The sequence below is a fragment of the Nocardia sp. JW2 genome (assembly GCF_051843015.1).
Lineage (GTDB): Bacteria > Actinomycetota > Actinomycetes > Mycobacteriales > Mycobacteriaceae > Nocardia > Nocardia coubleae.
The window spans coordinates 221,085-327,453 of sequence record NZ_JBPXLK010000005.1 but is presented as its reverse complement, the minus strand read 5'-3'; the positions used below and the strand labels follow the sequence as shown (position 1 = coordinate 327,453).

108 protein-coding genes and 1 riboswitch are annotated in these 106,369 nt (G+C 68.6%); of the genes, 62 read left to right on the top strand and 46 right to left on the bottom strand.

What is annotated here, in order from left to right; genetic code table 11:
• Positions 1 to 245 precede the first annotated feature (245 nt).
• Positions 246 to 1,634: an FAD-dependent oxidoreductase gene (locus tag ACSVDM_RS10955; protein ID WP_067484405.1), complete on the bottom strand. Its 1,389-nt coding sequence runs from the start codon at positions 1,632 to 1,634 to the stop codon at positions 246 to 248.
• A gap of 191 nt (positions 1,635 to 1,825) precedes the next feature.
• On the opposite strand from ACSVDM_RS10955, the gene ACSVDM_RS10950 reads away from it, so the two are divergent.
• From ACSVDM_RS10950 to ACSVDM_RS10940, 3 genes are all read left to right on the top strand, one after another.
• Positions 1,826 to 2,284: an Rv0361 family membrane protein gene (locus ACSVDM_RS10950; protein WP_067484407.1), complete on the top strand. Its 459-nt coding sequence runs from the start codon at positions 1,826 to 1,828 to the stop codon at positions 2,282 to 2,284.
• Positions 2,285 to 2,329: 45 nt separating this feature from the next.
• A riboswitch (SAM riboswitch) is annotated at positions 2,330 to 2,446 on the top strand.
• A 17-nt stretch (positions 2,447 to 2,463) separates the two neighbouring features.
• Positions 2,464 to 2,880: a rhodanese-like domain-containing protein gene (locus ACSVDM_RS10945; RefSeq protein ID WP_067642064.1), complete on the top strand. Its 417-nt coding sequence runs from the start codon at positions 2,464 to 2,466 to the stop codon at positions 2,878 to 2,880.
• A 10-nt stretch (positions 2,881 to 2,890) separates the two neighbouring features.
• On the top strand, positions 2,891 to 4,099 hold the full coding sequence (locus tag ACSVDM_RS10940; RefSeq protein ID WP_067642063.1) for an O-succinylhomoserine sulfhydrylase: 1,209 nt from the start codon (positions 2,891 to 2,893) through the stop codon (positions 4,097 to 4,099).
• 43 nt (positions 4,100 to 4,142) lie between these two features.
• On the opposite strand, the gene ACSVDM_RS10935 is transcribed toward ACSVDM_RS10940, so the two are convergent.
• Together ACSVDM_RS10935 and ACSVDM_RS10930 are read right to left on the bottom strand one after the other, a co-directional pair.
• Complete coding sequence (locus ACSVDM_RS10935) at positions 4,143 to 5,240, bottom strand: SPFH domain-containing protein (RefSeq protein ID WP_439264394.1); 1,098 nt, start codon at positions 5,238 to 5,240, stop codon at positions 4,143 to 4,145.
• Positions 5,241 to 5,257: 17 nt separating this feature from the next.
• Entirely contained in the window at positions 5,258 to 5,491 is a 234-nt protein-coding gene (locus ACSVDM_RS10930) for a hypothetical protein (RefSeq protein ID WP_067642061.1), read from the bottom strand.
• A gap of 115 nt (positions 5,492 to 5,606) precedes the next feature.
• Here ACSVDM_RS10930 and ACSVDM_RS10925 point away from each other — a divergent pair, with 115 nt between their 5' ends.
• Positions 5,607 to 6,242, top strand: a complete 636-nt coding sequence (locus tag ACSVDM_RS10925) for a DJ-1/PfpI family protein (RefSeq protein ID WP_439264392.1) — start codon at positions 5,607 to 5,609, stop codon at positions 6,240 to 6,242.
• Complete coding sequence (locus ACSVDM_RS10920; RefSeq protein ID WP_439264390.1) at positions 6,239 to 6,700, top strand: MarR family winged helix-turn-helix transcriptional regulator; 462 nt, start codon at positions 6,239 to 6,241, stop codon at positions 6,698 to 6,700. Before ACSVDM_RS10925 ends, ACSVDM_RS10920 begins: the two co-directional genes overlap by 4 nt.
• A gap of 37 nt (positions 6,701 to 6,737) precedes the next feature.
• Here the strand turns inward: ACSVDM_RS10920 and ACSVDM_RS10915 are convergent, their stop codons facing one another.
• On the bottom strand, positions 6,738 to 7,541 hold the full coding sequence (locus ACSVDM_RS10915; RefSeq protein WP_067484430.1) for an HAD-IIA family hydrolase: 804 nt from the start codon (positions 7,539 to 7,541) through the stop codon (positions 6,738 to 6,740).
• 118 nt (positions 7,542 to 7,659) lie between these two features.
• On the opposite strand from ACSVDM_RS10915, the gene fgd reads away from it, so the two are divergent.
• Positions 7,660 to 8,670: a glucose-6-phosphate dehydrogenase (coenzyme-F420) gene (fgd, locus tag ACSVDM_RS10910; RefSeq protein ID WP_439264388.1), complete on the top strand. Its 1,011-nt coding sequence runs from the start codon at positions 7,660 to 7,662 to the stop codon at positions 8,668 to 8,670.
• Between the two features lie 89 nt (positions 8,671 to 8,759).
• Here the strand turns inward: fgd and ACSVDM_RS10905 are convergent, their stop codons facing one another.
• Positions 8,760 to 9,266: a nitroreductase family deazaflavin-dependent oxidoreductase gene (locus tag ACSVDM_RS10905; RefSeq protein WP_439264386.1), complete on the bottom strand. Its 507-nt coding sequence runs from the start codon at positions 9,264 to 9,266 to the stop codon at positions 8,760 to 8,762.
• Between the two features lie 73 nt (positions 9,267 to 9,339).
• Between ACSVDM_RS10905 and pta the strand changes: the two genes are divergently transcribed.
• Together pta and ACSVDM_RS10895 are read left to right on the top strand one after the other, a co-directional pair.
• Positions 9,340 to 11,418: a phosphate acetyltransferase gene (gene pta / locus ACSVDM_RS10900; protein WP_439264384.1), complete on the top strand. Its 2,079-nt coding sequence runs from the start codon at positions 9,340 to 9,342 to the stop codon at positions 11,416 to 11,418.
• Positions 11,415 to 12,608: an acetate kinase gene (locus ACSVDM_RS10895; RefSeq protein ID WP_439264382.1), complete on the top strand. Its 1,194-nt coding sequence runs from the start codon at positions 11,415 to 11,417 to the stop codon at positions 12,606 to 12,608. Before pta ends, ACSVDM_RS10895 begins: the two co-directional genes overlap by 4 nt.
• Positions 12,609 to 12,770: 162 nt before the next feature.
• Here the strand turns inward: ACSVDM_RS10895 and ACSVDM_RS10890 are convergent, their stop codons facing one another.
• The 3 genes from ACSVDM_RS10890 to ACSVDM_RS10880 form a co-directional block, all read right to left on the bottom strand.
• Positions 12,771 to 15,206: a tetratricopeptide repeat protein gene (locus ACSVDM_RS10890; RefSeq protein WP_439264417.1), complete on the bottom strand. Its 2,436-nt coding sequence runs from the start codon at positions 15,204 to 15,206 to the stop codon at positions 12,771 to 12,773.
• A gap of 707 nt (positions 15,207 to 15,913) precedes the next feature.
• Positions 15,914 to 16,870 (bottom strand): glutamate ABC transporter substrate-binding protein, encoded by a 957-nt coding sequence (locus tag ACSVDM_RS10885; protein ID WP_067484447.1) that lies wholly within the window; start codon positions 16,868 to 16,870, stop codon positions 15,914 to 15,916.
• Positions 16,867 to 18,327, bottom strand: a complete 1,461-nt coding sequence (locus ACSVDM_RS10880) for a hypothetical protein (protein WP_439264379.1) — start codon at positions 18,325 to 18,327, stop codon at positions 16,867 to 16,869. Before ACSVDM_RS10880 ends, ACSVDM_RS10885 begins: the two co-directional genes overlap by 4 nt.
• Positions 18,328 to 18,453: 126 nt before the next feature.
• Here ACSVDM_RS10880 and ACSVDM_RS10875 point away from each other — a divergent pair, with 126 nt between their 5' ends.
• Positions 18,454 to 19,086 (top strand): NUDIX domain-containing protein, encoded by a 633-nt coding sequence (locus ACSVDM_RS10875; RefSeq protein ID WP_225278331.1) that lies wholly within the window; start codon positions 18,454 to 18,456, stop codon positions 19,084 to 19,086.
• Between the two features lie 213 nt (positions 19,087 to 19,299).
• On the opposite strand, the gene thiE is transcribed toward ACSVDM_RS10875, so the two are convergent.
• Positions 19,300 to 19,998 (bottom strand): thiamine phosphate synthase, encoded by a 699-nt coding sequence (gene thiE / locus ACSVDM_RS10870; RefSeq protein ID WP_067484460.1) that lies wholly within the window; start codon positions 19,996 to 19,998, stop codon positions 19,300 to 19,302.
• A 297-nt stretch (positions 19,999 to 20,295) separates the two neighbouring features.
• Here thiE and thiO point away from each other — a divergent pair, with 297 nt between their 5' ends.
• From thiO to ACSVDM_RS10840, 6 genes are all read left to right on the top strand, one after another.
• The gene (gene thiO / locus ACSVDM_RS10865) at positions 20,296 to 21,378 is read left to right on the top strand and encodes a glycine oxidase ThiO (protein ID WP_439264377.1); all 1,083 of its coding nucleotides are present in this window, start codon (positions 20,296 to 20,298) and stop codon (positions 21,376 to 21,378) included.
• Positions 21,375 to 21,584, top strand: coding sequence for a sulfur carrier protein ThiS (thiS, locus tag ACSVDM_RS10860; protein ID WP_067484462.1), 210 nt, complete (start codon positions 21,375 to 21,377; stop codon positions 21,582 to 21,584). Before thiO ends, thiS begins: the two co-directional genes overlap by 4 nt.
• A 49-nt stretch (positions 21,585 to 21,633) precedes the next feature.
• Positions 21,634 to 22,338 (top strand): thiazole synthase, encoded by a 705-nt coding sequence (locus ACSVDM_RS10855; RefSeq protein ID WP_371851930.1) that lies wholly within the window; start codon positions 21,634 to 21,636, stop codon positions 22,336 to 22,338.
• Between the two features lie 83 nt (positions 22,339 to 22,421).
• Entirely contained in the window at positions 22,422 to 23,354 is a 933-nt protein-coding gene (locus ACSVDM_RS10850) for an ABC transporter ATP-binding protein (protein ID WP_067484471.1), read from the top strand.
• On the top strand, positions 23,354 to 24,121 hold the full coding sequence (locus ACSVDM_RS10845; protein WP_439264374.1) for an ABC transporter permease: 768 nt from the start codon (positions 23,354 to 23,356) through the stop codon (positions 24,119 to 24,121). The genes ACSVDM_RS10850 and ACSVDM_RS10845 overlap by 1 nt, the downstream gene beginning before the upstream one ends.
• Positions 24,122 to 24,439: 318 nt before the next feature.
• A complete protein-coding gene (locus tag ACSVDM_RS10840) occupies positions 24,440 to 25,294 on the top strand; it encodes an adenylate/guanylate cyclase domain-containing protein (protein ID WP_439264415.1) in 855 nt (284 codons plus the stop codon).
• A gap of 5 nt (positions 25,295 to 25,299) precedes the next feature.
• Here ACSVDM_RS10840 and ACSVDM_RS10835 read toward each other — a convergent pair whose 3' ends face one another.
• The gene (locus tag ACSVDM_RS10835; protein ID WP_167352399.1) at positions 25,300 to 25,440 is read right to left on the bottom strand and encodes a hypothetical protein; all 141 of its coding nucleotides are present in this window, start codon (positions 25,438 to 25,440) and stop codon (positions 25,300 to 25,302) included.
• An 85-nt stretch (positions 25,441 to 25,525) separates the two neighbouring features.
• Between ACSVDM_RS10835 and ACSVDM_RS10830 the strand changes: the two genes are divergently transcribed.
• The 7 genes from ACSVDM_RS10830 to ACSVDM_RS10800 are packed head-to-tail and all read left to right on the top strand — an operon-like array spanning position 25,526 to position 34,615.
• Positions 25,526 to 27,241 (top strand): acyclic terpene utilization AtuA family protein, encoded by a 1,716-nt coding sequence (locus ACSVDM_RS10830; protein ID WP_439264372.1) that lies wholly within the window; start codon positions 25,526 to 25,528, stop codon positions 27,239 to 27,241.
• On the top strand, positions 27,238 to 28,389 hold the full coding sequence (locus tag ACSVDM_RS10825; protein WP_439264370.1) for an acyl-CoA dehydrogenase family protein: 1,152 nt from the start codon (positions 27,238 to 27,240) through the stop codon (positions 28,387 to 28,389). The genes ACSVDM_RS10830 and ACSVDM_RS10825 overlap by 4 nt, the downstream gene beginning before the upstream one ends.
• A complete protein-coding gene (locus ACSVDM_RS10820; RefSeq protein WP_225278339.1) occupies positions 28,386 to 29,984 on the top strand; it encodes an acyl-CoA carboxylase subunit beta in 1,599 nt (532 codons plus the stop codon). The genes ACSVDM_RS10825 and ACSVDM_RS10820 overlap by 4 nt, the downstream gene beginning before the upstream one ends.
• A gap of 11 nt (positions 29,985 to 29,995) precedes the next feature.
• Positions 29,996 to 31,996, top strand: coding sequence for an acetyl/propionyl/methylcrotonyl-CoA carboxylase subunit alpha (locus tag ACSVDM_RS10815; RefSeq protein ID WP_439264368.1), 2,001 nt, complete (start codon positions 29,996 to 29,998; stop codon positions 31,994 to 31,996).
• Positions 31,993 to 33,153, top strand: a complete 1,161-nt coding sequence (locus ACSVDM_RS10810; RefSeq protein ID WP_067642048.1) for an acyl-CoA dehydrogenase family protein — start codon at positions 31,993 to 31,995, stop codon at positions 33,151 to 33,153. The genes ACSVDM_RS10815 and ACSVDM_RS10810 overlap by 4 nt, the downstream gene beginning before the upstream one ends.
• 60 nt (positions 33,154 to 33,213) lie before the next feature.
• Positions 33,214 to 33,996, top strand: a complete 783-nt coding sequence (locus ACSVDM_RS10805) for an enoyl-CoA hydratase family protein (RefSeq protein WP_439264365.1) — start codon at positions 33,214 to 33,216, stop codon at positions 33,994 to 33,996.
• Between the two features lie 4 nt (positions 33,997 to 34,000).
• Complete coding sequence (locus tag ACSVDM_RS10800; RefSeq protein ID WP_439264363.1) at positions 34,001 to 34,615, top strand: TetR/AcrR family transcriptional regulator; 615 nt, start codon at positions 34,001 to 34,003, stop codon at positions 34,613 to 34,615.
• A gap of 109 nt (positions 34,616 to 34,724) precedes the next feature.
• Here ACSVDM_RS10800 and ACSVDM_RS10795 read toward each other — a convergent pair whose 3' ends face one another.
• Positions 34,725 to 35,360 (bottom strand): class I SAM-dependent methyltransferase, encoded by a 636-nt coding sequence (locus ACSVDM_RS10795; protein WP_439264361.1) that lies wholly within the window; start codon positions 35,358 to 35,360, stop codon positions 34,725 to 34,727.
• A 141-nt stretch (positions 35,361 to 35,501) separates the two neighbouring features.
• Between ACSVDM_RS10795 and ACSVDM_RS10790 the strand changes: the two genes are divergently transcribed.
• Positions 35,502 to 36,227, top strand: coding sequence for a TetR/AcrR family transcriptional regulator (locus ACSVDM_RS10790; RefSeq protein ID WP_084457387.1), 726 nt, complete (start codon positions 35,502 to 35,504; stop codon positions 36,225 to 36,227).
• Between the two features lie 110 nt (positions 36,228 to 36,337).
• Here the strand turns inward: ACSVDM_RS10790 and thiD are convergent, their stop codons facing one another.
• Positions 36,338 to 37,186: a bifunctional hydroxymethylpyrimidine kinase/phosphomethylpyrimidine kinase gene (gene thiD / locus ACSVDM_RS10785; RefSeq protein WP_439264359.1), complete on the bottom strand. Its 849-nt coding sequence runs from the start codon at positions 37,184 to 37,186 to the stop codon at positions 36,338 to 36,340.
• A 77-nt stretch (positions 37,187 to 37,263) separates the two neighbouring features.
• On the opposite strand from thiD, the gene ACSVDM_RS10780 reads away from it, so the two are divergent.
• On the top strand, positions 37,264 to 38,412 hold the full coding sequence (locus ACSVDM_RS10780; protein ID WP_439264357.1) for a GTP-binding protein: 1,149 nt from the start codon (positions 37,264 to 37,266) through the stop codon (positions 38,410 to 38,412).
• A 100-nt stretch (positions 38,413 to 38,512) separates the two neighbouring features.
• Here ACSVDM_RS10780 and ACSVDM_RS10775 read toward each other — a convergent pair whose 3' ends face one another.
• Entirely contained in the window at positions 38,513 to 39,646 is a 1,134-nt protein-coding gene (locus ACSVDM_RS10775; RefSeq protein ID WP_439264355.1) for an epoxide hydrolase family protein, read from the bottom strand.
• Between the two features lie 89 nt (positions 39,647 to 39,735).
• Here ACSVDM_RS10775 and ACSVDM_RS10770 point away from each other — a divergent pair, with 89 nt between their 5' ends.
• The 10 genes from ACSVDM_RS10770 to ACSVDM_RS10725 all read left to right on the top strand — a co-directional run bounded on the left by ACSVDM_RS10770 (position 39,736) and on the right by ACSVDM_RS10725 (position 47,248).
• A complete protein-coding gene (locus ACSVDM_RS10770) occupies positions 39,736 to 40,383 on the top strand; it encodes a TetR/AcrR family transcriptional regulator (RefSeq protein ID WP_439264353.1) in 648 nt (215 codons plus the stop codon).
• A 57-nt stretch (positions 40,384 to 40,440) separates the two neighbouring features.
• Positions 40,441 to 40,851, top strand: coding sequence for a VOC family protein (locus ACSVDM_RS10765; RefSeq protein WP_439264351.1), 411 nt, complete (start codon positions 40,441 to 40,443; stop codon positions 40,849 to 40,851).
• A 57-nt stretch (positions 40,852 to 40,908) separates the two neighbouring features.
• Positions 40,909 to 41,706 carry an ABC transporter permease gene (locus ACSVDM_RS10760; RefSeq protein WP_439264349.1) on the top strand — a complete coding sequence of 266 codons (798 nt, stop codon included), beginning with the start codon at positions 40,909 to 40,911 and terminating at the stop codon, positions 41,704 to 41,706.
• A gap of 109 nt (positions 41,707 to 41,815) precedes the next feature.
• On the top strand, positions 41,816 to 42,553 hold the full coding sequence (locus ACSVDM_RS10755; protein WP_439264347.1) for an ABC transporter ATP-binding protein: 738 nt from the start codon (positions 41,816 to 41,818) through the stop codon (positions 42,551 to 42,553).
• Between the two features lie 31 nt (positions 42,554 to 42,584).
• Positions 42,585 to 43,580 carry an ABC transporter substrate-binding protein gene (locus ACSVDM_RS10750; protein ID WP_439264345.1) on the top strand — a complete coding sequence of 332 codons (996 nt, stop codon included), beginning with the start codon at positions 42,585 to 42,587 and terminating at the stop codon, positions 43,578 to 43,580.
• 156 nt (positions 43,581 to 43,736) lie between these two features.
• Positions 43,737 to 45,254, top strand: coding sequence for an MFS transporter (locus ACSVDM_RS10745; protein WP_439264344.1), 1,518 nt, complete (start codon positions 43,737 to 43,739; stop codon positions 45,252 to 45,254).
• 71 nt (positions 45,255 to 45,325) lie between these two features.
• Positions 45,326 to 45,757 (top strand): SRPBCC domain-containing protein, encoded by a 432-nt coding sequence (locus tag ACSVDM_RS10740; RefSeq protein ID WP_439264342.1) that lies wholly within the window; start codon positions 45,326 to 45,328, stop codon positions 45,755 to 45,757.
• Complete coding sequence (locus tag ACSVDM_RS10735) at positions 45,747 to 46,076, top strand: ArsR/SmtB family transcription factor (protein ID WP_067484519.1); 330 nt, start codon at positions 45,747 to 45,749, stop codon at positions 46,074 to 46,076. Before ACSVDM_RS10740 ends, ACSVDM_RS10735 begins: the two co-directional genes overlap by 11 nt.
• Positions 46,077 to 46,095: 19 nt before the next feature.
• On the top strand, positions 46,096 to 46,602 hold the full coding sequence (locus ACSVDM_RS10730; protein WP_439264339.1) for an SRPBCC family protein: 507 nt from the start codon (positions 46,096 to 46,098) through the stop codon (positions 46,600 to 46,602).
• A gap of 28 nt (positions 46,603 to 46,630) precedes the next feature.
• On the top strand, positions 46,631 to 47,248 hold the full coding sequence (locus ACSVDM_RS10725) for a maleylpyruvate isomerase family mycothiol-dependent enzyme (protein WP_439264337.1): 618 nt from the start codon (positions 46,631 to 46,633) through the stop codon (positions 47,246 to 47,248).
• A gap of 117 nt (positions 47,249 to 47,365) precedes the next feature.
• Here the strand turns inward: ACSVDM_RS10725 and ACSVDM_RS10720 are convergent, their stop codons facing one another.
• The 3 genes from ACSVDM_RS10720 to ACSVDM_RS10710 all read right to left on the bottom strand — a co-directional run bounded on the left by ACSVDM_RS10720 (position 47,366) and on the right by ACSVDM_RS10710 (position 49,442).
• Positions 47,366 to 48,160 (bottom strand): thioesterase family protein, encoded by a 795-nt coding sequence (locus ACSVDM_RS10720; RefSeq protein ID WP_225278357.1) that lies wholly within the window; start codon positions 48,158 to 48,160, stop codon positions 47,366 to 47,368.
• A gap of 42 nt (positions 48,161 to 48,202) precedes the next feature.
• Entirely contained in the window at positions 48,203 to 48,415 is a 213-nt protein-coding gene (locus ACSVDM_RS10715) for a hypothetical protein (RefSeq protein WP_357150333.1), read from the bottom strand.
• A 169-nt stretch (positions 48,416 to 48,584) separates the two neighbouring features.
• Complete coding sequence (locus tag ACSVDM_RS10710; protein WP_067484531.1) at positions 48,585 to 49,442, bottom strand: MmyB family transcriptional regulator; 858 nt, start codon at positions 49,440 to 49,442, stop codon at positions 48,585 to 48,587.
• An 87-nt stretch (positions 49,443 to 49,529) separates the two neighbouring features.
• Between ACSVDM_RS10710 and ACSVDM_RS10705 the strand changes: the two genes are divergently transcribed.
• The 3 genes from ACSVDM_RS10705 to ACSVDM_RS10695 are packed head-to-tail and all read left to right on the top strand — an operon-like array spanning position 49,530 to position 50,781.
• On the top strand, positions 49,530 to 50,288 hold the full coding sequence (locus ACSVDM_RS10705; protein ID WP_439264334.1) for an SDR family oxidoreductase: 759 nt from the start codon (positions 49,530 to 49,532) through the stop codon (positions 50,286 to 50,288).
• A 50-nt stretch (positions 50,289 to 50,338) separates the two neighbouring features.
• Positions 50,339 to 50,548, top strand: coding sequence for a tautomerase family protein (locus tag ACSVDM_RS10700; RefSeq protein WP_439264332.1), 210 nt, complete (start codon positions 50,339 to 50,341; stop codon positions 50,546 to 50,548).
• Positions 50,549 to 50,586: 38 nt separating this feature from the next.
• The gene (locus ACSVDM_RS10695; protein WP_439264330.1) at positions 50,587 to 50,781 is read left to right on the top strand and encodes a hypothetical protein; all 195 of its coding nucleotides are present in this window, start codon (positions 50,587 to 50,589) and stop codon (positions 50,779 to 50,781) included.
• Between the two features lie 105 nt (positions 50,782 to 50,886).
• On the opposite strand, the gene thiC is transcribed toward ACSVDM_RS10695, so the two are convergent.
• The 8 genes from thiC to ACSVDM_RS10655 all read right to left on the bottom strand — a co-directional run bounded on the left by thiC (position 50,887) and on the right by ACSVDM_RS10655 (position 60,295).
• Complete coding sequence (thiC, locus tag ACSVDM_RS10690) at positions 50,887 to 52,539, bottom strand: phosphomethylpyrimidine synthase ThiC (protein ID WP_439264328.1); 1,653 nt, start codon at positions 52,537 to 52,539, stop codon at positions 50,887 to 50,889.
• Positions 52,540 to 52,716: 177 nt separating this feature from the next.
• A complete protein-coding gene (locus ACSVDM_RS10685) occupies positions 52,717 to 54,972 on the bottom strand; it encodes an MMPL family transporter (RefSeq protein WP_439264326.1) in 2,256 nt (751 codons plus the stop codon).
• Positions 54,973 to 55,096: 124 nt separating this feature from the next.
• Entirely contained in the window at positions 55,097 to 55,285 is a 189-nt protein-coding gene (locus tag ACSVDM_RS10680; RefSeq protein WP_439264324.1) for a hypothetical protein, read from the bottom strand.
• 63 nt (positions 55,286 to 55,348) lie between these two features.
• Positions 55,349 to 56,524, bottom strand: a complete 1,176-nt coding sequence (gene fahA, locus ACSVDM_RS10675) for a fumarylacetoacetase (RefSeq protein WP_439264413.1) — start codon at positions 56,522 to 56,524, stop codon at positions 55,349 to 55,351.
• A gap of 8 nt (positions 56,525 to 56,532) precedes the next feature.
• A complete protein-coding gene (locus ACSVDM_RS10670) occupies positions 56,533 to 57,726 on the bottom strand; it encodes a homogentisate 1,2-dioxygenase (protein ID WP_439264322.1) in 1,194 nt (397 codons plus the stop codon).
• 57 nt (positions 57,727 to 57,783) lie between these two features.
• The gene (locus ACSVDM_RS10665) at positions 57,784 to 58,599 is read right to left on the bottom strand and encodes an exodeoxyribonuclease III (protein ID WP_439264320.1); all 816 of its coding nucleotides are present in this window, start codon (positions 58,597 to 58,599) and stop codon (positions 57,784 to 57,786) included.
• Between the two features lie 43 nt (positions 58,600 to 58,642).
• Entirely contained in the window at positions 58,643 to 59,596 is a 954-nt protein-coding gene (locus ACSVDM_RS10660; RefSeq protein ID WP_439264318.1) for an N-acetylglutamate synthase, CG3035 family, read from the bottom strand.
• A gap of 111 nt (positions 59,597 to 59,707) precedes the next feature.
• Positions 59,708 to 60,295 carry a peptide deformylase gene (locus ACSVDM_RS10655; RefSeq protein WP_067485806.1) on the bottom strand — a complete coding sequence of 196 codons (588 nt, stop codon included), beginning with the start codon at positions 60,293 to 60,295 and terminating at the stop codon, positions 59,708 to 59,710.
• A 181-nt stretch (positions 60,296 to 60,476) separates the two neighbouring features.
• On the opposite strand from ACSVDM_RS10655, the gene ACSVDM_RS10650 reads away from it, so the two are divergent.
• From ACSVDM_RS10650 to ACSVDM_RS10630, 5 genes are all read left to right on the top strand, one after another.
• Entirely contained in the window at positions 60,477 to 60,779 is a 303-nt protein-coding gene (locus ACSVDM_RS10650; RefSeq protein WP_067484553.1) for a DUF3263 domain-containing protein, read from the top strand.
• Between the two features lie 42 nt (positions 60,780 to 60,821).
• Positions 60,822 to 61,388: a LytR C-terminal domain-containing protein gene (locus tag ACSVDM_RS10645; RefSeq protein ID WP_439264316.1), complete on the top strand. Its 567-nt coding sequence runs from the start codon at positions 60,822 to 60,824 to the stop codon at positions 61,386 to 61,388.
• A gap of 88 nt (positions 61,389 to 61,476) precedes the next feature.
• Positions 61,477 to 62,175 (top strand): superoxide dismutase[Cu-Zn], encoded by a 699-nt coding sequence (sodC, locus tag ACSVDM_RS10640; RefSeq protein WP_067642028.1) that lies wholly within the window; start codon positions 61,477 to 61,479, stop codon positions 62,173 to 62,175.
• A gap of 12 nt (positions 62,176 to 62,187) precedes the next feature.
• Positions 62,188 to 63,330: a glutamate--cysteine ligase gene (locus tag ACSVDM_RS10635; protein WP_439264313.1), complete on the top strand. Its 1,143-nt coding sequence runs from the start codon at positions 62,188 to 62,190 to the stop codon at positions 63,328 to 63,330.
• A gap of 50 nt (positions 63,331 to 63,380) precedes the next feature.
• Positions 63,381 to 64,724 carry a DUF5933 domain-containing protein gene (locus ACSVDM_RS10630; protein WP_439264311.1) on the top strand — a complete coding sequence of 448 codons (1,344 nt, stop codon included), beginning with the start codon at positions 63,381 to 63,383 and terminating at the stop codon, positions 64,722 to 64,724.
• Here ACSVDM_RS10630 and mnhG read toward each other — a convergent pair whose 3' ends face one another.
• From mnhG to ACSVDM_RS10590, 8 genes are all read right to left on the bottom strand, one after another.
• On the bottom strand, positions 64,725 to 65,057 hold the full coding sequence (gene mnhG / locus ACSVDM_RS10625; RefSeq protein WP_067484566.1) for a monovalent cation/H(+) antiporter subunit G: 333 nt from the start codon (positions 65,055 to 65,057) through the stop codon (positions 64,725 to 64,727).
• On the bottom strand, positions 65,054 to 65,314 hold the full coding sequence (locus tag ACSVDM_RS10620) for a monovalent cation/H+ antiporter complex subunit F (protein WP_225278374.1): 261 nt from the start codon (positions 65,312 to 65,314) through the stop codon (positions 65,054 to 65,056). Before ACSVDM_RS10620 ends, mnhG begins: the two co-directional genes overlap by 4 nt.
• Positions 65,311 to 65,844 (bottom strand): Na+/H+ antiporter subunit E, encoded by a 534-nt coding sequence (locus tag ACSVDM_RS10615; RefSeq protein WP_372462146.1) that lies wholly within the window; start codon positions 65,842 to 65,844, stop codon positions 65,311 to 65,313. The genes ACSVDM_RS10620 and ACSVDM_RS10615 overlap by 4 nt, the downstream gene beginning before the upstream one ends.
• Positions 65,845 to 65,861: 17 nt before the next feature.
• Complete coding sequence (locus ACSVDM_RS10610) at positions 65,862 to 67,460, bottom strand: Na+/H+ antiporter subunit D (RefSeq protein ID WP_439264309.1); 1,599 nt, start codon at positions 67,458 to 67,460, stop codon at positions 65,862 to 65,864.
• A complete protein-coding gene (locus ACSVDM_RS10605) occupies positions 67,457 to 67,843 on the bottom strand; it encodes a Na(+)/H(+) antiporter subunit C (RefSeq protein WP_439264308.1) in 387 nt (128 codons plus the stop codon). Before ACSVDM_RS10605 ends, ACSVDM_RS10610 begins: the two co-directional genes overlap by 4 nt.
• Positions 67,840 to 70,623, bottom strand: a complete 2,784-nt coding sequence (locus tag ACSVDM_RS10600; protein ID WP_439264306.1) for a Na+/H+ antiporter subunit A — start codon at positions 70,621 to 70,623, stop codon at positions 67,840 to 67,842. Before ACSVDM_RS10600 ends, ACSVDM_RS10605 begins: the two co-directional genes overlap by 4 nt.
• 108 nt (positions 70,624 to 70,731) lie before the next feature.
• On the bottom strand, positions 70,732 to 72,006 hold the full coding sequence (locus ACSVDM_RS10595) for a hypothetical protein (protein WP_157105034.1): 1,275 nt from the start codon (positions 72,004 to 72,006) through the stop codon (positions 70,732 to 70,734).
• Positions 72,007 to 72,063: 57 nt separating this feature from the next.
• The gene (locus ACSVDM_RS10590; RefSeq protein WP_439264305.1) at positions 72,064 to 74,262 is read right to left on the bottom strand and encodes an AAA family ATPase; all 2,199 of its coding nucleotides are present in this window, start codon (positions 74,260 to 74,262) and stop codon (positions 72,064 to 72,066) included.
• A gap of 138 nt (positions 74,263 to 74,400) precedes the next feature.
• Between ACSVDM_RS10590 and ACSVDM_RS10585 the strand changes: the two genes are divergently transcribed.
• On the top strand, positions 74,401 to 74,763 hold the full coding sequence (locus tag ACSVDM_RS10585; protein ID WP_067484587.1) for a hypothetical protein: 363 nt from the start codon (positions 74,401 to 74,403) through the stop codon (positions 74,761 to 74,763).
• A gap of 2 nt (positions 74,764 to 74,765) precedes the next feature.
• Here ACSVDM_RS10585 and ACSVDM_RS10580 read toward each other — a convergent pair whose 3' ends face one another.
• From ACSVDM_RS10580 to ACSVDM_RS10560, 5 genes are all read right to left on the bottom strand, one after another.
• Positions 74,766 to 75,110 (bottom strand): UBP-type zinc finger domain-containing protein, encoded by a 345-nt coding sequence (locus ACSVDM_RS10580; protein WP_439264303.1) that lies wholly within the window; start codon positions 75,108 to 75,110, stop codon positions 74,766 to 74,768.
• A 59-nt stretch (positions 75,111 to 75,169) separates the two neighbouring features.
• Positions 75,170 to 76,609: an ATP-binding protein gene (locus ACSVDM_RS10575; protein ID WP_439264301.1), complete on the bottom strand. Its 1,440-nt coding sequence runs from the start codon at positions 76,607 to 76,609 to the stop codon at positions 75,170 to 75,172.
• A gap of 8 nt (positions 76,610 to 76,617) precedes the next feature.
• Entirely contained in the window at positions 76,618 to 78,285 is a 1,668-nt protein-coding gene (locus ACSVDM_RS10570) for an FAD-dependent oxidoreductase (protein ID WP_067484608.1), read from the bottom strand.
• A gap of 26 nt (positions 78,286 to 78,311) precedes the next feature.
• Complete coding sequence (locus ACSVDM_RS10565; protein WP_067642018.1) at positions 78,312 to 78,491, bottom strand: hypothetical protein; 180 nt, start codon at positions 78,489 to 78,491, stop codon at positions 78,312 to 78,314.
• Between the two features lie 189 nt (positions 78,492 to 78,680).
• The gene (locus ACSVDM_RS10560; RefSeq protein ID WP_439264299.1) at positions 78,681 to 79,712 is read right to left on the bottom strand and encodes a beta-ketoacyl-ACP synthase III; all 1,032 of its coding nucleotides are present in this window, start codon (positions 79,710 to 79,712) and stop codon (positions 78,681 to 78,683) included.
• A gap of 240 nt (positions 79,713 to 79,952) precedes the next feature.
• Here ACSVDM_RS10560 and ACSVDM_RS10555 point away from each other — a divergent pair, with 240 nt between their 5' ends.
• The 5 genes from ACSVDM_RS10555 to ACSVDM_RS10535 all read left to right on the top strand — a co-directional run bounded on the left by ACSVDM_RS10555 (position 79,953) and on the right by ACSVDM_RS10535 (position 84,134).
• Positions 79,953 to 80,225, top strand: a complete 273-nt coding sequence (locus ACSVDM_RS10555) for a GlsB/YeaQ/YmgE family stress response membrane protein (RefSeq protein ID WP_067642016.1) — start codon at positions 79,953 to 79,955, stop codon at positions 80,223 to 80,225.
• 69 nt (positions 80,226 to 80,294) lie between these two features.
• The gene (locus ACSVDM_RS10550) at positions 80,295 to 81,008 is read left to right on the top strand and encodes a phosphatidylserine decarboxylase (protein WP_067484619.1); all 714 of its coding nucleotides are present in this window, start codon (positions 80,295 to 80,297) and stop codon (positions 81,006 to 81,008) included.
• Positions 81,005 to 81,883 carry a CDP-alcohol phosphatidyltransferase family protein gene (locus tag ACSVDM_RS10545; protein WP_067484621.1) on the top strand — a complete coding sequence of 293 codons (879 nt, stop codon included), beginning with the start codon at positions 81,005 to 81,007 and terminating at the stop codon, positions 81,881 to 81,883. Before ACSVDM_RS10550 ends, ACSVDM_RS10545 begins: the two co-directional genes overlap by 4 nt.
• An 85-nt stretch (positions 81,884 to 81,968) precedes the next feature.
• Positions 81,969 to 82,841: an RNA polymerase sigma-70 factor gene (locus ACSVDM_RS10540; RefSeq protein WP_439264296.1), complete on the top strand. Its 873-nt coding sequence runs from the start codon at positions 81,969 to 81,971 to the stop codon at positions 82,839 to 82,841.
• 81 nt (positions 82,842 to 82,922) lie between these two features.
• Positions 82,923 to 84,134 carry an NAD(P)/FAD-dependent oxidoreductase gene (locus ACSVDM_RS10535; RefSeq protein ID WP_439264294.1) on the top strand — a complete coding sequence of 404 codons (1,212 nt, stop codon included), beginning with the start codon at positions 82,923 to 82,925 and terminating at the stop codon, positions 84,132 to 84,134.
• Positions 84,135 to 84,154: 20 nt separating this feature from the next.
• On the opposite strand, the gene ACSVDM_RS10530 is transcribed toward ACSVDM_RS10535, so the two are convergent.
• Both ACSVDM_RS10530 and ACSVDM_RS10525 read right to left on the bottom strand, forming a co-directional pair.
• Positions 84,155 to 84,727: a hypothetical protein gene (locus ACSVDM_RS10530; protein ID WP_439264292.1), complete on the bottom strand. Its 573-nt coding sequence runs from the start codon at positions 84,725 to 84,727 to the stop codon at positions 84,155 to 84,157.
• Positions 84,728 to 84,787: 60 nt separating this feature from the next.
• On the bottom strand, positions 84,788 to 85,420 hold the full coding sequence (locus ACSVDM_RS10525; RefSeq protein WP_439264291.1) for a hypothetical protein: 633 nt from the start codon (positions 85,418 to 85,420) through the stop codon (positions 84,788 to 84,790).
• A gap of 73 nt (positions 85,421 to 85,493) precedes the next feature.
• Between ACSVDM_RS10525 and ACSVDM_RS10520 the strand changes: the two genes are divergently transcribed.
• Together ACSVDM_RS10520 and groL are read left to right on the top strand one after the other, a co-directional pair.
• Positions 85,494 to 86,222 carry a Clp protease N-terminal domain-containing protein gene (locus tag ACSVDM_RS10520; protein ID WP_439264289.1) on the top strand — a complete coding sequence of 243 codons (729 nt, stop codon included), beginning with the start codon at positions 85,494 to 85,496 and terminating at the stop codon, positions 86,220 to 86,222.
• A 244-nt stretch (positions 86,223 to 86,466) separates the two neighbouring features.
• Positions 86,467 to 88,089, top strand: coding sequence for a chaperonin GroEL (gene groL / locus ACSVDM_RS10515; RefSeq protein ID WP_067485808.1), 1,623 nt, complete (start codon positions 86,467 to 86,469; stop codon positions 88,087 to 88,089).
• A 208-nt stretch (positions 88,090 to 88,297) separates the two neighbouring features.
• Here groL and ACSVDM_RS10510 read toward each other — a convergent pair whose 3' ends face one another.
• Positions 88,298 to 89,095 carry a DUF6585 family protein gene (locus ACSVDM_RS10510; protein WP_243749767.1) on the bottom strand — a complete coding sequence of 266 codons (798 nt, stop codon included), beginning with the start codon at positions 89,093 to 89,095 and terminating at the stop codon, positions 88,298 to 88,300.
• A gap of 159 nt (positions 89,096 to 89,254) precedes the next feature.
• Between ACSVDM_RS10510 and ACSVDM_RS10505 the strand changes: the two genes are divergently transcribed.
• Positions 89,255 to 89,746 carry a hypothetical protein gene (locus ACSVDM_RS10505; RefSeq protein ID WP_439264286.1) on the top strand — a complete coding sequence of 164 codons (492 nt, stop codon included), beginning with the start codon at positions 89,255 to 89,257 and terminating at the stop codon, positions 89,744 to 89,746.
• Here ACSVDM_RS10505 and ACSVDM_RS10500 read toward each other — a convergent pair whose 3' ends face one another.
• A complete protein-coding gene (locus tag ACSVDM_RS10500; protein ID WP_439264284.1) occupies positions 89,747 to 90,301 on the bottom strand; it encodes a TetR/AcrR family transcriptional regulator in 555 nt (184 codons plus the stop codon).
• Between the two features lie 38 nt (positions 90,302 to 90,339).
• Between ACSVDM_RS10500 and ACSVDM_RS10495 the strand changes: the two genes are divergently transcribed.
• A complete protein-coding gene (locus ACSVDM_RS10495; RefSeq protein WP_439264283.1) occupies positions 90,340 to 91,113 on the top strand; it encodes an alpha/beta fold hydrolase in 774 nt (257 codons plus the stop codon).
• On the opposite strand, the gene ACSVDM_RS10490 is transcribed toward ACSVDM_RS10495, so the two are convergent.
• Complete coding sequence (locus ACSVDM_RS10490) at positions 91,093 to 92,052, bottom strand: SMP-30/gluconolactonase/LRE family protein (RefSeq protein ID WP_439264281.1); 960 nt, start codon at positions 92,050 to 92,052, stop codon at positions 91,093 to 91,095. The genes ACSVDM_RS10495 and ACSVDM_RS10490 overlap by 21 nt on opposite strands.
• 114 nt (positions 92,053 to 92,166) lie before the next feature.
• On the opposite strand from ACSVDM_RS10490, the gene ACSVDM_RS10485 reads away from it, so the two are divergent.
• Positions 92,167 to 92,616 carry a MarR family winged helix-turn-helix transcriptional regulator gene (locus ACSVDM_RS10485; protein WP_439264280.1) on the top strand — a complete coding sequence of 150 codons (450 nt, stop codon included), beginning with the start codon at positions 92,167 to 92,169 and terminating at the stop codon, positions 92,614 to 92,616.
• A gap of 53 nt (positions 92,617 to 92,669) precedes the next feature.
• Here the strand turns inward: ACSVDM_RS10485 and ACSVDM_RS10480 are convergent, their stop codons facing one another.
• Complete coding sequence (locus tag ACSVDM_RS10480; RefSeq protein WP_067484645.1) at positions 92,670 to 93,119, bottom strand: SRPBCC family protein; 450 nt, start codon at positions 93,117 to 93,119, stop codon at positions 92,670 to 92,672.
• Positions 93,120 to 93,358: 239 nt separating this feature from the next.
• On the opposite strand from ACSVDM_RS10480, the gene ACSVDM_RS10475 reads away from it, so the two are divergent.
• From ACSVDM_RS10475 to ACSVDM_RS10460, 4 genes are all read left to right on the top strand, one after another.
• Complete coding sequence (locus tag ACSVDM_RS10475; RefSeq protein ID WP_255283991.1) at positions 93,359 to 93,481, top strand: hypothetical protein; 123 nt, start codon at positions 93,359 to 93,361, stop codon at positions 93,479 to 93,481.
• A gap of 105 nt (positions 93,482 to 93,586) precedes the next feature.
• Positions 93,587 to 94,219, top strand: a complete 633-nt coding sequence (locus tag ACSVDM_RS10470) for a TetR/AcrR family transcriptional regulator (protein WP_225278400.1) — start codon at positions 93,587 to 93,589, stop codon at positions 94,217 to 94,219.
• Entirely contained in the window at positions 94,219 to 95,088 is an 870-nt protein-coding gene (locus ACSVDM_RS10465; RefSeq protein ID WP_439264278.1) for an alpha/beta hydrolase family protein, read from the top strand. Before ACSVDM_RS10470 ends, ACSVDM_RS10465 begins: the two co-directional genes overlap by 1 nt.
• Before the next feature lie 97 nt (positions 95,089 to 95,185).
• A complete protein-coding gene (locus ACSVDM_RS10460) occupies positions 95,186 to 96,535 on the top strand; it encodes an aminotransferase class I/II-fold pyridoxal phosphate-dependent enzyme (protein ID WP_439264276.1) in 1,350 nt (449 codons plus the stop codon).
• A 78-nt stretch (positions 96,536 to 96,613) separates the two neighbouring features.
• Here the strand turns inward: ACSVDM_RS10460 and ACSVDM_RS10455 are convergent, their stop codons facing one another.
• From ACSVDM_RS10455 to ACSVDM_RS10445, 3 genes are read right to left on the bottom strand one after another with little or no spacing between them, the layout of a single operon-like run.
• Entirely contained in the window at positions 96,614 to 97,564 is a 951-nt protein-coding gene (locus ACSVDM_RS10455; protein WP_439264274.1) for an LLM class flavin-dependent oxidoreductase, read from the bottom strand.
• Complete coding sequence (locus tag ACSVDM_RS10450; protein WP_439264272.1) at positions 97,561 to 98,856, bottom strand: NtaA/DmoA family FMN-dependent monooxygenase; 1,296 nt, start codon at positions 98,854 to 98,856, stop codon at positions 97,561 to 97,563. Before ACSVDM_RS10450 ends, ACSVDM_RS10455 begins: the two co-directional genes overlap by 4 nt.
• Positions 98,857 to 98,864: 8 nt before the next feature.
• Positions 98,865 to 99,776: a sulfurtransferase gene (locus tag ACSVDM_RS10445; protein WP_439264270.1), complete on the bottom strand. Its 912-nt coding sequence runs from the start codon at positions 99,774 to 99,776 to the stop codon at positions 98,865 to 98,867.
• Between the two features lie 167 nt (positions 99,777 to 99,943).
• Between ACSVDM_RS10445 and ACSVDM_RS10440 the strand changes: the two genes are divergently transcribed.
• The 5 genes from ACSVDM_RS10440 to ACSVDM_RS10420 all read left to right on the top strand — a co-directional run bounded on the left by ACSVDM_RS10440 (position 99,944) and on the right by ACSVDM_RS10420 (position 106,364).
• Entirely contained in the window at positions 99,944 to 100,882 is a 939-nt protein-coding gene (locus ACSVDM_RS10440; RefSeq protein ID WP_439264268.1) for a sulfurtransferase, read from the top strand.
• A 275-nt stretch (positions 100,883 to 101,157) separates the two neighbouring features.
• Positions 101,158 to 102,084, top strand: a complete 927-nt coding sequence (locus tag ACSVDM_RS10435) for an ABC transporter permease (protein WP_439264266.1) — start codon at positions 101,158 to 101,160, stop codon at positions 102,082 to 102,084.
• A complete protein-coding gene (locus ACSVDM_RS10430; RefSeq protein WP_439264264.1) occupies positions 102,081 to 103,130 on the top strand; it encodes an ABC transporter permease in 1,050 nt (349 codons plus the stop codon). The genes ACSVDM_RS10435 and ACSVDM_RS10430 overlap by 4 nt, the downstream gene beginning before the upstream one ends.
• A complete protein-coding gene (locus ACSVDM_RS10425) occupies positions 103,127 to 104,668 on the top strand; it encodes an ATP-binding cassette domain-containing protein (RefSeq protein WP_439264262.1) in 1,542 nt (513 codons plus the stop codon). The genes ACSVDM_RS10430 and ACSVDM_RS10425 overlap by 4 nt, the downstream gene beginning before the upstream one ends.
• Positions 104,661 to 106,364, top strand: a complete 1,704-nt coding sequence (locus tag ACSVDM_RS10420) for an ABC transporter substrate-binding protein (RefSeq protein WP_439264260.1) — start codon at positions 104,661 to 104,663, stop codon at positions 106,362 to 106,364. The genes ACSVDM_RS10425 and ACSVDM_RS10420 overlap by 8 nt, the downstream gene beginning before the upstream one ends.
• Positions 106,365 to 106,369 lie beyond the last annotated feature (5 nt).

Below are 106,369 nucleotides of genomic sequence, written 5' to 3'. Positions count from 1 at the left end.
AGCGCTGTTCGCGCGGCCGGGCCGCTACGCCGCTTCGCGGCGGACCCTCCTCGAGGTCGGGTCGTGCGGGGCTGGGAGTGCGGTCATGGCGGACTCGAGTAGTGTCGAGCGGCTGGGAGTGCGGTAGGTGGCGGACTCGAGTGGTGCCGTGTGGCTGGGTGTGCAGTAGGTGGCGGACTCGAGTGGTGCCTGTGGCCGGGGGGCGTAGGCGGGCGGGCTCGTGGGTGAGCCCGCCCGGTGTGGCTTTACGCCTTGTGGGGCTCGCTCGCGCGGAGCATGTCTTCGCGCTCGACGACCTTGACGCGTTCGCGGCCTTCGGGCTCGCCGAGGGCGCGCTCGTGGGCGTCGAGGCGGTACCAGCCGGCCCAGGTGGTGAACGGGATGCCCTTGCCCTCGAGGAACTCGGTGACGGCGTCCAGCTCGGGCTTCGGCGCGGGGGTGAAGTTCTTCGCGTCGTCGAGCAGGCAGGCGATGGTCTCGTTGGCGTCGCCCTTGGTGTGGCCGATGAGGCCGACGGGGCCGCGCTTGATCCAGCCGGTGACGTAGGTGGCGGGCATGAAGCGGGCGTTGCCTTCGGCGCTCTCGTCGGCGATCACGCGACCGGCCTCGTTCGGCACGGTGCCTGCCTGATCGTCGAACGGCAGCTGGTTGATGTTCTGCGACAGGTAGCCGACGGCGCGGTAGACGGCCTGCACGTCCCACTGCTTGAACTCGCCGGTGCCCTTGACGTTGCCGGTGCCGTCGAGCTGGGTGCGCTCGGTCTTGAGACCGACGACGCGGCCGTTCTCGTCGCCGACGATCTCGGCGGGCGACTCGAAGAAGTGCAGGAACAGCTTGTGCGGGCGGTTGCCCTGGTCGCGGATGGCCCACTGCTCGAGGGTGTTGGCGACCATGTCGACCTGCTTGGAGTTGCGGCGCGCGGCCTCGGAACCCTCGTCGTAGTCGATGTCCTCGGGGTCGACGATCACCTCGATGGTCGGCGAGTGGTCGAGTTCACGCAGCTCGAGGGGGGTGAACTTGGCCTGCGCGGGACCGCGACGCCCGAAGACGTGCACCTCGACGGCCTTGTTCTCCTTGAGCCCCTTGTAGACGTTCGGCGGGATCTCGGTGGGCAGCAGCTCGTCGCCGGTCTTGGCGAGTACGCGCGCCACGTCCAGGGCCACGTTGCCGACACCGAGCACGGCGACCTTCTCGGCGTCCAGCGGCCACGAACGCGGCACGTCGGGGTGCCCGTCGTACCAGGAGACGAAGTCGGCGGCACCGTAGGAACCGTCGAGGTCGATGCCGGGGATCGGCAGCGCGCGGTCGGCGTTGGCACCGGTGGAGAAGATCACCGCGTCGTAGAACTGACGCAGATCGTCGAGGGTGATGTCGGTGCCGTAGTCGATGTTGCCGAGCAGGCGCACCTGATCCTTGTCGAGCACCTTGTGCAGGGCGGTGATGATGCCCTTGATGCGCGGGTGATCGGGCGCGACGCCGTAGCGGATGAGGCCGAAGGGCGCGGGCATGCGCTCGTAGAGGTCGATACTGACCTCGGCGTCGGACTTCATCAAGGCGTCGGCGGCGTAGATACCGGCCGGTCCCGCACCCACGATCGCGATGCGAAGCGGGCGAGTCGCTGTCTGTTCGGTCATTGTCTACGCGCACCCTTTGGTCGAGAAACGATGTGACGGCGTCAACTTAGCTTAGGCTAAGTCGGAAACCGGCTACCGGCCGCTGCCGTCCTCGTCGGCGGCAGGCCGTAATCAACGCGATTCTAGCTGCGGTGTTGCGGCAACCCGGCGCGCGGTGTAGCTGCCCGGCCCGGGTCTGTCAGGATTACCACATGAGCGAGGAGCAAACAGGCTCGGACGATCAGCCCATCGAGGTCGATCAGACCGACAAGCGGTCCATCGTCCCGTTCGTCGCGGCCGCGGTGATCGCGGTCGTGGTGCTCATCAGCATCGTCGTCGGCGGGCTCCTCGCGCCCGCTGAGAAAAATGTCACAGAGGCCGATCGGCTCGCGGCCGCCGTCACCAACTATATCGACGCGCGCTCGCGCACCGATCAGCGTCCGCCGCCCGGGGTGGCGTGCCCCGGGTTCGACGAGGCGAAATCGGGTCTCACCGAACGGTTGGGCGGCCCGGAATCAGCGGCGACGATCGACAAGAAGGGCTTTTCCAACGCCACCGTCAACGGCAACCGGGCCAAGATCGACGCCACCGTTTCGGTGGGTGGGCAGTCGACGTCGAGCACCTGGAATCTCACCCGGGTCGACGGCGCCTGGCTGGTGTGCACGCCCTGAGGGGTTTGACACGGTGACCAGTGCCGGGGCAATCTCAGATCGCAAGGTCATGAGTACCAGCGTCAAGCCCCGGCTCGCTGGTCGGCAACCCTCCTCCGCGGTGGGGTGCTCCGGGTGACGACCTGGCCGTGTGCGGACTCCCCGCCTCGGCAAGAGCGGATTCACGCAGGAGGATCGACATGAGTTACGCCGGCGACATCACCCCTGAGAAGGCGTGGGAAATCCTGACCGAGCACCCCGACGCGGTACTGGTCGACGTGCGCACCGAAGGCGAGTGGGCCCACATCGGCATTCCCGACACCAGCTCCATCGAGCGCCCCGCGCACTTCATCGAATGGGTCGACGGCACCGGCGCGCGCAACCCGCGCTTCGGTGAGCAGCTCGAACAGGTCCTCGCCGACCGCCCGGCCGACGCGCCCGTGGTGTTCCTGTGTCGCTCGGGTCAGCGCTCTGCGCACGCGGCGACGGTGGCGACCGCGGCGGGGATCACCCCGTCCTACAACGTGCTCGACGGTTTCGAGGGTGGCCTCGACGCGTTCGGGCAGCGCGGCAGCACCGGCTGGCGCGCCGTCGGCCTGCCGTGGCGCCAGGCATAAGGAGACTCGCATGATCACCGGTGGTTCCTTCGACAAGCCGCTGCCGGAAGGCGTCGGTCCCGCCACCCTCGGCGTGCGCGGTGGCCTGCGACGTTCCGGATTCGACGAGACGTCCGAGGCGCTGTACCTGACTTCCGGCTTCGTCTACGAGAACGCCGAGGCCGCCGAGGCCGCGTTCACCGGCGATGTCGAACACTTCGTCTACTCCCGCTTCGGCAACCCGACGGTGGCCATGTTCGAGGAGCGCATCCGCCTGCTCGACGGCGCCGAGGCCGCGTTCGCGACCGCCTCGGGCATGTCGGCGGTCTTCACCGCGCTCGGCGCGCTGCTGAAGGCGGGCGACCGGCTCGTCGCCGCGCGCAGCCTGTTCGGTTCCTGCTTCGTGGTGTGCAACGAGATCCTGCCGCGCTGGGGAATCGAGACCGTCTTCGTCGACGGCGACGACCTCGACCAGTGGGAGCAGGCCCTGTCGGTGCCCACCCAGGCCGTGTTCTTCGAGACCCCGGCCAACCCGATGCAGACCCTCGTCGACGTCCGCAAGGTCACCGAACTGGCCCACGCCGCGGGCGCGAAAGTGGTGCTGGACAACGTCTTCGCCACCCCGCTGTTGCAGCGCGGGTTCGAACTCGGCGCCGACGTGGTCGTCTACTCCGGCACCAAGCACATCGACGGCCAGGGCCGCGTCCTCGGCGGCGCCATCCTCGGCGCCAAGGACTACATCGATGGCCCGGTGAAAACCCTGATGCGCCATACCGGTCCGGCCCTGAGCCCGTTCAACGCCTGGACCCTGCTCAAGGGTCTGGAGACGATGCCGCTGCGCGTGCGTCAGTCCACCGAATCGGCGCTGAAGGTCGCCGAATTCCTGGAGGCGAACAAGTCGGTCGAATGGGTGAAATACCCGTTCCTGCAGTCACATCCGCAGCACGCGCTGGCCCAGGAGCAGATGTCGGGCGGCGGCACCGTCGTCACCTTCGCCCTGCACGGCGACGACGGCAAGAAGCGCGCCTTCGAGGTCCTCAACCGCCTGCGCATCATCGACATCTCCAACAACCTCGGCGACGCCAAAACGATGATCACCCACCCCGCCACCACCACCCACCGAGCCATGGGCCCGGAAGGCCGCGCCTCGATCGGCCTCTCCGACGGCGTGGTCCGCATCTCGGTAGGCCTGGAAGACATCGAAGACCTCCTGGGCGACCTCGACCACGCCCTCAGCTGATCCGCCGAACGGCCCGCCGGAATCTCCGGCGGGCCGTTTCGGTTCAGACCTTGTCGACCTCGCCGTTGGACAGGGCCTTCTGCAGGGAGTTGAAGACCGTCAGGCCCTGGCCGACCATGCCGTTGACCAGTTCGCTCACGCCGTCGGGTCCGTTGAGGACGGTGAGGTTGGCGTTGGCGAGGCCGTTGGAGGCCTGGTGGACGATCTCGGGGAGTTGCTCGATGAGCAACTGGTCCAAGGCGATTCGGTTGTTGGAGGCGGCGGCCTCGGCCTGGATGCGGGTGCGGTCGGCTTCGGCCTCGGCGAGGATGCGGACCCGTTCCGCTTCGGCGAGAGCGGGTTTCACGACTTCGGCCTGCAATTCCTGCTCGCGCAGTTCGGCGTTCTTGCGGGCCTGTTCGGCCTGTGCGGTGAGGACTTCCTGCCGGGCGACGGCATCGGCGAGCGGACCCGCCTGTGCCGCTTCGGCATTGGCCTTGTCGATGTCGCGCTGGTACTGCGCCTTGAGCAGCGAGGTCTCGCGCTCGTACTCGGCGCGGCGGCGCAGCGATTCCTGTTCGGCCTCGGCGGCGCGCTGGGCGGCCTGGGCCTGGGCGATCTGGGCGTCGCGCTGCACGGCCGCGTTGTGCGGGGCGGCGAGGGCCTCGATATAGCCGAGGTTGCCGTCGTCGATCGACTGGATCTGGAACGAGTCGACCCACAGGCCGATATTGCTCATCTCCACCTTGGAGGCGATCAGCACCTCGTCGGCCAGCTTCTGGCGTTCGCGGATGATCTCCTCCACGGTCATCGAGCCGACGATCGAGCGCAGGTGACCGGAGAAGATGCGGCCGGTGAGCACCGACATCTCCTTCTCCTGCTCGGACAGGAAGCGTTGTGCCGCATTGACGATCGACTGGGTGTCGTTGGCCACCTTGAACGCGATCACCGCGCGCACGTCGAGCTGGATGGCCTGCTTGGTGACGCAGCGCTCGCGGATCTCGGATTCGAACATGGCCAGCGACAGGTAGCTGACCTTGCGGAACAGCGGGATCACCCAGGTGCCGCGACCGATGATCACCTTGAACGGCGCGTTGTCCTTGACCTTGGCGCCACTGACCAGCATGGCCTCGTCGGGATCAGGAACGTGATAGCCCAGCATCTGAGCCTCCCTTGCTTTCAGTTGTCTTGCGGCAGTTGCGGTGTGAGCGGTATCCAGGGCACGACGTCGACGAGCCTGCCCGGATTGACCGCGACGATGAGCACGGTCGCGCCCGCCTCGATCGGTTCGTCGGCGCGCGCGAGATACAGCTCGGTGCCGCCGCGAATGGCGACGAGTACTTCGCCGAGTGCGCCCGCGGCGCGGATCGGTGAGGTGATGGTGCCGGTCAGCCCCTGCACCGGGTCGGTCATCGTGGCGAACTCCCTTGTCTCGCACCGGTTGTGCGTCAGCCTACGGAGGGGCGCCTGTAAGCGGGTAACAAAATTCTTATTGACAGCATCCTGTCAAGAATGACAGGATGCTGTCATGACCAAGAAGACAGTTCACGTGGCTGTGTACGACACTCTTTCGGACTGGGAAGTCGGCGCGGCGACGGTCAATATCGCCGACGACTCCTGGCATCGCGAGCCGGGCCGCTTCGAAGTGGCGACGGTCGGGCTCACGACCGCGCCCGTCACCACCGCCGGCCGCATGCGGGTGACCCCCGACCTGGCCCTGGCCGACATCGACCCCGCCGACAGCGCGATGCTGATCCTGCCCGGCGCCGACCTGTGGGACGCGGGCGACGACCTGGCTCCCTTCGCCCGCAAGGCGCGGGAATTCCTCGCGGCGGGTGTCCCGGTCGCGGCGATCTGCGGCGCCACCCTCGGACTCGCCAAGGAAGGCTTGCTCGACGACCGCCCGCACACCAGCAATGCCGCCGAATACCTCGCCTCCAGCGGCTATTCCGGCGCCGCGCACTATGTCGACGAATCGGCGGTGACCGACGGCGACCTCATCACCGCCGACGCCATGTCCCCGTTCGAGTTCGCGCGCGAGATCTTCGTCCGCCTCGATCTCTTCGAGCCGCAGGTACTCGACGCCTGGTATCAGCTGTTCGGGCAGAAAGACCCCACCGGCTACTTCGCACTCGCGGAAAACGCAGGCGGACAAGCAGATTGAACGAACAACAACAACTCCTCGACGCGGCCGCGCTCACCGTTTACCGGCTCAACGGTCAATTCCTCGCCCTCGGTGACGAATTGGCCGCACCTGCCGGAATCTCGGTGGCGTGGTGGCAGGTGATGGCGGCGGTGGAACATCAACCACTGCCGGTCGCCGGGATCGCCCGCGCCATCGGCATCACCCGGCAGAGCGTGCAGCGGGTGGCCGACATCCTGGTCGGCAAGGGGCTGTGCGAATACCGGCCGAACCCGGCGCACAAACGGGCCAAGCTGGTCGCGATCACCGAGGCGGGCGAGGCGGCCATCCGGCGCATCGACCCGCAGCACGAAGTGCTGGCCCGCCGCCTCGCCGACGCACTCGGCCCGGCCGAATTCGCCGCGACTGTCGAAACTCTCACCCGGTTGTCGGCGGCGATCGACATCATCGTCGCGGGAGACCAGAACAGCGTCGGTTGAGACCGCCCACGTGGCGGCGGCCAGGGCGTCGGGCCCGTCAGAGCTCCACGAACGGGGTGCGGGTGCGATTGAGCAGGTCGGCGATCGAATCCACGACAAGCGTCGGCCGGAAAGGGTACTTCTCGACCGAAGACTTGGTGGAGATACCCGAGGTGACCAGGACCGTGCGCATGCCCGCCTCGAGACCCGCGATCACATCGGTGTCCATCCGGTCGCCGATCATCACCGTCGACTGGGAGTGCGCGCCGATGCGCCGCAGTGCCGAACGCATCATCAGCGGGTTCGGTTTGCCGACGTAGTAGGGGTCCTTGCCGGTGGCCCGGGTGATCAGGGCGGCGACCGAACCCGTGGCGGGCAGCACGCCGTCGCGGGAGGGGCCGGTGGCGTCGGGGTTGGTGGCGATGAACTTCGCACCACGGTCGACCAGGCGGATCGCGGTGGTGATGGCCTCGAACGAGTAGGTGCGGGTCTCGCCGAGCACCACGTAGTCGGGGTCGCTGTCGGTGAGCACGTAACCGATCTCGTGCAGCGCCGTGGTGAGCCCCGATTCGCCGACCACGTACGCGGTGCCGTTGGGACGCTGGTCGTCGAGGAAGGTCGCCGTCGCCAGCGCCGAGGTCCAGATCGACTCCTCCGGGATGTCGAGGCCGGTGTGGCGCAGCCGGGCCTGCAGATCGCGCGGGGTGCGGATCGAATTGTTGGTCAGCACGAGGAACGGGATCTCGTTCTCGCGCAGCTCGGCGAGGAACTCGTCGGCACCGGGGATCAGCTGATCCTCGTGCACCAGCACGCCGTCCATATCGGTCAGATACGACAAGATCTGGTCATCCTTGGCGGTCACCAGCTAATCATCCGCTAAAACCGGGCGCAGTGGGAGACGAAACGGCGACGGTGCGGATCGCGGGCCGCACGCTAGTGTCGAGGAAGCAGCGGTCAGCGGAGGAACAGGAGTGGCTGGAATGGTCGATCTCAAGCTCGGGTACAAGGCGTCGGCGGAGCAGTTCGGACCACGAGAGCTGGTCGAGTTGGCGGTGGCCGCCGAGCAGCACGGCCTCGACAGCGCCACCGTGAGCGACCACTTCCAGCCGTGGCGGCACAACGGCGGACACGCACCGTTCTCGCTGGCCTGGCTCGCGGCCGCGGGCGAGCGCACCGAGCGCATCATGCTCGGCACCTCGGTGCTCACCCCGACCTTCCGCTACAACCCGGCGGTGATCGCGCAGGCTTTCGCCACCTTCGGCTGCCTGTACCCGGGCCGGGTGATGCTCGGTGTCGGTACCGGCGAGGCGCTCAACGAGATCGCCACCGGGTACAAGGGCGAATGGCCCGACTTCAAGGAGCGTTTCGCCCGGCTGCGTGAGGCCGTGCGACTGATGCGCGAACTGTGGCTCGGCGACCGGGTCGATTTCGACGGCGAGTACTACCACACCGTCGGCGCCTCGATCTACGACGTGCCCAAGGACGGCATCCCCGTCTACATCGCGGCCGGCGGCCCGGTGGTCGCCCGGTACGCGGGCCGCGCGGGTGACGGTTTCATCTGCACCTCCGGCAAGGGCATGGACCTCTACACCGAGAAGCTGCTGCCCGCCGTCGCCGAGGGCGCGGCCAAGGCCGAGCGCGACCTGTCCGCGATCGACAAGATGATCGAGATCAAGATCTCCTACGACACCGATCCCGATCTCGCCCTGGAGAACACGCGTTTTTGGGCGCCGCTGTCGTTGACCCCCGAACAGAAGCACGACATCACCGACCCGATCGAGATGGAAGCCGCCGCCGACGCGCTGCCCATCGAACAGGTCGCCAAGCGCTGGATCGTCGCCAGCGACCCCGACGAGGCCGTCGCCCAGATCAAGCCCTACCTCGACGCGGGCCTCAACCACCTGGTCTTCCACGCTCCCGGCCACGACCAGCTCCGCTTCCTCGACCTCTTCGAGCGCGACCTGGCGCCCCGCCTGCGCGCCCTGGGCTGAGCTCCCGCTGGACAGTTGATCATCACGCTCTGGTGGCGTTCGGCTCTCGGCCGATGCCGCCACCAGAGGGTGGTGATCGTGCGTCCGGGTCAGGCCCGGCGGAGGGCGAAGATGCGTAGGTCGCGGGTGGTGCGGTCGCGGTAGGCGGCGTAGGCGCCGGTGATCTCGACGAAGCGGGCGAAGATCGCCTCTTTGTCCGCGTCGGGAACGAGGGTGGCGGTCACCGGGATGCGTTCGCCCGCGATGGCGACGGTGGCTTCGGGGTTCGCGAGCAGGTTGACGGTCCAGGCGGGGTGTTTGGCCTGGCCGAAGTTGGAGCCGACCACGTAGAGGGTGTCGCCGTCGTGGACGTAGAGCAGCGGCTGGGTGCGCGGCTGCCCGGATTTGCGGCCGATGGTGGTCAGCAGGATCACCGGTGCGCCGATCGGGCCGAGCACGGTGTACTTGGCGTCGGTGCGTTCGAGCACGGCCCGGTCGAGTGGGGTCAGGGTGCGGATCAGCAGGGAACCCGGCTTTGTCGCGGCGAAACGGTTGGCGGCGCGGGAGAGCAGGTTTGTGCGTGAACCCCAGAGTCGATCCGGGAACTGCGGTGTCATGGGCCGACTGTAACCGCGAGGATCGCGCCACACCGAACCCCCGGATCGCCGCCGATTAACTAAGCTCGCGGGCATGGTCGAACCAGCGCCGTCCACCGTGTACATCGCCTCGCCCGAGGGCGACACCGGAAAGTCAACGGTCGCCCTCGGTGTCCTGCAGATGTTGTGCGCCACGACGGCGCGGGTCGGCGTGTTCCGGCCGATCACCCGCTCGGCCACCGCACCCGACTACATCCTCGAGCTGCTGCTCGAGCACAGCACCGCCGACATCAGCTACGAGCAGGCCGTCGGCGTGAGCTACGAGGACGTGCACCGCGATCCCGACGCCGCCATCAGCGAGATCGTGATGCGGTTCCACGATGTGGCCAAGGCGTGCGACGCGGTGGTGATCGTCGGCAGCGACTACACCGATGTGGCCAGCCCCAGCGAACTGCGCTACAACGCCCGCATCGCCGTGAACCTCGGCGCCCCGGTACTGCTCGTGGTACGCGGCGCCGAACGCACACCCGCCGAGGTGAAGCAGCTCGTCGAACTCTGTGCGAGCGAACTCGCCGGCGAGCACGCGCAACTGGTCGCGGTGATCGCCAACCGTTGCGCTCCCGATGGGATGGACGAAATCTGTGCTGCCTTGGCCGATTTCGACGTGCCGTCGTGGGCCTTGCCGGAAGTGCCGCTGCTGATGGCGCCCACCATGGGCGAACTGTGCGAGGCCATCGACGGCGAGATCTACAGCGGCGACCCGGAATTGCTGCAGCGTGAGGCGCTGCGCATCATGGTCGGCGGCATGACGGCCGAGCACATCCTCGAACGGCTCTCCGACGGTGTCGTGGTGATCGCCCCCGGCGACCGATCCGACGTGCTGCTCGGTGTGATGAATGCCCATGAGGCGGCGGGCTTTCCGTCGCTGGCCGGAGTCATCATGAACGGCGGCATCCGCCCGCACCCGGCCATCGCGCGGCTGATGGAAGGCCTGCAGCCCAAGCTGCCGATCCTCACCACCGAACTCGGCACCTACGACACCGCCAGCGCGGTGCACCGCACCCGTGGCCGCATGTGGGTGGGCAGCCCGCTCAAGGTCGACACCGCGCTCGCGCTGATGGAACAGCGCGTCGACGCGTCGGCCCTGCTCGAACGCATCCAGGTGCCGTCCTCCACGGTGGTCACCCCGCAGATGTTCGAGTACCGCCTGATCGAACGCGCCCGCTCCGACCGCAAACGCATCGTGCTGCCCGAAGGCGACGACGACCGCATCCTGCGCGCCGCGGGCCGGGTTCTGCAGCGCAAGATCGCCGACCTGACGATCCTCGGCGACGAGGCCGCCGTGCGTTCCCGGGCCGCCGAACTCGGTGTCGACATCGCCGCCGCGCAGGTACTCGACCCGCGCACCTCCGGCTACCTCGACGAATTCGCCGCCGAGTACACCGAATTGCGCAAACACAAGGGCATGACGCTGGAGCGTGCCCGTGAAACCATGGCCGACATCTCGTATTTCGGCACCATGATGGTCTACAAGGGCATCGCCGACGGCATGGTCTCCGGCGCCGCGCACACCACCGCGCACACCATCCGGCCCTCCTTCGAGATCATCAAGACCACCCCCGGCGTTTCCACGGTGTCGAGTGTGTTCCTGATGTGTCTGGCCGACCGGGTGCTCGCCTACGGCGACTGCGCCGTCGTGCCCGACCCCACCTCCGAGCAGCTGGCCGACATCGCGGTGTCCTCGGCGGCGACGGCGGCCCGGTTCGGGATCGAGCCACGGGTGGCGATGCTGTCGTATTCGACGGGCGCGTCGGGTACCGGTGCCGATGTCGACAAGGTCCGTGCCGCAACAGAATTCGTGCGTGAGCGCGCTCCGGAACTGCCGGTCGAGGGGCCGATCCAGTACGACGCGGCGATCGAGCCCGCGGTGGCGAGCGCGAAGATGCCCGACTCCGATGTCGCGGGCAAGGCAACGGTTTTCGTCTTCCCGGATCTGAATACCGGCAACAACACCTACAAGGCGGTGCAGCGCAGCGCCGGTGCCGTCGCCATCGGGCCGGTGCTGCAGGGCCTGCGCAAGCCGGTGAACGATCTGTCGCGTGGCGCCCTGGTGGCCGACATCGTCAATACCGTGGCGATCACCGCCATTCAAGCGCAGGGAGACACGAAGTGAGTGACCTGGTCCTGGTGCTGAACTCCGGGTCGTCGTCGATCAAATACCAGCTGCTGCACGCCGATTCGGGTGAGGTGGTCGCCTCCGGGCTGGCCGAGAAGATCGGTGAGGCGCACGGTGGGCGCATCGTGCACGAGTGCGGTGGGCGAAAACTGGTGCACGAGGGGCCGATCGCCGATCATCGTGACGGGCTGCGGCAGGCCTTCGAGATGTTCCAGGAGACCGGCATCGACCTGACCACCGTCGGTGTCGGGGCGGTCGGGCACCGGGTGGTGCACGGCGGCGAGGTGTTCTGGGAACCCACGATCGTCACCGACGACGTGCTCACCACCATCCGGGAGCTGTCCGAGCTCGCGCCGCTGCACAACCCGGCCAATGCCGTCGGCATCGAGTCGACACGGGAGCTGCTGCCCGGCATTCCCCAGGTCGCCGTTTTCGACACCGCGTTCTTCCACGGGCTGCCCGATGCCGCCAAGACCTACGCGATCGACGCGAAAGTCGCGGCAGCGCACGGTATTCGCAAGTACGGGTTCCACGGCACCTCGCATCAGTACGTGTCGGAGAAGGCCGCCGAGTTCCTCGGCCGCGACTACACCGAGCTGAACCAGATCGTCTTCCACCTGGGCAACGGTGCGTCCGCGTCGGCCATCCGGGGTGGCGTCGCGGTGGACACGACCATGGGGATGACCCCGCTCGAGGGCCTGGTGATGGGGACCCGCCCCGGCGACCTCGATCCCGGCATCGTGCCGCACCTGGTGCGCGTGGCCGATCTGGATCTCGCGCAGGTGGAGCAGCTGCTCAACCGCGATTCCGGGCTCAAGGGGTTGTCGGGGGTCAACGACTTCCGCGAGCTGGGCGAGCTGGTCGAAAAGGGAGACGCCGCGGCGAAACTGGCCTACGACGTCTACATCCACCGCCTGCGCCGCTACCTGGGCGCGTACCTGGTGGAGCTCGGCTCGGTGGATGTCATCGTCTTCACCGCGGGTGTCGGCGAGAACGCCGCGAACGTGCGCGCGGACGCCCTCGCTGGGCTGTCGGGCCTGGGTATCGAGGTCGATCCGGGCCGCAACGAAACCCGGACGCCAGGAGTCCGCCGCATCTCGCCGGAATTCTCCCCGGTCGAGGTCTTGGTGGTCCCCACCAACGAAGAACTCGCCATCGCCCGGGCCGCCCACAGCTTGACCGCCTGAAGACTCCGGTCGCGTAACGACCGGAGTCCGGCACCGACGAGCCGTCCGGCCGGCTCCGTCGTGCGATGTGCGCGTACGGCTATTCGTGGCTGACACGGCCTTCGTGGGCCTGCGGTGGTCGGCTCGGGCGTTCCGACCCGCGAAGAAGCCGACCGCCGAAGATCAGAACCAGGTTTTGGCGCGTAGCGAGTTGGCCAGGTCGATCAGCGCGTAGCGGTGGGTGCGGTCGGCGGCGTTGCGGGCTAGGGCGCGCAGGCCGGTTTCGGTGCCGTCGCGCAGGTCGCGCTCGTCGAAGGGACGGCCGAAGAGCTTGGCGTCCTTGCGTTTCGGTGAGTTGCCCGCCTGCAGCCAGGCCAGGGCGGTGCCCTGCACCAGGGTGTGCATGAGGGTGGCGCGGTGTTCGCCGGGCGGCACGGACTGGGCGCGGGAGGCGGCCAGGCGCAGCACCTGCTCGTCCAGGTCGGCGACGGGAGCGCTGGTGAGCAGCAACAGGATCGCCGTCGTCTGGGCGGTGGTGAAGTGGCGCGATGCGGCCGGAACGTCGTCGAGGGCGTGCACGGCCTCGCCTACCCGGCCCGCCACGGCCAACTGCCTGGCCAGGCCGAAGGCGGCGCTCACCACGGCGCGGTCGGTACGCCATACGGTGTCGTAATAGCGTTCCGCGAAAGCGCGCCACTGCTCGGGTTCCGGGGAATCCCAGTGTTGCAGAATGAGTTCCGCCGTCGCGGCGAGTGCCAGCTTGGGGGCGATCTCGCCGGGGAGCACGCGAAGGACCGCCTCGAACGAGTCGAACGCGGCCTCGTAGTCGAGTTCCAACAGATGGGCCTGACCGGCGAACCAGTCCGCGCGCCAATCGGAATCGTTCGGCACCCGTTCGAGCAGATGCAGCACGGCGGCCGATTCGCCGAGCTCGAGCCGGGCGCGGGCCTCGGCGAAGAGGAGTTCGTTCGCCAGGGTTTCCGGTGCGTTGTCCGGGTCGGCCTCGGCGCGTTCGCGGGCGTCGTGCAGGGCTTCCAGGACGCGCTCGGGCTCGGGATTGGCGGTGGCGGCCAGCAGGGGAGCGGCCGGGTCGGCCGGGTCGATCAGCGGAATCGGCAGGGCCGCGACCACTTCGCCCGAGTCCATCAGCGGTGAGCGGCCGACGCCGTCGAGATAGGCATCGGTCTGGCTGATGAGTTCCTCGGTGCCGAAACTGGTGCGCTGTGGACTGAACACTGTGGACAGCTGGGGATGTTCGGTGTCGGTGTCCTGGGCGAGGATCTCGCGCAGAACCCCCGCCAGCTGTGCCGACATCGCCCGCGCCGAAGGGAAGCGCCGGTCCGGGTCGGGGTCGGTCGCGGTGAGCAGGAAACGGTGGAAGAACTCGTAGCGGGCGAGCACGGGTTCGGCGGCGGGCTCGGGGAGCCCGTCGAGGTAGCGGCCGTGCTCGCTTGGCAGGTGCAGGGTGAGGGCGGCGAGAGTGCGGCCGACCGTGTACACGTCGGAGGCAGGTGTCGGTCCGGTCCTGGCGATCTCGGGCGCTTGGAAACCCTTGGTGCCGTACAGATTTCCGTAGGCTTCGATCGTTGCCACGGCACCGAGGTCGATGAGTTTCACCTGGTCCTCGGTGACCATCACGTTGTCGGGCTTGAGGTCGTTGTAGGTGAGCCCGATCGAATGCAGGTGTTCGAGTGCGGGCAGGACCTCGAGCACATAGGCGATAGCCTCGGCCACCGGCATCCGTTCACCGTGGGGGCGGGCATCGAGGATGTCGCGCAACGACTTTCCGCCCACGTACTCCATGACGATGTAGCCGATACTCGACCCGTCACCGGCGGTGTGCTCGACGAAGTTGTGGATCTTGACGATGCTCGGATGCGCCACCTCGGCCAGGAACTGCCGTTCGGCCACCGCCACGGCCTGCGCTTCGGCGTCGCCCGCGTGCAGCAGGCCCTTGAGCACCACCCACCGGTCGCTGACATTGCGGTCGATCGCCAGGTAGATCCAGCCGAGCCCGCCGTGCGCGAGGCAACCCTGGATCTCGTACTGCCCGCCCACCATGTCGCCCTCGTGCAGGGACGGACGGAAATCATAAGCGGCACCGCAGGTTTGGCACTCGCCACTGCTCGACGCGGCCCGCGCCGGCGTAGACCGACCCACCGGATCCCCGCACCGCCAGCAGAACCGCCGCCCCTCCGACACCACCGGATCGGTGAGCACCGCATCCCGTGGATCAGCGGGCGTCACGGTCGGGATCGGCACCAACCCGGCCCCCAACCGCCGCGTCGGCCGAGACCGTGCCGTCCGCACACTCCGCCCCGACCGCACCGTCGCCCCGGACTCCGCTTCCGCGGGAACACCAGCACGCTCCGCCGCCTGTGTGGCAGCCGCAGCCCCCGACTGGGCAGGCGGCGCAGTGCGTTCGGCCGCCTGGGTGGCAGCCGCAGCCCCGGACTCGGCGGGCGGGACAGTGCGTTCGGCCGCCTGGGTGGCAGCCGCAGCCCCGGACTCGGCAGGCGGGGCAGTGCGTTCGGCCGCCCGCGTATCCGCCGCAGACCCTGACCCGGCAGCCGCGGCCCCGGGGTCGTCAGCTGCGGCAGCACGTTCCGCTGCCTGCATAGCCGCCGCAGACTCCGTGGGAATCGGAGTGCGTGCCGCCGCCTGGGTAGCCGCATAGGCGCCCAACTCGGCGGCGCTGAACTGGTCGGTTTGCTGTGCGGCCTGCATATCCGAAAGGTTGCCCATGGGCGACCTTGTCGACGCCTGAGTCGCGGGAGGTTCGTCGCCTGTCGGGTGCTCGGCGGGGCCGTTCGGTGCGGGCGTGCGGCGTGTACTTGCCTGCGTGGCCAGCCATTCCGGCTCCACCGGCCCAGAGGCGGCCTGAGTTTCGGACGGCTCCGGCTCGACAGGCCGATGACTCAACTCGGTCGCTGCCGATTTCGGGGTAGGTCGGTGGGGTGGCGTTGAATCGGAACCTGCACGCGTCGAACCAGGGTGTGCGACAACAGCTCCCGGCGGCTCGTGATGCGGGTCGGCTGCGATGTTCGGACTCGCCGGGGGTGCGGCTGCGTGCGGACCTGGGGTCGTGCCGGTGGGGCTCGGGCGGGGTTGTCCGAGGGGAAGTTTCGGGAGGGGTTTGGTTTCGTCGTCCTCGGTGGAGGGTGGCAGTGTCCAGCCACCGGGGAGTGTGCCGGGTTTCGGGCGTCGGGTGAGGCTGGTGGGTTCGGGGCGTGGGGCGAGTTCGGGCGCCGCGTCGGCGGCGGGTGACTGATCGTCCGGGTCGCCGTGGTCCGGTGCGCCTTTCGGTGGCGTTGTACTCATCGCGATCAGTCCTGGTACTTCGGGGCGGGTGGTGTCGCTTCGCCGAGCGTGGACAGCCAGCGGCGGTGGATGCGGGTCCAGGTGCCGTCGGTGCGGATGCGGTCGAGGGTGGCGTTGACGAAGCGGACCAGGTCGTCGTCGCCCTTGGGGATGCCGATGCCGTAGGGCTCGGCGCTGATGCTGGCACCGACCACCTCGGTGTAGGGGTCCTGGGCGGCGAGACCGGCGAGGATGGCGTCGTCGGTACTCACCGCGTCGACCTGGCGTTGCTGCAGGACGACGAGGCAGTCGGCCCAGGTCGGGACCGTGAGGATGGTCGCGGCGGGCTGATCGCGGCGGATGTGGTCCAGCGAGGTCGTCCCGCGTACCACGCACACGCGCTTGCCCGCCAGATCGGCGAGGCCGGTGATACCGGAATTCTTCATCGCGAGCACCCGCTGATCGGCGCGCAGATACACCGTCGAGAACGCGACCCGCTCGCGCCGTTCGCAGGTGATCGTCATCGTCTTGGCCACCAGGTCGACGGTGTGCTCCTGCAGCGCCTTCTCCCGCTCTTCCGAAGCGAGACTTCGGTATTCGATCAGGTCCGGATTGCCGAGCAGGTCGCGGGCGATCTCGCGGGCGATATCGGCGTCGAAGCCGACGATGCGCCCGGTCACCGGGTCGCGGAAGCTGAACAGATTGCTGCCCGCGTCCAGCCCGACGACCAGCCTGCCGCGCGCGCGAATGGCCGCGATCGTCGGACCGTCGGCGGTGCTCGGACGCAGGCTCGCGGTCGGATCGCCGCACTGCGCGCCGGTGCGTGGCGGCAGCGGGGTGTCGGTGCCGATGGGAATCGCCTTGGCGGGCAAGGGTGGTTCGGAATACACCGTGTGTTCGTCGGGTGCCGGTGTGCTGTTGTCGGAACAACCGCCCAGCAGCGCGACCAGCAGCAGCGCCGCGACGGCGCGCCCCCGCCTCACCGGTACTCCCGCAGCCGGGGCCACAGCCCGAGCGCCACACAGACGGCGGCGGCGATGCCGAGCACCAGGGCGCCGGGAGCCAGGAACGAGAGCACGTCGGTGGCCTGGGACACCTTGTCGCGCAACCGATCTCGCGTGGCTGTCCGGGCGTCGTCGAGGGCGCGTTCCAGGGCGTCGACCTGGGCGGTCGAATCGGCGGCGCTCGGCCCGGTCGCCACGGCGGCGGCGCCGACGAAATCACCACGCTGGAGGGTGTCGTTCATCCGCTGATGCGCCGACTGCCAGCGGGCCAGCGCGGCGCGCGCGTCGGTCACCTCGTCGGCGGCCGGTGCGCCGGACGGGTAACCGTCGAGGAGTTCGGCGAGCCGGGCGGCATTGGCGTCGAACGTGCGGTCGTAGTCGCCGGTGGCGTCGCGGCGCACCAGCTTCACCATTTCGGCGGCCCTGGCCTGCTGCACCAGGATCCGGCTCTCGGCCAGCCGGGCGGCGGGCACCGCGCCCTCGTCGCGGCAGCGGATCATCGCCACCGCCGACACCGACCCGGCCGCCACCGTCCACAGCAGGGTGAGCGCCACCATCGCGGTACCGATCAGCAGGCCCATGTTGAAAACCCGCCGCGAGCGGCGCGCCAGCTCCATCTGCACGTAGACGAGCGCGGCGAGCGTGAGCACGAGCAGCCCGATCGCGACCCACGGCGGCTGCACGTGCCGGTGCTGGGCGGCGGTCACCGCGTCGAAGCGGTGGTCTTCGAGTTCCTCGGCCATCGGCAGCAGGGTGGTCTGCATCTGGTGCGAGGCCTCGCTCAGATACGCCGCGCCCACCGGGAAACCGTTGCGGTTGTTGGCCCGCGCGGTCTCGATCAGCCCGGTGTACACGGGCAGGCCGGTCGCGATGCCCGTGCGCAGGCGCCGGTCGGTGCCCGACGGGTCGGCCGCCTCCTCGGCGGAGATGTGACCGGCCTGGGTGACCAGCTCGGCGGCCGCCTCACCGATGGCCTGGGTGTAGCGGTCGCGCACCTCCTCGGGCTCGACGCCACCAGCGATGAAGGCGCGGCCCGCGGCGGCGTCGGCGATGGAGAGCGAGGTGTAGAGGTGGTTGGCCGAATGCGCGTCGGGTTCGGTGTCGTCGAGCAGGACGCCCAAAGCTTGCTTGCGCTCGCTCACGGTCGTCGAAGTCACCATGCCCGCGGCTACGCAGAGCAGCATCAGTACCAGTCCGGCGGCGAGCAATCGGCCCGGCGTCGACCGCGCGAACCCCCGCAGGCGGGCGGGCTGGAACTGCGCGCGCAGGGCTTTCACATCGGGTGCGGGCGGTCGATCGGCGACGAGCACCTGCCTGCGCGAGGGCATCCGCCGCGTCGTGGTTTGCGGGCCATTACCTGCTTCCACCTGCGGTGACGGGCCGGTTCGGACAGCCGCGACCTCGGTCGCCGCCTCGCGGTTTCCCGGTTCGACCATCGCTCACCTCCCCGTCCTGTCCGCGCACCCGTCCTGGTGCGGAGTTTATTGTGGTCGTACCGGTGCCGCAGCCCCTCAGACACCCCCGTGGCGGTTGCTGCACGGCTGCTAGGGAGAGGGTATTGGATGCGCGGTGACGGAGACGGGTGGGCGGACAGCCCGGGTGGCGTCCGGCACTGGGGCAAGTTCGGTGCGGCGGGTCTGCTGCTGCGCGCACCGCTGCCCGGTGGTGGCTCGGCGGTGCTGCTGCAGCATCGGGCCGCGTGGAGTCATCAGGGCGGCACGTGGGCGCTGCCCGGCGGTGCCCGCGATTCCCACGAGACCGCCCGGCACGCCGCGGTCCGCGAAGCCGAGGAAGAGGCCGGGATCAGCGCCGACGCCGTGCGTGTGCGCGCCGAACGCCTCACCATGACCGCGCCAAGCGGCTGGACCTACACGACCGTCGTCGCCGACGCGGCGAGCACGTTGCCGACCGTCCCCAACCAGGAGAGCACCGAACTGGCCTGGGTCCCCGAAGACGACGTCACCGCCCTCCCGCTGCACCCCGGTTTCGCCGCCGCCTGGGTCGGCCTGCGCGCAGTCCCCCTGCGCGTCGTCGATGTCACCCCCGACCTCGCCCCCGCCCTGCCCCGCACGGTCGACCTGTCCGGCCACGGCTTCTACTGGCTGCACACCACGGTCACCGGCCCCGGCGCCGAAATCCTCCTCGACAACCCGACCACCGGCCCCACCGTCACCCGCGCCGACCTTCTGTCCTGAAACCCCTCGTGCCGTCCGAACCCACCGGGCCGCACGCATGAACTCCGAACGTCGCCGCCATGAGCGTCCGCGGCACGTCGCAGCTGGATTCAGCCGCCGCCAGGGGCCACCTTCGGCAGGCAATCGCGACCTGGTCAATGGATCACCACACTCTGGTGGCGGGAGCCTCTCGGCCGATGCCGCCACCAGAGCGTGGTGATCAAGCGTCCGGGTTCAGGAGGCGGCGAGGAGGGCCGATTTGAGTTCCCGGGCGGCGGCTTCCGGGTCTGCGGCCTCGGTGATCGCGCGGACGACCACTACGCGGCGGGCGCCGGCTTCGAGGACTTCCGGTAGGCGCTCGGTGTCGATGCCGCCGATCGCGAACCAGGGGAGCGTGGGGTGGGAGTCGGCGGTGGTGCGGATCAGGTCGACGCCCGCGGCTTGCCTGCCCGGTTTGGTCGGGGTGGTCCAGATGGGGCCGGTGCAGAAGTAGTCGAGGTGGCCGTCGATCGCGGCCAGACCGGCCTGGTTGCGGTTGTGGGTCGACCGGCCGATCACCACATCGGGGCCGAGGATGCGGCGTGCGTAGGCGGGCGGGAGATCGCCTTGACCCAGGTGGAGCACGTCGGCGCCGGCGGCGAGGGCGATATCGGCGCGATCGTTCACCGCGAGCAGCGCGCCGTGCCGCCGGGTGGCCGCCTTGATCTCGGCGAGCGCACCGAGTTCGGCCTTCGCCTCGAGCGGCCCGAACTCGGCCTCGCCCGGCGACCCTTTGTCACGCAACTGCACGATGTCGACGCCACCGGCAAGCGCGGCATCGACGAACCTGGCCAGATCACCCTTCTCCCGGCGTGCGTCGGTGCACAGATACAGCAGGGCCGAGGAGAGGCGTTCCCTTGGCGGGACGGAACGGTTCGGATGGGAGGGCTGCACAGTGTCGACGGTAGTCGCGCTACCGTGGAACCGCGAACGTCGAAACCCCTCGACACGGTGGACTCGCGGCAATCCCGCCGAGCCCGTCGTCGAAACCCTCGATGTTCGACCAGCGGTGGCCCCGGTTCTCGGCCGCCTCGATCTGGGCCGCCCGGCCCGCGGCGTCGTCCGCAACGTCGCGGCGACAGTACGAGAACCCACAGCGCCGGTCACGGCCTCGGGCCGACCAACCGCGGCGAAGGACACGGCAACAGGCGAAACCTGCGGCACCAGCCGCAACTGGACACGGAGGCGTTGATGCGGACACTGGCGGTTGTCGGCGGCGGTGCCGTCGGACTCGCCGTCGCATGGCGGGCCACCGAGGCGGGCTGGACCGTCACCGTGTTCGACCCGGCACCCGGAACCGGTGCGTCCTTCGTCGCGGGCGGCATGCTCGCACCGCTGTCGGAAGGCTGGCCCGGTGAAGACCGCGTGCTGGAATTCGGCGCCGCGGCCCTGGCCGCCTGGCCGTCCTTCGCCGAGCAACTGCGCGCGATCACCGGCGAGTCCGTCTTCGTCGCCGAAGAAACCCTCACCGTCGCCCTCGACACCGCTGACGCCCAGGACCTGCACACCGTCGCGGACTGGCTCGCCGGTTTCGGCCACGAGCTCCCTGTTCTCGACCGCGCCGGCGTCCGCGCGCTGGAACCGGCGCTGGCCCGCACCGTCCGTGCGGGCCTGCACGCCACGACGGAACCGGCCGTCGACAATCGCCGCGTCCTGCGCGCACTGCACGCTGCCTGTGCCGCTTCGGGCGTCGAGATCCGCGCGGAATCCGTTACCGCACTGGCCGATCTGCCGCACGATCGGGTCGTCCTCGCGGCGGGCGCACGGTCCGCCGAGCTGTGGCCCGGTCTGCCGGTGCGCCCGGTGAAGGGGGAGATCCTGCGGTTGCGCCGCAGGCCGGGCGTGAGCCCACCGCCGACCCGCGTGATCCGGGCGCGCGTGCACGGCAGGCCGGTGTACCTGGTGCCGAGGGCGGACGGAATCGTCCTCGGCGCAACCCAATACGAGGCAGGGCTCGACACGACCGTCACCGTCGGCGGGGTCCGCGACCTGATCGCCGACGCCGAAGCCATCCTGCCCGGCATCGGCGAATACGAGCTGGCCGAGGCCGCCGCCGGTTCCCGCCCCGCCACCCCCGACAACCTGCCGCTGCTCGGTCCACTCGACGACCGGGTATTCGCGGCCACCGGACACGGCCGCAACGGCATGCTCACCCTCGCGCTCACCGCGGCCCTCGTCCCCGGTCTGCTCGACGGTGTCACCACGCCGGTCGCGGAACTGGCCGCACCGCAACGTTTTCCAGCATCCGTGCTGTCTCGAGGAGGAACCCGATGACCATCCCGATCGGCGTCACCGTCAACGGTGCCGACCACGAGTTCGCCGAGCCGCTCAGCGTCCGCGAACTGCTCACCCGGCTCGAATTGCCCTGTCAGGGTGTGGCATTGGCGGTCGACGGTGCGGTGTTCCCGAAGTCGCGCTGGGACGAACCGGTCGGGCGCGGCTGGACCATCGAGGTGCTCACGGCGGTGCAGGGTGGCTGACCTCGCACCATTGCGGATCGCGGACAAGGAGTTCGGTTCGCGGCTCATCATGGGCACCGGCGGCGCCGAGAACCTGGCCGTGCTCGAGCAGGCCCTGATCGCCTCGGGCACCGAACTCACCACGGTCGCCATGCGCCGCGTCGACGCGGTCGGCGGCACCGGCGTGCTCGACCTGCTGAAACGCCTGGACATCACCCTGCTGCCGAACACGGCGGGCTGCCGCACCGCCGCCGAGGCCGTGCTCACCGCCCAGCTCGCGCGCGAGGCGCTGGAGACGAACTGGGTGAAGCTCGAGGTCGTCGCCGACGAGCGCACGCTGCTACCTGACCCGTTCGAACTGCTCGACGCCGCCGAGAAGCTGGTCGACGACGGTTTCGTCGTCCTGCCCTACACCACCGACGACCCGACCCTGGCCCGCCGCCTCGAAGACGCGGGCTGTGCCGCCGTGATGCCGCTCGGCTCACCGATCGGCACCGGCCTGGGCATCGGCAATCCGCACAACATCGAGATGATCGTGGCGGGCGCGGGCGTGCCGGTGATCCTCGACGCGGGCATCGGCACGGCCAGCGACGCCGCGCTCGCCATGGAACTCGGCTGCTCGGCCGTCCTGCTCGCCACCGCCGTCACCCGGGCCCGCGAACCCGAGCTGATGGCGTCGGCGATGGCCGCGGCCGTGCGCGGGGGCTACCTGGCCCGGCAGGCGGGCCGCATCCCGAAGCGTTTCTGGGCTCAGGCTTCTTCCCCAGCCCGCTAAGGGTTCGGGTCATCCTCGAGGATGACCCGACTCGCGACTTCCAGGCGACGCGCGCGCCGGGTTTGCTGGGGCATGCTGGACGCATGATCGAGCTGAGGGGCCTGACCAAGAAATTCGGCCAGACCGTCGCGGTACAGGATCTCTCGTTCACCGTCCAGCCTGGACAGGTGACCGGGTTCCTGGGACCCAACGGTGCGGGTAAATCGACGACGATGCGGATGATCCTCGGGTTGGACAAACCCACCGCGGGCACCGCGTTGATCGGCGGCAAGCTGTACCAGGAGCTCGAGCGGCCACTCACCCAGGTGGGTGCGCTGCTCGACGCCAAATGGGTACATCCCAACCGGTCGGCACGCGCGCACCTGCAATGGCTCGCCGCGTCCAACGACCTGCCTAAGGACCGCGTCGAGGAGGTGCTGCGGCTGGTCGGCCTGTCCGAGGTGGCGGGTAAGAACGCCGGCGGCTTCTCGCTCGGTATGTCACAGCGGCTCGGCCTTGCCGGCGCGTTGCTGGGTGATCCGAAGGTGCTGCTGTTCGACGAGCCGGTCAACGGCCTCGACCCCGAGGGCATCCTGTGGATCCGCCGGTTCATGCAGCGCCTCGCCGCCGAGGGCCGCACGGTGCTGGTCTCGAGCCACCTGCTTTCGGAGATGGCGCAGACGGCCGACCATCTGATCGTCATCGGTCGCGGCAAACTCATCGCCGACACCACCACTAAGGAGTTCATCGAACGCGCGTCCGAACAGTCGGTGCGCGTGCGGAGTCCGCAGCTCGACCAGCTGCGCAGCCTGCTCACCTCACACGGCATGACCGTGCGTGAGGACGGCGACGCCGCGCTGGTCGTCACCGGCGTGACCAGCGACGAGGTCGGCAAGGTCGCCGGAACCAACAGCGTCACGCTCTACGAGCTGGCACCGCAGCAGGCCTCCCTCGAGGAGGCGTTCATGCGGATGACCGGCGGCGCCGTGGAATACCACGGCGGGGGAATCGATCAGGTGATGGGAGGTGCGCTCTGATGGGCGTGCTCGCTGCGGAACGAATCAAACTCACCTCCACCCGTTCGCCGTGGTGGTGCTCGGCGGTGGTGGTGCTGCTCGGCATCGGCCTCGCGGCGCTGATGGCCGTCATCACCAGCGTCGACACCTCCCAGGCGACCGAGCCGGGCGAGGGCCCGCCGATGCTCACCCCGAGCCTGGCGACATCGGGCGTGACGGGCTTCGGCGTGATGGTGCTGATGATCATGGCCGCGCTCACGGTGACCAGCGAATACCGCTTCGGGGTGATCCGGACGAGCTTCCTCGCGGTGCCCAACCGGTCGAAGGTGATCGTGTCCAAGGCCGGTCTGGTCGGCGTGTACGCGGCGGTGCTGACGGGCGTGCTCGCGCTGGCCGCCTTCGTGGTGGCCAAGGCGATCGTCGGTGACGATGCCCCGATGCTCGTGCTCGACGGCAACTGGCGCGCCATCTACGGCATCCCGATCTACGCCTTCCTGAGCGTGCTGCTGGCAGTCGGCGTTGGTGTGCTGGTTCGCCAGTCCGCGGCCGCCATCTCGCTGATCGTGCTGTGGCCGCTGCTCATCGAGAGCCTGCTCGGCGCGTTCGGCAGCTTCGGCCGCGCGGTCAACCCGTTCCTGCCCTTCGCCAACGCGAACCGCTTCCTGTCGGTCGAGGAAGTCTCGGGCAACTGGCACTGGGGAGTGTGGGGCAGCCTGGCCTACTTCGCCGCGTTCTGCGTCATCGTCTTCGCCGGCGCCCTGGTGGTAGTGAACCGCCGCGACGCATAACCCTGGTCCTGCCCGGGCTGCCCTCGCAACAAGCCCGGGCCGCGTGGGGGGCGACCTTGTCGGGAGGTCCTCCCCGGAACCCCCGGCGTCCGCTGCCCGGACGCCGGGGGTTTTACGTATCCCCACATATCTCGCAAGCACATGGGTAACTCACCGGGCACGGGCTACCGCAACCCCCGACACCGTCTGGCCGCCGACGCAATTCACCCGCCCCCAAGTCTGGCCTTAATTTTCGGGGAGGCGGGACTGTAGGCTCAGGCCGTGAGTGAAACGCCTTCTGGCGCGCCGGATCCGCGACAGCGTGACGCTGACGCCGAGGTGTTCATCCCGTTGGAGCCGACCGTCGATGCCGACTCCGCGGAGTCCGGTGCCCGCAACGGTCGTCGTCGCGTGCAGATCTCGTCGAAACTGCAGGCCGCCAACCGTCGTGCCGACGTGATCGGCGCGTTGCGCAAGGCCCGTCAGCAGCTGCCGGGTGACCCGTCGTTCGGTGACCCGCTGTCGGTGTCGGGGCCGGGTGGGGCGCGGGCGGTGGCCAGGGTCGCCGACCGAATCGCCGGTGGCGCGCCGACGGCGGCACGCGAGATCGGTTTCGGCGCCCTGCAGGTGTGGCAGGCCGCCCTGGAGCGCGTCGGGCGTGGCCGGGGCACCGAGGAGGTGACGATCGTGTTCACCGACCTGGTCGGCTTCTCCAGCTGGGCACTCGCCGCGGGCGACGAACGCACCCTCGACCTGTTGCGCAAGGTGGCCAAGGCCATCGAACCGCCGATCGCCGAGCGCGGCGGCCAGGTGGTCAAACGCATGGGCGACGGCCTGATGGCCGTGTTCTCCTCACCCGACCGCGCGGTGCGCGCCGCCCTCGCGGCCCGCCGCAACCTCGAGGATGTGGAGGTACAGGGCTACAAACCCCGCATGCGCGTCGGTCTGCACACCGGGTCCCCACGCGAGATCGGTGGCGACTGGCTCGGCGTCGACGTGAACATCGCCGCCCGCATGATGGAGGCAGGCGGCAACGGCAACACCATGATCTCCAGCACCACCATGGCCGCCCTGCGCCCGGAAACCCTCACCGACCTCGGCGTCACCGCCAAGCTCTACCGCCGCAACTTCTGGGCAGCCCCCCTCAACGGCGTCCCCGAGGACGTGAAGATCTTCAAACTAACCCCGGCCTGACGGGTTCAAAGCCAGAGGAACGCGCCGGTGGCGGCGAGGGCGGCCGCGGCGATCAGGGCGATGGACATCGCGCGATTGTTCTTCCAGGTGGTGTAGGCGCCGCCGAGCAGGAAACCGGCGAGGGCGAAGAGCAGGACCGCAGACATGCTCACCATCTTGCCTGGTGAATTGCTCGCAGTTAACAAGCACGCATGCTTGCTTTTTTACGGGACCGATGTGATCCTGGGTGCCATGAGTGCACTCTCCGCTGACCCGGACCTCATCAGGATCGGTAATTGCTCCGGTTTCTACGGCGACCGGCTCAGCGCTATGCGCGAAATGCTCGAGGGCGGCGATCTCGACGTGCTCACCGGCGACTATCTCGCCGAACTCACCATGCTGATCCTCGGCCGCGACCGGATGAAGGATCCGAGCCTCGGCTACGCCAAGACCTTCGTCAAGCAGATCGAGGAGTGTCTCGGTCTGGCGCTGGAGCGCAACGTCCAGATCGTCACCAACGCGGGCGGGCTGAATCCGGCCGGGCTGGCCGAGCGGCTGCGTAAGGTCGCCGCCGACCTCGGTCTCGATGCCAAGATCGCGCACGTCGAAGGTGACGACCTCGTCGCTCGGGCGGGCGAACTCGGCCTCGGTCAGCCGCTCACGGCCAACGCCTACCTCGGTGCCTGGGGCATCGTGGCGTGCCTGAACTCCGGCGCCGACATCGTCGTCACCGGCCGGGTCACCGACGCCTCGGTGATCGTCGGCCCGGCGGCGGCCCATTTCGGCTGGGGCCGATCCGAGTACGACGCGCTCGCGGGTGCCGTGGTGGCGGGCCATGTGATCGAGTGCAGCACGCAGGCCACCGGCGGCAACTTCGCCTTCTTCACCGAACTCGGTGATCTCGGCCGTCCGGGCTTCCCGATCGCCGAGATCCGCCGTGACGGGTCGAGTGTCATCACCAAGCACGCGGGCACGGGTGGCGCGGTCACCGTCGACACGGTCGAAGCGCAGCTCATGTACGAGATCCAGAGCGCGCGCTACGCCGGACCCGATGTGACCACCCGCCTGGACAGCATCGCCCTGAGCCAGGAGGGCCCGGACCGCGTTCTCATCAGCGGTGTCACCGGTGAGGCGCCGCCGCCGCAGCTCAAGGTCTCGCTCAACACTCTCGGCGGCTTCCGCAACGAGATGGCCTTCATCCTCACCGGCCTGGAGATCGAGGCGAAAGCCGAACTGGCGCAACGACAACTCGAATCGTGGCTACCGGTGAAGCCCGCAGAGATCAGCTGGACCCTTGCCCGGCTGGATCGTCCCGACGCCGACACCGAGGAGCAGGCCAGCGCCATCCTGCGGTGCGTGGTGCGCGACCCCGATCCGAACAAGGTCGGTCGCGGGTTCTCCAATGTCGCTGTGGAATTGGCGCTCGCCAGTTACCCGGGTTGCACCTTCACCGCGCTGCCCGGCAACGGTTCGCCCTACGGTGTGTTCACCCCCGGCTACGTCGACGCGCACGAAGTACCCCACGTAGCGGTCCTCGCCGACGGCACCCGTGTCGACATCGCGCCCGCGACGGAAACCCGTGCGCTCGAGCCACTTCCGGAACCCGCGCTGCCCGAACCGTTGCCGCCCACCGAGACCCGCCGTGTCCCACTCGGCAGCATCGCGCTGGCCCGCAGCGGCGACAAGGGCGGTGACGCCAATATCGGCGTCTGGGTGCGCACCGACGAGCAGTGGCGCTGGCTCGTGCACACCCTCACCGTGGAGAAACTGCGCGAATTGCTGCCCGAGACAGCGGAACTCGACGTCACCCGCCACGTACTGCCCAACCTGCGGGCGATCAACTTCATCATCACCGGCCTGCTCGGCAAGGGCGTCGCCTACCAGGCGCGTTTCGACCCGCAGGCCAAGGGGCTCGGCGAATGGCTGCGCTCTCGCCACATCGACATGCCGACGGAGCTGCTCGCATGACATCTGTATGGGACACGCCGGAACGAAAAGAGCTGCGCGCCACCGTGCGCGGGTTCGTCGAGCGGGAGATCCTGCCCGACCTCGACACCTGGGAGCGCGAGGGCGCCCTGCCGCGTGAGCTGCACAAGAAGGCGGGCGAACTCGGCCTGCTCGGCATCGAGTACCCCGAATTCGCCGGTGGCGAGGGCGGTTCGCCCATCGACGGTGTCATCGTGGGTGAGGAGTTCCACTACGCGGGTGCCTCCGGCGGCACCTGGGCTTCACTGTTCACGTGCGGAATCTCGTTGCCGCACATCATCGCCTCGGGCAACCAGGAGCAGATCGACCGCTGGGTGAAGCCGACCCTGGCCGGTGACCTGATCGGCTCCCTCGCCATCACCGAACCCGGCGGCGGCTCCGATGTCGGCCACCTCACCACCTCGGCGGTGCGTGACGGCGACGACTACATCATCAACGGCGCCAAGACCTTCATCACCTCGGCCTGCCGCGCCGACTTCATCGTCACCGCCGTGCGCACGGGTGGGCCGGGCGCCGCCGGTGTTTCGCTGATCATCGTGCCCACCGACACACCGGGCTTCGAGGTCACCCGCAAGCTGGAGAAGATGGGCTGGCTGGCCTCCGACACCGGTGAGCTGTCGTTCACCGATGTGCGGGTGCCCGCGACCAACCTGGTCGGCGAGGAGAACTCCGGTTTCGCGCAGATTGCCAGCGCGTTCGTGAGCGAGCGGGTCGGCCTGGCCGTGCAGGCGTACTCGATGGCCCAGCGCGCCCTCGACCTCACCCTCGAGTGGTGCCGTAACCGGGAGACCTTCGGCCGCCCGCTGATCAGCCGCCAGTCGGTGCAGATGACGCTCACCGAGATGGCCCGCCGCGTCGACATCGCCCGCGTGTACACCCGCTCGCTGGTGGAGCGGGTGGAGAACGGCGAGCAGGGCCTCATCGCGGAGGTCTGCTTCGCCAAGAACACCGCCGTCGAGACCGTCGAATGGGTCGCCAACCAGGCCGTTCAGCTGCACGGCGGCATGGGCTACATGCGCGAGTCCGAGGTGGAGCGCATCTACCGTGACATCCGCATCATCGGCATCGGTGGCGGTACCAACGAGATCCTGACCATGCTGGCGTCGAAAGTATTGGGGTACCAGTCGTGACGACCTTCCGTTCCACCCTCGACACCGCGTCGCCGGAGTACACCGCCGCCGCGGAGGCGATGGCGACCAAGCTCACCGAGGTCGAGGCCGAGTTCGCCAAGGCCATCGCCGGTGGCGGCCCCGAGAAGGTGGCCCGTCATCACAAGCGCGGCAAGCTCACCGCGCGCGAGCGCATCGAACTGCTGCTCGACGAGGACTCGCCCTTCCTGGAGCTGTGCCCGCTGGCGGCCTGGGGTAGCGACTTCCACGTCGGCGCGTCGACGATCGCCGGTATCGGCATCGTGGAGGGCGTCGAGTGCATGATCGTCGCGCCCGATCCGACGGTGCGCGGTGGCACGTCCAACCCGTGGACGCTGCGCAAGACGTTGCGCATCAACGACATCGTCAAGGAGAACCGACTGCCGGTGATCTCGCTGGTCGAGTCCGGCGGCGCCGACCTGCCCACGCAGAAGGAAGTCTTCATCCCGGGCGGCGCGATGTTCCGCGACCTCACCCAGGCCTCGGCGGCCGGAATCCCCACCATCTCCCTGGTTTTCGGCAACTCGACCGCGGGCGGCGCCTACATCCCCGGCATGTCCGACTACGTGGTGATGGTCAAGGAGGGCGCGAAGGTCTTCCTGGCGGGACCGCCGCTGGTGAAGATGGCCACCGGTGAGGACTCCGACGACGAGACCCTCGGCGGCGCCGAGATGCACGCCCGCACTTCGGGTCTGGCCGATTACATGGCCGCCGACGAGCAGGACGCCATCCGCATCGGCCGTGGCATCGTGCGCAGGCTGAACTGGAAGAAGCAGGGCCCCGAGCCGCGGGCCGAGGTGATTTCGCCGCTCTACGATCCCGAGGAACTGCTCGGCATCGTGCCCTCGGACCTGAAGATCCCGTTCGACCCGCGCGAGGTGATCGCCCGCGTCGTCGACGGCTCCGACTTCGACGAGTTCAAGCCGCTCTACGGTTCCAGCCTGGTCACCGGCTGGGCCGAGATCAACGGCTTCCCGATCGGCATCCTGGCCAACGCGCGCGGTGTGCTGTTCTCCGAGGAGTCGCAGAAGGCCACCCAGTTCATCCAGCTGGCGAACAAGAAGAACACGCCACTGCTGTTCCTGCACAACACCACCGGCTACATGGTGGGCAAGGACTACGAGCACGGCGGCATCATCAAGCACGGCGCGATGATGATCAACGCGGTGGCCAACTCGAAGGTCCCGCACATCTCGCTGCTGATCGGCGCGTCCTACGGCGCCGGGCACTACGGCATGTGTGGTCGCGCGTTCAACCCGCGCTTCCTGTTCGCCTGGCCGAGCGCGAAGTCGGCCGTGATGGGCGGCGCGCAGCTGGGCGGCGTGCTCACCATCGTGCAGCGCGGTGCGGCCGAGGCCAAGGGCCTGCCGTTCGACGAGGAGGCCGCCGCCGGTATCGCCGCCATGGTCGAGGCGCAGATCGAGGCCGAGGCGATGCCGATGTTCCTGTCGGGCAGGCTCTTCGACGACGGCATCATCGACCCCCGTGACACCCGCACCGTGCTGGGGATGGCTCTGTCGGCCATCCACACGGCACCGATCAAGGGCGCCGAGGGCTTCGGCGTCTTCCGAATGTGAGGCGCGACAACATGGCCATTACGAATGTTCTTGTCGCCAATCGTGGTGAGATCGCGCGCCGCGTGTTCGCCACCTGCCGTCGGATGGGTATCGCCACCACCGCGGTGTACTCCGACGCGGATGCCGCGGCGCCGCACGTGTCCGAGGCCGACGCCGCCGTCCGGCTGCCCGGCAACACCCCGGCCGAGACCTACCTGCGCGGTGAGCTGATCATCGAGGCGGCACTGTCGGCAGGCGCCGACGCGATCCATCCCGGCTACGGATTCCTTTCCGAGAACGCCGAATTCGCGCGTTCGGTGCTCGACGCCGGGCTCGTGTGGATCGGTCCGCCGGTCGCGGCCATCGAGCAGATGGGCTCGAAGGTCGAGTCGAAGAAGATGATGGACGCCGCCGGTGTCCCCGTCCTCGCCGAGCTCGATCCCGCCGAGGTCACCGAGGCGCACCTGCCGGTGCTCATCAAGGCCTCCGCCGGTGGTGGTGGTCGCGGTATGCGCGTGGTGCGTGAGCTGGGCGATCTGCGAGACCAGATCGCCGCGGCCCAGCGCGAGGCCGAATCCGCGTTCGGCGATCCGACGGTGTTCTGCGAGCGCTACCTCGAGACCGGCCGTCACATCGAAGTCCAGGTCATGTCCGATACTTTCGGCAAGACCTGGGCCGTCGGTGAGCGTGAGTGCTCGATCCAGCGTCGTCATCAAAAGGTTGTCGAAGAGGCTCCCTCGCCGCTGGTCGAGAAGATCGACGGCATGCGTGATCGCCTGTTCGAGGCGGCACGGCTGGCCGCCGAGGCGATCGGCTACGAGGGTGCGGGCACCGTCGAGTTCCTCGCCGACGAGAAGGGTGACTTCTTCTTCCTGGAGATGAACACCCGTCTGCAGGTGGAACATCCGGTCACCGAGCAGACCACCGGCCTGGACCTGGTCCGCCTGCAGCTGCAGGTGGCCTCCGGTCTCCCGCTGCCCGCGAACCAGCCCGCCCAGCGCGGCCACTCGATCGAGGTCCGGCTCTACGCCGAGGATCCCGCCCACGACTGGCAGCCGCAGAGCGGTCCCGTGCACAAGATCGAGATCCCCTTCACCGCAGGCGAATTCACCGTGCTCGAGCAGCCCGGTGTCCGCCTCGACACCGGTGTCGTCGACGGCTCGGTCGTCGGCGTGCACTACGACCCGATGCTGGCCAAGGTCATCTCCTACGCCGAAACCCGCGCCGAGGCAGCACATCTGCTCGCCACCGCGCTCCAGCGCGCCAAGCTGCACGGCCTGGTCACCAACCGCGACCTGCTCGTGCGCGTACTGCGGCACCCCGCGTTCCTCGCCGGTGACACCGACACCGGCTTCTTCGCCACCCACGACCTGGCCGCGCTGTCCGCGCCGCTGGCGTCGGAGGCCGACGAGGCACTCTCCATCGTCGCCGCCGCCCTCGCGGATTCGGCCGCCAACCACGCCGCCAACCGCTTCGGCAGGCTTGCGCCGAGCGGCTGGCGCAACCTGGCGTCGGAGCCGCAGCGCAAGTCCTACGAGAGCCGAACCAGCGGCACACACGAGGTGCGCTACCGATTCGACCGGTCCGGTGCCGTGACGGTCGAGGGCCACGACGGTCTGGAACTGATCTCGGCGACGCCGAACCGGGTCGTGCTCGCCGTGCCGGGTGACCGTGGGCCGGTGCGCCGCCAGTTCGAGATCGCCCGCTACGACGACCTGGTGGCGGTCGACTCGCCGCTCGGCCCGGTGGCGGTGCGCAGGCTGCCGCGCTTCACCGACCCGTCCGAGCAGGTCGCCGCGGGTTCGCTGCTCGCGCCCATGCCGGGCAGCGTGATCCGCCTCGGCGCCGCCGAGGGCGATCACGTCGAGCAGGGCCGGCCGATCCTGTGGCTGGAAGCCATGAAGATGGAGCACACCATCGTCGCGCCGGCCACCGGCGTGCTCAGTGCGTTGAACGTGACCGTCGGCCAGCAGGTCGAGGTCGGAACCGTCCTCGCCGTCGTCGAGGAAGAAGAGCAGGAGCAGACAGCATGAGCTTCCACGAAACCGAAGAGCAGAAGGCGCTGCGCGCGGCGGTCGCCTCGCTGGCGACCAAGTACAACTACCGCGACTACGTGCTGCCGCTCTCGCGCAAGAACGAGCCGCTCAGCGAACTGTGGGACGAAGCGGGCAAGCTCGGCTTCCTCGGCGTGAACCTGCCCGAGGAGTACGGCGGCGGTGGCGCGGGCATGTACGAGCTGGCACTGGTGCAGGAGGAGCTCTCGGCGCAGGGCGCGGGCCTGCTGCTGATGGTGGTGTCCCCGGCCATCTGCGGCACCATCATCACCAAGTACGGCACCGACGCGCAGAAGCAGACCTGGCTGCCCAAGCTGGCCGACGGCTCGTCGAAGATGGTCTTCGCGATCACCGAACCCGACGCCGGGTCCAACTCGCACCAGATCACCACCACCGCCCGCCGCGACGGTGACGACTGGATCCTCAACGGCCGCAAGATCTTCATCTCCGGTGTCGATCAGGCCGAGGCCATCCTGGTGGTCTCGCGCACCGAGGACCACAAGACCGGCAAGCTCAAGCCCGCGCTGTTCATCGTCCCCGTCGACGCGCCCGGCCTGGTGAAGAACGTCCAGGAGATGGACGTCATCGAGCCGGACAACCAGTTCACGCTGTTCTTCGACGACGTGCGCCTGCCCGCCGACGCCCTCGTCGGCTCCGAGGACGCGGCGCTGGCGCAGCTGTTCGCCGGGCTGAACCCCGAGCGCATCATGGGCTCGGCCATGGCCATCGGCCTCGGCCGCTACGCCATCGACCGCGCGGTGGAATACGCCAAGGAGCGCACCGTCTGGAAGACGCCGATCGGTGCGCACCAGGGCATTTCGCATCCGCTGGCCCAGATCAAGATCGAGCTGGAGCTGGCCAAGCTGATGATGCAGAAGGCCGCGACGCTCTACGACGCGGGTGACGAGTTCGGGGCTGCCGAGGCGGCCAACATGGCCAAGTACGCCGCCGCCGAGGCCAGCATCAAGGCGCTGGATCAGGCGATCCAGACTCACGGTGGTTCGGGTCTGACCAAGGAGGTCGGGCTGTCGGCGATGCTGCAGGCGGCTCGGATCATGCGGATCGCGCCGGTCAGCCGCGAGATGATCCTCAACTTCGTGGCCCAGCACTCGCTCGGGCTGCCGCGGTCCTACTGAGTTACCGGCGGTCGCCCCAGCTGGGGCGACCGCCTTCACTTCGGATGAACAGGAGTCCCGATGAGTGACGTGACGGAAGCACCGTTCGTCCGCTACGAAGTGGTCGATGGGTTCGCCACGCTGACCTTCGATTCTCCGCACAACCGGAATGCTTTGTCCTCGAAGCTGGTTCGTGAGCTGCTCGAGGGGTTCGACAGGGCTGCGGGGGATGCGGCTGTGCGCGGGATCGTGCTCACCCATACGGGAGACACGTTCTGTGCGGGGGCCGATCTGAAGGAGGCCAGCACCGTCGATCCGGCGGTGGCCGCCGACCAGCGGACGCGGGTGATGATCGATGTGCTGCGTGGGATTCTCACCTCGCCCAAGCCGGTGATCGCGCAGATCGACGGGAATGTGCGGGCCGGCGGTATGGGCATCATCGGTGCCTGCGATCTCGTCGTCGCGGGGCCGGGCAGTAGTTTCGCGCTCACCGAGGTGCGGATCGGGATGGCGCCGTTCATGATTTCGCTCACGCTGGTTCCGCGCATGGACCAGCGGTCGGCCAGTCGCTACTTCCTCACGGGGGAGAAGTTCGACGCGGCGACGGCGCGGGAGATCGGATTGGTCACCATCGCGGCCGACGACCCGTCGGCCGAGGTGAAACGCCTGTGTGGGCAGCTGCGCAAGGGGTCGCCGCAGGGATTGGCGGAGTCGAAGAAGCTCGTCAACGCGACGTTGCTCGCCGACTTCGACGCCCGGGTGGAGGAGCTCGCGCAGCGCTCGGCGGGGTTCTTCGGCACCCCGGAGGTGATCGAGGGTATGACGGCCTTCTTCCAGAAGCGCCCGCCGAGCTGGGCACAATAAGCCCATGGCGACACCCCACGAACCCAAGCAGGACCGCAGCCGGGTCACCCGGCAGCGGCTGCTCGAGGCGACCATCGACTGCCTGGCCGAGATGGGCTGGGCCGCCGCGACGGTGTCGGTGGTCGCCGAGCGGGCGGGAGTGTCACGGGGCGCCGCGCAGCACCACTTCCCGACCAGGGAAGACCTGATCACGGCCGCACTCGAGTACATGTTCGAGTTCCGGATGGACCAGGCCAAGACCGAAGCCGAAACGGTGCGCGAGGTCGCGCAGGGCATCGGCCGTACCCGCGCCGTGGTGTCGGCGCTCATCGAGTCCTATACGACACCGTTCTTCAAGGCCGCGCTGCAGGTGTGGACGCACGCGGCCGCCGACCCGGCCCTGCGCGAACGCATCGTCCCGCTCGAGGCCCGCTTCGGCCGCATCGCGCACCGCCGCGCCGTGGAAGCGCTCGGCGTCGACGACTCCGACCCGGTCACCCACCACCTCGTGCAGGCCACCCTCGACCTGGCCCGCGGTCTCGGCCTCGCCGACGTCCTCACCGACGACTCGGCGCGCCGCAAACTCATCGTCGACCAGTGGGCGGCCACCCTGCACGACGCCCTCAACCTGGCCCACTGAACCCCCTTCTGGGCAGTCGCCTCGGTGGTCGACCGCTGCTGGGTGGCACCCACGCGGCACCCTCGACTCCGTTAGCGGGCGACTCCGCTAGCTAGGCGAGGCGGCGCAGCTAGGCGAGGCGGCGCACGCGGACGACGCTGTCGGACCTTTCGCCCGCGACACCATCGGGGCTGGTCGACGGCGTGGTGACGAAATCGGCCGTCTCCACCTGCCACTGGCCGGGAGCGAGGTCGAGCTGCTCGATCACCTCGTCGATGGTGGGGAAGTGGACGGCGTGCGGCGGATTGTCGGCGGCCCAGGTCGGCCAGCCCGCGTGCCCGCCGACGATCAGCGAACCACCGGGCGCCACGGCCTCGGCCGCCCGCCGCAGAATGCGGGCGCGTTCGTCGGGACGTTCCACCGGCGAATGCAGGAACTGGGCCGAGACCAGATCGAAGGTGCCCTCAGGGAAGGTCTCCATCAGGTCGTGGCGCTGCCACTCGATGCCGACGCCCGCATCGGCCGCGTGCTGCGCGCCCCGTGCCATGGCGGTGGCCGACACGTCGACCGCGGTGACCTGCCAGCCGCGGGTGGCCAGCCAGATGGCGTCGCCGCCTTCACCGCAGCCGAGGTCGAGGGCCGTGCCGGGCGTCAGGTCGGCGGCTTCGCGGACGAGGGTGGCGTTGGCGTTGCCGGTCCAGATCTGGTCGCGCTCCCGGTAGAAGTCTTCCCAGAACTGTTCGGCGGTCGGGGTGGTCTCGGTCATCGAAGCTCCTGATGGTGCGGGTCTGATCGGATGTTCTCGATGGTGCACACCGATGCCGTCTACTGGCAATCTTCCTTGCCGGTACGGCAAAAATTCAGGGGTGGCAGCGTGTCGCGCCGCGTGGCCAGCGATACTGCCAGTGTGACGCGCGTGCATCGGAAGGCCGACGAGGTCCCAGCCCGGCGTGTGGACGCGCGCACCGAGCGCTGGCGGGCCCACCGCGTCCAGGTGCGGATCGAATTCGTCGAAGCGGCCTTCCGTGCCCTCGACGCGCACGGCCCGGACGTGAGCATGGGCGACATCGCCAAGGAGGCGGGCGCCGCCAAGCCCAAGCTGTACCGGCACTTCGAGGACAAGACCGATCTCTACAACGCGATCGTCGACCGGGTGCGCGAAATGCTCTGGGAGCGGCTGCTCGGCGGGATCGACCTCACCCACGACTCGGCCGCCGAACTGGTGCGTCGCGCCGCCGCCGAATATGTGGCGGTGGTGTCGGAGCACCCGAATGTCTTCCGGTTCATCCTGCACAGTCATTTCAGCCAGCAGGCCCGCGAAACCGAACGGGCCCTGGCCGCCGCCCGCCAATCGGCCAGGCGCGCCGCCGAATTCATCGCCGGGTTGCTGCCGGACGAGTCGGTCGACGTGGCGGGCATCGAATTGGTGAGCTATTCGATTTTCGGGGCGGTCGCCTCGGCGACGGACTGGTGGCTCGGCGCCAACCAGCGCGAGGTGTCGGCGATGCCCGTGGAGCGGTTCATCGACTATCTGGCCGAGAGCATCTCGGCCCTTGCCCAAGCTCACGCCCGGTTCAACGGCGTCCGGATCGATCCGGCCGAACCGCTGCGCGACGCATTCGTGACTGACTGAACTCGCGCCCGGCACGAACTTCGTTGTTCTCGCCGACTACGTCGTTGGAGCCGGTGGGGGTGCGATGACCTCAGTATGGACCCGCCCACCGACAAGTTTCGATTGCCACGCTAGCGATCTGTGCGGAGTCTCCATAACGGCGACACAGGGCCGTGACCAGCGCCGAGGTTGTATGACGCGGCCAGGCACCGATAGGTCCAATCCTTGGCGAAGGCCACCGCTTCGGGCACCGAGTACCCGTGGGCGAGCGCGCTCGCGATGGCCGCGGCCAAGGTGTCGCCGCCGCCGTGATCGTTGCCGGTGGCGATGCGTGGAGCGCTGAATTCCTGGAAGGTGTCGCCGTCGAAGAGCAGGTCCGTGCTGGTCTCCGACGTGCGCAGGTGCCCGCCCTTGACGATGGCCCACTGCGCGCCGAGGCCGTGCAGGGCTTCGGCGGCCTTGCGGGCGGTCGGGTCGTCGACCACCTCGATGCCGGTGATCAGGCGCACCTCGTCGAGATTCGGCGTGACGACGGTGGCGAGCGGGATGAGTGTGGTGCGTACGGCGTCGAGCGCCGAGGCGTGCAGCAGCGGGTCGCCGTGCATCGATGCCGCGACCGGGTCGACGACCAGCGGCACCGTCCCCTGGCGCCCGATCCCGACCTCCCGGCACACCGCCGCCACCGATTCGATGATGGCGGTGGACGCGAGCATCCCCGTCTTGGCCGCGCCGATCCCGATATCGCGCACGACCACTCGGACCTGATCGGCCACGATCTGCGGCGGGATCTCGTGAAAACCGCTGACGCCCACCGTGTTCTGCACCGTCACCGCCGCGACGGCGACACAGGCGTGCACCCCGCACATGGCCATGGTCCGCGAATCGGCCTGGATGCCCGCGCCGCCACCGGAGTCGGTGCCCGCGATGGTGAGCGCGCGAACAGGAGTTTGGCCATCGGGGGCGAGCGGCAACATCTTCACGCCCCAACCCTACGACCGCCTGTCCGATTTCCTGGACCCAACCGGTTACAGCAATTGAAAACCATTATCATTAAGTCGTGACCACTACCGATTCGCCCGCCCGCCTGCCCGTCACCGTCCTGTCCGGCTTTCTCGGCGCGGGCAAGACCACCCTCCTCAATCACATCCTCGCCAACCGCGAAGGCCGTCGGGTCGCGGTGATCGTCAACGACATGAGCGAGGTGAACATCGACGCCGCGCTCGTCGCGGGTCAGGGTCACCTCGATCGCACCGAGGAGAAACTCGTCGAACTCACCAACGGCTGCATCTGCTGCACGCTGCGCGAGGACCTGATCGAAGCCGTCGCGCGACTCGCCCGCGAGGGCCGCTTCGACCAGTTGGTGATCGAGTCGACCGGCATCTCCGAGCCGATGCCGGTGGCCGCCACCTTCGACTGGGAATTCGAGGACGGATTCCGCCTCGGCGATGTGGCCCGCCTCGACACCATGGTCACCGTCGTCGACGCCTCGACCTTCCTCGCCGAACTGGTACGCGGCCAAGCCCTGGCCGAGCGTGAACTCGAAGCGGGCGAGGGTGATTCGCGGACCATCGCCGACCTGCTCGTGGATCAGGTGGAGTTCGCCGATGTACTGCTGGTGAACAAGACCGACCTGGTCGGTGCGAATGCCGCCGCGACGGTCGAGGCCACCGTGCGCAGGCTCAATCCGCGCGCCCACATCCTGCGCACCGAGAAGGGTGTCGTCGACCTGGGCGAGGTGCTGTCCACGGGTCGCTACAACCCGGTGGTCGCCGCCGAAACAGACGGCTGGGCAGAGGAATTGGCAGGCGGGCACACACCCGAGACCGAGGAATACGGCATCAGCAGTCTCACCTTCACCGCCGACCGCCCCTTCCATCCGCGACGCCTGGCCGACGCGCTGACCACCCTGCGCGGCATGCTCCGCAGCAAAGGTTTCTGCTGGATCGCCAGCCGCCCCGAGCTGGCCGCGATCTGGTCGCAGGCCGGACCGAACCTCACCTTCGAACCGGGCGCGTGGTGGTCGGCGCTCGAAGTGCCCGCCGGACAGGAGATCGTGTTCATCGGCGTGCGGCTCGACGCGGCGGCGGTGCGGCGCGAACTGACCGCCGCCCTGCTCACCGACGCGGAGTTCGCCGCGGGCGCGGCCGTGTGGGCGACCTACGACGACCCGTTCCCCGCCTGGGGCGACCTGCACGAACACCACTGATCGTCGACTTCGTTACGCACATGTCGGTGCGCTGGTGCATGATTCGAATGGGCTTCGGCCCACGCACCGATGAGGGGAGCGTGGGCCGGGGCACCGGGACTCAGGACAGGCCGGCGAAGAACTGCCGGATATCGCCCACCAGCACCTCCGGTGCCTCGTGCGCGGCGTAGTGCCCGGCCGCATCGTTGGCCCCGCCCGCGCCGGTGCGCACGTCGTAGGAATTCCAGCTGACGATATTGCCGTGGTCGCGTTCGGCGAAGCGCCGGATGGACTGGAAATCGCCGGCGAACATGGCCAACCCGGTCGGCACGGTGGTCGGTGTGCTCGGGTGCTCGGCGGCGTGCGCGTCCTCGTAGTAGAACCGCAGCGACGAACCCGAGGTGCCGGTGAGCCAGTACAGCGCCACATTCGCGATCACGAACCGCGCGTCGATCGATTCACCGAACAGCTGCGCGTTCCAGCCGAGCAGGCCGATCGGTGAATCGGCCAGCGCGTAGGCCAGGGTCTGTGGCTGCTGGCTGTGCAGGGTGTTGAACGCCATCTTGTTCTCGTGGAACCACTGCAGGTGTTGCAGCGCGGCCATATCCGCCTCCGACATGCCCTCGAACTCGGCCGGGTCGCCGGACGGGAAGGAGAACAGCTGGGTGACGTGCACGCCGATCACCTGCTCCGGCGCGATCCGCCCGATCTCAGGGGAGACCATCGAACCGCCGTCGTTGCCGATGGCGCCGTAACGCTCGTAACCCAGGCGCGTCATCAGCTCGGCCCACGCGCGGGCGGTGCGGTAGCGATTCCAGCCGGTGCTGCGGGTGGGCCCGGAGAACCCGAACCCCGGCAGCGACGGGATGACCAGGTGGAACGCCGGATCCTCGGCGGATTCGGGCTCGGTGAGCGGTGCGATCACATCCACGTATTCCAGGATCGAGCCCGGCCAGCCGTGGGTGAGGATCACCGGCGTCGCATCGGCGCGCGAGGAACGGATGTGCAGGAAGTGGATGTTCTCGCCGTCGATCTCGGCGGTGAACTGCGGGTAGGCGTTGAGCTCGGCTTCCACTGCGCGCCAGTCGAATTCCTCGAGCCAGTACTTCGCCAGGGCGCGGACCCGATCGCTGGGAACGCCGTAGGCATCGCCCACGCCGGGCAGCTCGTCCGGGTAGAGCGCGTTGCGCAGCCGGGCGGCGAGATCGTCGAGCCGGGCCTGGGGGACATCGATGCGGAAGGGCGTGACGGTCATGTCGAATCCTCTTCTTGAAACGGAATGCTTCGTTCTGTTCCAACCGTAACAGAACGGATCATTCCGTTTCAAGTGGTAGGCTGATATTCATGTCGAAGCAGAACGAAACCCCAGCTCAGCCCCGCTTGCCCGGTCGCAAGGCGCAGGCCGCGCGCAATGACGGACTGATCCTCGAGGCCGCACGGGCGGTGTTCCTCGACGATCCGACCGCGCCGATCGCCGCGGTCGCCGAACGCGCGGGCGTCGGCATCAGCGCCCTCTACCGCCGCTATCCGAGCAAGGAGGTGCTGCTACGCACGCTGTGTCACGAGGGGTTACGGCGCTACAACGCGGAAGCCGATGCCGCACTGGAGGATTCCGACGGCTGGCGCGGATTCGTAGGTTTCCTCGAGCGGGTGGTCGACGCCGACGTGCACTCGCTCACGGTGCGGCTGGCCGGCACCTTCACCCCCGACGGCGCGATGCTGCCCGACGTGCTGCATTCCGGCGAGGTCACCGAGGAACTGGTCCGACGCGCCCACGCCACCGGTCGGTTGCGTACCGACGTGAGTGCCCTGGACATCGGCCTGATCCTCGAGGCGTGCGCCGCGATCACCATGCCCGACCAGGCGCGCACCGCCGAACTGCGCCGCCGTGTCCTCGCCCTGATGATCGACGGCCTGCGTACCGAGGGCGACCTGCCCGGTCCACCACCCGCACCGGGGGAATTCGCTTGGCGTTGGGAGCGGAAAGCCTGAGGTGGTGGCACACTGAGCGGCGTTGCGAGTCGGCAGACCAACCGTGGAAGGTGCGTCGTGAACTGGACTCTGGAAGTAGTGGTCGTTCCCGTGTCGGATATCGACCGGGCCAAGGATTTCTACGCGAACAAGCTCGGATTCCACGTCGACCACGACACGGTGATCTCCGACGAGGTGCGCATCGTCCAGCTCACCCCGCCCGGCTCCGGCTGCTCGATCGTGATCGGCAAGGGTGCGGTTCCACAGATGCCGCCGGGTTCGTTGAAGGGCTTGCAGCTGGTGGTGCCCGATATCGAGCAGGCGCGCGCCGAACTGGTGGCCCGCGGCGTCGAGGTGACCGATGTACAGGTGCTCGGTGTGAACCCCTCGCCCACACCGCATCCACTCGACAATGTCGGCTTCGTGTTCTTCAGCGATCCCGACGGCAACGGGTGGGGTGTGCAGCAGATTTCCAGCCGCGCGGGGTAATCCTCGAGCTGATCGCAACCCTGTCGTGGCGTGACAGGGGCGGGGCACCATGCATCCATGTCGATCGCAACGCGCACCGCACCCGTGGACCGGCCGCTGTATCGCCGACCCGGCCTGCTGCGCGCGGTCTCGCCGCTGGCACTGCTGTTGCTGTGGCAGATCGGTAGTACCAGCGGCTGGATCCCGGCCAAGAAGCTGCCCGCCCCCTCGGCGGTGTTCGAGGCGGGTCTCGAGATCTATCGGTCCGGTCAGCTAGGTGACGCGTTGCTGGTGTCGGGTCAGCGCGCGCTCTACGGTTTCGCGCTCGGCGCGGCGCTCGCGCTGGCGTTCGGTGTGCTGGCCGGGCTCAGCAGGATCGGTGAGTACGCACTCGACCCGCCGCTGCAGATGATCCGCACCATCCCGCTGTTCGGCCTGATCCCGCTGTTCATCATCTGGTTCGGTATCGGCGAGGAACCGAAGGTCTATCTGATCGCGCTCGGTGTGTTCTTCCCGCTCTACCTCAACACCTACTCCGGCATCCGCCAGCTCGACCCGAAGCTGCTCGAGCTCGGGACCGCCCTTCGTCTCGGCCTCGGTGAGCGGTTGCGGCTGCTTGTGCTGCCGGGTGCGCTGCCGCAGATCCTGGTCGGTGCGCGCCAAAGTCTCGGCATCGCTTGGCTTTCGCTCATCGTCGCCGAACAGATCAATGCGAGCGCGGGGCTCGGCTTCGTCGTCAACAACGCCCGCGAATTCCTGCGCACCGACATCGTGGTGTTCGGGTTGGTGGTCTACAGCCTGCTCGGTCTGCTCACCGACTGGCTGGTGCGACTGGCCGAGCGCCGTGCGCTGCGGTGGCGGCCGGGGGTGCGGTGATGGGCGAGTCCATCTCGTCGCGACCGGCGTCACCATCGGCTACAGCTGCCTCGGAGCGCCACGCACGCCGACCGACCATCGTCCGCCGTTCGATTGCGAGGCCCACCCGATGACTACCACTACCGCCACCGCCCCGCGCACGGCCGCCGCCGCGCGAATCACCGGCCTAGGCAAGAGTTTCGGTGACCGAACCGTCCTCGACGGCATCGACCTCGAGATCGGCGCGGGTGAGATCGTCGCCCTCGTCGGACGCAGTGGCTCAGGGAAATCCACCCTGCTGCGGATTCTGGGCGGGCTCGATTCGGCGAGTGCCGGTGAGGTTCTCGTCGAGGGCAGACCGACGATCGTCTTCCAGGAACCCCGGCTGATCCCGTGGCAGCCGGTGGTACGCAATGTCGCGCTCGGCCGCCCCGCACCGCGCAACCGCCGAGCCGACGAACAGGCCGCGCGCGACGCACTCGCCGAGGTCGGTCTGGCCGCCCGCGCCGACGCCTGGCCACTCACCCTTTCCGGCGGCGAGGCCCAACGTGCCGCGCTGGCACGGGCTTTGGTGGCCGAACCGACCCTGCTCCTGCTCGACGAGCCGTTCGGTGCCCTCGACGCCCTGACCCGGCTCACCATGCACGACCTGCTGCTCGGCCTGCACGCCGAGCGCGCCTTCGGCGTGCTGCTGGTAACCCACGACGTGCTCGAGGCGATCACCCTCGCCGACCGCGTGCTCGTCCTCGACGACGGCCGCATCGCCGCCGACGTCCCCATCGACCTCCCACGACCGCGCACCGCCGCGGCACCGGAGGTCGCCGAGTACGCGACGCGGCTGCTCGCGCTGCTCGGCGTCACCCACTGACCCACCCATCCATCGCACGAAAGTTGTTCCCGTGAAACGCACTCCGAAGTCCCGTCTGGCCGGACTCGCCCTCGCCGTCGTCGCCGCGCTCTCGTTGAGCGCCTGCGGTGACGACGCGGCGACCGAGGCGGCACCTTCGGGGCCGGTCGACCTGAGCACAGTGACGCTGAAAGTCGGCGACCAGAAGGCGATCTCGATCGAAGTGCTGCTGAAGGCGTCGGGTCAGCTGGAAAATCTGCCCTACAAGATCGAGTTCTCCACCTTCACCGCAGGCCTGCCGCTGGTCGAGGCGGCCAGCGCGGGCGGCATCGATATCGCCCAGACCGGCAACACCCCGGTCATCTTCGGTGCGGCCGCCGATGCCGATATCAAGATCGTCGGCGCGCTCTCGGCCACCGGCAAGGGCGATGCGATCCTGGTCGGCAAGGATTCGCCGATCGCTTCGGTCGCGGCGCTGAAGGGCAAGAAGGTCGCCGTCTACAAGGGCAGTTCGGCCAACGCCAACCTGCTGCTGCAACTGAAGAATGCGGGCTTGTCGCTGAGCGATGTCGAACCGGTCTACCTCTCGCCCGGTGACGGCTACACGGCCCTCACCAGGGGAGATGTCGACGCCTGGGCCACCTGGGACCCCTACACCGCCATCGCGGAGAAGGAGATCGGCGCCAAGTCCATCGCCACCGCCGACCAGGCCGCCAACGGCTACAACTTCTGGGCCGCGGGCAACAAGACCCTCGCCGACCCGGGCAAGTCGGCCGCGCTCGCCGACTTCTTCCAGCGCTACGCCGCCGCGACCAAGTGGTCCTCGGACAACCTCGACACCTGGTCGGCGAAGTACGCCGAACTCACCCAGATCAGCGTCGACGCCTCCCGCACCACCTGGACCCGCTCGATCAAGGAACCGATCCAGCTCACCGACCAGGTGATCGCCTCCGAACAGGAGATCGCCGACGCCTTCACCGACGCCAAGGCCATCCCCGGCAAGGTCGACTTCGGCTCCTACGTCGACACCAGGTTCGACAAGTCCTGAGACAGCCCCCTGACGGCGCCTTCGATCCACCGGGTCGCAGGCGCCGTTTTCGCATTCACCTGGTGTGGCGCTGCCCCGGGGAACCGGTACCGAGCGGTTACGTTGACGTGGGCGGTCGAGCGCCACGGAAACCGATCACGACCAGGATGGTGACAGGTGGACGAGCAGACGAAGACCTACGGGTCGGTGCGCTGGGTGATGCTCGGGGTGCTGTGCGCCAGCCTGTTGCTGGTGGCGATGGATGCCACGATCCTCAATGTGGCGTTGCCGTCGTTGATCGACGATCTGCACGTCGGGCCGCTCGAGCAGTTGTGGATCATCGATATCTACGGCCTCGTGCTCGGCGGGTTGCTCATCACCACCGGTGCGCTGGGGGACCGGTGGGGGCGGAAGTTGTTGTTCATCAGCGGGTTTCTGCTGTTCGGTGTCGCTTCGGTGATCGCGGCCACCGCGGGCAGCGCCGCGCAGCTGATCGTCGGGCGGGTGCTGCTCGGGATCGGTGGCGCGATGGTGATGCCCTCGACGTTGTCGCTGATCCGCAACATCTTCACCGACGTGCGCGAGCGCAACACGGCCATCGGGATCTGGGCGGCCGTCGCCGGAGTGGGTGCGACGGTCGGTCCGATCGTCGGCGGTTTCCTGGTCGAGCATTTCGGTTGGTCGTCGGCGTTCTGGCTGAACGTTCCGGTGGTGCTGGTGACGGTGGTCGTCGGGTTGTGGGTGCTGCCGGAATACCGGACCCCGCAGGCGGGTCGGCTCGATTGGTTCTCGGCGGTGTTGTCCGTGGCGGGCATCGTCTGCCTGGCGTGGGGCATCAAGCATCTGGCCAAAGGCGAGGCGACACTGGTGGATTGGGCGATGCTGCTGATCGGTGTCGGCGCGCTGGCCTGGTTCGCCCGTCGCCAGCTGCTGTCGGCCGATCCGCTGCTGGACGTGCGCCTGTTCCGCAACGGCGCGTTCACCGCGGCCGCCGTCGCGACCCTGCTCGCCATGATGGCCATCGGCGCCGCCATGTTCCTGATCTCGCTGTGGTTGCAGTACGTGCACGGCTACAGCCCCTCGCAGGCGGGCATCCGGATGCTGCCCGCCGCCCTCACCCTGCTCACGGCGTCGCTGCTCACGCCGATGCTGATGGAGAAATTCGGGGTTCGCGTGGTGCTCGGCATCGGCCTGGGCGCGGTCGCGCTCGGCTTCCTGCTGCTCGCGGTGAGCCCGGAACCGACGTCGTATCCGGTGGTGGCGCTGGTACTGGTCTCCTTCGGGCTCGGTGACGGGATGGCCGTCACCGCGGCCGCCGCCGTGCTCGTCGGTGCCGTTCCCGCCGACCGGGCGGGTCAGGCGGGTGCGGTCGAGGAGACCAACTACGAGGTCGGTGTCGGTTTCGGGGTGGCGCTGCTCGGCAGCCTGCACGCCAGGCTCTTCACCGAGCACATGACCGATCTGCCCGTTCCGCCCGACCGCGTGGAACAGGCGAGCGGTTCGGTGGGCGGTGCGGCCGAAGTCGCCTCGGACCTGCCGGAACCCGCGCGCACCGAGCTGCTCGGTGCCGCCACCCACGCCTTCGATTCCGCCCTCACCACCACCTCGTATCTGTCGGCCGCCGTCGTCGCCGTGGTGACGGTCGGTGCCGTCTGGCTGGTGCCGAAGGGCTTTCGCGTGAGCGGTGGACACTGATCCTTGACGCAACCGATTGGTTGCCATACTGTGAGTAGCAACCAATCGGTTGCGACACAGGAGGAAGCGCCATGGGATTTCCCGATCAGATCGTGCGAACCGTAGAACTCGCCCACCCGCCCGCCAAGGTATGGGCGGCGATCACCACCGCCGAGGGGCTCGCGAGCTGGTTCGGCAATACCGCCGAGATCGACCTGCGCCCGGGCGGCGACATGCGGATGACCTGGAACGAAGGCTTCGCCGCCGACATGCGCGTGGAGCGGGTCGAGGAGCCGACCGTCTTCGGCTACACCTGGCCCATCAACGGCTTGCCCGACGACGACCCGCGCCGCACCTACGTCGAATTCCGGCTCGAACCGGCCGGTGCGGGCACCCGGCTCACCGTGGTCGAATCCGGCTTCGCGCAGCTGCCGGAGGCCGCGCACAAGGAGGCCTTCGAGGGCAATATCGGTGGCTGGAAGAGCGAGCTGGGTGAGCTCGTCGAGTACCTCGATGCGGCCTGAGACCGAGGCAACCGCCGAACGGGTCTTCGTCGCGCTGGCTGATCCGAGCCGCCGCGCGGTCCTCGCCGCGCTGGCCGCCGACGGTCCGGCCACCGCGACCGACCTCGCCGATCGCCTGCCCATCACCCGGCAGGCGATCGCCAAACACCTTGCCCTGCTTGCGGACGCGGGCTTGGTGATCGCGGAACCCGGTGAACGGCGTCGCGTGCGCTACCGCCTCGATTCCGCCCCCATGCGGGTGGCCCAGCAGTTCCTGGCCGCCCTGTCCCGTGACTGGGACGGTCCACTCGACGCGCTCCGCCGCCACCTCGACGGCTGAGCCGAGCATAGGAAAAGCCATGAGCGACTTCACCGCGACGATCACCGTGAACAAGACCCCGGCGGAAGCCTTCGCCGCCATCAACGACGTGTGGTCGTGGTGGTCGGAGACCGTCGAGGGCACCTCCGGAACGGTCGGCGACAGCTACCGTTTCGAGGTCCCCGGCATCCACCGCTGCACCATGACCACCACCGAGTCGATTCCCGGCAGGCGCCTGGTCTGGCACGTCACCGACTCCCATCTCGCCTTCATCTCCGACACCGCCGAATGGGAGAACACCGACGTCGTCTTCGACATCACCGAAACCCCTACCGGCACCGAAATCCGTTTCACCCACGTGGGTTTGGCGCAAGAGGTCGAATGCTACGAGGTGTGCGCCAACGCCTGGGGCGCCTACATCACCACCAGCCTCCACGGCCTGCTCACGACCGGAAAGGGTGACCCGTTCCGTCGCACGAGCACCGGCGAATCGGAACTGATCAAGCACGGCAACGCCGAACTGGTAAACCTCGACGCCCTGCGCTGACCACCGTGTGGCCGGTACGTTCGATGCTGTGCACGAGCATCCGGCAGAAACGTTTGTGAGCGCGGCGGCGAGCTTCGCCGCCCTGGTCAGGAAGATCCCCGCCGACAGCTGGGCGGGGCCGGGATTGGGTGAGTGGGATCTGCGATCGCTGGTCGGTCACACCTCCCGCTCGCTCACCACCGTCACCGCCTATCTCGACCAGCCCGCCGAGGTCGAGGACGTGGCGAGCCCGCAGGAGTACTACGCCATGGCGAAAGCCTATGCGGCGCGGGCGGGTAGCGAGGCGATCGTGCGGCGCGGACGCGACGCGGCGACCGAACTCGGCGACGACCCCGCCGCGGCGATCGACGCCCTGGCCGCCGCCGCGACCGCCGCTGTCACCGGCGCCGAAGACCGGTTGATCACCGTCATCGGTGGGCTCGGCATGCGGCTCTACACCTACCTGCCCACCCGCACGTTCGAACTGGCCGTGCACAGTCTCGACATCGCCGCCGCGACCGGCCTGCCCTGCGAGCTACCCGAGGATGTGCTCACCGAGGCCACGGTGCTTGCCGCATGCACTGCGGTCCACCTCGGCGACGGAGTATCGGTGCTGTCGGCGTTGACGGGGAGATCCACACTGCCCCAGGGTTTTTCGGTGGTCTGACGAATGTGCTGCGGTGCGCACCCGGCGGGCTAGGTGGGTCGGCACCGGGATTACGCGCCGCGCCGCCCGGTTATCCGCACCGAAGTGTCACCGCGTGGGTGTCGCTGAGAAGGTGCCCTATCCGCGCGGTGCGATCAACAGGGTCTGGGTACTGCGCCCGATCGGCCCCGTCTCGTCGAACAACGCCGATTCCGCGAGGCCGATGCCGTGCGGTTGCGGGTGGGTCACCGCGTCCAGGCAGACCCACTCGCCGACCGGCTGACGGTGCAGCGTGACAGTGAGGTCGGTGTTGATGAACAGGTATTTCGACCAGTCGAGCACCGCGCTCACCCCATTGCCCGAATCGGCGGCGGCCAGCGCACGTTCGAGCGGGCTCGGTGTTGTGCCCGCGACAATCGGGTACTTCAGTTTGATCCAGCACACCGCGGGACCCGGGGCGGCGAAAGACCCTGTACTGAAACGGTATTCGATTCCGGTGTGGAACCCGACCCGCTGATTCGACGGGAACGTCCCCGGCTGCGCCTCGTCCGGCAGCGGCCTCGTGCCGCTCGGCAGAAACTCCGGCGGCAGATCCAGCGGCGGCTCCGACAGCTTCAACCGCCACGCCACCGCCCGCATCACCGGCCCCCGCTCCGCCGACAACGTCGCCTCGATCAGCTCCACACTGCGCCCCGACCGCACCACCTCGGCCCGCACCGTCAACGGCGCCAACGGGACCGGCCCAAGGATCTCCACCGCCACCCGCCCGACCTGAAACCCGTCACGCGGTTCGCACCGCTCGATGACATGGCCGAGCAGCGCCGACGGCGGCCCCGCGTGCTGCGCATCCGGCGACCAGGGGCCGCGGGTGAGCTCGGTCGACTCGAAGCGATTCGGGTCCGTCGGGTCGGGGAGATAGAACGCATCGGCCATATCGCCGACGCTACCGCAGGCCGTAGCGGGGATGGTGCGCCGTTAGGCGGAGCCGCTGGTCACCAGGGTGAGCAGGTCGAGCAGCGGGCGAATGGGGCAGGGGTTGATATCGGTCGACGTGCAACCGATGGAGGACGACCCGGAATCGGCGATCGACAGCGGCGAGGCCGCCTGAGCGGTACCGAGCGGTGCGACGAGAGACAGGGCGGCGGCCGCGAGGGCCCCGGCGAAGACACGTTTCGTGCGAACAGACATGCCAGAACCCTAGTGATCGAGCGAACCCCAGCTTGGGGACAAAATGCGCAGTGCTTATGAATCGGTCCAGGGCGCGCTGGCTGGGCCCCCGCGTGCTCGAGCACCCGCCGCTCGGCCCCCTGCGTAACGTCGCCCCGTCCGCCGCCCCTGACCTCGGGCCCTGCACCGGTCACCGGAGGTCGGTGAATTCCTGTGTGCCGACCACGGTGAGCAGGTCCAGCTTGTTCGCGCTGTCGGTGCCGACGGCTGGGGTGAACCAGAGCAGCCGTTGCCGGCCGTCTTCGCTGAACAGATTGAGGCAGTTGACTTCGATCAGGCCGAGCGCCGGGTGATTGATACGTTTGCGGTCGTTTCGACGGAATGCCACCTCGTGAGCCGTCCATATCGCCGCGAACTCGGCCGAGCAGCTCAGCAGCTCGGAGATGAGCGAAGCCGCCTCGGAATCCGCGGCGGAGCGACGGCCCGCGGCGGCCCGCAGATCGGCGACGAACGCGCGGGACTGGGTCTCGTGGTCGCTGTCGGGATAGAGCCGCCGGGATACGGGATCGGTGAACCATCGGTACACAAAGCTCGCCCCCATGCCCTGTCGGCCGGTTTGATCACCGAGCAGCGCGACGGCCAGAGCATTCTGCACCAGCGTGACGTGCAGGTCGGTGATCACCTGGGCGGGCGTCGCGACCAGCCGGGTGAGCAGGTCGACCATTCCCGGATGGACGTGCGAACTCGCGGTGCCGGCGCGCGGCACCGGACGGTCGGCGAGGTGATAGATGTGGTCACGTTCGTCTGCGGTCAGCCGCAACGCGCGCGCCAGCGCCGCCAGCATCTGTTCCGACGGCTGCGACCCGGCCCCGCGCTCGAGCTCGTTGTAGTAGTCCACCGAAGCTCCGGCGAGTTGGGCCACCTCGTCGCGACGGAGTCCGCGCACGCGCCGTCGTGGCCCGGACACGAATCCGACCTCTTCGGGCCGGATGCGCTCGCGCCGTGACCGCAGGAACGCGCCCAGCTCGGCATACTTCGCGACGCTCATGACATCCAGTCTGCGGTATGCCGGGCCCGCGACACAGGGGATGACGTCCCCTCGTACCCGCCGCCCGAGCCGCCGATAGTTGAGAACATGACATCCACCGACACCGCATCGGGAAAGGCCGCACAAGTTGCTGTCGTCACCGGAGGTTCCCGCGGCATCGGGCTGGCGATCTCGCTCGAGCTCGCGGCCCGTGGCAGCACCGTCGTCGTCAACTACACGGACAACGCCGCCGCGGCCGAGGACGCCGTGGCGACCATCTCCGCGACGGGTGGCACCGCCATCGCGGTCCGGGCCGACGTCGCCGACGAAGACGCCGTCTCGGCACTGTTCGACCGCGCCGAGGCCGAATTCGGCGGCGTCGACGTCGTCGTCAACTCCGCGGGCCGCCTCGCCCTGTCCACCATCGCCGACCTCGATCTGAAAGTTCTCGACGCGATCCACCGCGTCAACATCCGCGGCACCTTCGTCGTTGCCCAGCAAGCCGCGCGGCGGCTGCGCGGCGGCGGCTCGTTCGTGAGCTTGTCGACCTCCGTGGTCGGTGCCCAGTTCCCCACCTACGGTGCCTATGCCGCCAGCAAAGGCGCCGTAGAAGCGGTCACGCTGATCCTGGCCAGGGAACTGCGTGGCCGCGACATCACCGTCAACACCGTGGCTCCCGGCCCGACCGCCACCGCGATGTTCCTGGACGGGAAGACCGAGGAACAGATCACAGCGCTGGCCGAGAATCCGCCGCTCGAACGCCTGGGCACACCGGAGGACATCGCCCGCGTGGTCGCCTTCCTCACCAGTCCCGAGGGGCACTGGATCAACGGCCAGATCGTGCGCGCCAACGGCGGCATGATCTGACGCCGAGACCGCCGCCATCGCCGAATATCACACCACCTGAGGAGATCGTTATGCCGTTCGCCAACTTCAAGGTCCCCGCTGGAACCATCGACAACGATGACAAGCGGAAGATCGTGGAACGCACCACCGAGCTGTATGTCGAGATCTACGGTGAACGCGCTCGCGCGACCACCGTCGTCCTCGTCGACGAGGTCGTCGACGGCGGCTGGGGAGTCGGCGGCAACGTGCTGACCGCCGAAATGCTCAACGGCAACACCTGATTCATTCGTACGGAAGCGCTGTCGACGCGGATCTGCCGGTGCGCACCTCCGGTCCGGAACGGACAGTGCGCAGCAGCGGCCGCACCGAGCCCGAACTGCGTGCCGCCGCTGCCGCCCCGCCACCCGTCCGCCGCCCCACCAAGCCGTCGCGCGGCGCGAGAGAACGTCGCATCGCCGCGAAGAAGCGGCGCGGCATCACCAAGCGAAACCGCCGCGCGTTTCCCGACGACTAGGCCGTGTGTCGAAGTGGTGAGCAGCGACGCTGGGTTCGACCAGCTCTGATCGGAGATCGTCCGACGACAACGCCCGCCCCGATTGTGGGGCGGGCGTTGACGGGGTCAGGAGACGACCGGGAGGTACACCTGGTTTCCGTGGTCGGCGAACTCGGCGGACTTCTCGGCCATGCCCGCTTCGATGGCGGCGACGTCGGTGAGGCCTTGTTTTTCGGCGTATTCGCGGACGTCGGCGGAGATGCGCATGGAGCAGAATTTCGGGCCGCACATGGAGCAGAAGTGGGCGGTCTTGGCGGGTTCGGCGGGCAGGGTTTCGTCGTGGTATTCGCGGGCGGTGTCCGGGTCGAGCGAGAGCGCGAACTGGTCGTGCCAGCGGAATTCGAAACGGGCCTTGGACAATTCGTTGTCGCGGTCCTGGGCGTGGGGGTGGCCCTTGGCGAGGTCGGCGGCGTGGGCGGCGATCTTGTAGGTGATCACGCCGACCTTCACGTCGTCGCGGTTGGGCAGGCCCAGGTGCTCCTTGGGGGTCACGTAGCAGAGCATGGCGGTGCCCGCCTGGGCGATGATCGCGGCGCCGATGGCCGAGGTGATGTGGTCGTAGGCGGGCGCGATATCGGTGGCCAGCGGGCCGAGGGTGTAGAACGGAGCCTCTTCGCAGAGTTCTTCTTCGAGGCGGACGTTCTCCACGATCTTGTGCATCGGCACGTGGCCGGGGCCCTCGATCATCACTTGCACGCCATAGGATTTCGCGATCTTGGTGAGTTCGCCGAGGGTGCGCAGTTCGGCGAACTGGGCCTCGTCGTTGGCGTCGGCGATGGAGCCGGGGCGCAGGCCGTCACCGAGGGAGAAGGTGACGTCGTACTTCGCGAGGATCTCGCACAGTTCCCGGAAGTGCGTGTACAGGAACGATTCCTGGTGATGGGCCAGACACCACGCGGCCATGATGGATCCGCCGCGCGAGACGATGCCGGTGACGCGCTTGGCCGTGAGCGGGATGTAGCGCAGCAGCACGCCCGCGTGCACGGTCATGTAGTCGACACCCTGCTCGCACTGCTCGATCACGGTGTCGCGGTACAGCTCCCAGGTGAGCTTGGTCGGGTCGCCGTTCACCTTCTCCAGCGCCTGGTAGATCGGCACCGTGCCGATCGGGACCGGCGAATTGCGCAGGATCCACTCGCGGGTCTCGTGGATGTTCTTGCCGGTGGACAGGTCCATGATGGTGTCGGCGCCCCACCGCGAGGCCCACACCATCTTCTCCACCTCTTCGGCGATCGACGACGACACCGCCGAGTTGCCGATATTGGCGTTGATCTTCACCAGGAACTTCTTGCCGATGATGGTCGGCTCGAGTTCGGGGTGGTTGTGGTTGGCCGGGATCACCGCGCGCCCGGCGGCGACCTCCTCGCGCACGAGTTCGGCCGAGACACCCTCGCGGGCGGCGATGAAGCGCATCTCGTCGGTGATGACGCCCTGGCGAGCCCAGTGCAGCTGGGTGGGCGGGCCGTCGATCTGCGGCTTGGTCCATTCGTCGCGCAGCTTCGGCAGACCGGCCTCGAGGTCGATCACCGCGTTGTCGTCGGTGTAGGGCCCCGAGGTGTCGTAGACGTCGAAGTGGTCTCCGTTGGTGAGGTTGATCCGGCGCACGGGAATGCGCAGGCCGTCGACCTCTTTGTAGTGTTTGACGCTGCCCTGGATGGGTCCGGTGGTGACGGTGTCGACTCCGGCGGTGTTGCCGTTCGACGACGTGGCTGTGCCCATGAACAGTCCTCCCTACGCCGGCATTACCCGGTCAGGTTCATACGGTCGACGGCCCTGATCGCCCGGAAAAAGGGCTAGCCGTCCTCTCAGCCCGCTGGTGCGAGCCCCCGTGTTGATGTGGAATTCTCCGCCGCCGACGATACCCGCCGGGCGGGGCGACCCGCCCGGCGATCGGGGTTATGCGGAGGTCTTCTCGAGTGTCGGATGTGCGGCCGGGAGGTCGTCGTCGGCCTCGTGCAAACCGAACCTGTTGTGCAGCTTCGCGAGTGGCTTGGGTGCCCACCAGTTCCAGGTGCCCATCATCCGCATGAGGGCGGGGGCGAGCAGGCCGCGGATGACCGTCGCGTCGCTGATGACGGCGAGCGCGCAGCCGAGCCCGAACAGCTTCATCATCGACACACCGGAGGTGGCGACGCCGAGGAACACGATGCTCATCAGCAGCGCGGCGGCGGTGAAGATGCGTCCGGTGCGGGCCACACCCATCGCGACCGCCTCGGTATTGCCCTCGGTGGTCTTGGGCCCGGCCAGCCATTCCTCGCGGATGCGGGAGAGCAGGAACACCTCGTAGTCCATGGACGCGCCGAAAGCCAGGCTGAACATGAGGATGGGCATGGCCAGGTTCAGGGTGCCGGTGGCCTGGAAACCGAGCAGCCCGGACAGGTGCCCGTCCTGGAAGATCCACACCATCGCGCCGAAGGTGGCCGCCAGCGACAGGATATTGAGCACGAGCGCCTTCACCGGGAGCACGACGCTGCCGGTGAACAGGAACAACAGCACCAGCGTGGTGATCGCGATCAGGGCACCGGCCAGCGGCAGTTTGCCGGTGATGGCCTCGACGGAATCCTGGTTCAGCGCGGCGGGACCGGTGACGAGCGCGTCGGTGGGCGCGGGCACGGCGCGGATCGTGTCGAGCTGGTCGCGGCCCGCGTCGGAGTAGGGGTCGAGCCGGGTGGCGACCGACAGGTACGCACCCGCCGACGGGTCGGACATCTCCGGCACACCCGCCGCCACCCGCAGGCCGTTGCGGTACACGGCCGCGCTGCTCAGCACCGCCGGTACGTCGGGCACCTTGGACAGCTCGCGTGCGTACGCGTCGAGCTCGGCCGGACCGCCCCGGAATTCGCGCAGCACGATGGTCGCGCTCGACGCCATGTCGGCATCGAATTCGGTGCGCAGTACGTCGCCGACTTCACGGCTGGCGACTTCGGTGGGCAGCGAGCGGTCGTCGGGGTAGCCGAACTGCACGCTCAGGAACGGTGATCCGAGCAGCAGCAGGAACGCGGTGGTGGCCAGCGCGATCGGCAGCGGCCGCTTCATCACGGCGGTGACCAGGCGGTACCAGAAGGTCTGGCGCGGCTGCTTCTCCTCGCGCGGCGCCAGCCGGAACAGTTTGCGCAGTGGTGTGCGCAGGTCGCCGGCGTCGATGCGGTGCCCTACCAGCATGAGCAGCGCGGGCAGCACGATGACGGCGGCGGCCGTGGCCGCGGCGACCACCGCGATACCGGCGTAGGCGAAGGATTTGAAGAAGTACTGCGGGAACACCAGCAGCGCCGACAGCGACAGCGCGACAACCAGTGCCGAGTACACCACGGTCCGCCCGGCTGTCCGGATCGACCGGATCACCGCCTCGGTGGGTGTGGATCCGCCGGTGAGTTCCTCGCGGTAGCGGCTCACGATGAACAGGCTGTAGTCGATGGCCAGCGCCAGGCCGAGGGCGGTGGTCATGTTCAGCGCGAAGATCGACACATCGGTGACGGCGGTGAGCACCCGCAGGATCCCGAGCGCGGCTGCGATCGCGAACAGGCCGATGACCACCGGCAACGCGGCCGCGACGAGACTGCCGAACACCAGCGCAAGTAACAGGCCGGTGATGGGGATGGCGATGGCCTCGGCCAGGATCAGGTCCTTGCTGATCTGGGTGTTGATGTCGGAGAACGTGGCGGCCAGACCGCCCGCCTCGATGGTCACCGGCCCCTCGTTGTCCGCCAGTGTCTCGGTGATCTTGCCCGCCCGGTCCGGCAGTTCGGCGTCGTCGCCTTCGATACTGGCGAGGATGAGCGCGCGGTTGCCGTCCTTGCTGCGCAGCGCCTGCTTCAGGTCGGGCCGCGAGGTCCAGTACGACTGCACCCCGCTCACCTCGGGATAGGTGCGCAGCGCGGCCACGGCGGCATCGGCGGCGGCGCGGGCGTCGGGGGAGTCGACCGACACCGGGTCGGTGACCAGCAGGACATAATTCGGTTCGCTACCGGGGAAGTGCTCGCTCAGATACTGACTGGCCCGCACCGAATCGAGATCCTCGGTGACGAATCCGCCCGATTTCATGTTCGAGTGCACGGTGGCGCCGATCGCGCCGCACAGGATCATCAGCAGCAGCGCGACCGCGACAATCAGTCGCGGTCTGCCGACAGCGATACGGGCGATTCTCGTCAACATCCTCGGCACCCTCTGTTAGAAGTATCGAGGTGTCACCGTATCCCGGCAACATTTCCACCCGATACCGCCTCAGGGCGGACGCCGACGGAGTACCATCTCCGCCCCTGGGTGGATGCCTCGGCCGCTACGGCGCTGCCGACGACCCGCTGAGCAAGGTCTGGGCCAGCCGCGACAAGAAGTCGCCGACCTGCTGGCCCGAGCTCGGCTCGCAGGGCACCGGGTAGGGCCCGCATGCGGAGGCGGGTGCCGCCAGGTGTAGCTGAGCCAGGGTGATCAGGGCGAATCCGGTTACTGCGGCGATCGTCGATTTCATCGGGTCACCGTATCGATGCGCAAGGGGCGGCGAAAGACCCGAGTTCTCAGGTCCTGCCGCGCCTCATGGCTGACGCGCGGGCAGGATCCGTCCGCTGACCTCGCCCAATCCGATGGGGCGCCCGGCGGCTCCGGGGGCGGTGGCGGTGATGGTGACCTCGTCGCCGTCGGCGAGGAACGTTCGGGTTTCCTCGCCCACGGCGATGGGCTCTCGCCCACCCCAGGACAATTCGATGAACGAGCCGCGCTGGGTCGGTTCCGGACCGGAGATGGTGCCGGAGGCGTAGAGATCGCCGGGACGGATCGAAGCGCCGTTGGCGGTGAGGTGGGCCAGCATCTGCGCCGGTGACCAGTACATCCGCGCGTACGGCGGTCGGCTGACGACCTGCCCGTTCCACGACACCGCCAGGTCGATATCGAGGCCGTGGTCAGCGGTCCCACGCAGGTACGGCAACGGTTCCGGTTCCTGCGTCGGCAGCGGCACCCGCGCCTGTTCCAACGCGGCCAACGGGGTGACCCATGCCGACAACGAGGTGGCGAAGGACTTGCCGAGAAACGGTCCGAGCGGCTGGTACTCCCAGGCCTGGATATCGCGCGCGGACCAGTCGTTCACCAGGGCGACCCCGAAGACGTGCTCGGCGAAGTCGTCGACACCCACGGGAACGCCGAGCGTCGACCCCGTGCCCACCACGAACCCCAATTCCGCTTCGATATCGAGCCGCTGTGACGGGCCGAATTCCGGTGCACCCGTATCGGTCCGGCGCTGTCCTTGTGGTCGGATGACCGGCGTTCCGGAAACCACGACGGTGCCCGCCCGCCCGTGATATCCCACCGGCAGATGACGCCAATTCGGCAGCAACGGTTCACTGTCGGGCCGGAACAGCCTGCCCAGATTCGTCGCGTGGTCGATGCTCGCGTAGAAGTCGACGTAATCGCCGATCGTCACCGGCAATGCCATCCGCACCGAACGCACAGGATGCACGACCTCGACCGGCAAAGCGGTATCGGCCAATTCGCGCAACCGCGCACGAACAGCACCCCACCGAGCGGGCCCGGCGGCGAGAAAGGCATTGAGATCGGGGCGGGCGAAGACCGGATCACCGAGCAGTGCGGCGAGATCCAGGACCATATCGCCGAGACGCACACCGACCCGGAAGGATTCACCCGGCGGGGCGAACACCCCGTAGGGCATGTTCTCCGGCCCGAATAGCGAGTCCGGCGCCACCTCGACGCGAAGCAACCGCCCGCTCACCGCGGCCCACGCCCCGACCAGGTCCACGCGTATCCGGGATCCTCGCAGGCCAGCGCGCCTTCACCGAGCTGCAACGGCCGGAAGGTATCCACCATCACCGCCAGCTCGTCGAAGAATTCCGCACCGATACTGCGCTCGTAGGCGCCGGGTTGCGGCCCGTGCGCGTAACCGCCGGGATGCACCGACACCGAACCCTGCGCGATCCCGGAACCCTTGCGCGCCTCGTAGTTTCCGCCGCAATAGAACATGATCTCGTCGGAGTCCACATTCGAGTGGTAATAGGGCACCGGAATCGAGAGCGGGTGGTAATCCACCTTGCGCGGCACGAAATTGCAGATCACGAAATTGGCACCCTCGAAGGCCTGATGCACCGGCGGTGGCTGATGCACCCGCCCGGTGATCGGCTCGAAATCGGCGATGTCGAAAGTGAACGGATACAGGCACCCGTCCCAGCCGACCACATCGAAAGGATGAGTGGCATAGGTCAACCTGGTACCGATCACCTCCGCTCCGGCGCGATGCTTGACCAGCACCTCCACATCGGTGCCCTCGGCGAGCAACGGTGTCGTCGGCCCGTGCAGATCCCGCTCGCAATAGGGCGAATTCTCCAGCAGCTGACCGAATTTCGACAGGTACCGCTTGGGCGGGGTGATGTGGCTCGACGCCTCGATCACATAAGCGCGCAAGGGGGCTCCACCCGTCGGCAGCCAGCGGTGCGTCGTCGCTCGCGGCATGAGCAGCTGGTCGCCCTGGTGCACCGGCACCGTGCCGAACACGCTCTCCACCACCGCCGCACCGGATTCCACGTACACCAGTTCGTCGCCGATGGCATTGCGGTACAGCGGCGACGCCGCCTCGGCGACCACATACGAGATCCGCACATCGGCATTCGCCAGCAGCTGCCGCCGGCCCGTCACCGGATCGGTCGCGGCGGGTGTGTCGCCGGGGAACAGGTCGGGCAACCGCAGATGACGATGGCGCAGTGGATGATTCGGTGTGAGCGACTGATCGCCCAGCTCCCACACCGTCGAGTCGACGATGGCGGGTGGCAGGCCCCGGTGATAGAGCAGCGAGGAGTCGCCGGAGAACCCCTCCTCGCCCATGAGCTCCTCGTAGTAGAGGTTGCCCCGCTCATCGCGATGCTGCGTGTGCCGCTTGGGCGGCACCGCCCCAACACACCGGTAGAACATGCACAACCTCCCGCGGGTCGGATATTCCTGACCCCACGGTACCGCTGTGGACAAGTCTCAGTCGGTGAACTCAGCGATCACTGGAGCATGGTCGCTGGCGCCCTTGCCCTTGCGTTCCTCGCGGTCGACGAAGGCGTCCTTGGTGCGGTCCGCCAGCGCGGGCGAGGCGAGGGCGAAGTCGATGCGCATGCCCTCCTTGCGGGGAAAACGCAGCTGGGTGTAGTCCCAATAGGTGTAGACGCCGGGGCCGGGCGCGAACGGGCGCATCACGTCACGGAAGCCGGTGTCGAGCATCGCCTGGAAGGCGGCGCGCTCGGGTGCGGAGGTGTGGGTCTTGCCCTCGAAGAGCTTCGGATTCCACACGTCGTCGTCGGTGGGCGCGATATTCCAGTCGCCGACCAGGGCGATCTGGGCCGAGGGGTCTTCGGTGAGCCAGCGGGCGGCATCGGCGCGCAGCGTCGAGAGCCATTCGAGTTTGTAGGCGTAGTGCGGGTCGCTGAGCGAGCGGCCGTTGGGGACGTAGAGGCTCCACACCCGCACCCCGCCGCAGGTCGCGCCGATCGCCCGCGACTCGACCACCGGCGAGTCGAGCAGCGAGTCGCCCGCGTTCTTGTCGAAACCGGGCTGATCGGGGAACGCCACCTCCACGTCGTCGAGCCCGACCCGCGACACGATGGCCACACCGTTCCACTGATTGAGCCCGATATGGGCCACCTCGTACCCGGCCGCCTCGAACTGCTCGAACGGGAACTGATCGTCGCGGCACTTGGTTTCCTGCAGCGCGAGCACGTCGATGTCGTGGCGGTCGAGCAACGCCGTCGCCCGGTCGACGCGGGAGCGGATCGAGTTCACATTCCAGGTGGCCAGACGCACGTGCGAGGTCCTTTCCAGGGGTATCTACCGAGGTTACCGGGGGTTATCCCTGCGGCGCGGCGTAGCGATACGAGTGGTGTTCGATGAAGCCGAGTTCGCGGTAGAGGGCCAGGGCGGTGGCGTTGCCGACTTCGACTTGGACGTAAGCGTGGGTGGCGCCCTGGTCGGCCCCCCAGCGGATCAGCTCGGCGCAGACCAGGGTGGCCAGGCCGTTGCGGCGGTGCGCGGCGGCCACGGCGACGCAGGTGAGGCCGACCCAGCGTCGGCCGTCCGGCGCCGTGGTCACCGCGCCGCGCCCGATGGCGAGGGCTTCGGGCACACCGAGGGTGGCGAAGCCGACGGTGCCGTCCAAAACGGAGGTGAGTACGTCACGGTCGGGTTCGCGAACGGCCGGGTCGAGCGGGATCTCGCCACGGTAGCGGTGGGTGCGCAACCAGCCCTCGTCCGGTTGCGCGGCGACGCGAACCATCGAAGGGCCCTGGGGCAGCACGAAGTTCGAGATGTCCAGGCCGAGCACCACGGTCTCGCTCCAGCTGTTCCAGCCGGGCGGAACCGGGGCCAGCCGGTCGGGTAGTTGCAGCAGCAGCGGCAGACCGCGCGCGGTGTACCAGTCGGCGATCCGGTGCATCGTCTCGATCGACAAGGTGGCGGGCACGCCCGACTCGCCGAGCGGCACAGCCGAATTCGCCCGGCCGGTGTATCCGTTGCCCGCGCGGACCAGCCAGCCGTCGATCCACGTGTGCTCGACACCGGGCCAGCCGCCCGCCGCCGCCGTCTCCAGCGAGCGGATCTCCTTGGTCCGAATCGGCCTCGGCCCCAACGCCTTCAGCGCGACGACCCGATCCGGCGCGACCGAAACCACCTCGCCCTCGGCGGTGCGCACCGACGGCGGCGTCATCGACACCAGCTCGCCGATCACATCGGTGAGCGGCTGTGGATAACCCGCCGGCAGCTGATACCGCATCACCACCCGCTTGCCTATGGGGATGTCCGTCATGGTTGTCGGCCGCCTCGATCTGGACTGACCGGAGGGTGCGACGAAGGAGTGCCCGGAGGGAGGGAAGATCGAGGGAACAGGCCGACAACCCGCGGCGCCGGCCGCCATGTATCAGTCATTGCCGAAGGGGTCGGGCACAGTGCCCGGCACCCAGCTCAAACCCGGCTTGCCCCAACCGTTTCGCTTGATCGCCTTCTTGGCGGCGCGGGCGTTGCGACCGATCAGCACGTCGACGTAGAGGAAACCGTCGAGGTGGCCCACCTCGTGCTGCAGCATGCGCGCGAAGAATCCGGTGCCCTCGATGTCGACCGGTTCACCGTGCTCGTCGGTGCCCGTGACGCGCGCCCAGTCGGCGCGGCCGGTGGGGAACTGCTCACCGGGCACCGACAGGCAGCCCTCTTCGTCGTCGTCGGGATCGGGCATGGTCTCCGGGATCTCGGAGGTCTCGAGCACCGGGTTGACGACGGCGCCCTTGCGGCGGATCTGGTTGCCCTCGGCGTCGAAATCGGGGCAGTCGTAGACGAACAGCCGCTTGCCGACCCCGACCTGGTTGGCCGCGAGGCCGACACCCTTGGAGGCCTCGAGCGTTTCGTACATGTCCGCGATCAGCCCGGCCAGCTCCGCCGGGGTCTCCGTCACCGGGGCGGTAGCGGTGTGGAGAACGGGGTCACCGACGATCACGATCGGGAGAATTGCCATGGTGGCCATTATCGCCGCAGGATCGCCCGCGCGAGCGGCGGCCCCTGTGCGCCGCGACACTCCTACTGGCCCGCAGTCAACACGCCGGGGCAGCGGTCGAAGGATCGGGCGGGCTCATGGTTGAATGATCCGCGACGTGCAAGCGTCATTTTCATCTCGTGATACTCGGCGAGGGAGCAAGATGGACGGCGCAGCGGCTCGGCACATCCCCCAGGATTCGGCCGACGATGGCTCCGGTCTCAGTCGGCGTGAACTCGACATCCTCGACTTCGAACGCAAATGGTGGAAGTACGCGGGCGCCAAGGAAGACGCGATCCGCGAACTGTTCTCGATGTCGGCCACCAGGTACTACCAGGTGCTCAATGCCGTCGTCGACAAGGAAGAAGCACTCGCGGCCGACCCGATGCTGGTCAAGCGACTGCGCCGGTTGCGCGCGAGCAGGCAGAAGGCCCGCGCCGCCCGCAAACTCGGGTTCCAGGTCTGAGATGCGAGCGACATCGCGGCCGATGCGACTAGGGTTGCGCGGGTGAGCAACCCGAATCCCACCCCCGGCGGCCCACCGCTGCGCGCGCTGGCGATGGTGTTGATCGCGCTGGCCATCGTCTTCGCCGGCCTGGGTGCGATGTCGTTGTCGAATTCCGGTGCCGAGGCGGCCGATCCGGTCGAGCAGACCGAGACCACCACCTCGAGCGCGGTGGCGCAGGCCCCGGCGACCACGGCCGCCCCGAGCACCACCAGCGCGGCCGCCGCCCCGACGATCTCGACAACCACCGTCGCGCCGACGACCACGACCACGACCACCACGCAGGCCGCGGCGACGAGCGACAAGGACATTCCCGTCCGCGTCCTGAACAACAGCCTCGTCGCGGGCCTGGCCGCGCGCACCGCGAGCGAACTCGGCGCGGCGGGCTGGACCAATGTGAGCACCGGCAACTACAGCGGTTCGAACCTCACGACGACCACGGTGTACTACGGCACCGCACCGGGCGAAGAGGCCGCGGCCGCCGAGATCGCCGCGCAGGTCGGCGGAACGGTTGCCCCGAAGACCGCCGACGCCACGCCCGGTGTCGTCGTCGTCCTGACAGGACGCTGAGCCGGCACGGCACGCGGTGCCGCAGGGCGTGTTCGCGCTGTGGCATCATCTTCAGCGGTACTGCCCCAGTCCGATAAGGAGTCCCCTGATGGCCACGTCGTCCACTCGTCGCCCGTCCTGGCGCATTGTGACCCCGGTTGTCGCGGTCGCCGCGTTCGGGCTCGCCGCCTGCACCAACAGCCAGGAGTCGAGTGACGTCAAGGGCACCACGCCGCCGGTGTGGACCGGCTCGTCCGCCCCCGCGGGCGGTGGCGAGGACCACGGCACCGGCCATCCGGCTCCCTCCGCCTCCGGTGAACCCGGCGCGCACGGCGACGACCACGGCGCCTCGACCGGCGGTCTGAAGGCCGAGCTGAAGAACAGCGCGGGCGCCGGTGTCGGCACCGCGACCATCGTCGCCGAGGGCAACCACCTGGTCGTCACCGTCGAGGCGCACGGCCTGACCCCCGGCTTCCACGGCCTGCACTTCCACCAGAACGGCACCTGCGAGGGCGACTTCACCTCGGCCGGTGGGCATCTGCAGGTCGGCGGGGCCACCGCGCACCCGGCCAGCGGCGACCTCACCTCGCTGCAGGTCGGCGCCGACGGCTCGGCCAAGCTGGTCACCCGCACCGACAGCGTCACCCTGGACAACATCAAGGGCAAGGCCCTGATCGTGCACGCGGGCGCCGACAACTTCGGCAACATCCCGCCGCGCTACACCCGGGAAGGCGGCACCGGCCCGGACGAGACCACCCTGTCCACCGGTGACGCGGGTGCCCGAGTGGCCTGCGGCGTCGTCGGTTAGCGAGACCCGCTGATGGCCGGGGCAATTCAGCCGGTGCCGTTTCGCGGTTCGCCCCGGCCGACAATCGGCATCGAATGGGAGATCGCGCTCGTCGACAAGGTCACGCGCGATCTGTCCAATACCGCCTCGGCGGTGTTCGACGCCGTCGGTGACCTGCGCGCCCACGACGGGACGCAGCAGGTCACCAAGGAATTGCTGCGCAACACGGTGGAATTGGTCACCGGTGTGCACGAGACCGTCGGCGGCGCGGTCGAGGACCTGCGCACCACGATGGACGCGGTGCGGCGCGCGGCCGACCCGCTCGGAGTCGACCTGTTCTGCGCGGGCACGCATCCGTTCGCCCAGTGGTCGGCCCAACAGCTCACGCGCTCACCGCATTACGACGAGCTGATCGAGCGCACCCAGTGGTGGGGCCGTCAGATGCTCATCTGGGGTGTGCACGTGCACGTGGGAGTTTCCCACCGCGACAAGGTCTTTCCCATCCTGAACTCGCTGCTGCTGTCGTACCCGCATCTGCTCGCGCTCTCGGCGTCCTCGCCGATGTGGTCCGGCGACGACACCGGCTACGCCAGCAACCGCGCGCTGATGTTCCAGCAGTTGCCCACCGCCGGACTGCCGTTCCAGTTCGAGAACTGGCGCCAGTTCGAGGGTTTCGTGCACGACCAGATGAAAACCGGTGTGTTCGAACAACTCGGCGGCATGCACTGGGACATCCGGCCCGCGCCCAAGTGGGGCACCATCGAGATCCGGGTGTGCGACGGGCTGTCCAGCCGCGCCGAACTCGCCTCGGTGGCCGCGCTGATCCACTGCCTGGTCGTCGATCTGGAACGCAGGCTCGACGACGGCGAAGACCTGCCGACCCTGCCGCCCTGGCATGTGCAGGAGAACAAATGGCGGGCCGCGCGCTACGGACTCGACGCCATCGTGATCGTCGACGACGCGAGTAATGAGCGTTTGGTCACAGACGACCTGACGGACCTGCTCACCCGGTTGGAGCCGACCGCGCGCCGTCTCGGCTGCGCCGACGAGCTCGCCGCCGTGGCCGAGATTCCCCGCCACGGTGCCTCCTACCAGCGTCAACGCCGGGTTGCCGCGCAGTCCCAGGGTGATCTTGTCGCGGTGGTCGACTCGCTGGTGCGCGAGCTCGATCAGTAGCGTTCAACTACCCAGCCCGGTGGCGTTAACCCGCCGTTTACGATGGGTGGATGCTTGTCGAACATCCGCGTGCTGCCGCGGGGGGTGCCACCCTCGGTTCCCGTCTGTGCGAACCGAGGACGCTCGCCGCGGTCGCGGTGTCGGCGGTCCTGCTACTGCTGATCGGCCTGCAGATCGCGGCGTCGATCAGCGGCTTCGAAGGACCACTCGCCAGCTTGGCGCGCGACTATGTCGGCACGCCCAAGTCGATGTCGGTGCCGTGGGCGGGTCTCGTCCTCGCGCTGGTCGGGGTGTCGGCGCGCAGGCGGGTGTTCGCGGTGAGTGCCGCGATCGGGATCGACGCGGTGTTCGTCGCGCTGCGGCTGCTCGACGGTAAACCGTTCACCGTCGGCAACGGGCCGACCATCGTGCTCACCGCCGTCGCGATCATCGCGGCGGTGCGCTGGCAGGGACGCGAACGTACCGACGCGCTGAAGGCCGCGGCACTGGGTGCCTTGCTCATCCTGGCGACGAAGGTCGGCGACGTGTGGTTGCACGTCACCTCGGCGGTACACCCGACGGTGCTCGACGAATACCTGCTGCTCGCCGATCACGCGCTCGGCGACCCGTCGTGGGTGGTCGGCCGGGTGCTCGAGGTCCTCGGGCCCGAGGTGTACGCGGTGCTGCACTGGGTCTACATCGAGCTGCCGGTGGCGGCGATCGTCGTCGCGGTGTGGCAGTTGCGCGGCGTGGTCACCACGGGAATCTGGCCGGGGCACTATCTGGTTCGCACGTTCCTGGTGCTCGGGTTGGTCGGGCCGCTGTTCTATGTGCTGTTCCCCGTGGTCGGCCCGATGTTCGCCTTCGGCGCCGACGGCAACGGCTTCCAGCTCGGCAACTTCTGGCCCTCGGCGCTGCCGCCGATCGGGCAGAGCCCGGCACCGCTGCCGTTCGACGAGTTCACCCCGCGCAACTGCATGCCCTCGATGCACACCGCCTGGGCGCTGTCGCTGTTCATCCACACGCGTCGCGATGTCGACGGCAGCCGCGCGCCCGCGTGGTTGCGGTGGGGCGGGGCGTTCTGGCTGGCCGCGACGGTCGCGGCGACGCTCGGGTTCGGTTACCACTACGGCGTGGATCTGGTGGCGGGTGTGGTGCTGTGCCTGACCGTCGAATCGGCGCTGCGCGAACCCGAGCGAGGCTGGGACGCGGCGCGCATCCGCTTGGTCGCCCTCGGATCGTCCGTGTTCGGTGGTCTGCTGCTCGGTTACCGCTACCTGGCGGTCGAGATGGCGCAGTACCCGGTGCTGGCCGGCGCCATCGTGATCGGGCTGCTCGCGGCGGTCGCCGTGGCCTTCCACCTCACCTGGTTCGCCGCCGCGCCCGACCGGGCACCGGCCGCGGTCCGGGTGTAGTCAGTCCACCTCGTCGCCGAGTTCGTTGACGCGCAACAGGCCGTCGCGGTGCCGTTGCTCGCGGTAGGCGGTGCGCCCGAGCAGATGCGCGACCACCGGTGCGGTGATGATCGTGAACAGCGCGGTGAGCACGAGCATCCACACATTCGCGTCGCCGCGCAGGTCGATCCCGGTGCCGATGAGAACCATGATCAGACCGATCACCTGCGGTTTCGTCGCCGCGTGCATCCGGGTGAGGGTGTCGGGGAAGCGCACGATCCCGAGTGCGGCGGTGCACGCGAGGACACAGCCGAGCACGATCAGCGGCGCCGACACCCACTCCCAGCCGCTCATCGGTCGTCCCGCACGCGAAAGCGCGTCACCGCGGCCGAGCCGAGGAAACCGACGAGGGCCAGCGCGACGATCGCCGGGACGACGGTGGTGTCGTTGCTGTAGGCCGCCCACACCGCGAGCCCGGACGCGGCGATGGCCATCAGCGAGTCGATCCCGACCACTCGGTCGAGGGTGCTCGGTCCGGCGAGGACGCGGTAGGCGGTGCAGATGGCGGCGAACGACAGCAGCACGGCCGCGATGACGGCGACGACGGTCATACCTGAACCTCCGGTCCGTGATGCCGCTCGCCTGGTCGTTCGAAAGCGTCGATGATGAGACGTTCCAGGCGGCGGGTGGTGCGGTAGAAGTCGTCGACCGCCTTGTCGCTGCCCACATCGAGCACGTGGACGTACACCACGCAGCGCTGACGGTCGATCTCGAGCACCATGGTGCCGGGAATGAGATTGAGCAGATCGGTGCAGATCACCAGCACCAGATCCGACTGGATGCCGAGGGCCACGCGCAGCACACCCGACACCGGCGGGCCCGAGGGCCGCAGTGCGAACCAGGCCACCTGCACGCTCGACTCGAGTGCGTAATAGGTTGCCGCGGCGATCAATTCGAGGAAGGACAGCGGGTGGAACCGGCCGGTCACCGGGATCCGTGGCAGCGGAAGCGCGAACACGACGATCAGCGCGACCACTCCACCGGCGAGCACATTGGCCGCGCTGAGGTCGCCCCACAGGGCCACCCACACGGCGGTCAGCCAGGCGAGGACGCCGAGTCGCAAGACGTTCTGCCGGTTCACGAGCCGGCGCAACACGGTCATCGCGGCTCCTGCCCGCCGAGAACGGATTGGATATACACCGACGGGTCGTTCAGATCGGCCGCGGCGCGTTCGGCGATACCGAGTACGGGTCCGGCGAACACGGTGAGCGCGAGACCCGCGGTGATCAGCCCGGCGGTGGCGAGCACCATCAGCGCGGGCATGCGGCCGGGGTCGGTGCGGTCCTCGTATTGCACATCGGTCGAATCCTCCACCAGGGTAGGCGGTTTCGCGGCGCTGAGATGACCCTCGGGTGCTTCTTCGCGCGGGCGCCAGAACGCCTTGCCCCAGACCCGGGCCACCGCGTAGAGCGTGAGCAGGCTGGTGATCACCGAACCGGCGACCAGTACCCAGGCCAGCACGCTGCCGTCGGCCGCACCCGCCTCGAGCAGGGTCACCTTGCCGATGAAGCCCGAGAACGGCGGAATACCACCGAGATTCAGTGCCGGTATCAGGAAGAGCAGTCCGAGTAGCGGACTCGCCGAGGCGAGCCCACCGAGGCGGCGCAGCGACACCGACCCGGCCTGGCGCTCGATCAGGCCGACGGCGAGGAACAGTGCCGTCTGCACCAGAATGTGGTGGGCCACATAGAACACCGCGCCGGTGAGCCCGGCCGACCCGGCCAGCCCGATACCGAAAACCATGTACCCGATGTGGCTCACGAGGGTGAACGACAACAGACGCCGGATATCGGTTTGGGCGATCGCGCCGAGAATGCCGACGAGCATGGTCGCCAGTCCGCATACCAGCAGGATGTCGTCGAACGCGCCGTCCGGGAACCACAGCGTGTGCGTCCGGATGATCGCGTACACACCGACCTTGGTGAGCAGGCCCGCGAACACGGCGGTCACCGGCGCGGGCGCGGTGGGGTAGGAGTCGGGCAGCCAGCTCGACAGCGGGAACACCGCCGCCTTGATCCCGAACGCCACGAGCAGCACGGCGTAGCAGGCCGTGCGCACCCCCTGCGGTGTCGCCTCGAGCCGGACGGCCAGTTGCGCGAGGTTCAGGGTGCCGGTGGCCGCGTAGGTGAGCCCGATGCCGATCAGGAAGATCATCGACGACACCATCGACACCATCACGTACGCGATGCCGGTGCGGATGCGTTCCTCGGTGGCGCCGACGGTGAGCAGCACGAACGAGGCGGCGAGCAGCAGCTCGAACCCGACGAACAGGTTGAACAGGTCGCCGGCAAGGAATGCCATCGACACACCGGCCGTGAGCACCAGGTAGGTGGGCCGGTAGATCGAGGTGGGCTGGTTCTCGTCGCCGTCGGAGATGTTCTGCCCCGCACCGTAGATCGACACGAGGAGCAGGACGAACGCCGAGACCAGCAGCATCGCCGCGCTCAGCCGGTCGACGACGAGGGTGATCCCGATCGGGGTCGGCCAGCCGCCCACCTGCACCGCCGTCGTGCCGTCGCGGTCGGCGAGATACAGCAGCAGCGCGCTGATGACGAGCACACCCGACAGCGCGACCATCGACACCAGCCGCTGGACGCGCGGTCGGCGCCCGAAGATCAGGGTGACCGCGGCGGCGAGCAGCGGGACAAGCACCGGCAGCGCGGCGAGGTCGGGAAGCAACTGCGGGGAGAGGGTCATTCGGCCGGGTCCTCGCTCTCGCGCCGGGCCGCGACCTGGGTGTCCTCGGGGTCGTTGCGGACGTCTTCGGTGGTGGTCAGCCGGTAGGCGCGGTAGGCGAGGGCGAGCACGAACGCGGCCAAGCCCATCGTGATGACGATGGCGGTGAGCACCATCGCCTGGGCCAGCGGATCGGCCATGCCGTCGGGTGAGGTGTCCGAGCCGGACAGCACCGGTGGGTTCCCGTCCGGCCCGCCGCCGACGGTGAGGATCAGCAGGTTCACCGCGTTGCCGAGCAGGATGATCCCCAGCAGCATCTTCGACACCACCCGCTCGAGCACCAGATACACCCCGCAGGCGGTGAGCGCGCCGATCGTGAGCAGCAGGACGAGGTTGGCACTCATGAGATCTCCTTGTCCAGGCGAGCGCCGAGGCTGCGCAGCACGTCGAGGGTGAGGCCGACGATCACCAGGTACACGCCGAGATCGAAGAACATGGCGGTGACGAGTTTGATGTGGCCGAGCACCGGCACGGTGATCTCGATGATCGCCGAGGACAGCGGTGGGGCCCCGAGCAGCAGCGAGGTGGTGGCCGTCCCGGCGGCGAGGATCAGGCCCGCGCCGAGGAGGTGGCCGGCGTCGACCGGCAGGGCCTCGCCGAGTTCGTAGCGCCCTCCCGCCAGGTAGCGCAGGGTGAGGGCGAGCCCGGCGAGCAGGCCGCCGGCGAAGCCGCCGCCGGGCGCGTTGTGGCCGGAGAAGAAGAAGTACACCGACAAGACCATGATGGTCGGGAACAGCAGCCGGGTGGTGATCTGCAGGACCATCGACCGTTCGCGCCGGTCGAGCAGCCGGGCGGCGGGCAGCCAGCTCACCGCGTCGGGGTTGTAGTTCGGTGCGTCGGCGGCACGCGGTGCGCTGCCGAAGCGGCGGCTGCGGAACACCAGCGAGGCCACGCCGGTGGCGGCGACGACGAGTACCGAGATCTCGCCGAGGGTGTCCCAGGCACGGATGTCGACGAGCAGCACGTTCACCGCGTTCTTGCCGCCACCCACCCGGTAGGCGGCGTCGGGGATGGTGCGCCAGATCGGTTCGCTGTGCCGGGCGGCGGAGGCGAACGCGGCGAGTACCGTCACGGTGACACCGACCGCGATGGCGAGCAGCGCGCGACGGACCTTGAACGCGGCGGCGTAGCCGTCGGCGATCTCGGCCGGGAATCCGCGCAATACCAGCACGAAGATCACCAGAGTCAGTGTCTCGACCAGGAATTGGGTGAGCGCGAGGTCCGGTGCGCCGTGCAGCGCGAAGATCACGCCGCAGCCGTATCCGGTGACACCGACCACGAGCACACTGGCCAACCTGTTGCGCAGCACCGTCGCCGCGAGGGCCATGGCGATCATGATCGCGCCGATCACCGCCTGCAACGGTGAATCCCACAGGTGCAGGGTGATGCCCGTGCGGGTGCCGGTCGCGAGCATCACGGCGGGCAGCACGATGAGCGTGCAGAGGATGAAGGCCTGGCTGACGGGCAGCGAACCGGACTGCACCGTGCCGGTGAGGCGAAGCGAAAGCCGGTCCATCGCCCGCAGCGCGGCGTCGTAACCCCGGTCGGCATTGCCGAGTCGCGGGCGGGCAGGCTCGTGAATCCTGTTGCGTACCAAGAACAATGCGAAACCGACCAGCACGATGACGGCGGTGAGGGCGAGGGCGGGCGTGAAGCCGTGCCACAGCGCGAGCGCACCGTCGAGGACACCGGGCAGGGTCTTCGCGTACGGGCTCAGCCACTCGTCGACGACCCCGGCGCCGAACCCACCCGCCAGCCCGGCCACCGCGAGCACGGCGGGCGGGCCGACCAGCAGCGGTCCCGGCGCGTGCCAGGTTGTCGTAACGCCGGGGCTCGTGCCGAACGCGGCCCACAGGAACCGTGCGCTGTAGGCGACGGTGAGGGCCGAGCCGACGGCGATGCCGGTCAGCAGCAGCACCCGCACCGGCGGGCTGAACACCTGCGCCGCCCATACCGCGCTCAAGGCGGATTCCTTGCCGACGAACCCGAGCATCGGCGGCAACCCCGCCATGCTGATCGCCGCGGTCGCCGCCACCGCGCACAGCACCGGCGCGCGCCGCCCGAGGCCCGACAACCGGCGCAGATCGCGAGTGCCCGCACCGTGATCGATGATGCCGACCACCATGAACAGGCACGCCTTGAACAGCCCGTGCGCCACCAGCAGCGCCAGCCCGGCGAGCGCGGCATTCGGGGTGCCGATGGCCATCATGGTGATGAGCAGTCCGAGCTGGCTCACCGTGCCGAACGCCAGCACCAGTTTCAGGTCGTGCACCTGCATGGCCCGCCATCCGGCCAGCAGCATCGACGCGATCCCCAAGGGCAGCACGAGCACATGCCACGGTGGGGTCTGGGAAAGGGCGGGTGCCAGGCGGGCGACCAGGTAGATGCCCGCTTTCACCATCGCGGCGGCATGCAGATACGCGCTCACGGGAGTCGGCGCGGCCATCGCACCCGGCAACCAGAAGTGCAGTGGCACGATCGCCGACTTGCTCAGCGCACCGACGAGCACGAGCGCCACCGCCACCGACACCGCGATCCCGCCGGGCGGGGATTCGCGGGCGAGCACGTCCGACAGCAGGAAACTGTCGTAGCGCAAGCCGAGGATGACGATGCCGACCAGCATCGCCAGCCCACCCGCCGCAGTGACCAGCAGCGCCTGGATCGCGGCCCGGCGACTCGCGGCCTGCTCGGCGTAGTGGCCGACAAGCAGGAACGACAGCACCGTGGTGATTTCCCAGAACACGTAGAGCAACAGCATGTTGTCGCTGGTCACCAGACCGAACATGGCACCGGAGAAGCCGACCAGCTCGGCCGCGAATATCCCGAGCCGCGCCTCGTCACGGTCGAAATAGCGCCCGCAATAGGCCAGGATCAGCGCGCCGATGCCGAGGACGAGCACACACATCACGGCGGCGAGTGAATCGAAGCGCAGGTCGATGTCCATCGAGATCTGCGGCGCCCACCGCACCCGGCTGGTGACGGTGACGCCCCAGTGCGCGATCACCCACCCGAGACTGCCCAGCGGAACCAGCGCCAGCAGGTAGAAAGCGTTGCGGCCCAGCGCTCGCACGCACAGCGGGGCCGCGAGCGCGGCCATTGCGTGAGCGAGCAGGACAGCGAGCAACCGCGCCTCCGGGTCTCCTAGCGTGTGGCGAGCCCCGATCCTACGGGCGCGGAGACGATGCGCGTCGGCACCGAGGCTGTCGCGTCGGCCATGTCGGCACCGGTATGGCTATGACCTGGGTGCCGGTTCGGCGGGCCTGATCCAGTAGAACAGCGCCAGCGCGACCGCGGCGCCGATCGTGATGGCCAGCGCCGTGAACCCGGGGACCTGGTCGTCGGCGTTCACCCCGCCCGCGGGCCAGTTGCGCAGGCGGGTGGGGATGGCCCACAGGATCGACGGTAGATACAGCGCCCCGAGGGCCAGTACCGCGCTCGGCAGATAACTCACCCGTACCGAGGCGAAGCCGTACCCGGCGACGGCGGCGAGCAACCCGGTGCCGATCATCCAGGTGACAGTCCAGCCGAAATTGTCGGTGAACAGCGAGAAGACCGCGATCGCGGCCGCACCGAGCAGCACCGGCCACGGCGACGGCCGCGCCAGCCCGGCCAGCACGGTGATCACGACCACCGCGATCACCACAAGCAGGTTCCAGCCGAGGCTCGGCGCGTCCCCGAGCGAATCGGCCACGGCGGCCAGGCTGACCGCGAGCAGCACGGCGGCGCCGTCACGATCGGGCAGCAGCAGGGCGGTGACGAAGGCGGCGGTGACGGTGAGGACCACCGCGAGACCCACCTGTGCGGTGCTGGCGCGTCGTCCGTCGAATTCGCCCGAGAGCCATTCGGTGGTGAGCAGCAGGGTCAGTGCGAGCAGGGTGGTCGCGATGATCGGGGAGATCGGCAGGTCGGCGGCCAGCCGGGGCGGGGCGCCGAGGATGACGCCGTGCTGGTGCCGTGCGGTGTTCACCGCGAGCAGGACCAGGGCGAACAGCACCAGCCACGTGGGGCTGTGCGCGGACTTGTCGGCCTGGGTCGAATTCGAGGTGAAGATCGCGACCACCTCGCCGTACACGAACACCACGATCGTTCCGACCGCGAAACCGACCGCGGGCCAGCGCATCCGCAACGAGCAGATCCCGAGCGCGCCGTAGGCCGCGCCGCCGCAGATGCTGTCGATGTAGTTCTGGGTGGTCAGCACATCGGCCGAGGTCATCAGGGTGCCGATGTAGTAGTTCACGGCCAGTGCCGCCGTCGCGCAGGTGGCGGTGAGCCACACCAGCCCGGGCCGGGTGAGCGGGCGGACGAGCACCGCGACGACCACCGCGACGATGAGCCCGAGGGCGGCGGCCCGGGGGACGCTGTTGACCAGGCTGGTGACCCGGTACGGCGAATCGAGCGCCGAGGCGGCGGTGGTGCGGAACGTGAACGGCAGGAACAGCGCCATGCCCGCGACCGCGGCACCCGCGAACGCTGTCACCGCATCCAGACCATCACCGATCCTGGGCACGGTTCCGACGATACCGGCGAAACACGCACCACCTGGGAAATCAGCCCCCGGGGCGGTTCATCCCCGGTTGCGCGCGTACTCCCGCAACGATTCGACCTGTGCGGGGTCGAGCGAGGGGCGCACGGTGCGGCGGGCGGTCGCCACGTCCTCGGCGGTGACATCGGCGGCGGCCATATCGCGGCGCAGCGCCGTGAGGGCGGCTTCGCGCAGCAGGGCGGCGCAGTCGGCGGCGGAGTAGCCGTCGAGGTCGTCGGCGAGGGCAGCCAGGTCGACGTCGTCGGCCAGCGGCACCGAGCGACCGGCGGTACGCAGGATATCGAGCCGCGCGGCCGCATCGGGCGGCGGAACGAACACCAGCCGTTCCAGCCTGCCCGGGCGCAGCAGCGCCGGGTCGATGAGTTCGGGCCGGTTCGTCGCCCCTAGCACCACCACATCGCGCAGCGGCTCCACCCCGTCGAGTTCGGTGAGCAGGGCGGCGACCACCCGGTCCGACACTCCCGAATCGCTGCTCTGTCCCCGGCGTGGGGCGAGCGCGTCGACCTCGTCGAGGAAGATCAGCGACGGCGCCGAATCGCGGGCCCGCTGGAACAGTTCGCGCACCGCGCGCTCCGACGAACCGACCCACTTGTCCATCAGCTCAGCACCTTTCACCGCGTGGACGCTGAGCTGTCCGGTCCCGGCCAAGGCACGGACCAGGAAGGTCTTGCCGCAACCGGGCGGCCCGTAGAGCAGCACGCCGCGCGGCGGCTCGATGCCGAGCCGGGCGAACGAGTCGGGGTGGCGCAGCGGCCACAGCACCGCTTCGGTGAGTGCCTGTTTGGTTTCCACCATGTCGCCCACGTCGTCGAGATCCAGGGAGCCGATGGCCAATTCCTCGGTGCCGGAACGGGACAGCGGCCGGATGACGTCGAGCGCGCCGATGAGGTCGTCCTGGGTGAGTTCGGGGTCGGCCTGTTCCCGGCTGGCGCGACCGGCCGCGCGCACCGCCGCCTCCCGGCACACCGCGGCCAGGTCGGCGACGACGAAACCCGGTGTGCGCGAGGCGATCACGTCGAGGTCGAGCTTGCCCGACGGCACCTTGCGCAGCAGTTGTTCCAGTAGCGCGCGGCGCACGAGTGCGGTCGGCAGCGGCAGGGCCAGCTCGCGGTCGCACAGGTCGGGTGCCCGCAGACGCGAATCCACCTGTGCCGGATGCGCGGTGGTGGCCAGCAGCGCGACGCGTGGCGCGCGGACGGCGGCCCGCAACTGGTCGAGGATGAGAGTGGCGACGGGTTCGGCCTCCACCGGGAGCAGCGCGTCGATATCGGTGACGATCAGCACCCCGCCCTGGTCGGTGGCGATATCGGCGACCGCCTCGGCGACCTCACGCAACCGCGCGCCGCTCTCGCTCGCCCCGACGCTCGGCCCGTCGAGCACGACGACCCGGCGTGGTGCGGCGACCGCTTCGGCGAGGGTCGCCTTGCCCACGCCCGCCGGACCGGTGATGAGCACGCCGAGATGTGCCGGTGCGCCGAGGACTTTCAGCAGTTCCGGTTCGTCGAGCGCCAGGCTCAGCCATTCGGCGAGCTTGGCCGCCTGGCTCTGCACGCCCGCCAGATCCTCCACCGGCACCGGCACGCTGCCGGCACTCACCGTCGGCGCCTCGAGCGGGGTGGCGATGGCGCCGCCGTCGCGCTCCAGCGCATGCTGCACTGCCGCCGCGCCGCTGCCCCAGCCGACCGCCGAATTCGGCTGCACACTCACCGGACCCGGCCGCGGGTCGATCGCGGTGACCGTGAGCAGCTCGGTGGTCCAGGCGATCCCGAATGTGCGCGCCAGCGCCTGAGTGGTTGCCGCGGAGCTGATATCGGGACCGAGATCGCGTGGCAGCAGCGACACCGTGTCGCCGACGGTGACCACCTTGCCGAGCAGGGCCTGGCGCAGCGTCGCGGCGGGAATGCTCGCCATCGCCTGCGCCGAACCGCTCAGCGAGATCTGCTTCGCGCCGAACACCGTCACCGGGGCGACGGTCACCGCCGCGTTCTCCCGCAGCCCGACATTCGACAGGGTCACGTCGTCGAGCAGCGCGACGCCGGGCGGGCTGCCCGCGGGCGCCTTGGCCACCACCGCGGCCGTGCGCCGTGCGCCGATCAGCGCGATACCGTCCCATTCCCGCAGGCCGAGCGCCGTGAGCGTCTCCGGATGCAGACGAACCACCCCGCGACGGGCGTCGGCGGCCGAGGGATTGAGACGAGCGGTCAGCGAAAGTTCAGCCACCGTGCCATTCTGCCCGCTGCCCGGACCGAGCGCTGTGGACGATCAGCGATCGATTGGCTCATCCCAAGGTCGGAGTCTGTACGCTGCACCCGACGCGCCGGACGTGCCGGCGCCGCGATCCACCGGGGAAACCAGCAGATGAACCGAATCTCTTCCGTCGTCGCGACTGCCGGGGCACTCACCCTGATCCTGGCAGGCTGCGGTTCCGCCGACGAAGCCACCGACGCCTCCGGCCTGCGCAAGGGCACGCCCGCGAGCACCACCGCACCGGCCACGACCACGTCCAAGGCGGCCGCGAGCGGTTCGCAGGTCACCTGCTCGGAATTCAAGTCACTCGACAACGACGCGCAGACGCGGGTCATCGAGCAGATCCTGGCCGACAATCCCGGCGGCCCGTTCGAGGGCAGCCCGAACGTGGCGCTCGGCACCGCCAAACTGGTGTGCCTGGCACCGGGCAATGCCGACAAGACGGTGGCCGAGGCCGCCGGGATGACGCCCTGACCTCAGTGGATCAGTGACTGCCAGTTCTCGGGAACCCGGCCCGCCGGGCCGGGAGCGGGCTGATCGGTGGGATGACTGGTCGGCGCCGCGAGTTCGGGTCCGCCCTCGTACATCTCATTGGTCGCGAAGTTCCAGAACCAGTCCTCGCCGGGCTCGTAACTCTGCATGAACGGGTGACCGGTGCTGCCGTAGTGCCGGGTGGCGTGCTGGCTCGGAGAGCTGTCACAGCAGCCGATGTGCCCGCACTGCGCGCACCGGCGCAGGTGCACCCACCAGCCACCGGCCTCGGTGCACTCGGCACACCCCGGCCCGCTGGGCGGCACCGTTGGATCGATTCCTTCTGGCATTCGCTGACCTCCGTGTCCAGGCGGCTGGCGCCGCGGGGGTTCTCGGCGTGCTTGGCACCCTACGACCCGGCGGGTACCTGCTGCGCGGGTTGCAACGGCAGGCGCACGGTGAACCGCGTGTCGCCGGGAACGGAATCGACGCGGATATCACCGTCGTGTTTGTTCACCACGATGCGGAACGAGATGTCCAGGCCGAGACCGGTGCCCTCACCGACCGGTTTGGTCGTGAAGAACGGTTCGAAGATGCGGTTGCGCGACTCCTCGGAAATCCCGGGACCCGTATCGCCGATTTCGACTGCCACACAACCGTTCTCACGATAGGTGCGCACCGTGAGGGTGCCCTCGCCGCCCATCGCGTAGACCGCGTTGTCGATCAGATTCGTCCACACCTGATTGAGTTCGGCGGCGAAGCACGGCACCGGCGGCAGGGCGCGGTCGTAGTCCTTGACCACCCGCACACCGTCACCGAGCTTGCGGTTGAGCATCACCAGGGTGGAATCGAGCAGTTCGTGCAGGTCGACGACCTGGTACGGCGCCCGATCCATCTGCGAGTACTGCTTGGCCGCGCCGACGAGCGTGGAGATGCGGCCGGTGGAGTCGACGATCTCGTTCAGCAGCAACTCGGTCTCGATGGTGTAGTTCAGCCAGCGCACCGCGCCCTCGAACACGTCGGCATGGCAGGCCTGCAGGGTCGCCTTCACCCCTTCGAGCCAGTCGACGTCGAGACCGGCCTGCACGAAGGTGGGCGCCAGGTTCCAGCCGTCGGCGATGCCCTCGTCGGTGAACCAGTCGGCGAGGGCATCCTCGCGGTCGGCCGCCTCGAGCGGCGACAGATCCGGCGCCTTGGCCACCTGCTCGGCGGCCTGTTCCTGCAGCTCCACCAGGTGCACGAGAGCCTCGGTGGGGAACTTGCCCTCGGCCATCATCTTGAGCTTGTGCCGCATCCCGGCTACCCGCTCACGCAACCCGGCGGTGGCGCGCACGGCAGCGGCGGCGGGATTGTTGAGCTCGTGGGTGAGGCCCGCCGACAGCGAACCGAGTGCGACGAGCCGCTCACGCTCGGCGATGCGCTGGTTCGATCGCCGCCCACCGAAGAACGCGCCCTCGAGCAGGTGCACCGCCATCGGGAACCACGCGTGCATCATCCGGGAGAAGTCGGCCGCGTCGAGTACCAGGAACCGGGAGCGGCGCAGCACATACATCGACCCGTTGTAGTTCGGCTCGGCCTTGTCGCCCAGGTACGCCGTCCACGCGCCGGCGTACACACCGCGCTGGTCGGTCCGGTTGGTTTCCACCTCCACCCCGCCCGAGAGCTTGGTCAGCTTCACCTCGCCGTCGATGAGCACGTAGAAGCAGGTCGCTGGTTGGCCCTCGAGGAACACCGGCCCCGGATCGACGTATTCGATGCGACCGGCCGCACACAGCTCGGAAAGCTGTGCGTCGTCGAGCTTTTCGAACAGGAACAGGGTTCGCAGTTCTTCGGGATCACAGACCGACATCACGCCTCCTACGACAGGTACCGGTGCACGAACATCACGGCCATGGCGCCTTCGCCGACCGCCGAGGCGACCCGCTTGGCCGACTCCGCGTGCACGTCACCGGCCACGAACACCCCGGGCACGCTGGTTTCGAGGTGGTGCGGTGGGCGCGGCAGCTCCCAGCCTGCCGGGCGCGCGCCGTCGACGAGCAGGTCGGGGCCCGCCAGCACGTAGCCGGCGTCGTCGCGGGCGACGACACCGTCGAGCCAGCCGGTCTGCGGTGCGGCGCCGATGAACAGGAACAACCGTTGCGCGTCGACCTTGTCCTCGGTGCCGTTGCGGTTGTCGCGCAGGACGATCCGTTCCAGGTGCTGGTCGCCGTCGGCGCCGGTCACCTCGGTTTCGGTGTGCACGGTGATGTTCGGGATCTGCGCGATCTGCTGAATCAGGTAGTGCGACATCGACTTCTCCAGCGAGTCACCACGCACCACCAGGTGCACCCCACGCGCATGCCGTGACAGGAACACCGCGGCCTGCCCGGCGGAGTTCGCGCCGCCGACGATGTACACCTCCTGCTCGGCGCATTCGGTGGCCTCGGTCATCGCCGAGCCGTAATACACGCCGCGCCCGGTGAATTCGTCGACACCCGGCGCCGGATGACGTCGATAGTCCACGCCGGTGGCGATGAGAACCGTGTGCGCGCACAGTGATCCGCCATCGGCGAAGCGCACGGTGCGCGCCGAGCCGTTCACCTCCAGGCCCACGACCTCGCGGGTGGTGACGATCTCGGCACCGAACTTCGCGGCCTGCCTGCGTGCCCGGTCGGCCAGTTGTGCGCCCGAAAGCCCGTCGGGGAAGCCGAGATAGTTCTCGATGCGTGAGCTCTGCCCGGCCTGCCCGCCGGTCGCGGTGCGCTCCACCAGCACGGTGCGCAAACCCTCGGAGGCTCCGTAGACGGCGGCGCCGAGCCCTGCCGGACCACCGCCGACGACGATCAGGTCGTAGAACTCGTCGCTGGCCTGCACGGTGAGACCGCAGCTTTCGGCGAGTTCGCTGTCGGTCGGCTGGATCAGTGCCTCGCCCGCCTGGGTGATGACCACCGGACAGGACTGCGGATCGGCACCCGCCGCCTCGAGCAGCCGGGCGCCCTCGGGTTCGTCGCGCGGGTACCAGCGATACGGCAACTGGTTGCGCGCCAGGAACTCTCGCACCTGTGAGGATCGCGGCGACCAGCGGTCACCGACCACCTTGGTTTCGTAGACGGGTCGCTGTTCGGCGCTGCGCCAGGCGTCGAGGAGCCCGTCGATCACCGGATACAGCTTCTCCTCCGGCGGATCCCACGGCTTGAGCAGATAGTGGTCGAGGTCGACGACATTGATCGCGTTGATCGCCGCATCGGTGTCGGCGTAGGCGGTGAGCAATACGCGGCGTGCGTAGGGATGCAGGTCCATCGCCTGCTCGAGGAATTCGATGCCGTCCATACCCGGCATGCGGTAGTCGGCGATCAGCACGGCCACCGGCTGACCGCGCAGCTTCATCTCACGCAGGGCCTCGAGGGCCTGCGGACCCGATTCGGCGCGCAGAATGCGGTAGTCGGCGCCGAAGCGGCGGCGCAGGTCACGCACCACCGCCCGCGAAACGCCGGGATCGTCGTCGACGCTCAGAATGGCCGGTTTGGTCATGGCGGGATTGCTCACCCCGCAAGTATCCCCCGTGCGTGGAATCAGAGCTGGCGCTGGAGGACCAAGTCGAGTTCGCTCGGGGTGAGCAGGCGTTCGAGGCGTTCGTCGCGTTTGCGGCGGGTGAAGGCGCTGCGCAGGGCGAAGCTGTCGTCCGGCTCGATGGTGGGGAGCAGCGGAACCTCGTTGATGTGCCTGCGTGGCAGGAGTGAGCGCAGTTTCACGGCCGATCACCTCGGGGTCGACGACGGGTATGCCGGGCGGCTGAGCCTCTTCGATCAGCTACTTCGATTAGCGAAGAGTTTGCCAGCATGTCCGAGTTGGTGCAAGCGGGACGGGGTGGACACGGCCGAAGGGCCGGTCGGTGACCTGCTTCGGTGCAGGTCACCGCCGTCGTGGTGCGATTTGCCGAGTCAGGACTTCCAGGCGGGCATGGTGATCACCTGTGCGGCATAGGACAACCCGGCGCCGAAGGCGATGAGCAGGGCCGTGTCGCCCGGCTTCGATTCGCCCTTGCGCAGCAGCGCCTCCATGGCCAGCGGGATCGAGGCTGCCGAGGTGTTGCCCGCCTCCTCGATGTCGTTGGCCAGCGCGCAGCTCTCCGGCAACTTCAGCACCCGGGCCATGATCTCGATGATGCGGCCGTTGGCCTGGTGCGGGATCATCGCGTCGAGTTCGTCGGTGGTCAGGCCCGCGCGATCGATCGCCTCCCGGCACACCTTCTCCAGCGAGTGCGCCGCCCAGCGGAACACCGCCGTGCCCTCCATCGTGAGGTAGGGCCGCACCGCCTCGACGCCCTTCTCCTCGATCTCGGCGAAGAACTCCATCCAGTCCTTGCTCTGGCGGATGGCGTGGTGCTGGGTGCCGTCCGAACCCCACACCGTCGGGCCGATGCCCTGCTCCGGCGCGGGCCCGACGATCACCGCGCCGGCGCCGTCGGCGAACAGGAAGGCGGTGGAACGGTCGGTGAAATCGATGGTGTCGGTGAGCTTTTCGACGCCGATCACCAGCACGTGCTGCGAGGTGCCCGCGCGCACGAGGTCCGAGGCCATGCCGACGGCGTGACAGAAACCGGCACAGCCCGCGGAGATGTCGAAGGCGGCGGCGCCGGTCATGTCCAGGTCGGTGGCGATGCGCGGCCCGATGGCCGGGGTGAGCAGCAGGTGGGTGGACGTCGCGACGATGACGCAGTCGACCTGATCGGCCGCGACACCCGCGGCGGCCATCGCGTCACGCGCGGCGGCGACGCTCATGGATTGCACGGTCTCGGAGTCCGAGGCGAAGCGGCGGGTCTTGATGCCGGATCGGGTCTGGATCCACTCGTCGCTCGAGTTGATCGGGCCCGCGACCTCGTCGTTGGTGACCACCCGGGCGGGGCGGTACACGCCCAGCCCGAGGATCGCGGTGTGCTCCGCGCCAGTCGTCTGGGCGATTCGAGCAGCCATGCGTATCTCCTCTGTACCTGGCAACCTGCGGGTTGCACCGCTGGGTGTACCTGAAGCATCGAAATCTGTCCCTCATCGCCCGTGACCCCTACGTGGACAACATGTGAACGCGTAGACATGAGGCGTCCTCATATTAGCGCGAAAATCTGTCCGAAGAGTGTCGATTGTCACAAGAGGCGAGGGGTATAACTGTGAGACGAGGCGATAGCTAGCCGACCCTTCGAGGGAACGAGGTACACAATGCTCGGACTCGGGATCATTGGTTGGATCATCATCGGCGGACTCGCCGGATGGATAGCCAGCAAGTTCATGAAGACCGACGCCCAGCAGGGCATCCTGCTCAACATCGTCGTCGGTATCGTCGGCGGTCTGCTCGGCGGCTTCATCCTGAAGCTGTTCGGCGTCGACGTCGAGGGCGCGGGCTGGATCTTCAGCTTCATCACCTGTCTGGCCGGTGCCTGCCTGCTGTTGTTCCTGGTCGGACTCTTCACCGGGCGCAGATCAGTGCACTGACGGCCACTGCGGGCGACGGGCTTCCCGTAAGGTGTGATCGCTGTTGTCATCACACGAAAGAGGGAGCCCGTGGCACGCCGCCCCACCCCGCCCGGCACGCCCGAGACCACCGGCGTCGGCCATGTCGTCGACCTGGTCCGGGCCGCTGTACCTCCGCTGCACCCCGCAGGCCTGCCGTTCGTGGCGGCGCCGCTGGCGGTGGCGGTCGTCGGCGGACGCAACAAGTGGGTTCGGCGGGCCGGTTTAGCCGCCGCGGCGGCCTGCGCGGCCTTCTTCCGGCACCCGCACCGGGTGCCGCCCAACCGCGCGGGCATCGTCGTCGCACCCGCCGACGGCGAGATCGCCCTCGTCGACACGGCCGTGCCACCCGCCGAGCTCGGCCTGGGTGAGCAGCCGTTGCCGCGGGTGAGCATCTTCCTGTCCGTGCTCGACGTGCACGTGCAGCGCGTGCCCGTGTCCGGCACGGTGCGCGAGGTGCTGCACCAGCCGGGCAAATTCCTCTCCGCCGACCTGGCCGAGGCCTCCGACGCCAACGAGCGCAACAGCATGCTCATCGAGACGGCCGAGGGCAAGCAGGTCGTCGTCGTACAGATCGCCGGCCTGCTCGCGCGCCGCATCGTCTGCGACGCCCGGGTCGGCGATCAGCTCACCATCGGTGACACCTACGGACTCATCCGTTTCGGTTCCCGCGTGGACACCTACTTCCCGGCGGGCACCGAACTGCTGGTGACCCCCGGTCAGCGCACGATCGGAGCCGAAACCGTGCTGGCTGTGCTGGGATGATCGAACAGGCGCATTCGGCTCGCCGCCGTCGGCCGCGTTCGGTCCGGTTGCTGCCGAGCATCGTCACCATCCTCGCGCTGTGCTCGGGGTTGTCGGCGGTGAAGTTCGGGCTCGACGGTGAACTCGGCATCGCGCTGGCCATGGTCGGTGCCGCCGCCGTGCTCGACACCCTCGACGGCCGCTTGGCGCGCATGCTCGACGCCACCTCCAAGATGGGCGCCGAACTCGACTCGCTCTCCGACGCCATCTCCTTCGGCGTCGCGCCCGCGCTCGTCCTCTACGTCACGCTCCTCGACGGGTACAGCGCGGGCTGGATCATCGCCCTGATGTACGCGGTGAGCCTGGTGCTTCGCCTGGCCAGGTTCAACACCCTGCTCGACGACGATTCCCGCCCGAACTGGGCGCGTGAGTACTTCACCGGTGTGCCCGCGCCCGCGGGTGCCCTGATCGCGCTGGTCCCGATCGCGCTGAAGGTGCAGTTCGGCGACGGCTGGTGGGACAGCTTCACCTTCGTCGCCGTGTGGACGACCTTCGCCGCGCTGCTGTGTGTGAGCACCATCCCGACGCTCGCCATGAAGTCGGTGTCGGTGGCACCGCAGGCCGCCGCCGGTCTGCTGGTGCTCGTCGCCGTCGCGGCCGCGCTGCTGGTGACCTACCCGATCGTGCTGCTGCTGATCCTCGTCGCGCTGTACCTCGGTCACATCCCGTTCGCCTGGCGCTCGGCGCGCTGGGTGGCGGCGCGACCGGAGACCTGGCAGCACAAACCCGCCGAGCGGCGCGCCCAGCGGCGCGCGCAGCGGCGGATGCCGCAGATCCGTCGTCCGGCGATTCGCGGGTCGGCGCGGTTGCGGTTACGTCGTCCACGCGAGGACTAGCTTCCCGGCGAGACGCCGCCCACATCCTGCTGATCGCCGGGCTGGGCGGGCGGTACCGTAGCGCCACTACGGCAAGGGAGCGCGGGTGGAATCGGACGGGATCACGGAGTTCTCGCGGCATCGGCCGAGGTTGTTCGCGCTGGCCTACCGGATGTTCGGTGCTGCGAGTGAGGCCGAGGACGTCGTGCAGGAGGCCTACCTGCGCTGGGCCGCCGCCGACCGATCCGCGATCGACAATCCTGAGGCGTGGCTCACCACCGTCACCGTGAACCTGTGCCGCACCGAGCTGGCCTCGGCACGTGCCCGGCGCGAAACCTACGTCGGCCCGTGGTTGCCCGAGCCGGTGCCTTCGGGGGAATTCGGTCCGCTGGAAACCGTCGAGGAACGCGAATCGGTATCGCTGGCGCTGCTCACCGCGATGGAACGGCTCAACCCGGTAGAGCGTGCGGTGTTCGTGCTGCGCGAGGCGTTCGGCTACCCGCACGCCGAGATCGCGGCGATGCTCGACCTCACCGAGGCCAACTCGCAGCAGATCCTGCACCGGGCCACCACCCGGGTGCGCGGCGGGAAGCGGCGCTACCCGGCGCCGAACGAGCAGGTGCGTGCCCTGTTCGAGCGATTCATGTCGGCCGCCGCCACCGGTGATGTCGCCGGTCTGCGCGCCATGCTCGCCGCCGACGTGGTGAGCATGGCCGACGGCGGCGGCAAGGTGACCGCCGCCCGCCGCCCGGTGACGGGTGCCGACCAGGTGTCGCGTTACCTCGTCGGGCTCACCAAGTTCCTCACCCCGGCAACGACTTTCGCCTTCGAGGAGGTGAACGGCGAGCTGGCGTTGATCGTGCGGGCCGACGGCGTGCGGGCCAGTTCGGTCATGTTCTTCGAGGTCGACGACGCCGGGCTGGTCGACGAGGTGCTCATCGTGGTGAACCCGGACAAACTGCACCGATTCGAGGCGTGAGCCGGATCACTGGCGCGCCCTGTCAGGAAAGCGGGGGCTGTCCGGTCTGGAGGGTGTCGGCACATCGAGAGGAGCCACACCATGACCGGTCAGCATCGGATCGTCGTTCTCGGCGCGGGGTACGCGGGTCTCGCGGCGGCCCGCCGTTTGGCCCGCACATCGCGTGACACGAGGATCACCGTGGTCGATTCCCGCGCCGAGTTCGTCGAGCGTGTGCGGTTGCACCAGGAGGCGGCGGGGCAGCGAATCAAGCGCTGGGAGCTGCGGAAGTTGTTGGAGCGCAAGGGGGCGGAGTTCGTTCAGGCGAGAATCTCGGGTCTCGACCCGGTGACCAAGCAGGTTCACCTCGAGGAGCTTGCCGGCTCACCGGGGCGACTGCTCGACGGCGGCACCTCGGTGGGGCAGGCCGGCCAGTCCGATCAGTGGTCGGGCGACGGCACACCCGAAGGCGCTGGTCGTCGGCAGGCCTCGGACATCGGTGAATGGTCACTCGCCTACGACACGTTGGTCTACGCGCTCGGTAGCGCGGCCGATCGGTCGGGTGCGCCGGGCGTGGCCGAATACGCGCGCTCTGTCGCGACGCCCGAGGATGTGCGTGCCCTGCCCGAGGGACGGGTCGTTGTGGTCGGCTCCGGGTCGACGGGCATCGAACTGGCGGCGGAACTCGCCGAATCGCAACGGTATTCGGCGGTGACGCTCGTCGGCGCCGATGAGCCGGGCGCCTGGCTGTCGGCGCGTGCCGTCGAGAGCATCCGCGCCACGCTCACCCGGCTCGGGGTGGAGATCCGGTCGTCGGCGAAGGTCGTCGAGGTGCTGCCGACGGGTGTGCGGCTCGCCGACGACACCGTCATCGAAGCCGAATCAGTGGTCTGGACAGCGGGTTTCACCGTTCCCGATCTGGCCCGGAGCGCCGGTCTCGCGGTCGACGAACACGGCCGCATCCACACCGACGCGACCCTGCGCTCGATCTCCCATCCCGACATCTACGCCGCCGGCGATGCGGCGCTGATCGCAGGGCCGGGCGATCGTCCGCTCCGAATGGCTTGTGCCACGGCTATTCCCGCAGGTGGTTACGTGGCCCGGGCAATTGTCGCCCGTGCCAAGGGTGTCGAGCCGGAGCCGATGAACTTCCGCTACCAGCTCCAATGCCTCAGTCTCGGCCGCCGCGATGCCGTCATCCAGGTGCTCAATGCCGACGACACTCCCGGAGCGCGCGTGATCCGGGGCCGCACCGGTGCGGTGGTGAAGGAACTGATCGTGCGCGGTGCCGGAATGGCGGTCGGCCTGCGCTGACAGCCGCAACCATCGCCATGTCAGATGCTCGACGCTGAGGTCCTGCCGGCTCGAGAGTCGGCGCGCACGGCACTTCGCGCCACGGCGGTGATCCGCCAGGCCCACGGGGCGAGGGCGATCAGGGTCAGTAGCGCGAGCCACGGCAGGCGCCACCACCAGCGCAATTCGTAAGTGGCGGAGGGTGGTTCGGTGACGAGGGGTCGGGCGGTGGACGACCAGGCGACGAAGGCGTCGCCGATCGGGACCAGGCCGAACGCGTAACGTTTCGACCTGGGCAGGTCGATCGGCAGGCCGAGTAGTTCGCCTTCGGCGGCGAGGGCTCGGGCCAGGGCGTCGTCCCCGTTGACGCGGGCGGCGCCCTGGGCAACCACCGTGGCCGACAGGCTGATGCCCGCGATCAAGGGCCCCGAGTCCACATCGCCGCTGCCGTCCACGCCGTGTGGATATTCGCGTATCGCGGGCCCGAAACCGCCAGGGTGCGAGAGGAATCGGTTGCGGAACACCGAGTACTGTGCTCGCGCGAATTCCGGATCGATCTCCGGCAGGAACCGATGAATCACCGACTGGGAGGTCGCCCTCGAGCCCGTGCTCATCGAGCCGTCCCCAGCGGAAACCTGGTGGGGGAGCAGGCCTGTGGATGGGTCGAGGCGTGATCAGGCCTGATCCAGCCACCGCTCGATCACCGCCGAATGGCGCGCACCGAACAGCTTGTCGTGCAGCCGAAGTGAGGCGATCGCGACCGTGGAGTCCACCGGCCACGCCTGCCCTCGATACGCCTGCAGAAACGGAGTGTCGGATGCCGCGAACGCCTGCGCGATCTCCTGGCTGTGCTCGGAAAATCGTTGAACCTGAGCGGAGTCGGACGAGTCGAGCGACAGGATCGCTCCGCGTAACCAGTTCGTCCACCCCGCCCAGAAGATCCCGTAGGCGGGCCGCAATTGCGGACTGAACACGGCCCGCCCCTCCTCGGACTCCAGTCGCGCCAGTGCCCACCGCGATTCGCGCACGGCCTGCGAACGCAGTCCGGGCTCCGCGTGCGCAGCCTGCACCCAGGCCAGTCCGTAGAGCGCGTTGGAGAACAGATGCCCCTCCGGAAACTGTTGCTGCGCTGCCGTATCGGCGCCGTCGTCCAGGGCCGCGCGCAGAAACGACAATTGCCGTTCCGTGGAGCCCGGTATTTCCCCGGCTCCTGGCTGTGGCAGCAGGAAGCGTCCCGCCGCGATCAGGCAACACGCGGTCACCACTATTCCCGCGACCCGCAGGATCCACCCCGAAACTCTCCCCACACCGCCAGTCTGCCATCAACGGATCGTCAACTAGGGGTTGACGAGGCCGATATCGTCAACTTAGAGTTGACGCATGAGCACACCGAACATCCGCCTCGACGATCTGATCGACGGCATCAAGAAGGCCCGCCCCGACAACGTCCTCGAACAACTCACCGACGCCGTCGTCGTCGGCGATCACATGGGCGAGGTCGCCGACCACCTCATCGGCCACTTCGTCGACCAGGCACGCCGCTCCGGCGCCTCCTGGACCGAGATCGGCGCCAGCATGGGCGTCAGCAAGCAGGCCGCGCAGAAGCGGTTCGTCCCCAAGCAGCCCGGCGACGCCGCCGCCATGGACCCGCAGGCCGGTTTCGCCAAGTTCACCCCGCGTGCGCGGCAGGTCGTCGTCGATGCGCAGGACTCGGCGCGGGCGGCGGGCAACGACCAGATCACCCTCGGGCATCTGATCCTCGCCCTCATCGGCCAGTCCGAAGGTCTCGCGGCCAAGGCGATCGAGGCCCGCGGTGTCGAACTCGACGCTGTTCGCGAGGCGGCCACCGCAGGGCTGCCTGGCGCCGCGGACGAGGTGCCCGCGCTCATCCCCTTCGACGGGGAGACCAAGAAGGTGCTGGAGCTGACGTTTCGCGAGGCTCTGCGGCTCGGTCACAACTACATCGGCACCGAGCACATCCTGCTCGCGCTGCTCGAGCACGAGAACGGCTCGGGCGTGCTCAGTGACCTCGGCCTGGACAAGGCTGTTGTAGAGGCCGACCTCGTCGCATTGCTCGAACAGTTCCTCGCCGCCAAGGGTGATTCCTGACCGTCGGTCGTCTCCGGTGCGGTGCGCCCGTGCCGGAGGCGACCTTGCACTCTCGTCACTCGAGTGCTAAAAATGGCCTTGGCACTCACGTCTGTTGAGTGCCAGGTCGGGACGGTGAGATCGGGTTCCATCGACACCCTCGGTCGTCCGTCGCGGGCACCGCACCTGGCCAGCGTACTTGGGGACGATCCAACCTGTGGTCGTCTCGTGTGTCAGCCATAGACATGTGGAGGATCTCAACGCAATGGCCAAGACAATTGCGTACGACGAAGAGGCCCGTCGCGGTCTCGAGCGGGGTCTGAACGCCCTCGCCGACGCTGTCAAGGTGACGCTGGGCCCGAAGGGTCGCAACGTCGTGCTCGAGAAGAAGTGGGGCGCCCCCACGATCACCAACGATGGTGTGTCCATCGCCAAGGAGATCGACCTCGAGGACCCGTACGAGAAGATCGGCGCCGAGCTGGTCAAGGAAGTCGCCAAGAAGACGGACGACGTCGCCGGCGACGGTACGACCACCGCTACCGTGCTCGCCCAGGCGCTCGTGCGTGAAGGTCTGCGCAACGTCGCGGCCGGCGCGAACCCGCTGGGCCTGAAGCGCGGCATCGAGAAGGCCGTCGAGGCCGTCACCGCCAAGCTGCTCGACTCCGCCAAGGAGATCGACACCAAGGAGCAGATCGCCGCCACCGCGGGTATCTCCGCCGGTGACCCGGCCATCGGCCAGCTCATCGCCGAGGCGATGGACAAGGTCGGCAAGGAAGGTGTCATCACCGTCGAGGAGAGCAACACCTTCGGGCTCCAGCTGGAGCTCACCGAGGGTATGCGCTTCGACAAGGGCTACATCTCCGGTTACTTCGTCACCGACCCCGAGCGTCAGGAAGCGGTCCTCGAGGACCCGTACATCCTGCTCGTGTCGTCGAAGATCTCGACCGTCAAGGACCTGCTGCCGCTGCTGGAGAAGGTCATCCAGGCCGGCAAGCCGCTGCTGATCATCGCCGAGGACGTCGAGGGCGAGGCCCTGTCGACCCTGGTCGTGAACAAGATCCGTGGCACCTTCAAGTCCGTCGCCGTCAAGGCGCCCGGCTTCGGTGACCGTCGCAAGGCCCAGCTGGCCGACATCGCCATCCTCACCGGTGGCGAGGTCATCAGCGAAGAGGTCGGCCTGTCGCTGGAGACCGCCGGTCTCGAGCTGCTCGGCCAGGCGCGCAAGGTCGTCGTCACCAAGGACGAGACCACCATCGTCGAGGGCGCGGGCGACGCGGAGGCCATCAAGGGCCGCGTGGCGCAGATCCGCACCGAGATCGAGAACTCGGACTCGGACTACGACCGTGAGAAGCTGCAGGAACGTCTGGCCAAGCTGGCCGGCGGCGTCGCGGTGATCAAGGCCGGTGCCGCCACCGAGGTCGAGCTCAAGGAGCGCAAGCACCGCATCGAAGATGCCGTGCGCAACGCCAAGGCCGCCGTCGAAGAGGGCATCGTCGCCGGTGGTGGCGTGGCCCTGCTGCAGTCGGCGCCCGCCCTGGACGACCTGAAGCTGACCGGTGACGAAGCCACCGGTGCCAACATCGTGCGCGTCGCGCTGTCGGCCCCGCTGAAGCAGATCGCCTTCAACGCCGGCCTCGAGCCCGGCGTGGTCGCCGAGAAGGTCTCGAACCTGCCCGCGGGTTCCGGCCTGAACGCCGACTCCGGCGAGTACGAGGACCTGCTGGCCGCCGGCGTCGCCGACCCGGTCAAGGTCACCCGTTCGGCGTTGCAGAACGCGGCCTCCATCGCGGCCCTGTTCCTCACCACCGAGGCCGTCGTCGCCGACAAGCCGGAAAAGGCGGCCCCCGCGGCCGACCCCACCGGCGGCATGGGCGGCATGGACTTCTGATCCCCTGATCAGCTGATCCTCGCAAGGCTCGAAGGCCGGTCCACCTCACGGTGGACCGGCCTTCGTCTGTGCATTACCCGGGCACCTCATAGCCGGATCTGGTATGCCGTCGATGACGAGCGACAGACGTTGTGGATCACCCATGCCGGCACGGGTCATCCAAAACAGACGGATCGGCGAAGGTAGTGCTCGCAGTGACTTTCGCTGATCAGCCGACCGGCGTCAGGCGGAGGCGTTCGGCTAGTTCGTTGAAGATGTAGAAGTTGGGGATGGTGTTGACGGGGGCCAGGGACATCCACATGCCTGCGACTTTGAGGCGGATGTGGCCGCTGCGGGCGTCGATGAGTTGGATGTTGGTCCAGGGGAAGGGTTCGCCCTTGTAGGTGAGGGCGTCGAGGGAGAGGCCGAGGTCGCCGAAGTTCACGGTTTCGCCGTTGTCGATGGCGGCGACGGCGAGGGGGAGTTGGGTTGCGGTGACGGCGGATTGGATGGCGCGTGCCCATTCGCGGGCGCGGGCGAATCCCTCTTCATCGATTTCGGCGCGGCCCGCGGGACCGGTGAGTTCGAGGCGGTAGACGACGGGAACCGTGTCGTGGAAGGGGATTTCCTCCTGCCGCACCTCGGTGGTGTCCCACCGGAATCCGGCGACGCGCTGACCCGAGTGGTACACCGTGACCCCGTATTCGAACAGGTCGATGCGGGCGGCACGGTTCTGCCGGTTGATGATTCCGCGCCGGAAGGCGAGCATCACCGGGACCGCCGCGATCATGAGCAGCGCGACGGCACCGGGCCACGCGCCGACGATCAGGCAGATCACCCCGATGAACGCGATGCAGCCCGCGACGATGCCACACCCGCGCACGAAGGTGTCGTCGGCCGGAGTGGCCAGGAAGGTGTCGCGGTGCGCACCGAGCTGCTGGTACTCCGCCATGAGGTGTATCAGCTGGGTCAGCGGCACGGGGTGGCGAGCCTCGGCTACGGTCTCCGGCCTGTTCGGAGTGATCACTTGTCCCTCCATGAGGCGTTTCATCCGCGGCGAAGCGTATTCGACCGGCGCAGATAACGCCACCTGTGGGGCGCTCGGAATCCGCCCACGACCGGCCTGGACACGCTCCATACGCATGCGTATGGTTTGCTGCAGGGGCACCGCTGAGAGGTTGGATGAATGATCCGCAACATTCACGAGCGAACAATTCAGGCACCGGCCGCACGGGTCGGCGAACTGCTCGACAAAGTGGCGATTGCGGGAAACCCGTTGTGGCCCACCGAGAAATGGCCACCGTTGGAGCTGGACGGCCCACTGGCCGAAGGCGCGACGGGCGGCCACGGTTCCACTCTCTACACCTGCACCGCCTACCGCCCAGGTGAATTCGTCGAGTTCACCTTCACGCCCGGTTTCCTGCTCGAGGGCACCCACACCTTCGAGGTGATCGGCAAAGGCACGTCAAGCGCCCTGCGCCATGTGATCTCGGCCGAAACCCGAGGCGTATCCGGATTCCTGGGTTGGCACCTCGCCATCCGACCACTGCACGACGCCTTGCTCGAGGAACTACTGGACAACGCCGAAACCGCCGTCGGCGCACCGCCCGCACCGTACCGATGGCCGCTGCGCGCCCGGCTGCTCTACTGGACTTTCGTCAAGCTCGGCCTCGACTGACTACACCAGCCGTTCGAGAATCGAATCGACCAATTCGCTGGTCGCGGGCAGGCTTTCGGGCGACACCCGCGCCAGCTGATTGATCCCGTGATAGATACCGACGGCCACCGCCGCCCGCGTATCCGCCTGTTCCGCGGCCACTCCGAGCAGGCGCAACTGCGCGGCCACGTACTCGATCCGCCGCGCCGCGACCCGTCGCATGGCAGCGGCGACCGCCGGCTGGTCGATGGCGGCGAGCAGCGCCAGTTCCTCACGGCCCTCGGTGGCGTAATCGATGACATCGGTGAACAGCACCCGTAGCCGCTGCGCCGGGTCGGTGAGCTTGTCCAGCGCGGCGATCACCGCGTCGGTGCCCGCGCGTTCCCAGTGCGCGAGGACGGCGTCGACGAGGGCCGGGCGGTCCTTGAAATGCCAGTAGAAGCTGCCCTTGGTGGCGCCGAGACGTTTGGCGAGCGGCTCGACGGCCACACCGGCCAGACCGTTCTCGCCGAGGGCGACGATCGCGGCGGCGACCCAGTCCTCGGCGCTGAGCCTGCGAGCGGAGGGTGACTTCACAGCCATACGCTATCGAATGGCCGCGCTAGGCTCGAGTGGTGGAGTTTCTCGACGAAGGCGCGGGCCCGGCGATCGTGTGCGTGCACGGGATCCCGGGTTCGGTCGACTGGTTCGGCGCGGCCGCCGAGCGGCTGACTCCCCGTTTCCGGGTGATCCGGGTGGACCTTCGCGCCGCGCCGGAGGATTTCGCCGCCCCGGCTAGATCGGCGCCCATCGCGGCCCTGCTCGCGGAGCTCGACCTGTCCGATGTGACGGTGGTCGGCCATTCGTTCGGCGCGGAGATCGCCCTCGAGCTGGCAGCGCTGCCCCGGGTGACACGGGCGGTGGTGGTCGGGCAGAGCCCGGACTACACCGCCGCGCGGATTCCGGCGTTCGCCCGGTGGGTGGTCCGCCCGTGGTCGGTGCGGCTCGCGCAACGGTGGACGCCGGGTTTCGTGATCCGCCAAGGTAATCGGACGTTGTTCGCGCCGCGGTTCCGCTATGCGTCGGTGCCCGGTCTCGCGGAGGCGGTCGTGCGCGACTTCCGGTCGGCGGCGCCGACGGGCCTGGCCTATGCCGTCGGTGCCCGCGCCGACGACTTCGCCGCCCGGCCGCTCGATGCCAGGGTGGCGGCGCTGGACGTACCGGTGCTCGCCGTGCACGGCCGCCACGACCACCTCTACGACGCCACCGCCACCCTCGCGCGGTTCGCCGCCGCCGGGGCGCGCACGCATCTGGTCGAGCACGCCGGGCATTCCCCGCAGGTCGAACAGCCCGACGAATTCGTCACTGTGCTGGAGGAATTCGTGCGGTCAGAACCCGTCGATCGCTGACACCACGAACGGCCCCGGCTTCTCGTCGTTGCCCATCGGTCCGCCCTTGTCGAATTGCGACGACACGATCAGCGCCCGGTCCCCGGAATGCACCATCGTGGTGGGGATGCTCAGTGCCGGGTCGTGGAATTCGCGTTCCCGCGTGGCCGCACCGCCGTGGTCGGTGACGGTCCAGCGGCTGATGGTGTTGTCGGTGTTGTGCACCACCCACAGCGTGTCGCCGCGCAGTTCCAGGCCGTCGCCGTTGCGCACGGTGCCGCCGGTCAGTGTCACCTCGCGAATCGGCTCGGTGCCGGTGAGATCGATCCGGTACAGCTCGCCCGCCGACATCGCGACGACGAGCAGGTAGGTGCCCGCCTCGTCGGCGACGATCCCGTTGAGCTCGAAGGTCTTCGGGTCGCGTGGTCCGAGGACCGGTGCGAGGTCGGCGGCGACGGTGAGTTCGCCCCGGCCTTCCGTGGCGTTCGCGAGGGTGGCGCGGTAGACGACATTGCGGATGCTGTCGGTGAGGTAGGCGCTGCCGTCGGCGCCGAAGGCGAGGTCGTTGACGAAGCGCGGTCGGTCGTCCGGGGCGTCGAACCGGGCGAGCAGGGCACGAGAACCGGTGTCGTACACCATGACTCCCGCGGTCGAGTCGATCACCCACAGCCTGCCGTCGCGGTCCACCCGTAGTCCGTTTGTTGTCTTGCGGCCGTCGGCGCCTGCCGGAAGGAACACCTCGGCCGTCGCCGCGTCCGCTCCCGCGCGGTAGACGGTGCCGTCGGCGTAGGAGCCGACATAGCTGGTGCCGGTGCGTGGATCGAGCGCGATGCCCTCGGGGTAGACGGCCGCGCCCGGCAGTCCATATGCGGTGCTCAGGACCGGTAACGGGGCCGGATCGTCGGTACCGCAGGCGGTGAGCGCGAGGCAAGTGGCGGCCATCGCGAGGGTCCTGATCATGATTATGCCTCTCGTTCATGTAATTCAACACATCATTGAACGAGCAGAAATCTAGATTAGAGTTCTAATGATCGTCAAGGGTGATACTTCGAAATGGGCGGATACCATGCAGCCATGACGTCCATGCCCTCGACCGAGAGGCTGGGCACGTTCCTCAAGCGTGCCGAGCAAGCCATGATCGCGGCGAAAACAGCCGCGCTCAAACCGGCCGGGCTGACGGTTCCGCAGTTCAGCGCACTGATGTACCTCGCCGAGAACCCCGGTATCTCGGCTGCCGCTCTTGCCCGGCTGGCAGGGGTGACGCCGCCGACGATGAACACCGTCCTGACCAATCTGGTTGACCGCGGCCTGGTCGAACGCTCACCGCACGAGTGGCACCGGAACGTCCTCGAGACGCGGCTGACCGAGGCGGGCCGAGAGGTCACCGAGGCGGCCGACGCGCGCGCGATCGCGGTGGAACGCGCCGCGGCCGCTCACTTCACCGCCGAGGAGTTCGCCACGCTGACCGCACTGCTGACCCGCACGGCACAGGCTTTCGAGGAAGTCCGCAAGGATCTTCCGTAGCAAACGCGAAGAGCCCGCCGGAGGGGTCCGGCGGGCTCTCGTGGTCGAGCGGGTCAGCGTTCGGCCGCGGCCTTGATCTTGCGCAGCGTCTCGTGCATGCCCGAGACGAGATCGGCCTCGAACTTCTCCTCGCCACCGGCGAGCTTGATCACCGGGCCCATCCAGCCGGGAATTCCCTTGGGGTCGAGGGTGCGTCGCTCGACGAGGCGGGTGCCCGCGGCGGTCGGCGCGAGCTCGTAGCTCCACACGGTGTGGTTCTCGTTCATCCGGAACGCCAGCGCGGTGTTGGGGACGAACCGCACGATGCGCGAGCTGGTCGGCCAGACCTTCCAGCCGTCGCGGTTGAAGTTGATGGTGCGCGCCCCTTCGCGAACCCCGCCGATCGCCAGCATCTTGACCGTGGTCGGGCTGAACTCCGACATCCGGTTCAGGTCCGCGAGAATCGACCAGACCTTCTCCGGCGATGCGGCGATGTCGATACTTGCTTCGAGATTGTTCGGCAACGGTGCCTCCGGGGTGTGCGTGACGTACGGTCACACCGAGCATAGGGTCGCCACCCGCCAGAGCCCTCCGTCCACAGTCGGATTTTCCGCCGCCCCGGTTTTCGGGGGCTTGTGGGTCCTCACAGAAAAGTGGGGGAAATTCCTTTAAAACACCTCCTATTCACATTCGCCTTCGGTATCGTCCGAGACGGCAAATCGCCAGTGACAGAAGGTCACAGAGTGTCAACTTGGAGTGCACCATGCTTTACAACATCACCGAGTCCAACTCCGGCAGCAGCGGCGACGGCGGCATCCTCGCCCTGCTGATGAGTCTGCTCACCAGCTCGATGAGCACCGGTTCGGCCCAGACCTCCGGTAACTGAGCGCATCTGAAGCAAACTTCCGGCTAACGCGCGGTAAGCCGGGAGGGCTGTCGTTGGGCCCGATCCATGACGAGGGGATCGGGCCCTTCGGTATTGTCAGCGACAATGTCACAGGATGCGAATACGGGACGAATGTATGCCGGGCAGCCCGTAGAGGACCGGCAACGCCAGCGGCGTGCGCGTTTTCTGGAGTCAGGCCTGACGGTCTTCGCGCGCGACGGGTACGCCAACAGTTCGGTCGGTGCCATCTGTAAGGACGCCGGACTGTCGTCGCGGCAGTTCTACGAGGAGTTCACCGGCCGCGAATCGCTGCTACTCGAGCTGTACGAGCAGATCGACCGCGAATCCCGCGAGGCGGTGGCTACCGCCCTCGCGGCGAAGAGCGACGCCAGCGCGATCGACCAGATCGACGCGGCCGTGCGCGCTTACGTCGAGACCATCGGCACCGATCCGCGCAAGGCGCGGGTGGCGCTGGTCGAGGTGGTCGGCGCCGGACCCAAGGTCGAGAAGTTCCGCCTCGAGCTACGCCGGGTGTGGGGTTCGCTGCTGGCAGGCGCCGCCGAGGACGCGGCCATGCACGGCGAAATCCCGTCCGGCGACTACGAGTTGCGGGTGCTCGCCATCATCGGCGCGGTGAACTATGTGGTCGACGGCTGGAGCGGTGCCGATCCGCGTCCGCCGCTCGACGATGTGATCCAGGTGCTGAGCCGGGTGATTCTCGGCGCGGTCGGGGCTTGATGGCGCGGGTCGAGACCGTCCCGATCCAGGTGCCCGACGGCACCACCCTGCCCGTGCGGCTGATTCCGGCGCGCGGGCCGCACCGCCATCCGGTGACCCCCGACGCCCCGCGTCCGGTGATCGTGATCGTGCCCGGTCTCGCCGTGCCCGGTGAGTTCTACGAATACTTCGCCCACCAGCTGTCCGGGCGCGGATTCGATGTGGCCATCGGTGAATTGCGTGGTCAGGGCGGTAGTACTCACCGTCCCGGTGCCGAAAGTACCTACGGTTACCACGAATTGGTCGCCGTGGATTTTCCGGCGATGCTGCAGGTGGTGCGGCACCGTTTCCCCAGCAGCACCCCGTACCTGCTCGGGCACAGCATGGGCGGCCAGCTGTCGGTGCTCTACGCGGCCCGGGTGCGCGGCAGGCTCGGCGGACTGATCCTGATCGCCTCCGGCACACCGTATTACCGCGGCTACCGGGGCGTGCTCGGCCCGGGGATGCTCGTCGGCACGGCCGCGGTGGCGGTCGCGTCGAATCTCGCCGGCTTCTGGCCGGGTGACATGCTGGGCAAACGGGCATACGGCCGCCAGTCCAAGGTGCTCATGTCGGACTGGGCCCGCCTGGCCCGGACCGGCCGCTTCGTTCCGGTCGGCGCCGATATCGATTACGAGGAACGTGTCGCGCGGCTGAAGTTCCCGGTGCTGTCGATCACCATCGAGGGCGACGAGATGACCCCGCAGACCTCCGCCGACCATCTGCTGAGCAAGATGCCCGCCGCCGAGATCACCCGCCGGTTCGAGCCGGAACCGCTGGGCCACAACGGCTGGATCACCAACCCGGACTCGACCGTCGACGCCGTCGAGAAGTGGCTGCGCGACCGCTGAGACGCGGACACAGACGATCGAATCGCACGGGAACAAAACCGGTTCGCTGAATACATATATTCGTCATACTGGTCCATATGCGACGAATGGAGAATCGGTGACCGACCCGGGTTCGGCGGTGCTCGTGCGTGCGCTGGCGGCCGACGCCTCGCACACATCCGAATCGGTGCGGGCGGTGACGGCGCGGCTCATCCGCGACGGTTCCCTCGCCGAGGGGATCCGGTTGCCGACCATCCGGGAACTGGCCCAGCACTGCGGTCTGAGTACCCGTACGGTCGTCGCGGCCTGGGGTGAGCTGCGCAAAGAGGGGCTCATCGCCACCAATCGCCGGGGCGGCACCGTGGTGGCCGCGGCCGGGGGAATGCCGCTGGGGCGCCCGCTCGCCGAGCGCGACCTGCTCACCGGCAGCCCCGATTACGCCCTGCAGCCCGACCTGGCACCCGCGATGCTCGCCGGGCTGCACACCGACGACCTGAACCGTCCCGGCCGCGACTACATCACCGACCGTCTGCGCACGGCGGTATGTGACGGCTGGCCCTTCCCCGCCGAGGCGTTCGTCGCGGCGGGTGGCGGCTCGGAGGGTTTGTTTCTCGCCGTGGACGCGGCGGCCCCGGACGGCGCGCTCGTCGCGGTGGAGGAACCGGTGATGCCAGGTTTCCTGGATACGCTCACCGAGGTCGGGTATCGGGTGATCGGGATCGCCGCCGACGAACAAGGGGCGCTGCCGGATTCGCTGGCCGAGGCACTGCGCCGGAATCCGGCGGTGGTGGTGTTGCAGCCCGAAGGCGCGTACGCGACCGGCGGTGTGCTCTCGCCGCATCGGGCTGCGGAACTGGCCGAGGTGTTCGCGGCGGCGGAGGTGGAGCCGTGGATCGTCGAGGACGACGCGGTCGGACCGCTCGCCGCAGCGCAGGCACCCTCCCTGGGGAGCTGGTACCCGGAACGCTGTGTACGAGTACGCAGCTACTGCAAGGCCTTCGGGATGGATATCCGGACCTGCGTGATCGGTGGCAGTGCCGAACTGGTCGACCGCGCCATCCGGGCCAGGGTGCACGGTATCGCCGCGAACAGCCGGATCCTGCAGAACGCCCTCGCGCACTTGATCACCGATCCGGGCGCGGCCGCGCTCATCGACACCGCCCGCGAACGCTACGCCGCGCGGCGGGCGGGTTTGATCGCGGCACTGGCCGAACGCGGGGTGACCGCCGAGGCCGGGACGAACAGCCTGGTGGTGTGGGTCGAGGTCGCCGACGAACAAGGTGCGTTGCTCCGCTGCGCCCGGCACGGGGTCGTCGTCGGTTCGGCCACGCGATCGCATGTCGCGCCTGCGCGCGCTGCCATCCGGGTGGCGGTTCCCCAATTGCCCGACGATCCGCGACGGCTCGCCGAACTGGCGGCCCTGCTGGCGGACGCGGCTGCGTCGACCCACCGCGAATTCCTCGACTGACCTGTCCCGCGGACGGCTGGGCATCCGCCTGATGCAGCGCTCGATCGCGTCGCCGAGGGCTCGCGGACTGCTCGGGTCTCAGGCCGTCCCGATCGCCTGGTTCGTCGACAGGGCCGCGATCCGGGTCAGGCAGTCGAGGTATCGGGGGTGGTGGACGGCGAGCGGCACGTAGTAGAGCACGTCGGTGGCGACGGGTCGGTCCGGGTCCTCGGCGAGCCGGGCGGTGATCTGCTCGTTCGATCCGATGAGGATCCTGTTGTCCGTCAGATACTTTCGCAGGTCCGTGGGCTGCGGGTAGTAGCGTGAGCTCAGGGCGATGTCTGCCTCGAGGAGCGCGAGGGAATCGCGCTCGCTGTCGCCGGGGAGGACCGCCACATTCGTGCCGATCCGTGGTGTTCCCCGGGAGGCATCGAGGTAGGCGTCGACGAGTTCGGTGACACTGCCACCCGCGCGTGCTTGTGAATTGCCGTGTGGCAGCAGCCCGTCGCCTGCCACCGCTATCCGGCGGGCCGTGTCGATGTTCCCGGTGGACTGCCAGATCCGGGACCGCAGCGTGCCCGGCGGCGGGTAGAGGGCGATGTCGTCACCGACCTGTCCGCTGTCGAGGATGCGGTGGAGTTCGGCGACCCGCCGGGTGTAGATCGTCTCCCGTTCGGCGTCGGACACACCGAATCCCGCGTAACTGGTGGCGGAGTGCCCGAAACCGAGTCCCTTGCCGAGGCCGAGTTCGAGTCGTCCGCCGCTGAGCGCGTCGGTGACGGCCGCGTCCTCGGCGAGACGGACCGGGTGCTCGAAAGGCACTGTCACCACACCGGTTCCGAGCCGGACGCGATCGGTGTGCTGGGCAGCGGCCGCCACGAACGGGAACACCGAGGGCAGCGCCGCGTGATGGGCCTCGAAGTGCCGTGCGGCGAACCAGACGGTGCCGAAACCGAGGCGTTCCGCGTGCGCCGTGATTTCGATGGTGCGGCGGTACACCTCGGCAACTGGTGGGCCGCTGCGCAATTGGACGAACAGGGCGCGATTCACAGGCCGTAGTGCCCTCTCAGCGTCGTGGTCTCGTACTCGGTGCGGAACAGTCCACGTGCTTGCAACAGCGGGACGACGTGATCGACGAAAACGTCCAGCCCGCTGGGCAATTCGTCGAGCATCACGTTGAAGCCGTCGGCGGCGCCTTCGGTGAACCAGTCGGTGATGAAGTCGGCCACCTGCTCGGGCGTGCCGACGACCTTGGCGTGCACGCTTCCGGCAGCGAGAAGCCGTGCGGCGCCGCGGGTATCGGCGCCCGACGCGCGCACATTGTCGAGCAGGACCGCGCGCTGGCCGCGTGAGCCCGCGTCGCTGTTCTCGTCGGGGATCTTGTCCCACGGGAACGGGGCGTTCAGGTCGAGGTCGTCGGAGGAGACGCCGAGACGGTCGGCCAGGTTGGTCAGCTGCACGTCGTCGGGGATCAGGTCGATGAGATCGCGTTCGCGTTGCTTTGCCGCGGCTTCGGTCTCGGCGAGCACGATGATCAGGCCGGGAAGCAGTTTCACGCTGTCCGGATCGCGTCCCGCCGCGGCGGCGTGCTGTCGCAGTTCGGTGCGTCGCGTGGCGGCGGAGACGGGATCGACATGCGCGGAGTAGATCGCGTCGGCAGTCCTGGCGCCGAGCTCGACGCCGTGGCTCGACGCGCCCGCCTGGATCAGCACCGGTTTGCCGTGCGTCAGCGGCGGCGATTTCAGCGGGCCCGCCACCCGGAAGAATTTGCCCACATGATCGATCGGGCGGACCACTTCGGGATCGAGGTAGCGTCCGGTCACCTTGTCACCGACGAGTGCGTTCGCCGGGACCGAATCCCACAGCGCCGTGACGACCTCGAGGAATTCGGCGGCCCTGGCATACCTTTCGGCCTTCGGCAGCGCTTGGTCGAGGGAGTAGTTGCGGGCCGCGTTGTCGCCACCGGTGACCACGAAATTCCAGCCGACCCGCCCGCCTGACACCGAGGAGAGCGCGGCGAACGAGCGGGCCAGGTTGTAGGGGTCGTTGTAGGAGGTGGTCGCGGTGACGATCACCCCGATCCGGCTGGTGTGCGCGGCGAGGACGGCATGGGCGACGAACGGTTCGAGCAGGCGGCTCGGCGCGGTCCAGTCCTTGGCCTGGATATCGGGGGAATCGGCGAGGAATACCGCGTCGAGCAGGCCGCGCTCGGCGGTGCGTGCCACGTCGAGGTAGTGCTCGATCTCGACGAAATGGGCCGCTGGTTCCGGTGCGCGCCGCCACGGGCTGCCGATGGCGCCGCCGGGAATGAGATTCGCGTTGAGAATGACATGTCTCGGCATGAAAGATCCTAGGAATTCGTCAGGGCGACAGAGGGTTCCGTTGCGAGCGGACGGGCGGGATCGGCGACCCACTGCGACAGGGAGCCGGGATAGAGGGCGATCTCGATGCCGAGCGTCGCCGACACGAACACCTGTAGAGCCGCCGCCATCGCGCTGCCGCAATAGCTGGCGGCCGGGGTTCCGGCGTCGAGACCGAGGCGGTGGTAGCGGGCGCGCAGCGTTGCCTCGTCGAGAAGCAGTCCCTGGTCGTCGAAGTCGTCGAAGACCGGGGCGCTGATGGCGCCGGGAATATGCCCCGGATACTCGCCCCCACCGTGGAAGTGGGCCGGCGGGCGGGCATCGAGGAGAGTGCCGAGGCTGGGAAGCTCAGCGACACCGGCTGTTTCGATGACGGGCAGTGCTCCCGGTCGCGCGATGGCGGATGCGGCACGTGTTCCGGACGCATTGGGTTCGTTAGCGCCGTCGTTCCCGCGAGCGTCGTTCCCGCTGCCCTGTGTACTCGACGGCTCCCCGGGCCGATCCGAGGTGAGTCGGCCGCCCGCCGCCTGCCAGGCGCGTAGTCCGCCGTCGAGGATGCGGACGTCGGTCAGGCCGGCCCAGCGCAACACCCACCAGGCGCGGGCGGCGGCCACCGAGCGGTCGTCGTCGTAGACCACCACCGTGCTGTCGTCGTGAATTCCCCAGCGGCGCAGTGCATCGGTGAGGGCCTCCGCGTCGGGTAAGGGGCGGGCGCCGGAGTCGGCGGTCGGGGTACCGGACAGATCGGCGTCGACATCGGCGAACTGCGCGCCGGGGAGGTGTTCGCGCTGGTAGTTCGCGCGCTCCCCGGCCGTGCGGACGTCGAGCAGCACGAGCCGCGCGGGCGGGGCGTCACGCAGATCGGCTGCGGAGACGAGGTGGGCGGCACGGTCGCCGGGCATCGGGGTCCTTTCGCCGATTTCGGTGTGTTCGACCGGCCGAGAATATGTAGTCCGAGGGTGGGAACACATATTTGGAGTCCGCCTGACTTTTTGTGTTCCCGTGGGTGTTTGACCGACTTATGTTTCTCCCGCCGGGTCGTCGGAACCCGGGAGATGGGAGGTCGGCCGTGACAAGCCGGATCGTCGACGCGCAGTGGGTGCGGGATCGCCGTGCGGACGCCGTCGTCATCGAGGTGACCAACGCTCGTGGGCCTGCCTCCATCCCCGGTGCCCGCTCGGTCTACTGGAAAGACCTGCTCTGGGACCGGTCCCGTCGAGAGTTCCCTAACGCCCGAGAGCTGGCCGACCGTCTTCACTCACTAGGCGCCCACGCCGACGCTCCGCTCGTCTTCGCGGGGGACCCACCGCAATTCGCGGCTTACGCACTCTGGGTCGCCACCGCCGTCGGAATCGGAGGCGACCTGCGCTACCTCGACGGAGGCACCGCCGCGTGGCCGCACGACGGGCCGGTGATCGGCCTTGATCGGTCTGTCGGCGCTGGTAGCGGCAACCGAGTGGGTGCCGATGCCCCCGGCCAGCGGTGGGCACTGGACGCCGCGAGCGAGGGAAATGCTTCTCGAACGGCCGACGTTTCGCGCACACCGCTTCCCCTGACGTCGCCGCGGTTCGCCGAGGTGGTCGTGGGCAGGGAGCAGGTTCACGCCGCGATCGACTCGCCAACCGTGCTGCTGGACCTGCGCTCTCCCGAAGAGTTCGCGGGACTCCGTGTTTCACCGTCGTCGGAGCCGGTCGACCACGGCGCCGAGCGGCACGGACACATCCCCGGAGCGTTGAACCTGCCCGCACAAGACCTGCTCGACCCCGCGGGCCTGCTCCGGCCGACCGACGAAATCGCGACGCGCATAGCCGAACTCGGCATCGCCGACGCCGACGACATCATCGCCTACTGCCGGCTGTCCCACCGAGCCGCACTCGGCTGGTTGGTCTTCACCGACCTCCTCGGCGACCACCGCATCCGCGTCTACGACGGCTCTTGGACCGAATGGGGCAGCCTCGTCGGTGCCCCGGTGCACAACCCTGCCGACATCGGGGAGCTGACCTCATGACGACACCATCGAACACCGATTCATTGCGGGGAAACACGGCTTCACAGACGGTGACACCTCGCGGCCCCGAGGATGCGACGGCAGCACCGGTAGTTGCAGCTTCACACGCAGCGGGCACGACCCAGTCCGGAACAGAGCCGATGCCGGTCGCGTCGAGTGCCCCGGACACCACGTCGAATCGCCAGGATGCGGGGCCGACCAACGGGGCCGCCGCGCAAAGACGTGCGGGTTTCACCTCGCGTGAGAACCGCGGCCCGGCGAACAGACCGCAGATCGTGGCTCGGCGCATAGTCGGGGTGTTCCTGTCGGCCGCCGGAATGATGTGGGCAGCAGTCACTTTGGCGTTCCTGGCGGTGCATGTCGCACCGGGTGATCCGGTGACCGCGATCATGGGCGAGTCCAGTGATCCGGCCCTGCGGGAGCGGATCGAACGGGACTGGGGGCTGGATCGTCCGCTGATCGTGCAGTACGGCCTGCATCTGGGCCGGTTGCTGCACGGTGATCTCGGCTATTCGTATGTGCGCGGTGAACCCGTGGCCGACATCCTGTTCGGCGAACAGTTGGTGACCAGTGCGCAGCTCGCCGGGTTCGCGCTCCTGATCGCGGTGGTGCTCGCGCCGTTGCTAGCCGTGCTCACGGCAGGTCGGCGTGATGTGTTCAGCCGGGCGACCGCGACGCTGGAGGTGATCGTCGCCTCGGCGCCACCGTTCTGGACCGGTCTGGTGCTGATCTGGGTGTTCGCGTTCACGCTGAAAGTTCTTCCGGTGACCGCGGGCAACGAATTCCAGCGACTCGTCCTGCCCGCCGTCACCCTGGCTCTGCCGATCGCCGCTGTGCTCGCGCAGGTGATGCGGGAGGGGATCGAGCGCGCGCTGGAACAGCCGTTCGCCCTCACCGCCCGGTCGCGCGGGATCAGCGCCACCCGGTTGCGGCTGCGGCACGGGCTGCGGCATTCGCTGATTCCCGCCGCCACGCTGGCGGGCTGGGCGGTGAGCGGGCTGCTCACCGGGACGGTCGTGATCGAGGAGGTCTTCGGCCGGGCCGGTATCGGCCGGGAGACCATCGCCGCCGTCACCCATTCGGATGTGCCGGTAGTCCTCGGCGTCGCCCTGCTCACCGCCGCCATCTACCTCACCGTCACGGTCCTCGTAGACCTCGCCTACCTGTGGATCGACCCCCGCCTCCAGGAGCCGACCCCATGACCGACACCGCATCCACCCAACTGAAAGCCGCGAAGGTACCTCTCCCGACCGGCGGCGTCGACCCGACCGCCGGTGGTCCGTCCGATGCGCAGGACAGCGCGGTCGAGGCAGCCGACGTGCCTCGAGGCGTCTCCGAGAAATCCACCAACGGGTCGACATCGAAGTCGCGGACTTCGGTGGGCCAGAAGGAGACGCGCGGAAAGGTGCATGCCCTGCATCGGTTGGTCGCAGTCGCCTCGAAATGGCCGTTCGGCGTGACTGTTTCGGCCGCTGTGCTCGCGATGGCCGCCATCGCCGCACTCGCACCGGACCTGCTGTCGGGCAGCGACCCACTGCACACCGATCTGCTCGCCGCACACGAATCACCTTCCCTTGCGCACCCGTTCGGCACCGACCAGCTCGGCCGTGACGTGCTCACCCGCGTCGTGCACGGCGCTCGGCTGTCACTGTTCATCGGGGTGACCGCGACAGTGTTGGCGGTGGCCATCGGGGTGACGCTCGGATTGATCGCCGGGATCGGCAATCGGCTCGTCGATGCTGTCGCGTCGCGGGCGTTCGACCTGCTCGGGGCGTTTCCGGAGATCTTGCTCGCCCTGGTGCTCATCACGTTCACCGGTACCGGCACCGCCAACCTCATTCTCGCGATCGGTATCGCCGCCGCCCCTCGGTTTGCGCGGGTGATGCGGGCCGAGACCCGGGCGGTGCGTGGCAGTGAGTTCGTGGCGCAGGCGGGGCTGCTCACGCGGTCGCGGGCGCGGATCGTGGTCCGTCACATCCTGCCCAACGCGCTGCGCTCGCTGCCAGTGGTGGTGACTCTCGGGCTCGGCACGAGCATTCTCGGCGCCGCCGCGCTGAGCTTCCTCGGCTTCGGGCCGAAACCACCCGTGCCGGAATGGGGTTCGATGCTGGCCGAAGCGCACGGTGATCTGCGGATCGCGTGGTGGTCGGTCGTCTTCCCCGGTGCCGCCGTCACCGTCGTCGTCCTGGCGACGACCGTCCTCGGCCGCTACGCCGGCCACCGTTTCGAGCGAAGGGCGCAGCTGTGACCGACACCCTCATCCAGGTCCGGAACCTGCGCGTCGAATTCGACGGGCGTGCGGTGGTGCGTGGCGTCGACCTCGAGCTGCGCCGCGGCGAAATCCTGGCCATCGTCGGCGAATCCGGGTCCGGAAAGTCGGTCACCACCCGAAGCCTCGTCGGTCTCGCGGGCGGCCGGGTCAGCGCCGACCGGCTCGATCTGTTCGGCACCTCGGCCCTCGACCTCACCGACCGGCAGTGGCGTGGAATACGCGGCGCCCGAGTCGGTTTGGTGTTCCAGGACGCCCTGGTGGCGCTCGACCCGTTGCGCACCATCGCCGACGAGATCGGTGAGTCGCTCAGCGCGGTCCCGCGCAACCAGCGCAACGACCGCATCGACGGACTGCTGCGTTCCGTCGGCATCGCCGACCCGCAGGTCCGCAAGCGGCAGCGGCCGTTTCAACTCTCCGGCGGACAACGTCAGCGCGCGCTGATCGCGTCGGCGCTCGCGGCGGGCCCGGACGTGATCATCGCCGACGAACCGACCACCGCCCTCGACGTGACGGTCCAGAAGCAGGTGCTCGAGTTGCTGGCCGAACAGGTCGCGGGTGGTCGGGCCATGATCCTGGTCAGCCACGACCTGGCCGTCGTCGCCTCGATCGCGGATCGCGTCCTGGTGATGCGGGCAGGCGAGGTCGTCGAGGCGGGGCCCACCCGAGAGGTCATCGAGCGACCCCGGCACGAATACACCCGCGCGCTGCTCGCGGCCGTACCGCACGGCAGTGCCCGCGCGCGGGCCACCGAGCCGGTTTTCACCGCGGCGGGGCTCACGAAGTCGTACCGAGGAGTTCCGGCGATCTCCGATGTCTCCTTCGAAGTCGGTGCGGGTGAAGTGCTCGGCGTGGTGGGTGAATCCGGGTCGGGTAAGTCGACCGTGGCCAAGATCGTCACGGGGCTGATCGAGCCGGACGACGGCGAGATGCGTTTCGGTACCGAGCCTTTGACGCGCAAGACCCGCAAGCCGGGTGAGCTGGGACTCGTCGCGCAGGACTCGGTCGGTTCCTTCGACCCCCGCTACCGGGTCGGCGAGATCATCGCCGAGAGTGTCGCGCTGCGGGTGCCGCGCACCGAACGTCGAGCCGAGGTGCTGCGCTTGCTCGACGCCGTGCACCTGCCCGCCGACACCATCGACCGCCACCCACGCGAGCTGTCCGGCGGGCAACGTCAGCGGGTCAATATCGCCCGCGCGCTCGGTGCCCGCCCGCGCCTGATCGTCTGCGACGAACCGGTGTCGGCGCTCGACATCTCGGTGCAAGCCCAAATCCTCGACCTCGTCGCCGAACTCGCCGCCACCGAAGACGTGGCGATCGTGTTCATCTCGCACGATCTGGCCGTCATCCGGCAGATCTGTCACCGCGTGCTCGTCCTGAATCACGGCGTGGTCGTCGAATCAGGCACGGCCGACGACGTTTTCCACCACCCGTCCTCGCCCTACACCCAAGCCCTGCTCGATGCCGTCCCGCGACTGGCGGTCCCGGCTCCCACAGAAAGCTCCTCGCGTGCGTAATCGCCTCACCCGACTGTTCACCGCGCTGCTGCTGGCCACCACGCTGGCCGCCAGCGCCTGCGCCGCCGACCCCGAACCCGGTGGCGGCGGTGGTGGCCCGACCACCCCGCCGCAGGCAGGCGGCACCTTCACCATCGCCTTGCCCGCCTATCCGTCGCGCGGCCTCAGCCCGCACTACGGTGCGGCCTTCGACGCCTCCCAGGTGCTGCGCAACAGCTTCGACAGCTTGATCGCCGAGGACCGTGACGAACAGTTCCACCCCTGGCTGGCCACCGAATGGACCATCTCCCCGGACGGCCTGGTCTACGAATTCGCCCTGCGCAAGGACGTCACCTTCCACAACGGCGAGAAGTTCGACGCCGCGGCGGTGAAGGCGAATATCGACGCCTTGCGCAACCCCGACTACCCGTCCTGGACGGTGCTGGGCCTGCTGCAGTACTCGAGTGTGAGCGCGGTAGACGTGCTCGACCCGTACAAGGTGCGCATCACCCTGAGCACCCCGCGCGCCGATTTCCTGTCCACCCTCGGCGGACTCAGCGGCGCCATCGTCGCCCCGAGCAGTCTGAAGGCCGACAAACAGGCGCTGACCAGCGGTGCGGGCTTCGTCGGTTCCGGCCCGTTCGTGCTCGACAAAGTGGTGCAGGGCCAGGAACTGCGGTACCGGAAGAACCCCGCCTACAACTGGGCTCCCGCCACCGCGAAACACCAGGGCGCCGCCTACGTCGACGAACTGGTCGTGAAGTTCATCCCCGAGGCGGCCACCCGCGCCGGACTGCTGCGCAGTGGTGAGGTGAACGCCATCGGCACCGTGAAGGCCACCGATATCGGCCTGTTCGACGGTGTCGGCGGCTTCCAGTACGAGCAGATCGGTTCGGCGGCCTCGCCGTGGGTCATCATGCTCAACCTCACCCACGGCGCCACCACCGATGTGCGCGTGCGCCGCGCCATCGCCAAGGGTGTCGACATCGCCGCTGTCACCAAGAGCCTCACCAAGGACACCCAGCAGCGCGCGTGGAGCCTCATCTCCCCGGACAGCGCCTACTACGACCCGAAGTTCGAGAACAAGGGCGGCCCCGATCTCGCCGCCGCGAAAGCCCTTCTCGCGGAAGCCGGTTGGACCGGTACCGATGCCGAGGGTTACCGCACCGACAGCACCGGCAAGCGGTTGACCGTTCGGCTGGTCGCCACGAACCCCACCTACCCCGAGGACGATTTCCTGAAGGCCTGGCAGGCCGAATTGCGCCAGAACCTCGGCATTCAGGTGGAACTGCAATTCGTCGACAACGCCCAGATCTACCACCTGCTGGCCCGCAACGACTACGAGGCCTTCCCCCGTCAGGTCGGCGGCCTCGACCTGTCGCTGCAGTTCAACCGCGCCTACGGGTCGACCACTCCCGACCTGAAATACGGCCAGATCGACGGCATCACCATCGGCTCCATCGTCGGCGGCTCGAAACTGGCCGACCCGCAGGTGGACCGGTGGCTCGTCGACGCGACCAAAGCCACCGATCGCGAACAGCGCAAACAACTGTTCAACCGCATCACCGCCCACCTTCTCGACAATGCCGTCGCGATCCCCCTCTACACCGACCGCAACAGCGTCGCCGCCGACGCGACCGTGCACAACCCGACCTCGCTGTTCGATGCCCCTCGCAACAGCGTCAACGGCTGGGCCTACGACATCGCCGTCCGCTGACCAGC

Bases quoted from the DNA above. Each gene is read 5' to 3' on its own strand.
- ACSVDM_RS10955 (WP_067484405.1), bottom strand. From the start codon at position 1,634: ATGACCGAACAGACAGCGACTCGCCCGCTTCGCATCGCGATCGTGGGT.
- ACSVDM_RS10950 (WP_067484407.1), top strand. From the start codon at position 1,826: ATGAGCGAGGAGCAAACAGGCTCGGACGATCAGCCCATCGAGGTCGAT.
- ACSVDM_RS10945 (WP_067642064.1), top strand. From the start codon at position 2,464: ATGAGTTACGCCGGCGACATCACCCCTGAGAAGGCGTGGGAAATCCTG.
- ACSVDM_RS10940 (WP_067642063.1), top strand. From the start codon at position 2,891: ATGATCACCGGTGGTTCCTTCGACAAGCCGCTGCCGGAAGGCGTCGGT.
- ACSVDM_RS10935 (WP_439264394.1), bottom strand. From the start codon at position 5,240: ATGCTGGGCTATCACGTTCCTGATCCCGACGAGGCCATGCTGGTCAGT.
- ACSVDM_RS10930 (WP_067642061.1), bottom strand. From the start codon at position 5,491: ATGACCGACCCGGTGCAGGGGCTGACCGGCACCATCACCTCACCGATC.
- ACSVDM_RS10925 (WP_439264392.1), top strand. From the start codon at position 5,607: ATGACCAAGAAGACAGTTCACGTGGCTGTGTACGACACTCTTTCGGAC.
- fgd (WP_439264388.1), top strand. From the start codon at position 7,660: ATGGTCGATCTCAAGCTCGGGTACAAGGCGTCGGCGGAGCAGTTCGGA.
- ACSVDM_RS10905 (WP_439264386.1), bottom strand. From the start codon at position 9,266: ATGACACCGCAGTTCCCGGATCGACTCTGGGGTTCACGCACAAACCTG.
- pta (WP_439264384.1), top strand. From the start codon at position 9,340: ATGGTCGAACCAGCGCCGTCCACCGTGTACATCGCCTCGCCCGAGGGC.
- ACSVDM_RS10890 (WP_439264417.1), bottom strand. From the start codon at position 15,206: ATGCAGGCAGCGGAACGTGCTGCCGCAGCTGACGACCCCGGGGCCGCG.
- ACSVDM_RS10880 (WP_439264379.1), bottom strand. From the start codon at position 18,327: ATGGTCGAACCGGGAAACCGCGAGGCGGCGACCGAGGTCGCGGCTGTC.
- ACSVDM_RS10875 (WP_225278331.1), top strand. From the start codon at position 18,454: ATGCGCGGTGACGGAGACGGGTGGGCGGACAGCCCGGGTGGCGTCCGG.
- thiO (WP_439264377.1), top strand. From the start codon at position 20,296: ATGCGGACACTGGCGGTTGTCGGCGGCGGTGCCGTCGGACTCGCCGTC.
- thiS (WP_067484462.1), top strand. From the start codon at position 21,375: ATGACCATCCCGATCGGCGTCACCGTCAACGGTGCCGACCACGAGTTC.
- ACSVDM_RS10855 (WP_371851930.1), top strand. From the start codon at position 21,634: ATGGGCACCGGCGGCGCCGAGAACCTGGCCGTGCTCGAGCAGGCCCTG.
- ACSVDM_RS10850 (WP_067484471.1), top strand. From the start codon at position 22,422: ATGATCGAGCTGAGGGGCCTGACCAAGAAATTCGGCCAGACCGTCGCG.
- ACSVDM_RS10845 (WP_439264374.1), top strand. From the start codon at position 23,354: ATGGGCGTGCTCGCTGCGGAACGAATCAAACTCACCTCCACCCGTTCG.
- ACSVDM_RS10835 (WP_167352399.1), bottom strand. From the start codon at position 25,440: ATGTCTGCGGTCCTGCTCTTCGCCCTCGCCGGTTTCCTGCTCGGCGGC.
- ACSVDM_RS10830 (WP_439264372.1), top strand. From the start codon at position 25,526: ATGAGTGCACTCTCCGCTGACCCGGACCTCATCAGGATCGGTAATTGC.
- ACSVDM_RS10825 (WP_439264370.1), top strand. From the start codon at position 27,238: ATGACATCTGTATGGGACACGCCGGAACGAAAAGAGCTGCGCGCCACC.
- ACSVDM_RS10815 (WP_439264368.1), top strand. From the start codon at position 29,996: ATGGCCATTACGAATGTTCTTGTCGCCAATCGTGGTGAGATCGCGCGC.
- ACSVDM_RS10810 (WP_067642048.1), top strand. From the start codon at position 31,993: ATGAGCTTCCACGAAACCGAAGAGCAGAAGGCGCTGCGCGCGGCGGTC.
- ACSVDM_RS10805 (WP_439264365.1), top strand. From the start codon at position 33,214: ATGAGTGACGTGACGGAAGCACCGTTCGTCCGCTACGAAGTGGTCGAT.
- ACSVDM_RS10800 (WP_439264363.1), top strand. From the start codon at position 34,001: ATGGCGACACCCCACGAACCCAAGCAGGACCGCAGCCGGGTCACCCGG.
- ACSVDM_RS10795 (WP_439264361.1), bottom strand. From the start codon at position 35,360: ATGACCGAGACCACCCCGACCGCCGAACAGTTCTGGGAAGACTTCTAC.
- ACSVDM_RS10775 (WP_439264355.1), bottom strand. From the start codon at position 39,646: ATGACCGTCACGCCCTTCCGCATCGATGTCCCCCAGGCCCGGCTCGAC.
- ACSVDM_RS10770 (WP_439264353.1), top strand. From the start codon at position 39,736: ATGTCGAAGCAGAACGAAACCCCAGCTCAGCCCCGCTTGCCCGGTCGC.
- ACSVDM_RS10760 (WP_439264349.1), top strand. From the start codon at position 40,909: ATGTCGATCGCAACGCGCACCGCACCCGTGGACCGGCCGCTGTATCGC.
- ACSVDM_RS10755 (WP_439264347.1), top strand. From the start codon at position 41,816: ATGACTACCACTACCGCCACCGCCCCGCGCACGGCCGCCGCCGCGCGA.
- ACSVDM_RS10740 (WP_439264342.1), top strand. From the start codon at position 45,326: ATGGGATTTCCCGATCAGATCGTGCGAACCGTAGAACTCGCCCACCCG.
- ACSVDM_RS10735 (WP_067484519.1), top strand. From the start codon at position 45,747: ATGCGGCCTGAGACCGAGGCAACCGCCGAACGGGTCTTCGTCGCGCTG.
- ACSVDM_RS10730 (WP_439264339.1), top strand. From the start codon at position 46,096: ATGAGCGACTTCACCGCGACGATCACCGTGAACAAGACCCCGGCGGAA.
- ACSVDM_RS10720 (WP_225278357.1), bottom strand. From the start codon at position 48,160: ATGGCCGATGCGTTCTATCTCCCCGACCCGACGGACCCGAATCGCTTC.
- ACSVDM_RS10715 (WP_357150333.1), bottom strand. From the start codon at position 48,415: ATGTCTGTTCGCACGAAACGTGTCTTCGCCGGGGCCCTCGCGGCCGCC.
- ACSVDM_RS10710 (WP_067484531.1), bottom strand. From the start codon at position 49,442: ATGAGCGTCGCGAAGTATGCCGAGCTGGGCGCGTTCCTGCGGTCACGG.
- ACSVDM_RS10705 (WP_439264334.1), top strand. From the start codon at position 49,530: ATGACATCCACCGACACCGCATCGGGAAAGGCCGCACAAGTTGCTGTC.
- ACSVDM_RS10700 (WP_439264332.1), top strand. From the start codon at position 50,339: ATGCCGTTCGCCAACTTCAAGGTCCCCGCTGGAACCATCGACAACGAT.
- thiC (WP_439264328.1), bottom strand. From the start codon at position 52,539: ATGGGCACAGCCACGTCGTCGAACGGCAACACCGCCGGAGTCGACACC.
- ACSVDM_RS10685 (WP_439264326.1), bottom strand. From the start codon at position 54,972: ATGTTGACGAGAATCGCCCGTATCGCTGTCGGCAGACCGCGACTGATT.
- ACSVDM_RS10680 (WP_439264324.1), bottom strand. From the start codon at position 55,285: ATGAAATCGACGATCGCCGCAGTAACCGGATTCGCCCTGATCACCCTG.
- ACSVDM_RS10670 (WP_439264322.1), bottom strand. From the start codon at position 57,726: ATGTTCTACCGGTGTGTTGGGGCGGTGCCGCCCAAGCGGCACACGCAG.
- ACSVDM_RS10660 (WP_439264318.1), bottom strand. From the start codon at position 59,596: ATGACGGACATCCCCATAGGCAAGCGGGTGGTGATGCGGTATCAGCTG.
- ACSVDM_RS10655 (WP_067485806.1), bottom strand. From the start codon at position 60,295: ATGGCAATTCTCCCGATCGTGATCGTCGGTGACCCCGTTCTCCACACC.
- ACSVDM_RS10650 (WP_067484553.1), top strand. From the start codon at position 60,477: ATGGACGGCGCAGCGGCTCGGCACATCCCCCAGGATTCGGCCGACGAT.
- sodC (WP_067642028.1), top strand. From the start codon at position 61,477: ATGGCCACGTCGTCCACTCGTCGCCCGTCCTGGCGCATTGTGACCCCG.
- ACSVDM_RS10635 (WP_439264313.1), top strand. From the start codon at position 62,188: ATGGCCGGGGCAATTCAGCCGGTGCCGTTTCGCGGTTCGCCCCGGCCG.
- ACSVDM_RS10630 (WP_439264311.1), top strand. From the start codon at position 63,381: ATGCTTGTCGAACATCCGCGTGCTGCCGCGGGGGGTGCCACCCTCGGT.
- mnhG (WP_067484566.1), bottom strand. From the start codon at position 65,057: ATGAGCGGCTGGGAGTGGGTGTCGGCGCCGCTGATCGTGCTCGGCTGT.
- ACSVDM_RS10620 (WP_225278374.1), bottom strand. From the start codon at position 65,314: ATGACCGTCGTCGCCGTCATCGCGGCCGTGCTGCTGTCGTTCGCCGCC.
- ACSVDM_RS10610 (WP_439264309.1), bottom strand. From the start codon at position 67,460: ATGACCCTCTCCCCGCAGTTGCTTCCCGACCTCGCCGCGCTGCCGGTG.
- ACSVDM_RS10605 (WP_439264308.1), bottom strand. From the start codon at position 67,843: ATGAGTGCCAACCTCGTCCTGCTGCTCACGATCGGCGCGCTCACCGCC.
- ACSVDM_RS10585 (WP_067484587.1), top strand. From the start codon at position 74,401: ATGAACCGAATCTCTTCCGTCGTCGCGACTGCCGGGGCACTCACCCTG.
- ACSVDM_RS10580 (WP_439264303.1), bottom strand. From the start codon at position 75,110: ATGCCAGAAGGAATCGATCCAACGGTGCCGCCCAGCGGGCCGGGGTGT.
- ACSVDM_RS10575 (WP_439264301.1), bottom strand. From the start codon at position 76,609: ATGTCGGTCTGTGATCCCGAAGAACTGCGAACCCTGTTCCTGTTCGAA.
- ACSVDM_RS10560 (WP_439264299.1), bottom strand. From the start codon at position 79,712: ATGGCTGCTCGAATCGCCCAGACGACTGGCGCGGAGCACACCGCGATC.
- ACSVDM_RS10555 (WP_067642016.1), top strand. From the start codon at position 79,953: ATGCTCGGACTCGGGATCATTGGTTGGATCATCATCGGCGGACTCGCC.
- ACSVDM_RS10545 (WP_067484621.1), top strand. From the start codon at position 81,005: ATGATCGAACAGGCGCATTCGGCTCGCCGCCGTCGGCCGCGTTCGGTC.
- ACSVDM_RS10535 (WP_439264294.1), top strand. From the start codon at position 82,923: ATGACCGGTCAGCATCGGATCGTCGTTCTCGGCGCGGGGTACGCGGGT.
- ACSVDM_RS10530 (WP_439264292.1), bottom strand. From the start codon at position 84,727: ATGAGCACGGGCTCGAGGGCGACCTCCCAGTCGGTGATTCATCGGTTC.
- ACSVDM_RS10520 (WP_439264289.1), top strand. From the start codon at position 85,494: ATGAGCACACCGAACATCCGCCTCGACGATCTGATCGACGGCATCAAG.
- groL (WP_067485808.1), top strand. From the start codon at position 86,467: ATGGCCAAGACAATTGCGTACGACGAAGAGGCCCGTCGCGGTCTCGAG.
- ACSVDM_RS10505 (WP_439264286.1), top strand. From the start codon at position 89,255: ATGATCCGCAACATTCACGAGCGAACAATTCAGGCACCGGCCGCACGG.
- ACSVDM_RS10490 (WP_439264281.1), bottom strand. From the start codon at position 92,052: ATGATCAGGACCCTCGCGATGGCCGCCACTTGCCTCGCGCTCACCGCC.
- ACSVDM_RS10485 (WP_439264280.1), top strand. From the start codon at position 92,167: ATGACGTCCATGCCCTCGACCGAGAGGCTGGGCACGTTCCTCAAGCGT.
- ACSVDM_RS10475 (WP_255283991.1), top strand. From the start codon at position 93,359: ATGCTTTACAACATCACCGAGTCCAACTCCGGCAGCAGCGGCGACGGC.
- ACSVDM_RS10470 (WP_225278400.1), top strand. From the start codon at position 93,587: ATGTCACAGGATGCGAATACGGGACGAATGTATGCCGGGCAGCCCGTA.
- ACSVDM_RS10465 (WP_439264278.1), top strand. From the start codon at position 94,219: ATGGCGCGGGTCGAGACCGTCCCGATCCAGGTGCCCGACGGCACCACC.
- ACSVDM_RS10450 (WP_439264272.1), bottom strand. From the start codon at position 98,856: ATGCCGAGACATGTCATTCTCAACGCGAATCTCATTCCCGGCGGCGCC.
- ACSVDM_RS10445 (WP_439264270.1), bottom strand. From the start codon at position 99,776: ATGCCCGGCGACCGTGCCGCCCACCTCGTCTCCGCAGCCGATCTGCGT.
- ACSVDM_RS10430 (WP_439264264.1), top strand. From the start codon at position 102,081: ATGACCGACACCGCATCCACCCAACTGAAAGCCGCGAAGGTACCTCTC.